General features: G+C 56.0%; 109 protein-coding genes and 2 pseudogenes (1 of these 111 running past the window's edge). 68 read left to right on the top strand and 43 right to left on the bottom strand.

Features of this window, described 5'->3' with window-relative positions; all coding sequences use genetic code 11:
- The 9 genes from livH to ugpQ form a co-directional block, all read left to right on the top strand.
- A protein-coding gene (livH, locus tag F3I20_RS11150) for a high-affinity branched-chain amino acid ABC transporter permease LivH (protein ID WP_009087789.1) crosses the window boundary here: on the top strand, positions 1–64 show its end. It extends 863 nt beyond the left edge of the window; 64 of the gene's 927 nt are visible here — the last part of the coding sequence; its start codon lies beyond the left edge, outside the window; the stop codon is at positions 62–64.
- Positions 61–1,332, top strand: coding sequence for a high-affinity branched-chain amino acid ABC transporter permease LivM (locus F3I20_RS11145; protein WP_150037552.1), 1,272 nt, complete (start codon positions 61–63; stop codon positions 1,330–1,332). The genes livH and F3I20_RS11145 overlap by 4 nt, the downstream gene beginning before the upstream one ends.
- On the top strand, positions 1,329–2,096 hold the full coding sequence (gene livG / locus F3I20_RS11140; RefSeq protein WP_150011170.1) for a high-affinity branched-chain amino acid ABC transporter ATP-binding protein LivG: 768 nt from the start codon (positions 1,329–1,331) through the stop codon (positions 2,094–2,096). The genes F3I20_RS11145 and livG overlap by 4 nt, the downstream gene beginning before the upstream one ends.
- A gap of 1 nt (position 2,097) precedes the next feature.
- The gene (gene livF, locus F3I20_RS11135) at positions 2,098–2,811 is read left to right on the top strand and encodes a high-affinity branched-chain amino acid ABC transporter ATP-binding protein LivF (protein WP_098052142.1); all 714 of its coding nucleotides are present in this window, start codon (positions 2,098–2,100) and stop codon (positions 2,809–2,811) included.
- Between the two features lie 327 nt (positions 2,812–3,138).
- Positions 3,139–4,455 carry a sn-glycerol-3-phosphate ABC transporter substrate-binding protein UgpB gene (ugpB, locus tag F3I20_RS11130; RefSeq protein ID WP_150037550.1) on the top strand — a complete coding sequence of 439 codons (1,317 nt, stop codon included), beginning with the start codon at positions 3,139–3,141 and terminating at the stop codon, positions 4,453–4,455.
- Between the two features lie 53 nt (positions 4,456–4,508).
- The gene (gene ugpA / locus F3I20_RS11125; protein WP_150037549.1) at positions 4,509–5,396 is read left to right on the top strand and encodes a sn-glycerol-3-phosphate ABC transporter permease UgpA; all 888 of its coding nucleotides are present in this window, start codon (positions 4,509–4,511) and stop codon (positions 5,394–5,396) included.
- Positions 5,393–6,238, top strand: a complete 846-nt coding sequence (ugpE, locus tag F3I20_RS11120) for a sn-glycerol-3-phosphate ABC transporter permease UgpE (protein ID WP_150037548.1) — start codon at positions 5,393–5,395, stop codon at positions 6,236–6,238. Before ugpA ends, ugpE begins: the two co-directional genes overlap by 4 nt.
- Before the next feature lies 1 nt (position 6,239).
- Positions 6,240–7,313, top strand: a complete 1,074-nt coding sequence (locus F3I20_RS11115; RefSeq protein WP_150037547.1) for a sn-glycerol-3-phosphate import ATP-binding protein UgpC — start codon at positions 6,240–6,242, stop codon at positions 7,311–7,313.
- Positions 7,310–8,053: a glycerophosphodiester phosphodiesterase gene (gene ugpQ / locus F3I20_RS11110; RefSeq protein ID WP_150011160.1), complete on the top strand. Its 744-nt coding sequence runs from the start codon at positions 7,310–7,312 to the stop codon at positions 8,051–8,053. The genes F3I20_RS11115 and ugpQ overlap by 4 nt, the downstream gene beginning before the upstream one ends.
- On the opposite strand, the gene F3I20_RS11105 is transcribed toward ugpQ, so the two are convergent.
- Positions 8,050–8,325 carry a DUF2756 domain-containing protein gene (locus F3I20_RS11105; RefSeq protein WP_150011158.1) on the bottom strand — a complete coding sequence of 92 codons (276 nt, stop codon included), beginning with the start codon at positions 8,323–8,325 and terminating at the stop codon, positions 8,050–8,052. The genes ugpQ and F3I20_RS11105 overlap by 4 nt on opposite strands.
- Before the next feature lie 208 nt (positions 8,326–8,533).
- Between F3I20_RS11105 and ggt the strand changes: the two genes are divergently transcribed.
- The gene (gene ggt / locus F3I20_RS11100; RefSeq protein ID WP_150011156.1) at positions 8,534–10,285 is read left to right on the top strand and encodes a gamma-glutamyltransferase; all 1,752 of its coding nucleotides are present in this window, start codon (positions 8,534–8,536) and stop codon (positions 10,283–10,285) included.
- A 105-nt stretch (positions 10,286–10,390) separates the two neighbouring features.
- Here the strand turns inward: ggt and F3I20_RS11095 are convergent.
- Positions 10,391–10,886: pseudogene (locus F3I20_RS11095) on the bottom strand (GNAT family N-acetyltransferase).
- Between the two features lie 347 nt (positions 10,887–11,233).
- Here F3I20_RS11095 and F3I20_RS11090 point away from each other — a divergent pair.
- From F3I20_RS11090 to gntU, 4 genes are all read left to right on the top strand, one after another.
- A complete protein-coding gene (locus F3I20_RS11090; protein WP_013359331.1) occupies positions 11,234–11,929 on the top strand; it encodes a pirin family protein in 696 nt (231 codons plus the stop codon).
- 102 nt (positions 11,930–12,031) lie between these two features.
- Complete coding sequence (gntR, locus tag F3I20_RS11085) at positions 12,032–13,027, top strand: gluconate operon transcriptional repressor GntR (protein WP_013359330.1); 996 nt, start codon at positions 12,032–12,034, stop codon at positions 13,025–13,027.
- Positions 13,028–13,167: 140 nt separating this feature from the next.
- Complete coding sequence (gntK, locus tag F3I20_RS11080; RefSeq protein ID WP_150011154.1) at positions 13,168–13,704, top strand: gluconokinase; 537 nt, start codon at positions 13,168–13,170, stop codon at positions 13,702–13,704.
- A gap of 2 nt (positions 13,705–13,706) precedes the next feature.
- Complete coding sequence (gntU, locus tag F3I20_RS11075; RefSeq protein WP_150011152.1) at positions 13,707–15,047, top strand: gluconate transporter; 1,341 nt, start codon at positions 13,707–13,709, stop codon at positions 15,045–15,047.
- Between the two features lie 50 nt (positions 15,048–15,097).
- On the opposite strand, the gene F3I20_RS11070 is transcribed toward gntU, so the two are convergent.
- Positions 15,098–15,691 (bottom strand): YhgN family NAAT transporter, encoded by a 594-nt coding sequence (locus tag F3I20_RS11070; protein WP_013359324.1) that lies wholly within the window; start codon positions 15,689–15,691, stop codon positions 15,098–15,100.
- Between the two features lie 217 nt (positions 15,692–15,908).
- Here F3I20_RS11070 and asd point away from each other — a divergent pair, with 217 nt between their 5' ends.
- A complete protein-coding gene (asd, locus tag F3I20_RS11065) occupies positions 15,909–17,018 on the top strand; it encodes an aspartate-semialdehyde dehydrogenase (protein WP_150011150.1) in 1,110 nt (369 codons plus the stop codon).
- A 447-nt stretch (positions 17,019–17,465) separates the two neighbouring features.
- Here asd and F3I20_RS23930 read toward each other — a convergent pair whose 3' ends face one another.
- From F3I20_RS23930 to F3I20_RS11050, 3 genes and pseudogenes are all read right to left on the bottom strand, one after another.
- On the bottom strand, positions 17,466–17,627 hold the full coding sequence (locus F3I20_RS23930) for a hypothetical protein (RefSeq protein ID WP_164501699.1): 162 nt from the start codon (positions 17,625–17,627) through the stop codon (positions 17,466–17,468).
- 430 nt (positions 17,628–18,057) lie between these two features.
- Positions 18,058–18,490 (bottom strand): annotated as a pseudogene (locus tag F3I20_RS11060) (Hcp family type VI secretion system effector).
- Between the two features lie 248 nt (positions 18,491–18,738).
- The gene (locus F3I20_RS11050; RefSeq protein WP_150037545.1) at positions 18,739–19,248 is read right to left on the bottom strand and encodes a DUF2778 domain-containing protein; all 510 of its coding nucleotides are present in this window, start codon (positions 19,246–19,248) and stop codon (positions 18,739–18,741) included.
- Positions 19,249–19,907: 659 nt separating this feature from the next.
- On the opposite strand from F3I20_RS11050, the gene glgB reads away from it, so the two are divergent.
- From glgB to F3I20_RS11020, 6 genes are all read left to right on the top strand, one after another.
- Positions 19,908–22,091, top strand: coding sequence for a 1,4-alpha-glucan branching enzyme (glgB, locus tag F3I20_RS11045; protein ID WP_150011146.1), 2,184 nt, complete (start codon positions 19,908–19,910; stop codon positions 22,089–22,091).
- Positions 22,088–24,070 carry a glycogen debranching protein GlgX gene (glgX, locus tag F3I20_RS11040; RefSeq protein ID WP_150059918.1) on the top strand — a complete coding sequence of 661 codons (1,983 nt, stop codon included), beginning with the start codon at positions 22,088–22,090 and terminating at the stop codon, positions 24,068–24,070. Before glgB ends, glgX begins: the two co-directional genes overlap by 4 nt.
- Before the next feature lie 10 nt (positions 24,071–24,080).
- Positions 24,081–25,373, top strand: coding sequence for a glucose-1-phosphate adenylyltransferase (glgC, locus tag F3I20_RS11035; RefSeq protein WP_009087751.1), 1,293 nt, complete (start codon positions 24,081–24,083; stop codon positions 25,371–25,373).
- Positions 25,374–25,436: 63 nt separating this feature from the next.
- Complete coding sequence (gene glgA, locus F3I20_RS11030; protein ID WP_150011142.1) at positions 25,437–26,870, top strand: glycogen synthase GlgA; 1,434 nt, start codon at positions 25,437–25,439, stop codon at positions 26,868–26,870.
- 19 nt (positions 26,871–26,889) lie between these two features.
- The gene (glgP, locus tag F3I20_RS11025; RefSeq protein WP_150011140.1) at positions 26,890–29,337 is read left to right on the top strand and encodes a glycogen phosphorylase; all 2,448 of its coding nucleotides are present in this window, start codon (positions 26,890–26,892) and stop codon (positions 29,335–29,337) included.
- 223 nt (positions 29,338–29,560) lie between these two features.
- Positions 29,561–30,487 carry a LysR family transcriptional regulator gene (locus F3I20_RS11020; RefSeq protein ID WP_150011138.1) on the top strand — a complete coding sequence of 309 codons (927 nt, stop codon included), beginning with the start codon at positions 29,561–29,563 and terminating at the stop codon, positions 30,485–30,487.
- On the opposite strand, the gene mdcH is transcribed toward F3I20_RS11020, so the two are convergent.
- The 9 genes from mdcH to glpD all read right to left on the bottom strand — a co-directional run bounded on the left by mdcH (position 30,477) and on the right by glpD (position 39,391).
- Positions 30,477–31,379: a malonate decarboxylase subunit epsilon gene (gene mdcH, locus F3I20_RS11015; RefSeq protein ID WP_150011136.1), complete on the bottom strand. Its 903-nt coding sequence runs from the start codon at positions 31,377–31,379 to the stop codon at positions 30,477–30,479. The genes F3I20_RS11020 and mdcH overlap by 11 nt on opposite strands.
- Complete coding sequence (locus F3I20_RS11010) at positions 31,379–31,993, bottom strand: malonate decarboxylase holo-ACP synthase (protein ID WP_150011134.1); 615 nt, start codon at positions 31,991–31,993, stop codon at positions 31,379–31,381. Before F3I20_RS11010 ends, mdcH begins: the two co-directional genes overlap by 1 nt.
- 1 nt (position 31,994) lies before the next feature.
- Positions 31,995–32,954, bottom strand: coding sequence for an AEC family transporter (locus F3I20_RS11005; RefSeq protein WP_150011132.1), 960 nt, complete (start codon positions 32,952–32,954; stop codon positions 31,995–31,997).
- 132 nt (positions 32,955–33,086) lie between these two features.
- The gene (gene mdcE / locus F3I20_RS11000; protein ID WP_150011130.1) at positions 33,087–33,887 is read right to left on the bottom strand and encodes a biotin-independent malonate decarboxylase subunit gamma; all 801 of its coding nucleotides are present in this window, start codon (positions 33,885–33,887) and stop codon (positions 33,087–33,089) included.
- The gene (locus F3I20_RS10995; protein ID WP_150037544.1) at positions 33,887–34,720 is read right to left on the bottom strand and encodes a biotin-independent malonate decarboxylase subunit beta; all 834 of its coding nucleotides are present in this window, start codon (positions 34,718–34,720) and stop codon (positions 33,887–33,889) included. The genes mdcE and F3I20_RS10995 overlap by 1 nt, the downstream gene beginning before the upstream one ends.
- On the bottom strand, positions 34,713–35,012 hold the full coding sequence (gene mdcC, locus F3I20_RS10990; protein WP_033784182.1) for a malonate decarboxylase acyl carrier protein: 300 nt from the start codon (positions 35,010–35,012) through the stop codon (positions 34,713–34,715). Before mdcC ends, F3I20_RS10995 begins: the two co-directional genes overlap by 8 nt.
- Before the next feature lie 8 nt (positions 35,013–35,020).
- Positions 35,021–35,881, bottom strand: coding sequence for a triphosphoribosyl-dephospho-CoA synthase (locus tag F3I20_RS10985; RefSeq protein WP_150037543.1), 861 nt, complete (start codon positions 35,879–35,881; stop codon positions 35,021–35,023).
- On the bottom strand, positions 35,882–37,537 hold the full coding sequence (gene mdcA / locus F3I20_RS10980; protein ID WP_150011124.1) for a malonate decarboxylase subunit alpha: 1,656 nt from the start codon (positions 37,535–37,537) through the stop codon (positions 35,882–35,884).
- Positions 37,538–37,885: 348 nt separating this feature from the next.
- The gene (glpD, locus tag F3I20_RS10975) at positions 37,886–39,391 is read right to left on the bottom strand and encodes a glycerol-3-phosphate dehydrogenase (protein WP_013359306.1); all 1,506 of its coding nucleotides are present in this window, start codon (positions 39,389–39,391) and stop codon (positions 37,886–37,888) included.
- Positions 39,392–39,618: 227 nt separating this feature from the next.
- Here glpD and glpE point away from each other — a divergent pair, with 227 nt between their 5' ends.
- The 5 genes from glpE (at position 39,619) to malQ (ending at position 46,239) form a co-directional block, all read left to right on the top strand.
- The gene (glpE, locus tag F3I20_RS10965; protein ID WP_150011120.1) at positions 39,619–39,945 is read left to right on the top strand and encodes a thiosulfate sulfurtransferase GlpE; all 327 of its coding nucleotides are present in this window, start codon (positions 39,619–39,621) and stop codon (positions 39,943–39,945) included.
- A gap of 29 nt (positions 39,946–39,974) precedes the next feature.
- A complete protein-coding gene (glpG, locus tag F3I20_RS10960; RefSeq protein ID WP_150011118.1) occupies positions 39,975–40,796 on the top strand; it encodes a rhomboid family intramembrane serine protease GlpG in 822 nt (273 codons plus the stop codon).
- 32 nt (positions 40,797–40,828) lie between these two features.
- A complete protein-coding gene (locus tag F3I20_RS10955; RefSeq protein ID WP_013359303.1) occupies positions 40,829–41,587 on the top strand; it encodes a DeoR/GlpR family transcriptional regulator in 759 nt (252 codons plus the stop codon).
- Positions 41,588–41,742: 155 nt separating this feature from the next.
- Entirely contained in the window at positions 41,743–44,148 is a 2,406-nt protein-coding gene (gene malP, locus F3I20_RS10950) for a maltodextrin phosphorylase (RefSeq protein WP_150011116.1), read from the top strand.
- A gap of 9 nt (positions 44,149–44,157) precedes the next feature.
- Positions 44,158–46,239, top strand: coding sequence for a 4-alpha-glucanotransferase (gene malQ, locus F3I20_RS10945; RefSeq protein WP_150011114.1), 2,082 nt, complete (start codon positions 44,158–44,160; stop codon positions 46,237–46,239).
- 47 nt (positions 46,240–46,286) lie between these two features.
- On the opposite strand, the gene nfuA is transcribed toward malQ, so the two are convergent.
- Positions 46,287–46,862, bottom strand: coding sequence for a Fe-S biogenesis protein NfuA (gene nfuA / locus F3I20_RS10940; protein WP_009087718.1), 576 nt, complete (start codon positions 46,860–46,862; stop codon positions 46,287–46,289).
- A gap of 58 nt (positions 46,863–46,920) precedes the next feature.
- Positions 46,921–47,601, bottom strand: coding sequence for a DNA utilization protein GntX (gene gntX, locus F3I20_RS10935; protein WP_150011112.1), 681 nt, complete (start codon positions 47,599–47,601; stop codon positions 46,921–46,923).
- A gap of 34 nt (positions 47,602–47,635) precedes the next feature.
- Here gntX and bioH point away from each other — a divergent pair, with 34 nt between their 5' ends.
- On the top strand, positions 47,636–48,412 hold the full coding sequence (gene bioH, locus F3I20_RS10930) for a pimeloyl-ACP methyl ester esterase BioH (protein ID WP_150037542.1): 777 nt from the start codon (positions 47,636–47,638) through the stop codon (positions 48,410–48,412).
- A 170-nt stretch (positions 48,413–48,582) separates the two neighbouring features.
- Positions 48,583–48,852: a YdgH/BhsA/McbA-like domain containing protein gene (locus F3I20_RS10925; protein WP_003853019.1), complete on the top strand. Its 270-nt coding sequence runs from the start codon at positions 48,583–48,585 to the stop codon at positions 48,850–48,852.
- On the opposite strand, the gene F3I20_RS10920 is transcribed toward F3I20_RS10925, so the two are convergent.
- The 4 genes from F3I20_RS10920 to yjbE form a co-directional block, all read right to left on the bottom strand.
- Positions 48,853–50,538, bottom strand: a complete 1,686-nt coding sequence (locus tag F3I20_RS10920; protein WP_150011108.1) for a sugar phosphorylase — start codon at positions 50,536–50,538, stop codon at positions 48,853–48,855. It lies immediately after the preceding gene.
- Between the two features lie 127 nt (positions 50,539–50,665).
- Positions 50,666–52,993: a Tex family protein gene (locus tag F3I20_RS10915; RefSeq protein WP_150011106.1), complete on the bottom strand. Its 2,328-nt coding sequence runs from the start codon at positions 52,991–52,993 to the stop codon at positions 50,666–50,668.
- A gap of 103 nt (positions 52,994–53,096) precedes the next feature.
- Positions 53,097–53,570, bottom strand: a complete 474-nt coding sequence (greB, locus tag F3I20_RS10910; protein WP_003853016.1) for a transcription elongation factor GreB — start codon at positions 53,568–53,570, stop codon at positions 53,097–53,099.
- A gap of 179 nt (positions 53,571–53,749) precedes the next feature.
- Positions 53,750–53,998: an exopolysaccharide production protein YjbE gene (yjbE, locus tag F3I20_RS10905; RefSeq protein ID WP_150011104.1), complete on the bottom strand. Its 249-nt coding sequence runs from the start codon at positions 53,996–53,998 to the stop codon at positions 53,750–53,752.
- Positions 53,999–54,533: 535 nt separating this feature from the next.
- Here yjbE and ompR point away from each other — a divergent pair.
- Both ompR and envZ read left to right on the top strand, forming a co-directional pair.
- Positions 54,534–55,253 carry an osmolarity response regulator transcription factor OmpR gene (gene ompR, locus F3I20_RS10900; RefSeq protein WP_003853014.1) on the top strand — a complete coding sequence of 240 codons (720 nt, stop codon included), beginning with the start codon at positions 54,534–54,536 and terminating at the stop codon, positions 55,251–55,253.
- Entirely contained in the window at positions 55,250–56,617 is a 1,368-nt protein-coding gene (gene envZ, locus F3I20_RS10895) for a two-component system sensor histidine kinase EnvZ (RefSeq protein WP_150011102.1), read from the top strand. The genes ompR and envZ overlap by 4 nt, the downstream gene beginning before the upstream one ends.
- A gap of 40 nt (positions 56,618–56,657) precedes the next feature.
- Here the strand turns inward: envZ and pckA are convergent, their stop codons facing one another.
- From pckA to F3I20_RS10870, 5 genes are all read right to left on the bottom strand, one after another.
- A complete protein-coding gene (gene pckA, locus F3I20_RS10890; RefSeq protein ID WP_150011100.1) occupies positions 56,658–58,277 on the bottom strand; it encodes a phosphoenolpyruvate carboxykinase (ATP) in 1,620 nt (539 codons plus the stop codon).
- 367 nt (positions 58,278–58,644) lie between these two features.
- The gene (gene hslO, locus F3I20_RS10885; RefSeq protein ID WP_150037541.1) at positions 58,645–59,511 is read right to left on the bottom strand and encodes an Hsp33 family molecular chaperone HslO; all 867 of its coding nucleotides are present in this window, start codon (positions 59,509–59,511) and stop codon (positions 58,645–58,647) included.
- Positions 59,512–59,560: 49 nt separating this feature from the next.
- Positions 59,561–59,962 carry a ribosome-associated heat shock protein Hsp15 gene (hslR, locus tag F3I20_RS10880; RefSeq protein WP_033734209.1) on the bottom strand — a complete coding sequence of 134 codons (402 nt, stop codon included), beginning with the start codon at positions 59,960–59,962 and terminating at the stop codon, positions 59,561–59,563.
- Positions 59,963–59,975: 13 nt separating this feature from the next.
- The gene (gene yrfG / locus F3I20_RS10875) at positions 59,976–60,623 is read right to left on the bottom strand and encodes a GMP/IMP nucleotidase (protein ID WP_150011096.1); all 648 of its coding nucleotides are present in this window, start codon (positions 60,621–60,623) and stop codon (positions 59,976–59,978) included.
- Between the two features lie 56 nt (positions 60,624–60,679).
- A complete protein-coding gene (locus tag F3I20_RS10870; protein WP_150011094.1) occupies positions 60,680–62,815 on the bottom strand; it encodes an intracellular growth attenuator family protein in 2,136 nt (711 codons plus the stop codon).
- Between the two features lie 391 nt (positions 62,816–63,206).
- Here F3I20_RS10870 and nudE point away from each other — a divergent pair, with 391 nt between their 5' ends.
- Positions 63,207–63,770: an ADP compounds hydrolase NudE gene (nudE, locus tag F3I20_RS10865; protein ID WP_150011092.1), complete on the top strand. Its 564-nt coding sequence runs from the start codon at positions 63,207–63,209 to the stop codon at positions 63,768–63,770.
- A gap of 50 nt (positions 63,771–63,820) precedes the next feature.
- On the opposite strand, the gene F3I20_RS10860 is transcribed toward nudE, so the two are convergent.
- The 4 genes from F3I20_RS10860 to mrcA all read right to left on the bottom strand — a co-directional run bounded on the left by F3I20_RS10860 (position 63,821) and on the right by mrcA (position 69,413).
- Positions 63,821–65,119, bottom strand: a complete 1,299-nt coding sequence (locus F3I20_RS10860; protein WP_150037540.1) for a cytosine permease — start codon at positions 65,117–65,119, stop codon at positions 63,821–63,823.
- 19 nt (positions 65,120–65,138) lie between these two features.
- The gene (locus tag F3I20_RS10855; RefSeq protein WP_150011088.1) at positions 65,139–65,828 is read right to left on the bottom strand and encodes a helix-turn-helix transcriptional regulator; all 690 of its coding nucleotides are present in this window, start codon (positions 65,826–65,828) and stop codon (positions 65,139–65,141) included.
- Positions 65,829–65,852: 24 nt separating this feature from the next.
- On the bottom strand, positions 65,853–66,263 hold the full coding sequence (locus F3I20_RS10850) for a GNAT family N-acetyltransferase (RefSeq protein WP_150011086.1): 411 nt from the start codon (positions 66,261–66,263) through the stop codon (positions 65,853–65,855).
- 600 nt (positions 66,264–66,863) lie between these two features.
- Positions 66,864–69,413 carry a peptidoglycan glycosyltransferase/peptidoglycan DD-transpeptidase MrcA gene (gene mrcA / locus F3I20_RS10845; protein ID WP_150011084.1) on the bottom strand — a complete coding sequence of 850 codons (2,550 nt, stop codon included), beginning with the start codon at positions 69,411–69,413 and terminating at the stop codon, positions 66,864–66,866.
- Positions 69,414–69,530: 117 nt separating this feature from the next.
- Between mrcA and pilM the strand changes: the two genes are divergently transcribed.
- Genes pilM through hofQ form a run of 5 tightly spaced genes read left to right on the top strand, consistent with a single transcriptional unit; the run spans position 69,531 to position 72,949 of the window.
- Complete coding sequence (gene pilM / locus F3I20_RS10840; protein ID WP_150037539.1) at positions 69,531–70,337, top strand: type IV pilus biogenesis protein PilM; 807 nt, start codon at positions 69,531–69,533, stop codon at positions 70,335–70,337.
- A complete protein-coding gene (locus F3I20_RS10835) occupies positions 70,334–70,879 on the top strand; it encodes a PilN domain-containing protein (RefSeq protein ID WP_223813095.1) in 546 nt (181 codons plus the stop codon). The genes pilM and F3I20_RS10835 overlap by 4 nt, the downstream gene beginning before the upstream one ends.
- The gene (locus F3I20_RS10830; protein WP_150037538.1) at positions 70,872–71,369 is read left to right on the top strand and encodes a HofO family protein; all 498 of its coding nucleotides are present in this window, start codon (positions 70,872–70,874) and stop codon (positions 71,367–71,369) included. Before F3I20_RS10835 ends, F3I20_RS10830 begins: the two co-directional genes overlap by 8 nt.
- The gene (locus F3I20_RS10825; protein WP_150011078.1) at positions 71,359–71,739 is read left to right on the top strand and encodes a HofP DNA utilization family protein; all 381 of its coding nucleotides are present in this window, start codon (positions 71,359–71,361) and stop codon (positions 71,737–71,739) included. Before F3I20_RS10830 ends, F3I20_RS10825 begins: the two co-directional genes overlap by 11 nt.
- Positions 71,681–72,949, top strand: a complete 1,269-nt coding sequence (gene hofQ / locus F3I20_RS10820) for a DNA uptake porin HofQ (protein WP_150011076.1) — start codon at positions 71,681–71,683, stop codon at positions 72,947–72,949. The genes F3I20_RS10825 and hofQ overlap by 59 nt, the downstream gene beginning before the upstream one ends.
- Positions 72,950–73,040: 91 nt before the next feature.
- Here hofQ and F3I20_RS10815 read toward each other — a convergent pair whose 3' ends face one another.
- Positions 73,041–73,235: a hypothetical protein gene (locus tag F3I20_RS10815; RefSeq protein WP_033734187.1), complete on the bottom strand. Its 195-nt coding sequence runs from the start codon at positions 73,233–73,235 to the stop codon at positions 73,041–73,043.
- Between the two features lie 76 nt (positions 73,236–73,311).
- Here F3I20_RS10815 and aroK point away from each other — a divergent pair, with 76 nt between their 5' ends.
- The 7 genes from aroK (at position 73,312) to trpS (ending at position 79,391) form a co-directional block, all read left to right on the top strand.
- Positions 73,312–73,833 carry a shikimate kinase AroK gene (gene aroK, locus F3I20_RS10810; protein WP_003852989.1) on the top strand — a complete coding sequence of 174 codons (522 nt, stop codon included), beginning with the start codon at positions 73,312–73,314 and terminating at the stop codon, positions 73,831–73,833.
- 38 nt (positions 73,834–73,871) lie between these two features.
- On the top strand, positions 73,872–74,960 hold the full coding sequence (aroB, locus tag F3I20_RS10805) for a 3-dehydroquinate synthase (RefSeq protein ID WP_150011074.1): 1,089 nt from the start codon (positions 73,872–73,874) through the stop codon (positions 74,958–74,960).
- A gap of 72 nt (positions 74,961–75,032) precedes the next feature.
- Positions 75,033–76,052, top strand: a complete 1,020-nt coding sequence (locus F3I20_RS10800) for an SPOR domain-containing protein (protein ID WP_150011072.1) — start codon at positions 75,033–75,035, stop codon at positions 76,050–76,052.
- 93 nt (positions 76,053–76,145) lie between these two features.
- Entirely contained in the window at positions 76,146–76,961 is an 816-nt protein-coding gene (dam, locus tag F3I20_RS10795) for an adenine-specific DNA-methyltransferase (protein ID WP_150011070.1), read from the top strand.
- A 67-nt stretch (positions 76,962–77,028) separates the two neighbouring features.
- Complete coding sequence (gene rpe / locus F3I20_RS10790) at positions 77,029–77,712, top strand: ribulose-phosphate 3-epimerase (protein ID WP_013359278.1); 684 nt, start codon at positions 77,029–77,031, stop codon at positions 77,710–77,712.
- Entirely contained in the window at positions 77,696–78,373 is a 678-nt protein-coding gene (locus tag F3I20_RS10785; RefSeq protein ID WP_150011068.1) for a phosphoglycolate phosphatase, read from the top strand. The genes rpe and F3I20_RS10785 overlap by 17 nt, the downstream gene beginning before the upstream one ends.
- A 16-nt stretch (positions 78,374–78,389) precedes the next feature.
- The gene (trpS, locus tag F3I20_RS10780; RefSeq protein ID WP_150011066.1) at positions 78,390–79,391 is read left to right on the top strand and encodes a tryptophan--tRNA ligase; all 1,002 of its coding nucleotides are present in this window, start codon (positions 78,390–78,392) and stop codon (positions 79,389–79,391) included.
- Positions 79,392–79,450: 59 nt separating this feature from the next.
- Here the strand turns inward: trpS and cysG are convergent, their stop codons facing one another.
- Genes cysG through nirB form a run of 3 tightly spaced genes read right to left on the bottom strand, consistent with a single transcriptional unit; the run spans position 79,451 to position 83,723 of the window.
- On the bottom strand, positions 79,451–80,815 hold the full coding sequence (gene cysG / locus F3I20_RS10775; RefSeq protein WP_150011064.1) for a siroheme synthase CysG: 1,365 nt from the start codon (positions 80,813–80,815) through the stop codon (positions 79,451–79,453).
- A gap of 44 nt (positions 80,816–80,859) precedes the next feature.
- Positions 80,860–81,186, bottom strand: a complete 327-nt coding sequence (nirD, locus tag F3I20_RS10770) for a nitrite reductase small subunit NirD (RefSeq protein WP_013359274.1) — start codon at positions 81,184–81,186, stop codon at positions 80,860–80,862.
- Complete coding sequence (gene nirB / locus F3I20_RS10765; protein ID WP_150011062.1) at positions 81,183–83,723, bottom strand: nitrite reductase large subunit NirB; 2,541 nt, start codon at positions 83,721–83,723, stop codon at positions 81,183–81,185. Before nirB ends, nirD begins: the two co-directional genes overlap by 4 nt.
- Before the next feature lie 221 nt (positions 83,724–83,944).
- Between nirB and F3I20_RS10760 the strand changes: the two genes are divergently transcribed.
- The gene (locus F3I20_RS10760; protein WP_150011060.1) at positions 83,945–85,222 is read left to right on the top strand and encodes a cytosine deaminase; all 1,278 of its coding nucleotides are present in this window, start codon (positions 83,945–83,947) and stop codon (positions 85,220–85,222) included.
- Between the two features lie 35 nt (positions 85,223–85,257).
- Here F3I20_RS10760 and tsgA read toward each other — a convergent pair whose 3' ends face one another.
- Positions 85,258–86,436: an MFS transporter TsgA gene (gene tsgA, locus F3I20_RS10755; RefSeq protein ID WP_150011058.1), complete on the bottom strand. Its 1,179-nt coding sequence runs from the start codon at positions 86,434–86,436 to the stop codon at positions 85,258–85,260.
- A gap of 261 nt (positions 86,437–86,697) precedes the next feature.
- On the opposite strand from tsgA, the gene ppiA reads away from it, so the two are divergent.
- The 5 genes from ppiA to argD all read left to right on the top strand — a co-directional run bounded on the left by ppiA (position 86,698) and on the right by argD (position 90,042).
- Positions 86,698–87,270, top strand: a complete 573-nt coding sequence (gene ppiA / locus F3I20_RS10750) for a peptidylprolyl isomerase A (protein ID WP_150037537.1) — start codon at positions 86,698–86,700, stop codon at positions 87,268–87,270.
- A 99-nt stretch (positions 87,271–87,369) separates the two neighbouring features.
- Positions 87,370–87,540 (top strand): YhfG family protein, encoded by a 171-nt coding sequence (locus F3I20_RS10745; protein WP_150011054.1) that lies wholly within the window; start codon positions 87,370–87,372, stop codon positions 87,538–87,540.
- Positions 87,530–88,123 carry a putative adenosine monophosphate-protein transferase Fic gene (locus F3I20_RS10740; protein WP_150037536.1) on the top strand — a complete coding sequence of 198 codons (594 nt, stop codon included), beginning with the start codon at positions 87,530–87,532 and terminating at the stop codon, positions 88,121–88,123. The genes F3I20_RS10745 and F3I20_RS10740 overlap by 11 nt, the downstream gene beginning before the upstream one ends.
- Before the next feature lie 41 nt (positions 88,124–88,164).
- Positions 88,165–88,740, top strand: a complete 576-nt coding sequence (locus tag F3I20_RS10735; protein ID WP_150011050.1) for an aminodeoxychorismate/anthranilate synthase component II — start codon at positions 88,165–88,167, stop codon at positions 88,738–88,740.
- An 81-nt stretch (positions 88,741–88,821) separates the two neighbouring features.
- Entirely contained in the window at positions 88,822–90,042 is a 1,221-nt protein-coding gene (gene argD / locus F3I20_RS10730; RefSeq protein ID WP_150037535.1) for a bifunctional acetylornithine/succinyldiaminopimelate transaminase, read from the top strand.
- A 1-nt stretch (position 90,043) separates the two neighbouring features.
- Here argD and F3I20_RS10725 read toward each other — a convergent pair whose 3' ends face one another.
- Positions 90,044–92,119 carry a YccS/YhfK family putative transporter gene (locus F3I20_RS10725; protein WP_150011046.1) on the bottom strand — a complete coding sequence of 692 codons (2,076 nt, stop codon included), beginning with the start codon at positions 92,117–92,119 and terminating at the stop codon, positions 90,044–90,046.
- 57 nt (positions 92,120–92,176) lie between these two features.
- On the bottom strand, positions 92,177–92,809 hold the full coding sequence (crp, locus tag F3I20_RS10720) for a cAMP-activated global transcriptional regulator CRP (RefSeq protein WP_003852956.1): 633 nt from the start codon (positions 92,807–92,809) through the stop codon (positions 92,177–92,179).
- A gap of 303 nt (positions 92,810–93,112) precedes the next feature.
- Between crp and F3I20_RS10715 the strand changes: the two genes are divergently transcribed.
- Positions 93,113–93,517 carry an OsmC family protein gene (locus F3I20_RS10715; protein ID WP_003852949.1) on the top strand — a complete coding sequence of 135 codons (405 nt, stop codon included), beginning with the start codon at positions 93,113–93,115 and terminating at the stop codon, positions 93,515–93,517.
- Positions 93,518–94,053: 536 nt separating this feature from the next.
- Here the strand turns inward: F3I20_RS10715 and F3I20_RS10710 are convergent.
- From F3I20_RS10710 to F3I20_RS10700, 3 genes are all read right to left on the bottom strand, one after another.
- Positions 94,054–94,923, bottom strand: a complete 870-nt coding sequence (locus F3I20_RS10710; RefSeq protein ID WP_150011044.1) for a phosphoribulokinase — start codon at positions 94,921–94,923, stop codon at positions 94,054–94,056.
- Between the two features lie 61 nt (positions 94,924–94,984).
- The gene (locus F3I20_RS10705; protein ID WP_013359263.1) at positions 94,985–95,203 is read right to left on the bottom strand and encodes a YheU family protein; all 219 of its coding nucleotides are present in this window, start codon (positions 95,201–95,203) and stop codon (positions 94,985–94,987) included.
- A 4-nt stretch (positions 95,204–95,207) separates the two neighbouring features.
- Positions 95,208–96,224, bottom strand: coding sequence for a hydrolase (locus F3I20_RS10700; protein ID WP_150037534.1), 1,017 nt, complete (start codon positions 96,222–96,224; stop codon positions 95,208–95,210).
- A 58-nt stretch (positions 96,225–96,282) separates the two neighbouring features.
- On the opposite strand from F3I20_RS10700, the gene F3I20_RS10695 reads away from it, so the two are divergent.
- Positions 96,283–96,885, top strand: a complete 603-nt coding sequence (locus F3I20_RS10695; RefSeq protein ID WP_150011040.1) for a LysE family translocator — start codon at positions 96,283–96,285, stop codon at positions 96,883–96,885.
- A gap of 1 nt (position 96,886) precedes the next feature.
- Here F3I20_RS10695 and F3I20_RS10690 read toward each other — a convergent pair whose 3' ends face one another.
- On the bottom strand, positions 96,887–97,867 hold the full coding sequence (locus tag F3I20_RS10690) for a LacI family DNA-binding transcriptional regulator (RefSeq protein WP_150037533.1): 981 nt from the start codon (positions 97,865–97,867) through the stop codon (positions 96,887–96,889).
- A 236-nt stretch (positions 97,868–98,103) separates the two neighbouring features.
- Between F3I20_RS10690 and tauA the strand changes: the two genes are divergently transcribed.
- Genes tauA through tauD form a run of 4 tightly spaced genes read left to right on the top strand, consistent with a single transcriptional unit; the run spans position 98,104 to position 101,518 of the window.
- A complete protein-coding gene (gene tauA, locus F3I20_RS10685) occupies positions 98,104–99,081 on the top strand; it encodes a taurine ABC transporter substrate-binding protein (protein WP_150037532.1) in 978 nt (325 codons plus the stop codon).
- 9 nt (positions 99,082–99,090) lie between these two features.
- A complete protein-coding gene (gene tauB / locus F3I20_RS10680; RefSeq protein ID WP_150037531.1) occupies positions 99,091–99,858 on the top strand; it encodes a taurine ABC transporter ATP-binding subunit in 768 nt (255 codons plus the stop codon).
- Positions 99,855–100,682 (top strand): taurine ABC transporter permease TauC, encoded by an 828-nt coding sequence (gene tauC / locus F3I20_RS10675; protein WP_150037530.1) that lies wholly within the window; start codon positions 99,855–99,857, stop codon positions 100,680–100,682. The genes tauB and tauC overlap by 4 nt, the downstream gene beginning before the upstream one ends.
- Positions 100,679–101,518, top strand: coding sequence for a taurine dioxygenase (gene tauD, locus F3I20_RS10670; RefSeq protein WP_150037529.1), 840 nt, complete (start codon positions 100,679–100,681; stop codon positions 101,516–101,518). Before tauC ends, tauD begins: the two co-directional genes overlap by 4 nt.
- A 32-nt stretch (positions 101,519–101,550) precedes the next feature.
- Here the strand turns inward: tauD and F3I20_RS10665 are convergent, their stop codons facing one another.
- On the bottom strand, positions 101,551–103,455 hold the full coding sequence (locus F3I20_RS10665; protein ID WP_150037528.1) for an ABC transporter ATP-binding protein: 1,905 nt from the start codon (positions 103,453–103,455) through the stop codon (positions 101,551–101,553).
- A 112-nt stretch (positions 103,456–103,567) separates the two neighbouring features.
- On the opposite strand from F3I20_RS10665, the gene kefG reads away from it, so the two are divergent.
- The 4 genes from kefG (at position 103,568) to slyD (ending at position 106,892) form a co-directional block, all read left to right on the top strand.
- Positions 103,568–104,119, top strand: a complete 552-nt coding sequence (kefG, locus tag F3I20_RS10660; protein WP_150011028.1) for a glutathione-regulated potassium-efflux system ancillary protein KefG — start codon at positions 103,568–103,570, stop codon at positions 104,117–104,119.
- Complete coding sequence (kefB, locus tag F3I20_RS10655; RefSeq protein ID WP_013359253.1) at positions 104,120–105,928, top strand: glutathione-regulated potassium-efflux system protein KefB; 1,809 nt, start codon at positions 104,120–104,122, stop codon at positions 105,926–105,928.
- A 23-nt stretch (positions 105,929–105,951) separates the two neighbouring features.
- Positions 105,952–106,146 (top strand): YheV family putative zinc ribbon protein, encoded by a 195-nt coding sequence (locus F3I20_RS10650; protein ID WP_010253033.1) that lies wholly within the window; start codon positions 105,952–105,954, stop codon positions 106,144–106,146.
- Positions 106,147–106,343: 197 nt separating this feature from the next.
- Positions 106,344–106,892, top strand: a complete 549-nt coding sequence (gene slyD, locus F3I20_RS10645; RefSeq protein ID WP_150037527.1) for a peptidylprolyl isomerase — start codon at positions 106,344–106,346, stop codon at positions 106,890–106,892.
- A gap of 97 nt (positions 106,893–106,989) precedes the next feature.
- Here the strand turns inward: slyD and F3I20_RS10640 are convergent, their stop codons facing one another.
- Positions 106,990–107,208, bottom strand: coding sequence for a SlyX family protein (locus tag F3I20_RS10640; protein ID WP_013359251.1), 219 nt, complete (start codon positions 107,206–107,208; stop codon positions 106,990–106,992).
- Between the two features lie 269 nt (positions 107,209–107,477).
- Between F3I20_RS10640 and fkpA the strand changes: the two genes are divergently transcribed.
- The 9 genes from fkpA to F3I20_RS10595 form a co-directional block, all read left to right on the top strand.
- The gene (gene fkpA, locus F3I20_RS10635; RefSeq protein ID WP_061063525.1) at positions 107,478–108,323 is read left to right on the top strand and encodes an FKBP-type peptidyl-prolyl cis-trans isomerase; all 846 of its coding nucleotides are present in this window, start codon (positions 107,478–107,480) and stop codon (positions 108,321–108,323) included.
- Positions 108,324–108,489: 166 nt separating this feature from the next.
- Positions 108,490–109,212: a helix-turn-helix transcriptional regulator gene (locus tag F3I20_RS10630; RefSeq protein WP_013359249.1), complete on the top strand. Its 723-nt coding sequence runs from the start codon at positions 108,490–108,492 to the stop codon at positions 109,210–109,212.
- A complete protein-coding gene (tusD, locus tag F3I20_RS10625) occupies positions 109,212–109,598 on the top strand; it encodes a sulfurtransferase complex subunit TusD (RefSeq protein WP_150011024.1) in 387 nt (128 codons plus the stop codon). Before F3I20_RS10630 ends, tusD begins: the two co-directional genes overlap by 1 nt.
- Positions 109,598–109,957, top strand: coding sequence for a sulfurtransferase complex subunit TusC (gene tusC / locus F3I20_RS10620; RefSeq protein ID WP_150011022.1), 360 nt, complete (start codon positions 109,598–109,600; stop codon positions 109,955–109,957). Before tusD ends, tusC begins: the two co-directional genes overlap by 1 nt.
- A 9-nt stretch (positions 109,958–109,966) precedes the next feature.
- On the top strand, positions 109,967–110,254 hold the full coding sequence (gene tusB / locus F3I20_RS10615) for a sulfurtransferase complex subunit TusB (RefSeq protein WP_150011020.1): 288 nt from the start codon (positions 109,967–109,969) through the stop codon (positions 110,252–110,254).
- Positions 110,255–110,378: 124 nt separating this feature from the next.
- Positions 110,379–110,753 carry a 30S ribosomal protein S12 gene (gene rpsL, locus F3I20_RS10610; RefSeq protein WP_003852912.1) on the top strand — a complete coding sequence of 125 codons (375 nt, stop codon included), beginning with the start codon at positions 110,379–110,381 and terminating at the stop codon, positions 110,751–110,753.
- A 96-nt stretch (positions 110,754–110,849) separates the two neighbouring features.
- Positions 110,850–111,320 (top strand): 30S ribosomal protein S7, encoded by a 471-nt coding sequence (gene rpsG / locus F3I20_RS10605; protein WP_009087603.1) that lies wholly within the window; start codon positions 110,850–110,852, stop codon positions 111,318–111,320.
- Between the two features lie 93 nt (positions 111,321–111,413).
- Complete coding sequence (gene fusA, locus F3I20_RS10600; RefSeq protein ID WP_150011018.1) at positions 111,414–113,528, top strand: elongation factor G; 2,115 nt, start codon at positions 111,414–111,416, stop codon at positions 113,526–113,528.
- Positions 113,529–113,596: 68 nt separating this feature from the next.
- On the top strand, positions 113,597–114,059 hold a 463-nt coding region (locus tag F3I20_RS10595), incomplete at its 3' end, for a GTP-binding protein (RefSeq protein ID WP_150019384.1).

The following is a 114,059-nucleotide window of genomic DNA, read 5'->3' as shown; positions in this document are numbered from 1 at the left end:
GATTGTGGTGCTGCTGGTGATGCCGACCGGCATTCTGGGGCGTCCGGAGGTCGAAAAAGTATGAAGACCTCTTTTATCAATGCCCTGATTTCCTCCCTGATGCTGCTGGTGCTGGCCACCTTCTTTATGGGTTTGCGCCTGAATCTGGACGGCACGAATCTGGTGGTGCAGAACGCCGGTAGCGTGCGCTGGAACTGGATCGCCGCAGGCTGTGCGGTGGTGTTTCTGTTCCAGTTGCTGCGTCCGGTGTGGCAGAGCAGCCTGAAGAAAGTGTCTGGCCCGGCACTGGTGTTGCCCGGTCTGGATGGCTCGACGCCGAAGCAGAAGCTGGTGATGACGGTGATGATTATCGCCGCAGTCGCCTGGCCTTTCCTGGTGTCACGCGGCACCGTTGATATCGCTACCATGACGCTGATCTACGTGATGCTCGGTCTGGGCTTAAACGTGGTGGTCGGACTCTCTGGCCTTCTGGTGCTGGGTTATGGCGGCTTCTACGCTATCGGTGCCTACACCTTTGCGCTGCTGAACCACTATTACGGTCTTGGCTTCTGGCAGTGCCTGCCGCTCTCCGGCATGATTGCGGCGCTGTTTGGCCTGCTGCTGGGCTTCCCGGTACTGCGACTGCGCGGCGACTATCTGGCGATTGTGACGCTGGGCTTCGGTGAGATCGTGCGTATTCTGCTGCTGAACAATACCGCCCTGACCGGCGGCCCGAATGGCATCAGCCAGATCCCGAAACCGACGCTGTTTGGTCTGGAGTTTGGCCGTACCCCGCGCGAAGGCGGCTGGGATACCTTCCACAACTTCTTTGGGCTGAAATACGATCCCAGTGACCGCATCATCTTCCTCTACCTGGTCGCGCTGCTGCTGGTGGTGCTGACCCTGTTCGTCATTAACCGGCTGCTGCGGATGCCACTGGGCCGGGCCTGGGAAGCGCTGCGCGAAGATGAGATTGCCTGCCGTTCACTGGGCCTGAGTCCGACCCGCATTAAGCTGACCGCCTTTACCATCAGTGCCGCCTTTGCCGGCTTTGCCGGCAGTCTGTTCGCGGCGCGTCAGGGCTTTGTCAGCCCGGAATCCTTTACCTTTGTCGAATCCGCCTTTGTGCTGGCGATTGTGGTACTGGGCGGGATGGGTTCGCAGTTTGCGGTGATTCTGGCCGCCATTCTGCTGGTAGTGTCACGCGAGCTGATGCGCGACCTCAATGAATACAGCATGCTGGTGCTGGGTGGCCTGATGGTGCTGATGATGATCTGGCGTCCGCAGGGCCTGTTGCCGATGAAGCGTCCGCATCTGAAGCTCAGAACCGGTAAACAAGGAGAAGAAGCATGAGTCAGCCTTTATTAGCCGTTGAAGGCCTGATGATGCGCTTCGGCGGTCTGTTAGCCGTGAACAATGTGGCGCTGGAGCTGCGTCCGCAGGAGATCGTTTCACTGATTGGGCCAAACGGTGCCGGCAAAACCACCGTGTTCAACTGCCTGACCGGTTTTTACAAACCCACCGGCGGCACGATTACGTTGCGTGAGCAGCATCTGGAAGGGCTGCCGGGCCAGAAGATTGCACGAATGGGCATCGTGCGGACCTTCCAGCACGTGCGCCTGTTCCGTGAGATGACCGTGATTGAGAACCTGCTGGTCGCGCAGCATCAGCATCTGAAAAGTGGCGTGTTTTCCGGCCTGCTGAAAACGCCGGCGTTTCGCCGCAGTGAGAGTGAGGCGCTGGATCGTGCGGCAACCTGGCTGGAGCGGGTGGGTCTGCTGGATCTGGCAAACCGTCAGGCGGGCAATCTGGCCTATGGTCAACAGCGTCGGCTGGAGATTGCGCGCTGCATGGTGACGCGCCCGGCGATCCTGATGCTGGATGAACCGGCGGCGGGCCTTAACCCCAAAGAGACCCACGAGCTGGACGCGCTGATTGCGGAACTGCGTGGTGAACACAAGGTGTCGGTGCTGCTGATTGAACATGATATGAAGCTGGTGATGGGTATTTCTGATCGTATTTACGTGGTTAATCAGGGAACGCCGCTGGCTAACGGAACGCCGGAGGAGATTCGTAACAATCCGGATGTCATTCGTGCCTATTTAGGAGAGGCCTGAGATGGCAAATGCGATGTTAACCATTGAGAACGTCAGCGCCCATTACGGCAAAATTCAGGCGCTGCACAACGTCAGCCTTTATATCAATCAGGGCGAAATTGTCACCCTGATTGGCGCTAACGGTGCCGGAAAAACCACGCTGCTGGGCACGCTCTGCGGCGAGCCGCGTGCGACTCAGGGCACTATCACCTTTGATGGCAAAGCGATTACCGACTGGCAAACGGCGCGCATTATGCGTGAAGCGATCGCCATCGTGCCAGAGGGACGGCGGGTGTTTTCGCGCATGACGGTGGAAGAGAACCTGGCGATGGGCGGCTTTTTTGCCAGCCGTCCGGAGTATCTGACGCGGATTAAGCGTGTGTATGAACTCTTTCCGCGGCTGGAAGAGCGCAAAATCCAGCGTGCCGGGACGATGTCAGGTGGCGAACAGCAGATGCTGGCGATTGGCCGCGCGCTGATGAGCCAGCCGCGCCTGCTGCTGCTGGATGAGCCGTCGCTGGGACTGGCCCCGATCATTATTCAGCAGATCTTTGACACCATTGAGCAACTGCGCAGCGAGGGGATGACGATTTTCCTGGTGGAGCAGAATGCGAATCAGGCGCTGAAGCTGGCGGATCGGGGCTATGTGCTGGAGAACGGGCATGTGGTGCTCGAAGACACTGGTGCAGCATTGCTCTCCAACGAAGCCGTCCGCAGCGCTTACTTAGGTGCCTGATGGGGCACGGCCTTTGAAAGTGATGCGGAATGTGCCGCCGACGGCCTTGAGTGTCGGTGTGGGTAGTGCCGACTACGGCCTTCGACTTCAGTGAAGTGAAAGTCGCAGTCAGGCATTTTCAGCTTCTAATCGCTCTGCAATTTATGTCACTAAAAACTGGCAGCATGGGCGTTTTGCCGTCGCGCTGCCAGCGTCCTCTTTTCCTCGCTTTAGTCTGTCACCCGCCTGTCATCTGCCTGTTATTAATCCGTCATTTCCCCGTGTCATGTTACTCCGCGAACCAGAAATCCGTGATTTCACGCGTATTTACCTGCACAGGAAAATTCTATGTCCGTCGTTACCTTTCGTCGTAGCCTGATGAGCGCGCTGCTCGGTCTGACGCTTAGCAGCCATGCCATGGCCGCCACTGAGATCCCCTTCTGGCACTCCATGGAAGGCGAGTTAGGCAAAGAAGTCGATTCGCTGGCTCAGCGCTTTAACCAGACCCATCCCGATTACAAAATCGTTCCGACCTACAAAGGTAACTACGAGCAGAGCCTGGCGGCCGGGATCGCGGCAGTGCGCAGCGGCAAAGCGCCTGCGGTGCTGCAGGTTTATGAAGTGGGAACGGCCACCATGATGGCTTCACAGGCGATTGTGCCGGTGCATCAGGTCTTCAAAGATGCCGGTATCCCCTTTGATGAAAAGCAGTTCGTACCGACGGTTGCGGGCTACTACAGCGACAGCAAAGGCCAACTGATTTCTCAACCGTTTAACAGCTCGACGCCGGTGCTCTATTACAACAAAGACGCCTTCAAAAAAGCGGGTCTGAACCCGGATCAGCCCCCAAAAACCTGGCAGGAGCTGGCCACGGATGCCGCCGCGCTGCGCAAGTCGGGCATGAGCTGCGGCTACGCCAGCGGCTGGCAGGGCTGGATCCAGATAGAAAACTTCAGCGCCTGGCATGCGCTGCCGGTCGCCACGGAAAATAACGGCTTTGACGGCCTGGATGCGGTGCTGGAGTTCAACAAACCGGTGCAGGTGCGTCACATCGAAATGCTGGAAGCGATGAACAAAAAAGGGGATTTCACCTACTTTGGCCGCAAAGATGAGCCGACTGCGAAGTTCTACAACGGCGACTGCGGCATCACTACCGCCTCCTCCGGTTCGCTGGCTGATATCCGCCACTACGCAAAATTCAACTTCGGCGTCGGCATGATGCCGTATGACGATACCGTAAAAGGCGCGCCGCAGAACGCCCTGATCGGCGGAGCCAGCCTGTGGGTAATGAAAGGCAAAGATCCGGCAACGTATAAAGGCGTCGCGGAGTTCATGCAGTTCCTCGCGAAACCGGAAATCGCGGCGGAATGGCACCAGAAAACCGGCTACCTGCCGATTACCACCGCCGCCTATGAGCTGACGAAACAGCAGGGCTTCTACGATAAAAATCCGGGTGCAGATATCGCCACCCGTCAGATGATGAACAAGCCGCCGCTGCCGTTCACTAAAGGGATGCGTCTGGGTAATATGCCGCAGATCCGTGCCGTGATTGACGAAGAGCTGGAGAGCGTCTGGACCGGTAAACAGTCGCCGCAAAGCGCGCTGGATAACGCGGTCAAACGCGGCAACGAACTGCTGCGTCGCTTCCAGCAGCAGGTGAAGTAATCTCTTCCCTGGCCAGCCCAGGCTGGCCCCTCTTTTCTGACGTCAGGTACGCCATGTCTTCATCCCGCCCGGTTTTTCGCACCAGCCTGCTGCCTTATCTGCTGGTGCTGCCGCAGTTACTGATCACCGCGGTCTTCTTTCTCTGGCCTGCCGGTGAAGCGCTGTGGTACTCGCTGCAAAGCCTCGATCCCTTTGGCCTCTCCAGCCGCTTTGTCGGACTGGAAAACTTCAGACGCCTGTTTGCTGATCCCTACTATCTGGATTCGTTCTGGACCACGATAAAATTCAGCGGCATGGTCACGGTGTTCGGCATGCTGTTTTCACTGCTGCTGGCGGCGCTGGTGGATTATGTGGTGCGACTGCGCCGCCTCTATCAGACCCTGCTGCTGCTGCCCTACGCCGTTGCCCCGGTGGTGGCCGCGGTGCTGTGGATGTTTCTGTTTAATCCCGGTCTGGGCCTGTTCAGCTATCTGCTGAACCACATCGGCTACAACTGGAACTATGCGCAGAACAGCGGTCAGGCGATGTTCCTGATTGTGCTGGCGTCGATCTGGCAGCAGATGAGCTACAACTTCCTGTTCTTCTTCGCCGCACTGCAATCTATCCCGAAATCGCTGGTGGAAGCCACCGCCATCGACGGTGCCGGGCCGGTGCGTCGCTTCTTCAACCTTTCTCTGCCGCTGATTACGCCGGTCAGCTTCTTCCTGCTGGTGGTGAATCTGATCTACGCCTTCTTCGATACCTTCCCGGTGATTGATGCCGCGACCGGCGGCGGGCCGGTGCAGGCGACCACCACGCTGATCTACAAAATCTATCGCGAAGGTTTTACCGGTCTGGATCTCTCCTCATCCGCGGCGCAGTCGGTGGTGCTGATGCTGCTGGTCATCGGGCTGACGGTGCTCCAGTTCCGCTTTGTTGAACGTAAGGTGCAATACCAATGATTGAGAATCGACGCGGGCTGGATCTCTTCAGCCACATCGTGCTGGTGCTGGGCGTGCTCACCATCCTGTTCCCGCTCTATGTCGCCTTTGTGGCGGCGACGCTGGATAACGAGGCGGTCTATCAGGTGCCGATGACGCTGGTACCGGGTACGCACCTGTGGGAGAACATCTCGCGAATCTGGACCCATGGCGTTAACGGCAGCGGACCGGCGTTTGGTCTGATGCTGCTCAACAGCATGATCATGGCGCTGGGCATTACCTTCGGCAAAATCACCGTGTCGATGCTGTCGGCGTTTGCGTTGGTCTGGTTTCGTTTTCCGCTGCGCACGCTCTTTTTCTGGCTGATCTTTATCACCCTGATGCTGCCGGTTGAGGTGCGTATCTTCCCCACGGTTCAGGTGATTGCCGACCTTAATCTGCTCGACAGCTACAGTGGCTTAACCCTGCCGCTGATGGCCTCAGCGACCGCCACCTTTCTGTTCCGTCAGTTTTTTATGTCACTGCCGGATGAGCTGGTTGAAGCGGCGCGCATCGACGGTGCCAGCGCGATGCGCTTCTTTATCGACATCGTGCTGCCGCTCTCCAGAACCAATCTGGCGGCGCTGTTCGTGATCACCTTTATCTACGGCTGGAACCAGTATCTCTGGCCGCTGCTGATTATCAATGACGCCAGCCTCGGCACGGCGGTGGCGGGGATCAAAAGCATGATCTCCAGCAGCGGCTCGCCGACCCAGTGGAACGAAGTGATGGCGGCAATGTTATTAACCCTGATCCCACCGCTGTTAGTGGTGTTAGTCATGCAGCGTGCCTTTGTGCGCGGTCTGGTTGAGAGTGAGAAATAAGATGGCAGGCGTAACCCTTCAGGCAGTAACCAAATCCTACGATGGCAAAAATCAGATCATTCAGCCGCTGAACGTCACCATCAATGACGGCGAATTTATGGTGATGGTCGGGCCATCCGGCTGCGGGAAGTCGACCCTGCTGCGCATGGTGGCCGGACTGGAGCGCGTCACCTCCGGCGATATCTATATCGACAACCGGCGCGTGACCCAGGAAGAGCCGAAAGATCGCGGTATTGCGATGGTGTTCCAGAACTACGCGCTCTATCCGCATATGTCGGTGGAGGAGAACATGGCCTATGGCCTGAAAATCCGCGGAATGGGCAAAGAGCAGATCCGACAGCGGGTGCTCGACGCGGCGCGCAGTCTGGAGCTGGATCACCTGCTGATGCGTCGGCCTCGCGAACTTTCGGGCGGACAGCGCCAGCGCGTGGCGATGGGCCGCGCCATCGTACGTGAACCGGCAGTGTTTCTGTTCGATGAACCGCTGTCGAATCTCGACGCCCGCCTGCGGGTGCAGATGCGGCTGGAGTTGCAGCAACTGCATCGCCGCTTACAGACCACCAGCCTCTATGTGACGCACGATCAGGTCGAGGCGATGACGCTGGCGGAGCGGGTGATGGTGATGAACAAAGGCGTGGTCGAACAGATCGGCACGCCGGTCGACGTGTATGAGCGTCCCGCCAGCCAGTTTGTTGCCGCGTTTATCGGCGCGCCCGCGATGAACCTGCTAAAAGGCCAGTTCAGCAGTGACGGCTCACGCTTTGACCTCGACGCCTCGCATGCACTGCCGCTCAGTGACACAAAACCGAAATGGGCTAACCGGCCGGTGGTGCTGGGTATCCGGCCAGAGCATATCCAGCTCAGCTGCCGTGAGCAGGGCGGTATCCCGCTACGCGTCGATACGCTGGAGATGCTGGGCGCGGATAATCTGGCACACGGTCGCATCGGCGACACGCCACTGGTGGTACGCTTAGCCCATAGCGAACGGCCGCAGCCTGGCAGTACGCTGTGGCTGCATCTGCCGTCAGATGCGTTACACTTCTTCGATTCAACCCATGGAAAGCGTCTGGAATGAGCACACAACACTGGCCTTATCCCCGTATCGTTGCCCATCGCGGCGGCGGTAAACTGGCACCGGAAAACACCCTGGCGGCAATTGATGTCGGCGCAAAGTATGGTCATCAGATGATTGAATTTGATGTCAAATTATCATTGGATGCGCAGCTCTTCCTGCTGCATGACGACACGCTGGATCGCACCAGCAACGGCTGGGGCGTAGCAGGTCAGCTGCCGTGGGAGAAGTTATCGCAGCTCGATGCGGGCAGCTGGTTTGGCAACGCATTTACCGGCGAAAAGCTGGCGCGGCTGGATGAGGTAGCGGCACGCTGTCGTCAGCATCAGATGATGGCGAACATCGAAATCAAGCCGACGACCGGCAGCGACGCCGAAACCGGACGCGCCGTGGCGCAGGCTGCTGCGATCCTGTGGCAGGATCAGACCGCACCGCTGCTTTCGTCATTCTCTTTTGAGGCGCTGGAAGCCGCGATGCAGGCCGAGCCGCAGTTGCCGCGTGGCCTGCTGTCGCATAGCTGGGATCCAGAGTGGCGGAAAAAGACCACGGCGCTGGCGTGCGTCTCCATCCACCTCAACCATAAAGTGCTGACTGCGCAGCGGGTTGCAGAGCTGAAAAGCGCGGGCCTGAAGATTCTGGTCTATACCGTGAACAGCCCGGACCGGGCGCGGGAATTGCTGACGTGGGGCGTCGATGCCATCTGTACCGACAGCATCGACATCATCGGCCCCGATTTTCATTAGTTCTGTTTCTGCTGGCCCGGCTGCGTAGTAATCACCCGCTGCTGGGCGCTGTTGCGCTGCTCCTGCATTTTACGCTGCATGTCCTGCGTCTGACGCTGCTGATCCTGGCGCAGCTTCAGCTGTTGCTGCTGTTGCTGGCTCTGCATCTGCGACTGCATCCGCTGCTGACTCGGGTTATAACCCGGTTTATTCGGATCGTTGGTGCTGTTCAGCGTGTTCGCCTGACTGGCGAAAGGCAGCAGGGCGGCTAAAACAATCATCCACTTTTTCATCTTTCCTCCTTCCTTAATCGCGACAGGTTTTTTGGGTGCACAACGGCGCACACCGATATCAGGGTCGCACCCATAAGTTTACGCGATATCACAGACCTTACTTTCAGATGTATTCCTGATTTGACTTAACCCCGGTTATTTTGCTGTATTTGTAGGCACTTGCAGAAATGATAAAAAAATGTAAATAACAACATGGGGTGGTGGCAGGATGAAAATGCAGCAGACAGTGCGTCAGCTTAGCTGGTCGCTGGTGATGAGTTTTACCGTGGTGGCAGGCGCGAACGCCGCCCCCACTCAGGCTCCGCCGGTCTCCTACGGCGTAGACAGTGATACCTTTCACCCGGTAAAAGCGCAGCACGGCATGGTGGCATCGGTGGATGCGCTGGCAACCCAGGTGGGCGTAGACATTCTGCGTCAGGGCGGTAATGCGGTGGATGCCGCGGTCGCCGTGGGCTTTGCGCTGGCCGTGACCCATCCTCAGGCGGGCAACCTGGGCGGAGGCGGTTTTATGCTGCTGCGCACCGCGTCTGGCCGCGCTACCGCTATCGATTTCCGTGAAATGGCACCGGGCCACGCGTCGCGCGACATGTTTCTGGATAAGCAGGGCAACGCCGACAGTAAGCTTTCACTGACGTCACACCTTGCTTCCGGTACACCAGGCACCGTCGCCGGACTGGCGCTGGCTGCGCAGAAATATGGCACCCTGCCGCTGAGCACTCTGCTGGCACCGGCCATCAGACTGGCGCGTGACGGTATTCCGGTCAACGATGCGCTGGCGGATGACCTGAAAACCTACGGCAAAGAGGTGCTGATTACCCATCCCAACAGTAAAGCGATCTTCTACAAACCGGACGGCACGCCGTGGCAGAAGGGCGATCGGCTGGTGCAGAAAAACCTGGCTCACAGTCTGCAACTGATAGCCCGCCAGGGGCCGGATGCCTTTTACAAAGGTGAAATCGCGGATGAGATCGCCGGCGAGATGGCGCAACACGGCGGGCTGATCAATAAAGCTGACCTGGCGGCCTATCGCGCGGTCGAGCGAACGCCCATCAGTGGCACCTACCGCGGTTATGAAGTCTTCTCCATGCCGCCGCCGTCATCCGGTGGTATCCACATCGTGCAGATCCTCAATATCCTGGAGAACTTCGATCTGTCGAAGATGGGCTTTGGCAGCGCTGACGCCATGCAGGTGATGGCGGAAGCGGAAAAATATGCCTACGCGGACCGCTCGGAATATCTCGGCGACCCCGATTTCGTGAAGGTGCCGTGGCAGGCGCTGACCAGTAAAGCCTATGCTAAAACGCTGGCGCAGCAGATCGACGTGGCGAAGGCACGACCTTCCAGTGAGATTAAACCGGGCAAGCTCGAACCTTACGAAAGCAACCAGACCACCCATTTCTCGGTGGTGGATAAGCAGGGCAATGCCGTTGCGGTGACCTACACGCTGAACACCTATTTCGGCAGCGGAATTGTGGCGGGCAAGAGTGGCATCCTGATGAATAATGAAATGGATGACTTCTCTGCCAAGCCAGGCACGCCAAATGTCTACGGGCTGGTGGGCGGGGAAGCGAATGCGGTGCAACCGGCGAAACGTCCATTGTCATCGATGTCGCCAACCATCGTCGCTAAAGGGGGCAAAACCTGGCTGGTGACCGGCAGTCCGGGCGGCAGCCGCATTATCACCACGGTGTTGCAGATGGTGGTGAATAGCATCGATTTCGGGATGAACGTGGCGGAAGCCACTAACGCGCCGCGCTTCCACCATCAGTGGCTGCCGGATCAGTTGCGGGTGGAGAAGGGCTTCAGTCCCGATACGCTGCGTCTGCTGGAAGCCAAAGGTCAGCATGTGAAGGTGCTGCCTGCGATGGGCAGTACCCAGAGCATCATGATTGGGCCGGATGGCATGCTGTATGGCGCGTCTGACCCGCGCAGCATTGATGATTTGAGTGCGGGTTACTGATACAAAACTGACCTCGTTTCCTGTGCAGGCGCTGACTGACAGCGCACTGTGCCAGGGTTTTCAGCACAAAGGGCACCAGCAGGTGCCCTTTTTCATCATCACAGGTCAGGGTTTGATCCGCGCCATAGAGTACGCATCGATCAGTTCACCGTGCCGCATGGCGAACCCGCGCGCCGTTCCCTCAATCTCAAAACCAAAACGCTGATAAAGGGCGATGGCCGGAGCATTGTCGACGAACACTGTCAGCTCCATCCGGCTCACCTGTAGCCAGTTGTCGCACAACGAGACCATTTCATGCATCAGCGCAGTGGCGACGCCACGCTTCCGGTAACGTTCATCCAACGCCCATCCCCAGCGAGGCAGTGTGACGGCGTCTGGGCCGCTCTTCTACGTGCAGCGCACACTGACCGACGACGTCCTCATCAATACAGGCCACCAGCAGGTGCGAATGGGGCTGTGGCGTAGCGAGGCGGGTCTGCCACATCTGCAGCGATGAGTAAGGCAGATGCAGCGTGCTGGCCTGAGTATCTGGCTGACTGTAAATCCTGTGCAGCGCAGCAGCATCTTCTGGCATGACGTGGCGGACAACGATTTCACCCATGGTCGCTCCTTTAGCCCATAAAAACCTTTTAAACATCAAGGTATTCAGATCGTTAATCAAGCTAAAAATGTGAAAATGACTTTACAGACGCGAATGATAATGATTATTATTGCCATGCATTTCCGGTAGGTCGCCCGACAGCCTGGAAAAGCACGACATTGCTCACATTGCTTCCAGTATTATTTCGCCAGCTTAAATGCTGGCTTTTTTTTGCCTGCACTTCTTCAATGCTTTTCAGCCACTGCTTCACACTCATTCAATGAATTTGAACAGAGGCGTGAAGTTTTTCAGCTATCAATCAAACCGCCTCATAGACACACTATAAAAAACATTGAGGAGATTTGAACATGATCTATGTACGCAAAGCTGAAGAACGCGGTCACGCAAACCATGGCTGGCTGGATAGCTGGCATACCTTCTCTTTCGCCAGCTATCACGATGCGAACTTCATGGGGTTCTCCGCGCTGCGGGTCATCAATGAAGATGTGATCGATGGCGGTCAGGGATTTGGCACCCATCCGCATAAAGATATGGAAATCCTGACCTACGTGCTCTCCGGTACGGTTGAGCATCAGGACAGCATGGGCAACAAAGAGCAGATCCCGGCAGGAGAGTTCCAGATCATGAGCGCCGGTACCGGCGTGCGTCACTCGGAATATAACGCCAGCGAAAGCGAACCGTTGCACCTCTATCAGATCTGGATCATTCCTGAGCGAACCGGCATTGAGCCACGCTACGATCAGCGCCGCTTCCCGGATGTGCAGGGACGTCAGCTGGTGTTAAGCCCGGATGCCCGTGAAGGATCGCTGAAAGTTTATCAGGACATGACCTTATCGCGCTGGGTACTGGCAGCCGGTGAGCAGGATAACGTCGCGATTGATGCGGGACGTCGTATCTGGATTCAGGTCGTGAAAGGTGATGTCACCGTTAACGGTAACGCGGTCACCACCAGCGACGCCCTGGCGATCTGGGACGAAAGCGCGCTGACGATTGAAGCCAGTTCGGCTGCCGAAGTTCTGCTGTTTGATCTGCCACCCGTCTAAGCAGATAACGGGCGCGACTCGTCGCGCCCGGTTAGGAATTTTGTGACAGAAAAGTGATAGACTCATCGTACTTTAGCTTTCAGGGCGATCCCAGGCGCTACGATGAAGAAGAAAAGACCGGTATTACAGGACGTTGCCGATCGCGTCGGCATTACAAAAATGACCGTCAGCCGTTACCTGCGTAATCCTGAGCAGGTCTCTGTTGCTCTGCGGGACAAGATTGCAGTGGCACTGGATGAGCTGGGTTATATCCCCAATCGCGCCCCCGATATGCTTTCTAACGCGACCAGCCGTGCCATCGGCGTACTGCTGCCATCACTCACCAACCAGGTCTTTGCTGACGTTCTGCGCGGCATTGAAGCCGTCACTGACGAAGCCAACTATCAGACGCTGGTCGCCCATTTTGGTTACAACCCGCAAAAAGAGGAGCTGCAACTGCGCTCGCTGCTGGGCTGGAACATTGATGGCGTTATCCTCACCGAACGTACCCATACGCCAGGCACGCTGCGTATGCTGGAAGTGGCCGGTATTCCGGTGATTGAGGTGATGGACAGCGTTACACCCTGCCTGGATATGGCGGTCGGCTTTGATAACGTCGAAGCGGCCCGGCAGATGACGCAGGCGATCCTCAGTAAAGGGCATCGTCACACCGTCTACCTCGGCGCACGTCTTGATGAACGTACGCTGCAAAAGCAGCGCGGTTATGAAATCGCCATGCGCGAAGCAGGTCTGACGCCGCACAGCGTGATGATGGAGGATGCCTCATCATTCAGCGCCGGTGGCGATTTGCTGCGTGAGGCGCAACGCCTCTATCCTGAAACGGATAGCCTGTTCTGTACCAATGATGACCTGGCGGTCGGTGCGATGTTTGAGTGTCAGCGCCAGGGATTGCAGGTACCCACTCAGATGGCGATTGCGGGTTTTCACGGCCATGATATCAGTCAGGTCGTCACACCACAGCTGGCGACAGTGCTGACGCCGCGGGACCGCATGGGGCGTGAAGCGGCGGCAATGTTGCTGGCGCGTATTGCCGGTGAGAGCAGTGATGATCCGCTGCGGGATATCGGTTTTGAGATCAGTGAGGGTGGTAGCATCTGATTGTGGCGTTTTTATGAGTCAGCTCACACTTTCATGCTTTTCCTGGTAAAAAGGTTGCCAGGCTGTTAACCGGCCAGGAGAATGAGAAACGACATTGTTATCGGTAACATTGGCAAATTCTCACCTGCCGGAGCAGAAAAATGACAACGCAATCCCCGTCACATCACGTCTTTATCCTGATGGGCGTTTCAGGCAGCGGAAAATCTGCCGTCGCCAACCAGGTTTCTCACCAGCTCACTACGGCCTTTCTTGACGGTGATTTTCTCCACCCGCGCGCCAACATCCTGAAGATGGCCGATGGTCATCCGCTGGATGACAGCGATCGCCAGCCATGGTTACAGGCGCTGAATGATGCCGCGTTTGCCATGCAGCGCACCCAGGCGATCTCCATCATTGTCTGCTCAGCCCTGAAAAAAAGTTATCGCGACATTCTGCGTCAGGGCAATGACAACCTGCGTTTCGTCTACCTGAAAGGCGATTTTGACACCATCGAAGCCCGCCTGAAGGCGCGTAAAGGCCACTTCTTCAAGCCGCAGATGCTGGTAACCCAGTTTGCCACGCTGGAAGAGCCGGGCAGTGATGAGCCGGATGTCCTGGTCGTGGATATCGCCCATTCACTGGACGAGGTGGTGGCGGCTACGGTTGCGACTATCCAGGACGCTATCAGCCAGGGTTAGAGATGAATACCGCAACACTCGTTTTGACCGCAGCAGGCTCTGTCCTGCTGCTGCTTTTTCTGGTGATGAAGGCACGGATGCACGCCTTTGTCGCGCTGATGTTAGTCTCCATCGGTGCCGGGTTATTCTCCGGCATGCCACTGAACAAAATCGCGGAAACTATGCAGAAGGGGATGGGCGGCACGCTCGGCTTCCTCGCCATTGTGGTCGCGCTGGGCGCGATGTTCGGCAAAATCCTGCATGAAACCGGTGCCGTGGATCAAATCGCTATCCGAATGCTGAAAACCTTTGGTCAGAGCCGCGCCCATTATGCGATGGGGATTGCCGGTCTGATCTGCGCGCTGCCGCTTTTCTTTGAGGTGGCGGTGGTGCTGTTAATCAGCATCGCGTTTGCGGTGGCGCGGCGTACCGGCGGCAATCTCGTGAAGCTGGTGATTCCGCTGTTTGCCGGTGTGGCCGCGGCGGCGGCGTTCCTGCTGCCCGGACCGGCTCCAATGCTGCTGGCTTCACAGATGCACGCGGACTTCGGCTGGATGATTCTGCTGGGTCTTTGCGCGGCGATTCCGGGCATGCTGATTGCCGGGCCGCTGTTTGGCAACTTCATCGGCAATCACGTGACGTTCAGCGCACCGCCGGAAGATCATCAGCCGGATGTCGATGAGAGCAAGCTGCCGTCCTTTGGCTTCAGCCTCTCACTGATCCTGTTCCCGCTGGTGCTGGTCGGCCTGAAAACTATCGGCGCACGCTTCACGACCGAAGGCACCACGCTGTACGAGTGGCTGGAATTTATCGGCCATCCTTTCACTGCCATTCTGCTGGCGCTGCTGGTGGCGATTTATGGCCTGGCTTACCGCCAGGGTATGAATAAAGAGCGGGTGATGCAGGTGTGCGGCAGCGCGCTGCAACCGGCCGGGATTATCCTGCTGGTGATTGGCGCAGGCGGCGTGTTCAAGCAGGTACTGGTGGATTCCGGTGTGGGGCCAGTGCTGGGTAATACGCTGACCGGCGCAGGTCTGCCGATTGCGCTGGCCTGCTTTATCCTGTCGGGCGCGGTGCGTGTGATTCAGGGGTCGGCGACGGTCGCCTGTCTGACCACCGTGGGGCTAATCATGCCGGTGATTGAACCGCTGCATTACAGCGGCGCGCAACTGGCGGCGCTGTCCATCTGCATCGGCGGTGGCTCTATCATCATCAGCCATGTGAACGATGCCGGGTTCTGGCTGTTTGGTCGCTTCACCGGGGCCAGCGAAGCGGAAACGCTGAAGACCTGGACGCTGATGGAGACCATTCTCGGGACTGTGGGCGCGGTAGTAGGGATGATTGCTTTCGAACTGCTCTCTTAATCATGCCGTTTTTGCGCTTCCCCGGCATTACGGGAAGCGCAGACCTTTCCCTACAGCTTCAGATAGGCCCGGATGCCGTCCAGAAACATCTGGGTCGCCAGCATAATCAGTATCAATCCCATCAGACGTTCCAGCGCATTCACACCCTTATCGCCCAGCAGACGCAGGAACAGACCTGACATCAGCAGAATAGCGACCGTTACGCCCCAGGCGATCAGCAGCGCGCCTACCAGATGCGACATCTGATGCGGATACTGATGCGACAGCAGCATTAATGTGGCCAGTAGCGATGGCCCGGCCACCAGCGGAATTGCCAGCGGTACGAGGAACGGCTCTTCGCCCGCCGGTAAGCCAGAACTGCTGCTTTCGGCCGACGGAAAAATCATCTTGATGGCGATCAGAAACAGGATAATCCCGCCGGAGATCGACACGGTCTCAGTGCGCAGATTCAAAAACGCCAGGATGCGTTCGCCGGTAAACAGAAACAGCAGCATGATGATTAGGGCAATCAGCATTTCGCGGATTAGCACCACCCGCCGCCGTTTCGGCTCCAGATGCTTTAAAACCGACATAAAAATCGGCAGATTGCCCAGCGGGTCCATAATTAACAACAATAATATTGTTGCTGAAATCATTTCAGTCATCGGTTCTACGCCATGTTGTTCGCGAAAAAACGGAGTTATTAGTTACGCTGCTGAAAAAGTTAGCGTAATCGAATTAATTCACTTGCTACCCGGCCTGCATTTTGTAGAGTGAGGGGACATAGGTAAACCTTATTATTACGCAGAGCGGCGTGAAAATAGCACGCGGCTCTCTCCTCTGAAATGAAAAGCAGGTGTAACTGCCTTAGACGGACACGACATGAAGAACGTAGGTTTTGTTGGTTGGCGCGGTATGGTTGGCTCAGTGCTGATGTCCCGCATGAGTGAAGAGCGTGATTTTGATGCAATCAATCCGGTCTTCTTCTCGACGTCGCAGCATGGTCAGGCGGCACCCGCGTTTGCGGGCAAACAGCAGGGCACCCTGCAGGATGCATTTGATATTGAGGCGCTGCGCGCGCTGGATATCATTATCACCTGCCAGGGCGGCGACTACACCAGTGACGTCTATCCAAAGCTGCGCGCCAGCGGCTGGCAGGGATACTGGATTGATGCGGCCTCCACGCTGCGCATGAAGGATGATGCCATCATCATCCTCGATCCGGTTAACCATGCTGTGATTCGCCAGGGCATCGACCGTGGTATCAAAACCTTTGTCGGCGGAAACTGTACCGTCAGCCTGATGCTGATGTCACTGGGCGGCCTGTTTGCGCAGGATCTGGTTGAGTGGGCGTCGGTTGCTACCTATCAGGCTGCCTCTGGCGGCGGCGCGCGGCACATGCGCGAACTGCTGACCCAGATGGGTATGCTGCACGATCACGTTGCGCCTGCGCTGCAGAACCCGGCCTCCGCCATCCTCGACATCGAGCGTAGCGTGACCGACTTCACCCGTTCCGGCACCTTACCGACCGACAACTTCGGCGTACCACTGGCAGGCAGCCTGATTCCGTGGATCGACAAACAGCTGGAAAACGGTCAGAGCCGTGAAGAGTGGAAAGGCCAGGCGGAGACCAACAAGATCCTCGCTACTTCAAAGGTTATCCCGGTTGATGGATTATGCGTGCGCGTCGGCGCGCTGCGCTGCCACAGCCAGGCGTTTACGCTGAAGCTGAAACGCGACCTGCCGCTGGCTGAAATTGAGCAACTGCTGGCCTCTCACAATGAGTGGGTCAAAGTGGTGCCAAATGATCGCGAGCTGACGATGCGGGAACTGACGCCTGCCGCCGTTACCGGCACGCTGACTACGCCGGTTGGCCGTCTGCGTAAACTGAACATGGGACCGGAATATCTCTCTGCCTTCACGGTAGGCGACCAGCTGTTATGGGGCGCTGCCGAACCTCTGCGTCGCATGCTGCGGTTGTTAATCGACTAACCAGCAGATATCGCCTAAGTCATGCCGATTGAATAACACAAAATGATCGGCTAACCGCTGGTCGCTATGCGAAAGCCCGTAATCATCATTGATGGTTACGGGCTTTTTTGTGTTCATTAAGCCTCTGGATGATTTTCTGGGTCTCAGTGGAAAGGTTCTCTGCGATTTATGACATATTGTGCCAGTTATGAGTGTCATTAGTCAGATAATTGCATTACAGCGATTTAGAAATTCTATTGCTGCATAACGTGCTACATGACTTCTTCAAAAATGTGCTCGTAAGATCGAATCCGCCAATATTGGCGTAACGCCCTGAAACTTCCGGAAATCATCTATCAATCATGGTAATGCAGATTCATTGCGAAGCAAATGCATTTTAATGGCGAGCAAAAAGGATAGCGTTATGATAAAAAAGAAAAAGCCCCGCGGGGCTTTTTCTTTTCGATATCACTTTTCTTTAAAGTGATGATTATTTTTGCTTGGTGGGAATGGATCGTCTTTTTTCACATGACGATCATAGGCAGTTCCTGCATATGAATTGTCAGTGTCGTGATACTGGCCATAAGTTCCTGTTTTCGGACATGGTTGTCCTGACCAATGTTTTGCCATAATTAATTTCCTTATTCAGTTAGACATCTTAATGGATGTCATTTTCTTTAATACGACTAACTTTTATGATTTTCAATCATGCTTTACTAACTTTCACCGCTTCGTTTCCAAAATGTGATGATGTTCAAAAAAAGGTATAGATTAATAATTATTACTGTGTTGACCCTCTGTGATTACGGAGTTAACAAAGTGAAAATTTTTCTATTGTTGGCTTGGCTTTTTTTAGATGGTTTAGGGTCTGTAAGTTTTTTAAATTAACAAGGCTACTCAACTAAGCTTGCGCATCATTTTAAAGAGGTGCGAGGATGTTTAGAACCAGGTTTTTATATTCTTAATAGTCACTTATTTTTTTACTAATGCCTTTCTTCCGAATCCTCTATGCCCGCACATTCCAGTCATCGTTATACTGAACATTGCCATCAACATAACCTCATGTAATTTTGTCATACATCATGGATACTGATTCCATATGATTAATTTGTGCATTACCTGACATTTTAGCGTTTGGCACGCCGGGATTCACACCAGTAATGTTTATCCCCCTCGATAGTCATAACAAAGTAACACTCTTCCTGACCGGCATGGTTGATTCTGTACCAGCGGATTTCCGCACTTTGCAGTGTTTGACCCGTCGCAACCGCCTTGTACAGATAAGGACTGGAACTATCAAACTCCTTTTCGATCATTATCGGTGAGTGTGAACGCTTGCCGGTAATCCTGCCGTTAGCGCTGTCGACAGGAATATTCAGCCCATGGCTGAAACCCACAATCTCAATACTGCCTTCGCGATCCCGTACATCAACAGAACCTTTAATATGAGCACCACCATCATCTTTGAGCCACATATAAGCAGGAATTGGCATGCTAATATCTCCTTATTTTTCTGATCAACTTCATTGTCATGAAAAAAAACACCATGCTGATAAATATGTTAGTGAGAAAGCTAATATAGAAATACGTATCATCTATTGCCTCTGCGCCAATTTCACCGGATCCATAAAGCAGATTTCCTATCTTTAAAACGAAATCATAGTTAATCCAGTTATAGGGTTCACCCATAGCCCGACCCACGCAAACTAAAAGCAGAAGGAAGTAGCCTGCCTTCCCTGATTTACGGGCAAATGTCGCCATATGTGATTACCTCAATGGTGCCATAAGCTTTTAAATCTGTACCCGGAACCGGGATTCTTGACGTTCTTAACAGCGCATTTCTCAGCATATTGAAGTCTGATTGCGAGGCAAGAGTAATACAGCCCTCTGAGACCTGACCAGGATGGAGTCTGAAACCGCCCCGGGTAACGCCCCGAAAAAATGTGCTATCGTCTATTGTGTTATCAACACGATAAAGGGCAAACCATTCTGAATGGTCAACATGATACTTAAATGCACTTTTTATTTCGTCAATAGCCCAGGCTCTGACGCTATTCACCCAATTTCCAGAAGGTCTGTCAACGATGTAGTAATGCCCGGCAGGTAATGGCCCTTTATTAATTATCATTCCGCAGCCACCTCTATTACGGTAGATGTCATTACCAGAAAACGCTAAAAAAGTTCCTAATCCCGGAAAAATCAGTGGTGAATAATCAGCATTATTGATTATAAACTTTCCGTATAAAGCCATAGCAATTCCTTTGCCTCTGTTATTTCTATTCGCATGCTAATGCAAAGAAAAAATAGAAGAATGGCTATTTAGGGAAAAATTTAAGATCGTGAAGCAGATTCACTTCTTGCTTAGTAGATAAACCAATCCCTGCCAAACCAAGAAACATGCTGTTAACCATCGCTTTACAACACGTTATCAGGTAGCTTTTCTCCATCGCCATCTGCGCTCATCATGCCGGGTGTCTGACATTGTCCGGCGGCAGAGACGCTGTTCCAGTCCGGTGATAAAAGCAGCGTCTTCCATCCGGACGCTACGGGCAGCATAAATGGCACTAATGCGCGGATTTATACGGCCTTTTTTATCTGTTTCGTACACGAAGCAACCTGCCGTTTCGCTTACTAAGTGATCAGCTTCCCTTTTTTGCCGCTCGCTAAAGAATATTTTGCTTAAGTCCATGGCAACTGCCGCGACCAAGCTATGATTTAACCATGATGTGCCACAGGTCACCCTTGTGCTTTCCGGACTAAATGGTTGTGGTACACGACAAAAAAATTTTCCCACGGAATGGCCTGACTTCTTTGTCGTTGTACGTATGGCTCAATGAAGAGCAGCGCAGGTGAAGCGCGACAGGCTATGTTGCGTTCATTTCGGCTGCCAATTATCACAGGAAGAAAGTCATGTCAGAGCTTCCCGATCGCGATGCGATCAATGCCCTGTTTGCGGGTAATTATGCCGACCCTTTTTCGTTACTAGGGATGCACCGAACTCAGCAAGGCCTGGAAGTCAGGGCATTGCTCCCCGAAGCGCTCGAAGTGTGGGTCATTGAAACCTCCACCGGACGCAAATTGGCTCAGCTGGTGTGCGAGGATGCACGCGGCTTCTTCAGTGGCGTGATTCCGCGCCGTAAAAATCATTTCCGCTACCAGTTGGCGGTGAACTGGCACGGCCAGCAAAACCTGGTCGATGATGCCTACCGCTTTGGCCCGCTGCTGCAGGAGATGGATCTGTGGCTGCTGGCGGAAGGAACACACCTGCGTCCTTACGAGACGCTGGGCGCGCATGGCGACGTCATTGATGGCGTCTTCGGCACCCGCTTTTGCGTCTGGGCACCCAACGCCCGTCGCGTCTCAGTGGTTGGCGACTTCAATTTCTGGGATGGCCGCCGTCATCCGATGCGTCTGCGTCAGGAACTGGGCATCTGGGAGCTGTTTGTGCCGGGCGCGGTTAACGGCCAGCTCTACAAATATGAAATTATCGACGCCAATGGTGATCTGCGCATCAAAGCGGATCCTTACGCCTTTGAAGCGCAGATGCGCCCGCAAACTGCGTCGATGATCTGTGGCCTGCCAGAGCCGGTTGAGATGAAAGAGGAGCGTAAAGCCGCCAACGGTTTTGACGCGCCCATCTCCATCTATGAAGTGCATCTGGGCTCCTGGCGTCGTCACACCGACAACAACTTCTGGCTGAGCTACAAAGAGCTGGCTGAACAGCTGGTGCCTTATGTCAAAGAGATGGGCTTTACCCATATCGAACTGCTGCCGATTAACGAACATCCGTTTGATGGTAGCTGGGGCTATCAGCCGCTGGGCATGTATGCGCCGACCCGCCGTTTTGGAACCCGTGATGAGTTCCGCGCCTTTATTGACGCCGCCCATGAAGCGGGCCTCAACGTGCTGCTCGACTGGGTGCCGGGTCATTTCCCTAGCGATGATTTCGGTCTGGCGCGCTTCGACGGCACGCAGCTCTATGAGCACAGCGACCCGCGAGAAGGCTTCCACCAGGACTGGAACACCCTGATTTACAACTTTGGTCGCCGGGAAGTGAGCAACTACCTGTCGGGCAATGCGCTCTACTGGACCGAACGTTTTGGCATTGATGGCCTGCGCGTGGATGCGGTCGCCTCCATGATCTACCGCGATTACAGCCGCAACGAAGGGGAGTGGGTGCCGAATCAATTCGGTGGCCGTGAGAACCTCGAAGCGATCGAATTCCTGCGTTACACCAACCGCACGCTCGGTACGGTGGCGTCCGGGTCGGTAACCATGGCTGAAGAGTCAACCGACTATCCTGGCGTGACGCGTCCGACCGAAGGCGGCGGGCTGGGCTTCTGGTTCAAATGGAACCTGGGCTGGATGCACGACACGCTCGACTACATGCAGGTCGATCCCATCTACCGCAAGCACCATCACAACCTGATGAGCTTCGGCATGATGTACAACTACACCGAAAACTTTGTGCTGCCGTTGTCGCATGACGAAGTGGTGCACGGTAAGCGCTCCATTCTCGATCGTATGCCGGGCGACGCCTGGCAGAAGTTCGCTAACCTGCGTGCCTACTACGGCTGGATGTGGGGCTTCCCCGGCAAGAAACTGCTGTTCATGGGCAACGAATTTGCTCAGGGCCGCGAGTGGAACCACGACGTCAGCCTGGACTGGCATCTGCTGGAAGGCGGCGATAACTGGCATCACGGCGTGCAGCGTCTGGTGCGCGATCTCAACCACACCTATCAGTACTACACGCCGCTGCATCAACTCGACTTCGATCCGGCAGGCTTTGAGTGGCTGGTGGTCAACGATGCGGAACACTCCGTCTTCGCCTTTGTCCGCCGCGATCGTGAAGGCAATGAAGTGATCGTCGTGAGTAACTTTACCCCGGTGCCGCGTCCGGGCTATCGCTTTGGCGTTAATCAGCCTGGCTACTGGCGTGAAGTGCTGAATACCGATCAGCATGAGTATCACGGCAGTGACGTGCGTATTCATCGGGTGCATACCGATGAGCAGGAAAGCCACGGACGACCGCAGTCGCTGAGTCTTGATCTGCCACCGCTGGCAACAGTCTGGCTGGTGCGGGAGGCTGAATGACTATTACTGCCGGCGATCCCGAACCGCTGGGTGCCAGTTACGATGGTAAAGGCGTTAACTTCACCCTGTTCTCACAGCATGCGGAGCGCGTAGAGCTCTGCCTGTTTGATGAACAGGGCGCAGAACAGCGTTTTGACCTGCCTGGCCGCAGTGGGGATATCTGGCACGGTTATGTTCCGGCGTTAAAACCGGGACAGCGCTACGGCTATCGGGTCTATGGCCCCTGGTCGCCGCAGCGGGGACATCGCTTTAACCCGGCAAAGCTGCTGGTTGATCCCTGCGCCCGCGCGGTGGAAGGCGATGTTCCGGATGACCCGCTGTTTCAGGGTGGCGAAGCGCAGCCCGATCCGCAAGACAACGCGGCCATTGCGCCAAAGTCACGGGTGGTGGCGGAAGATTTCGACTGGCAGGACGACGTCGCCCCGCGCACCCCGTGGGGTAACACGGTGATTTATGAAGCGCACGTGCGCGGCCTGACGAAGCAGCATCCGGAAATTCCGGAAACGCTGCGCGGGACTTACGCGGCGTTGGGTCATCCTGTTATGGTGAACTACCTGCGCGATCTCGGCATTACGGCGCTGGAGCTACTGCCGGTGGCCCATTTTGCCAGCGAGCCGCGCCTGCTCCGGCTCGGCCTGAGCAATTACTGGGGCTACAATCCCTTTGCGCTCTGGGCGGTCGATCCGCGTTACGCCTCTGGACAGCTAGGCGTGACGCCGCTGCAGGAGTTTCAGCAGGCGGTAAAAAACCTGCACGCCGCGGGTATCGAAGTGCTGCTGGATGTGGTGTTCAACCATACTGCTGAACTGGACGAGATTGGCCCGACGATCTCAATGCGCGGTATCGACAATGCCAGCTACTACTGGCTCGATGAGCAGGGCGGTTATCAGAACTGGACCGGCTGCGGCAACACGTTGAATATCCACCATCCGCAGGTGATGGCATGGACCTTAGAGGCGCTGCGCTACTGGGTACGGGTCTGCCACGTAGACGGCTTCCGCTTTGACCTCGCACCGGTACTGGGCCGTACACCCGATTACCAGCGTGATGCACCCTTTTTCGAGGCGATACGCGCCTGTCCGCTGCTCTCTCAGGTCAAGCTGATTGCGGAACCCTGGGATATCGGCCCTGACGGCTATCAGGTTGGCCGTTTTCCGCCGCCTTTTGCCGAGTGGAACGATAAGTTTCGCGACACCGCACGTCGTTACTGGCTGCACGGCGACGTAAGCAACGGCGACTTTGTCCGCCGCTTTGCCGCCTCCAGCGATCTCTACCAGCATGATGACCGGCCGCCACACGCCACGGTTAACCTGATCACCGCCCATGACGGCTTTACGCTGTGGGATGTGGTGAGCTTCGAACGTAAACACAACGAAGCGAACGGGGAAGATAACCGTGATGGCCACGGTGATAACTACAGCCACAACCACGGTAAAGAGGGGCTGAACGTCAGCTTTGACGTGATCGAACGCCGCCGTCGCAGCGTACGGGCACTGCTCACCACGCTGCTGCTGTCACAGGGCACGCCAATGCTGCTGGCGGGCGATGAGCGCGGCCATACGCAGCGCGGCAACAACAACGCCTACTGTCAGGACAACGCTCTGAGCTGGCTTGACTGGCAGGCGGATGAGAAGGGATTAGTCGGATTCACCGCCGCACTGATTGCTCTGCGCCAGCGCATCCCGGCGCTGACCGCAGATCGCTGGTGGCAGGACGGTGACGACAATGTGCAGTGGCTCAATGCCGGTGGCCAGCCACTGCAGCACGATGAATGGGCACAGGGGATGCACAGATTGCAGATCCTGCTGTCCGGCCGCTGGTTAATAACAATAAACGCCACGGATACGGTGAATGACATCGTGTTACCAGACGGAGAATGGCGTGCCCTTCCTCCTTTCGCCGGGGACGACAACCCCATCCTGCTAACTGTCTGGCATGGTCCCGCACACGGTGTGTGCGTGTTCCAAAAGCAATCATAAGGAGTCAGACATGGTTAAGTTAGATAGAACAGAACACCTGATGCTGGCCCGCCAGCTCCCTACACAGACGGTTGCTCTGATCCTTGCCGGCGGACGCGGCACGCGGCTGGTCGATTTAACGGCCAAACGTGCCAAACCGGCGGTGCATTTCGGCGGCAAGTTCCGCATTATCGACTTTGCCCTCTCCAACTGCGTCAACTCCGGTATCCGGCGGATTGGCGTCATTACCCAGTATCAGTCCCATACCCTGACTCAGCATATCCAGCGTGGCTGGTCGATCTTCAATGAAGAGATGAATGAGTTTGTCGATTTGCTGCCAGCGCAGCAGCGCTTTTCGACCGAACAGTGGTATCGCGGAACGGCCGATGCCGTGACGCAAAACCTTGATGTGATTCGCCGCTATCAGGCGCAGTACATCGTGATCCTTGCCGGGGACCACATTTATAAGATGGATTATTCACGCATGCTGCTGGATCACGTGGTAAACGAGGCGAAATGTACCATCGCCTGTTTACCGGTACCGGTGCATGAAGCCACGGCGTTTGGCGTGATGGCGGTGAATGAGGAGAACATGGTGATCGACTTCGTGGAGAAACCCGCGAAACCGCCCACCATGCCAGGTGATGACACGCAGTCGCTCGCCAGCATGGGGATCTACGTCTTCAACGCGGATTATCTCTATGAACTGCTGGAAGCGGATCTGCAGACGCCAGGCTCTAACCACGATTTCGGCAAAGATATCCTGCCGAAAGTGGTGGCAAGCGGCGAAGGCTATGCGCACTCCTTTGCGCTCTCCTGCGTCCAGAATGATGACAACGCGCCGCCTTACTGGCGCGACGTCGGAACGCTGGAGGCCTACTGGCGCGCCAATCTCGATCTGGCCTCGGTGATGCCTGAGCTGGATATGTATGACGTCACCTGGCCTATCCGTACTCACATGGAGCCGCTGCCGCCGGCGAAATTTGTTCAGGATCGTTCCGGCAGTCACGGGATGACCATGAACTCGCTGGTCTCGGGCGGCTGCATTATCTCCGGTTCGGTGGTGGTCAATTCAGTGCTGTTCCCCCGGGTTCGCGTTAACTCGTTTTGCAATATTGATTCAACTGTACTGCTGCCCGATGTGGTAGTGGGCCGATCGTGTCGCCTGCGTCGCTGCGTGATCGATCGCGCCTGCGAACTGCCGGAAGGCATGGTTATTGGCGAAAACCCCGATGAAGACAGTCGTCGTTTTCACCGTTCGGATGAAGGGATCGTACTGGTCACCCGCGCCATGCTGGCCAGACTGGCCAAAGCGGGGCTGTAAGCGATAAGCGGAACTTACGCAATCGGCACGCGGAGCGTGCCGGATAACTTAATGAGGTCGAGGATGCAGGTTTTACATGTCTGTTCAGAACTTTTCCCGCTGCTGAAAACGGGCGGACTGGCTGATGTAGTCGGGGCATTACCTCAGGCGCAGATTGCGGGCGGCACGGATACACGGGTACTGTTGCCCGCTTTTCCCGCACTGCGCAAAGGCATACCTGATCTCCAGGTAGTGACGGAGCGAGAGACATTTGCCGGTCATATACGTCTGCTATTTGGTGAATTCAATGGTGTGGGCATCTACTTAATTGATGCGCCTGGCCTCTACGATCGCCCCGGCAGTCCTTACCATGACGAGTCGCAGTTTGCGTATGTCGACAACTATCTGCGTTTTGCGCTGCTGGGCTGGGTCGGCTGTGAACTGGCGTGCGGCATGGATTCTATGTGGCGTCCCGGGATCGTGCATGCGCATGACTGGCATGCTGGCCTGACCTGCGCCTATCTGGAAGCGCGTGGACGTCCGGCTAAATCCGTCTTTACCGTGCACAACCTGGCATACCAGGGGTTGTTCATGGCCCATCACATGGATGAGATTGGCCTGCCGTGGTCGTTCTTTAACATGCATGGGCTGGAGTTCTTCGGACAGATCTCCTTCCTGAAAGCGGGACTCTTTTACGCTGACCACATCACGGCGGTGAGTCCGACTTACGCGCATGAAATTACCTCTGCCGAATATGCTTATGGCATGGAAAGCCTGCTGGCGCAGCGGATGCTGGAAGGCCGGCTTAGCGGGATCCTTAATGGCGTCGATCCCTCTATCTGGGACCCGGCGCACGATCTGCTGCTAAGCGCGCGCTATAACCGCGACACGCTGGAGGCGAAAGCGGAAAACAAACGGCAGCTGCAGGTGGCGATGGGGCTGAAGGTGGATGATAAAGCACCAGTATTCTGCGTGATCAGCCGTCTGACCAAACAGAAGGGCCTGGACCTGGTACTGGAAGCGCTGCCTGGTCTGCTGGCGCAGGGCGGACAGCTGGTGCTGCTGGGACAGGGTGATGCCGAACTGCAACAGGGATTCCTGGCGGCGGCGGCGGAGCATCCGGGCAGTGTCGGCGTGCAGATTGGCTATCACGAAGCGTTCTCTCACCGTATTGTCGGTGGCGCGGATGTGATCGTGGTGCCGAGTCGCTTTGAGCCCTGTGGCCTGACACAACTTTATGGTCTGAAGTATGGTACGTTGCCGTTAGTACGCCGCACTGGCGGGCTGGCCGATACCGTTAATGACAGTTCTCTGGAGAACCTGGCCGACGGTATTGCCAGCGGCTTCAGCTTTGAAGATGCCAATGCCTGGTCGCTGTTGCGGGCCATCCGGCGCGCATTTGTGTTGTGGTCCCGTCCTTCACTGTGGCGTTACGTTCAGCGCCAGGCGATGGCGATGGACTTTAGCTGGCAGGTGGCCGCACAGGCCTACCGTGATCTCTACCAACGTTTGATGTAACGGATTGGGAAAACTGGATATGAATGCACCTTTCACTTACGCCTCACCAACGTTGACGGTTGATGCCTTAAAGCATTCGATTGCCTACAAACTGATGTTTACTATCGGCAAAGATCCCTCGATCGCCAACAAGCACGAGTGGCTCAATGCCTCGCTGCTGGCGGTGCGCGACCGGATGGTGGAGCGCTGGCTGCGTTCCAGCCGTGCCCAACTCTCACAGGATGTCCGCCAGGTCTATTACCTGTCGATGGAGTTCCTGATGGGGCGCACATTAGGGAATGCGCTGCTGGCGATGGGGATCTATGACGATCTCAACCAGGCGCTGGATGAGATGGGTCTGGATCTGGCCGAGCTGATGGAAGAGGAGAACGATCCGGGGCTGGGCAACGGTGGTCTGGGTCGCCTGGCGGCCTGTTTCCTCGATTCACTGGCGACGCTGGGCATGCCGGGCCGTGGCTATGGCATCCGCTATGATTACGGCATGTTCAAACAGAACATTGTGGAAGGTGAGCAGAAAGAGTCGCCGGATTACTGGCTCGAATATGGTAATCCGTGGGAATTCCAGCGTTTCAATACCCGTTACAAAGTGCGCTTTGGCGGTCGCGTTCAGCACGAAGGCAGCAAAGTGCGCTGGCTGGAGACCGAAGAGATCCTGGCGATGGCCTATGACCAGATCATTCCGGGCTTTGACACCGACGCGACCAATACCCTGCGGCTGTGGGGTGCCCAGGCCAGCAACGAAATCAACCTCGGCAAGTTCAACCAGGGCGACTACTTCGCGGCGGTGGAAGATAAAAACCACTCTGAAAACGTGTCGCGCGTCCTCTACCCGGATGACTCAACCTATTCGGGCCGTGAACTACGTCTGCGTCAGGAATATTTCCTGGTCTCCGCGACCGTGCAGGACATCCTGAATCGTCACTGGCGGATGCACCAGACCTGGGACAACCTGGCAGACAAAATCGCCATTCACCTGAATGATACCCATCCGGTGCTGGCGATCCCCGAACTGATGCGCCTGCTGATCGACGAACATAAATTCAGCTGGGACAGCGCCTTCGACGTCTGCTGTCAGGTCTTCTCTTATACCAACCATACGCTGATGACTGAAGCGCTTGAGACCTGGCCGGTCGATATGATCGGTAAGATCCTGCCGCGCCACCTCAGCATCATTTTCGAGATTAACGACTTCTTCCTCAAGACGATTCAGGATCACTATCCTGATGACCTGGATCTGCTGTCGCGCATTTCAATCATCGACGAGAACGATGGACGCCGGGTACGCATGGGCTGGCTGGCCGTCGTCGTCAGTCATAAAGTGAATGGCGTGTCAGAGCTGCACTCTAACCTGATGGTCCAGTCGCTGTTTGCCGACTTCTCCCGTCTGTTCCCGGGCCGCTTCTGCAACAAAACCAACGGCGTCACCCCACGTCGCTGGCTGGCGCTGGCAAACCCGGCGCTGTCAGAGGTGCTGGATGAGGAAATTGGCCGCAACTGGCGTACCGATCTCAGCCAGCTGGATGAGCTGAAAGCACAGATCGACTATCCGGCGTTTATTGAAAAAGTCGCGGTTGCCAAGCACCAGAACAAGCGTCGGCTGGCCGACTGGGTAGCGAAAAATCTGGATGTGGTGCTCGACCCGAATGCGCTGTTTGATGTCCAGATCAAGCGTATTCACGAGTACAAACGTCAGTTGCTCAACGTGCTGCATGTGATCACCCGTTACAACCGTATCAAGGCCGATCCGCAGGCGGATTGGGTACCGCGCGTGAATATCTTCGCCGGTAAAGCCGCATCGGCCTACTACGTTGCCAAACATATTATTCATCTGATCAACGATGTCGCGAATGTGATCAACAACGATCCCCAGGTGAAGAACAAACTGAAGGTGGTCTTCATCCCGAACTACAGCGTGAGTCTGGCGCAGATCATTATCCCGGCGGCCGATCTCTCTGAGCAGATCTCGACCGCAGGGACGGAAGCGTCCGGCACCAGTAACATGAAGTTTGCGCTGAACGGCGCGTTGACGATCGGTACGCTGGATGGCGCTAACGTTGAGATGCTGGATCACGTCGGGGAAGAAAATATCTTTATCTTTGGTAATACCACGCCGCAGGTCGAAGCGCTGCGTCAGGGCGGCTACAACCCGCGTGACTATTACGAAGGGGATGAAGAGCTGCATCAGGTGCTGACTCAGATTGCCTCTGGCGTATTCAGTCCGCAGGATCCGGGTCGCTACCGCAATCTGTTCGACTCTCTGGTTAACTTCGGCGATCACTACCAGTTACTGGCGGATTATCGCAGCTATGTGGATACCCAGGATAAAGTGGATGCGCTCTACCGTAAACCGGATGAGTGGCAGCGCCGTGCGGCGAAAAATATCGCGGGCATGGGCTACTTCTCGTCGGACCGTACCATCCAGGAGTACGCCGATGAGATCTGGAACATTACACCCATAAGGCTGTAGTGCCGGACAGTATGCCTTTCTGACGTTCTTTGCGGCCGGGTAACCGGCCGCCTTCTCATCTTTTCGCCTGACACTCCCGCCATCCCGTTGCTTTTTCAGAAGGTTCAGCCTCTTATGACCTCTGTGCCTGTATCTGCCCATAGAGCGAACCAGATCATTACACTTTGGCTGAGAATCGCTACTATGCGGAAAAGCAAAACGACCCGACAGGCAACCGCAGCCCATGAGTGACAACATCAATCAGGAAATTACCTTCCGCAAGCTCAGCGTCTTTATGATGTTTATGAGCAAAGGAAATATCGCCCGTACGGCGGAAGCGCTGGCGCTGAGCAGTGTCAGTGTGCATCGTGCGCTGCACACGCTGGAAGAGGGTATTGACTGCCCGCTGTTTATTCACAAAGGCCGTAATCTGGTGCCGTTGCCTGCCGCCTGGACACTGCTGGACTATTGTCGCGACGTGACCACCCTGATGGGGAAAGGTATTGAAGAGGCACGCAAGGTGGCGGGCATCGGTGTAGGTCGTCTGCGGCTCGGCACGCTCTACTCGCTGACGCTTGAAACCATTCCCCGACTGATCATGGGCATGAAACTGCGTCGGCCCACGCTGGAGCTTGATCTGACCATGGGATCCAATCAGATGCTGCTGAACATGCTGGAAGATGACGCGCTGGATGCGATTCTGATCGCCACCGATGAGGGCGAACTCAGCGATGCGCATTTTGATGTGATTCCGCTGTTTGAAGACACTATCTTTCTGGCTGCGCCAGCCGGGGAGATGCGGGAGGAAATCGGCCCGGTGGATCTGCGTGATTTTGCCGACCGCGATTTTGTTTCACTGGCTGAGGGATTTGCCACCTATACCGGTTCGCAGGAGGCGTTTCAGATAGCCGGATTTGAACCGCGCATGGTCACTCAGGTGAATGACATCTTCTCAATGATAAGCCTGGTGCAGGCGGGCATTGGCCTGGCGCTGATTCCGGGACGAATGAAGAAGGTGTATGAAAACAACATTCAGTTGCTGCCGCTCGCTGATCCTTATCAGATGCGTCAGCAGATCTCGATTGTCTACTCACATCGTCGCGAACGCGATAATGACCTGCTGGCCCTGGCGGCAGAAGGGCGGATGTATGCCCGCAGCCTTACTGACTGAGCCGTTTAGCCAGATGCAGCGCCACCTCGACGCTGTTGCGCTCCATGCAGATCGCTTCTCCCTGCCAGCCCGCCTGCAATGTCAGGCCGGTCAGCACATTGCCCGGCGGCATCTCGATCGCCAGTCGGGCATCGCGCTGATTAGCGGAAACCATCGCATCACTCCACTGCACCGTGCGCGCCATATTAAAGGCGAGATCGTCAGCAATCTTCTCCGGTTCCCAAATCACCCGGCCAGTTGAGCCACTGAGATAAGCGCAATCGGGCCGCGAAAGGCTGACTGACTCAAACGCGTGCGCCAGTTCGGCGGCGGGCTTGTCCAGCAGCGCGCAGTGCGATGGCACGCTCACCGCGAGTTTGATCGCTTTGCTGGCACCGGCATCCAGCGCTTTCTGCGCCACGACAGCCATATCCTCGTCACGACCGGCGATCACAATCTGCGTTTCCGTATTCAGGTTGGCGATGTAGGTATTGCTGCCAGCCAGCAGCTTTTCCAGACGATTCAGCGTTAAGCCGGTGATGGCGGTCAGGCCATATCCGTGCGGATAAGCCTGCTCCATCAGATCGCCGCGCAACGCAACCAGCCGCAGGGCATCGCTGAAATCGAGCGCACCGGCGATCACCGCAGCGGGAAACGCACCAATTGACAGACCACTGACGATGTCCGGTTTCACCCCACGGCGGATCAGCTCGCGCGCCCAGGCGACGCCGGCAATCAGCAAACAGAGCTGCACGGCGCGGGTGTGGCGCAGCGCATCAGTGCTGTCGAGCCGGTCTGTCTCGTCGCCCAGTACCGCTCGCACGCTGTTTAACACCGCGTCGCCGTCGGGCAGATGCTGCAGCATCCCGGCACGCTGGGTGCCCTGGCCGGGAAAGGTAAAGAGTATTTTCATTAATTTTCCCTGCTCCAGGGTGAAGCGGTCAGTATCGGTCCGGTATCGGTTTTTAACAGCACGCGACCCTCACGCAGCCACTCGTTCAGCGCAAATGCGCCAGACGGCGTTTCCACCTGGGTATCTACCCGGCAGTCCAGCGAGTCGGTCTGCGTCTGCCACTGTTGCAGCACATCGCGCGGCAGCGGCTGCGGGGCGCGGATCACCAAATCAAGATCGCTGGCAGCGTGCAGCATGGGCCGTTGCGTCGCCAGCGCATAACCGGTGCTGCCGGTAATGCCCCAATGCCAGGGCCAGAGAGACTCGCTGAGCGCAATCGCCGCGCGAACCGGCGCATAAGCGGTAAAGGGTGAATCCAGCAGCCATGGCCGTTCTGTCAGACTCTCTGGCGTCACCATCCGGACAATATCGGCTGGATTAATCCAGCCGGCGGCGCGCTGCTCACGTCGTTCACCGCGCACACCCACCGGAATCAGACCAGATTCACGGTGGTCGCGCCGTACCACCACCGGCAGATCGGGGTGCCAGTACTGACTGACCCAGTTCTCTTTAATCGCGGCTAACGCGTCGCTGTGACGCAGCCAGAGCAGATCGTGGGGGCGCGGCGCACTCATATTACATTCCTGATGTCAGCGTGATGAACAGCGGTAACGATAAAATACACAGAATTGAGCTTAACAGCAGCACGGCTTCAGCATCGGGCGACTGCACGCCAAAGCGGTTGCCGAACACCACGCCGAAGAAACCGGCCGACAGCGCAATCATCAGGATAGCGGTGATGGCCACTGAACCGTTAAGCCCCAGCGCCAGTACCAGACCCCAGGCGATAAAAGGCTGAATCAGCAGCTTAGCCACAGTACCGACGCCGACGACGGCGTTGAGTTTCAGCTGACGTGCAGAAAGAATGACACCCGTCAGGAACAGCGCAGCGGCGGTAGCCGCCAGGCCCAGCGGTTTAATCGCGGCCAGCACCAGCTCCGGCATTTTAACGCCCAGTGCTGACAGCACCACACCCAGTAGCGGACCCCAGACGATCGGTTTTTTAACGGAGCGCCACATGAGAACCGGCAGCATGGTCAGCGTCGAGCCTACATTTTCACCCGCACTGCGCGCTTTTTCCCGTTCCAGAATCAGCAGGCAGAAGGGCGTCATCAGCACTGAGCCGCAGGCGATAGAGACGGCCACTGAGAGCGAGGTGGTTGACCCTTCGCCCAGTACGCTGCCCAGAATCGGCAGACCCAGCGCCGCGTAATTGGGTAAGGCGACGGTCAGCGTTAGTACCGCTGCATCCTGTGGCGTCTTTTTAAATACACCGGTGGCCAGGAAATAGATCGCCGCATAGGTGATCCACATCGCCCCGGTCAGGACCACAATCAGGGGCGACTGCGCCACAATCCCGGCCCACGGTGTCTGAACCGTCGCGCTGAACAGCGCGGCGGGCAGTGCAAAATCCATCACGAAGATATTGAGCAGAGAGACATCTTTGTTGTTGACCATTCCGGCCTTACCGGCCCAGAAACCCAGCAGCATAATGACAAAGATCGGAGCAAGGGCATGAACAATTATATAAATCATAAATCACCTGTATTTAAGAAAAATTCTTTAAAAAACAGCGATGTTTATAATTCTGAACACGGCCACTGCTCCGGGGCGCAATGAACGATGCGCCCCGTCAGACCGGTTTCGGCAGGTTTATTTTTTATTTAATTACCAGGTCGCGCGCATACGTTCGCGAACCAGGGAGGAGCTATGACGATTGGATGCACCCAGGCGGCTTTTCAGGCTCGGATCCTGGCGTGCGTCGCTGATCGCCTTGTGCAGCGCAATCTCGACCATCGCCACATCGGCGTCAGACGGCGCATCAGGATTGCCCACGTTCAGCAGATCGGAGAGCAGGCCCAGCGTGGCGAAGTTATTCACGTCGTAAGCCATCGGTGGAATGGTCGCAGCCAGTTTTTCCAGCGCTTCCACGGAACGCAGCGTAATACGCGCCGCCGATGCTTTGCCCATGGCATGCACCAGCACACCCTGATCGTTAAGCGCAATCAGTCGGTTAGCCTGATAGCCGTGGGCCAGGAACGCACCGGACATCGCTTTACCGACAATCAGGCCAATCACCGGATGACCATCAAGACGTGCATTCGCATAGGCACCCGCCGCACCCGCCAGCGCCTGATGAATACCGAATGCCTCTTCGCGGCGGCCATAGGCCTGGCTTGGCACATCGATCACCGCCACAATCGGGCGTTTCACAGCACTGTTTTTGTCTGCTTCCCGCGTTTCATTCACCACTTTCGCCAGCGTCCAGCCTTCCAGCAGACCGACTTCACCCTGCGCGGCGCGCGGATAGTGGTTTTGTGGATCGGGCACGACGGCAATAAAGCGGACGTTTTCGCCATTGAGCTGGCCGTCAGCCACCTGAACAGAGGCACACAGGCCGCTAAGACGCTGTGCATTGGGTGCGAGTTTTTCCAGCCAGGTTGCACCGCGGCTGCTTGTCTGAGTCATTATTTCTCCTCCCGGGCGAAAAGCTGTTTAATCTGCGCGGTATCCGCCTGCTGGCGGGTATCGAACTGCGACAGACGTGACAGGAAATCGGCATAGTTATCGCTGCGGTTCTGAGCCGGAACGCCTCTGGCAATGAACTCATTCATGGCGGTTTTTACCGCGTTGATGCCGTCATTCACCAGCGCATCAACCAGGCCACTGGCGTAGCGGATTTCGCCGCCGGTCATGCTCCAGATAAAGGGGCGATCGCGTGAGTCATACTCTTCAATGCCTGCTTCCTGCTCGATCACCTGCGGACCGTTCAGCCCCAGACGGGCTTCGCGCGTGACAATCAGGTAGCTGCACAGCGCGGCAGCGATAGACATTCCGCCGAAGCAGCCAACGGTGCCGCTGATGATGCCGATAACCGGGGTGTAGCGACGCAGATCAACAATCGCTGCGTGAATATCCGCAATCGCCGCCAGGCCAAGATTCGCTTCCTGTAAGCGCACGCCACCGGTCTCCAGGCAGAGCACCGCCTGAGTCGGAATGCCGTTGCGGTTGTCTTCCGCCGCCAGCTCCAGCGCTGCCGCCATTTTCGCCCCGGAGACTTCGCCCATGCTGCCGCCCTGGAAGGTGCCTTCGATGGCAACCACCACGGCAGGCTGACCATTCAGCGTGCCGCGTGCCACGACCATGCCATCATCGGACTGAGGAACCACGCCCTGCGGGGCCAGCCATGGCGACATAATGCCTTCAAAGGGATCAAGCAGTTCGCGATAGCTGCCTGCATCCAGCAGCGCATGGGCGCGTTCACGGGCCCGTAATTCAATAAAACTGGCATCGTTACGCATGGCTCACCTCTTCAAAAACCTGTTCAATACGGATACGCGCTACGCCGGGTGTCGCGCCGAAATCGTGAATAATCAGCTTTCCGGCGGGCAGGCCGTTTATTAAGTTCAGGCGGTCAAACAGCGCCTTCCAGCGAGCGTCGCTGTTATCCAGTGAGGTGGTGATGTCGATGTTCAGTGTCTGGCCTTCAGTTGCGGTGTACAGCACTTCCATATCACCGGAACCAACGACCCCGGCCAGCGCTCTGCCATTGAGCAGGCGGTTAGCAGGTAAAGATAATGTGATGTGTTCCATAATGGCCTCTAAAAATAAGAATGTTCAGGCGAGCAGACCCGATCAATGAACAGCGTCGCGGCCAGCAAATCGGCGGCCCCGCCAGGTGACGCATTGAGCGCCAGCATGCGCCGGTCGAGCTGCGACAGCGCCAACTGACCTGCGGCTGTGCGGCAGCCACCCGCCAGCAGCACGGCGCGTGCGCCCTGCTGCATGGCGTCCAGCCCGGTCATACCCGCACGTGACAGCACACAGGTATCGCTCAGCGAGGTCATGATCGCCATCAGCGCATCCAGGCGGGCTTCGTTCTCACTGGCACCCACCGCCCGGCTGGCCAGCAGCTGCGGTAGCGCCAGCTTCATTACGTGAGGAAACGCCTGTTGTGCCTCTTCGCGTGCGCCGGGCACCTGATAGCGGTGCGTCGCTTTTAACCCTTTGCTGAACAGCTTTGGCGCTGCCCGGTCGGGCAGGCTGGCCAGTGCGGCGGCGGTGCGGGTCAGCTGGTCGGCACTGGCAGTGCCGCCATGCATGGCCGCGGCACTCACCAGCAATCCCAGCGCCCAGATCGCGCCACGATGGGTGTTAACGCCGCCGGTTGCCGCCATCATCTGCTGCTCACCGTCGCGGCCCAGGCGGCCTACCGTTTCGCGCAGGGCGATATCAGCGGGACGCAGCCAGCTGTGACGGGCCAGCGCCAGAAAGGCGGGCATCAGGCTATGAGCGGAACGCTCCATCAGCGCCAGCGTCAGATCCTGATGCGCGCCGTTTCCCCGACTGTCGACCAGACCCGGCTTAGGGCTCAGGCGTGCTTCATCGATCAGACAATCGCGCGCCATTGTCGCCAGCTGGCTGGACTGCGCCTCGGCTTGAGTCTGTGACAGGAGTTTCATTTACCAGCTCCGGAATTTAGCAGGTGGGTTGTACAGGCCATCTGACCATTCAACCAGGTCAGCGACGCTGCCCGCTGCCAGCAGTGAACGGGTGGCGTCAGAGCGGCGGATACCCATATCTTCCGGGTAGACCACTTTGCCGCTTTTACGCAGGGCTGCGACGCGTGCCGCATCCACACCCAGACCGATGTCGGTAATGCCCGCAACAGCCGCAACCATAGCGCGACGCTCTTCAAGACTTTCTGCGCGATAGAGATAGGCGATGCCTTCCTCGGTCAGCACATGGGTCACGTCATCGCCGTAAATCATGACCGGTGCCAGCGGCATACCGGAGGTTTTGGCGACCTCAACCGCATCAAGGGTTTCAACGAAGGTCGGTTTCGCGCCTGCCTGGAAGGTCTCGACCATCTGCACCACCAGTTTTTTACCGCGCTGCATCGGGTCTGGCTCGGTGATCATGTTCAGCCAGGCGGGCGTTGCGTGACGACGGCCATGGGGATCGTGGCCCATGTTAGGTGCGCCGCCGAAACCGGAAAGGCGACCACGCGTCACGGTAGAGGAGTTGGCCAGCCCATCAACCTGCAGGGTGGCACCGATAAACATATCGACCGCGTACTGGCCAGCCAGCTGACAGAAGGCGCGGTTTGAGCGCATTGAGCCGTCGCTGCCGGTAAAGAAGATGTCGGGACGGGCGCGGATATATTCTTCCATTCCCAGCTCACCGCCGAAGCAGTGCACACTCTCGACCCAGCCGCTCTCAATCGCCGGGATCAGCGTCGGATGCGGGTTCAGCGTCCAGTGTTTACAGATTTTGCCTTTCAGGCCGAGCTGCTCGCCATAGGTTGGCAGCAGCAATTCAATTGCGGCGGTGTTGAATCCGATCCCGTGGTTCAGCGACTGCACCTGGTGTTCGGCGTAGATGCCTTTAATCGCCATCATCGCCATCAGGATATGTTCCTGTTTAATCAGGCGAGGATCGCGGGTAAACAGCGGTTCGATAAAGAACGGTTTGTCAGCAACGACAATGTAGTCGATCCATGAGCCAGGAATATCGACGCGCGGCAGGTCGGTTTCGTCATCGACCAGTTCATTGACCTGGGCTATCACGATACCGTCACGAAACGCGGCGGCTTCCACCAGTGCCGGGGTATCTTCGGTACTCGGGCCGGTATAGAGATTGCCTTTGCGGTCGGCTTTGTATCCGGCAATCAGCGCCACATTCGGGCTGAGGTCAACATAGAGACGGGAATAGAGTTCGATATAGGTGTGGATAGCACCGATTTCCAGCTGACCATCCTGTAACAGCTGAGACATGCGCAGACTTTGCGGACCGGAAAAAGAGAAGTCGAGTTTGCGGGCTATGCCTTTTTCAAAAATATCGAGATGCTCACTGCGGCCGACGCTTGGCATAATCATATGCAGGTCGTGGATCTTCGCCGGGTTCACCGCTGCCAGGGTGCGGGACAGGAAGTCAGCCTGTTTCTGGTTGTTCCCTTCAAGTACCACGCGGTCGCCTGGTGCAATAAGTGTTTCCAGGGCTTCGGTTGCTCTTTCTGAAGGAATGACTTTGCCATCAAGGGGAAAGGAAGCTATACGACGCGCTTTTTCACTGCGGCGTGTGTTCCACTCCCGGGCAGGCGTTTGGCCTGTGTTCATTTCAACCTCCTGATTAGAATCGCTGTTGCTTCGTTTATGCTGAGAGAAGTCTGAGCTTTCTTAATGCATCGTTCAATTAAGCAAAAAAGCTGAACGTTAGATTTAAGGTAACGATAGAGAAGGAGAGATAAGCGAAGCGTTAATTTTAGACGGTGATGAATGAAGTAAAAGTTACAAGGGTGAATATTGCTGGTCGTGACTGATTATCAAAAAAAAGTGTGATCAATGTTCAATTTTAATCTAGCATTTACCCTGGCTGTAAGCATTGAATTGAGCCCAACTATCTATCTGGCAAACCGCCAAAAAAAAAGCAGGCCGAAGCCTGCTTTTTGCGGTTTAACTGTTCTCTCAGGAGGCCAGCGACAGGACCGGTTTCGCTTTCGCTGCCAGCCACTCAGCAACGCGAGCCTGCTGCTCTTTGGTCAGCCACATACCCTGTTTGGTACGACGCCAGATAGCATCATCCAGTTCACGCACCCACTCATGCTGTACCAGGTAACGCAGTTCCGCTTCGTAGAACTCGTGTCCGAAGTTCTCACCCAGGTCATCCAGACTTTTCGCGCCAGCCAGCAGAGTTTCCGTGCTGCTGCCGTAGGTGCGCGAGAAGTGGCGCGCCATATTTTCGCTGATGAATGGATAACGACGACGCAGACTGGCTGCATAATCCTCACGGGTGCCGGAGATATTGCCGCCCGGTAACACGCAGTTTTTGGTCCAGGCCGGACCCGCGTTCGGGTAGTACTTCACCAGTTTTTCCAGCGCATGTTCAGCCAGCTTACGATAGGTGGTCAGCTTACCGCCAAAAACGGAAAGCAGCGGTGCCTGACCATTATCGTCGCGCACGTCCAGCGTATAATCACGGGTGATCGCCTGCGGTGAATCGGATTCATCATCACACAGCGGACGGACACCGGAATAAGACCAGACGATATCGTCAGCGGTCAGCTGCTTTTTAAAGTGTCCGTTGAACACTTTCAGCAGATATTCGGTCTCGTTATCGTCGATATTGACGTTTTTCGGATCGCCTTTGTACTCCACATCGGTGGTGCCGATGATAGAGAACTCATCCATCCATGGGATAACAAACACGATACGGTTATCTTCGTTCTGCAGAATATAAGCCTGCTTCTCGGTATGAACGCGCGGCACCACAATGTGGCTGCCTTTAATCAGGCGGATACCGTAAGGCGATTTCAGCTTCAGGCTGTCATCAAACAGCTGCTTAACCCATGGGCCTGCGGCATTGACCAGGCCTTTCGCCTGCCAGGTAAAGGTTTTTCCGGTATCGACATCTTCCGCTTCAACCTTCCACAAGCCACCTTCACGCCAGGCACGGGTTACGCGGGTGCGGGTACGGACTTCACCGCCACGCTTCACCACTTCCTGCGCGTTCAGTACTACCATACGGGCATCATCAACCCAGCAGTCAGAATATTCGAATCCGCGCGTAATCTCCGGCTTCAGGGCCGAATCCGCGCCAAACCGCAGACTTTTACTGCCTGGCAGGCTGGTACGCTTACCGAGATGGTCATACATAAACAGGCCGGTGCGGATCATCCACGCCGGACGCAGGTGCGGCCGGTGCGGCAGACGGAAGCGCATCGGGAATGCCAGATGGGGAGCCATTTTCAGCAGAACTTCGCGCTCAGCCAGTGCTTCACTGACCAGACGGAATTCGTAATGTTCAAGGTAGCGCAGGCCGCCGTGAATGAGTTTTGAACTGGCAGAGGAGGTCGCGCAAGCCAGATCCCGCGCCTCCAGCATTAACACCGACAGTCCGCGTCCTGCAGCGTCTGCTGCAATGCCGGCACCGTTGATGCCGCCGCCGATCACGATCAGGTCTTTGGTTTCCACGTCATCTCCTCCGATGTTCGGAATAGTTCTCTAATGTTCGTTTTCGAGCATAATCATAATCGCAAACCAACATTTACGCCAGTCTTTAACCGGGTAAAAACATTTTTGCGTGATATAGCTAACATTCTGCCCACCAAAAAAACAGATAGCCGTAACGATTGTCAGGTTATCGGCGTGGATTCTCGGGTTACACTACGCACCATTACGACGCTGTTATGAGAGATTTTATGGAAATGTTCGAATGTATTGACGTGAAGCAGGCGCAGGCGCATCTGGCTGAGGGTGCATTGCTGGTAGATATCCGCGACCCGCAAAGTTATGCCCTGGGTCATGCGGCAGGCGCGCTGCATCTGACCAACACCAACCTCAGCGACTTTGTCAGTGGCGCAGACCACAGCCTGCCGGTGCTGGTGATGTGCTATCACGGCAACAGCAGCAAAAGCGCGGCGCAATATCTGCTGGGACAGGGTTTCAGCGCGGCCTACAGCATTGATGGCGGCTTTGATGCCTGGCGTGCTGCCTTTCCTCAGCAGGTTGCCCTCGGCAGTGAATAGATTGCCGCCCGTCACATGGAGAGTTACTGATGCGCATTACCCAGTTTAATCAGCCGCGCATGGCGCAGGCGTTTGTGGACTACATGGCGACGCAGGGCATCACGCTGCGCATTGAGCATGAAAATCACTACGTCGTCATGCTGGATGATGAAAGTAAGATTTCAGTGGTCGAAAACGAACTTCAGCAGTTTTTGCACGACCCTAACCATCCGCGCTATCAGGCCGCCAGCTGGCATAGCGGCAAGACCGACAGCGGCCTGCGCTATGAGCGCAGCAATATCTGGGCGAACATCCGTGAGCGTGCCGGTCCGCTGACCCTGTCCCTGATGGTGCTCTGTATCGCCGTATTTATTCTGATGCAGGTGATGGGTGATCAGACCGTGATGGCCTGGCTCTCCTGGCCGGATGCCGACCAGCATTTGCAGGTCTGGCGCTGGTTCAGCCATGCGCTGCTGCACTTTTCACTGCTGCACATCCTGTTTAATCTGATGTGGTGGTGGTATCTCGGCGGCGCGGTCGAAAAGCGCCTTGGCAGTGGCAAACTGTTCGTGATTATGCTGATTTCAGCGCTGCTCAGCGGCTGGCTGCAGGCGAAGTTCAGCGGTATCTGGTTTGGCGGTCTGTCGGGCGTGGTTTATGCGCTGATGGGTTACTGCTGGCTGCGCGGCGAGCGCGATCCTGACAGCGGCGTCTATCTTGAAAGGGGGTTGATCGGTTTTGCGCTGGTCTGGCTGGTGATTGGCTGGTTCGGCGTCTTTGGTCTGGCGATTGCTAACGCGGCGCACGTCGCCGGTCTGGTCGTCGGGCTGGCAATGGCGCTGGTGGATACGCGTAACGTCACGCGTCGTTAGACAGGATATAAGCGGGTTAACAGGAGAGGAACGTGAAGCAGACGCAACGTCATGATGCGATTATCGATTTAGTCCGTCGTCAGGGATATGTCAGTACTGAGGAGCTGGTGGATCACTTTGAGGTCAGCCCGCAAACCATTCGTCGCGATCTCAACGATCTGGCCGATCAGAATAAAATTCAGCGTCACCACGGCGGCGCGGCGCTTCCTTCCAGCTCAGAGAATACCGCCTGGCACGATCGTAAAATGATGTGGTCAGCGGAAAAAGCGCGGATTGCTCAGCGTGTTGCCAGCCAGATCCCGGATGGGGCTACGCTGTTTATCGACATCGGCACCACGCCGGAAGCGGTGGCGCACGCGCTGCTCAACCACAGCGATTTACGTGTGGTGACCAACAATCTCAACGTGGCGATGCTGTTGATGGGCAAACCCGATTTCCGGGTGATTATTGCAGGCGGTGAAGTACGGACCCGCGATGGCGCGGTGATGGGTGAAGCGACGCTCGACTTCATTTCCCAGTTCCGGCTTGATTACGGCATCCTGGGGATCAGCGGCATCGATATGGATGGATCGCTGCTGGAGTTCGACTATCACGAAGTCCGCACCAAACGCGCCATCATTGAAAATTCACGCTGCGTGATGCTGGTGGTGGATCACTCAAAGTTTGGTCGGAACGCCATGGTTAACCTTGGCAACATGAGTCTGCTGGACTATCTCTACACCGACAAAATGCCGCCCGCCAGCGTCATGAAAGTGATTGAGCAGCATGAGGTTCACCTCGAACTCTGCTGATTCCTGCCACGTCAGCCGCCCGGCTGGCGTTTTTCTTTGATTGCTGTCGCTTTTTTCCTCACTCCCGTCTTTACTTAACGGTTGCTGGTACCCGGTTACCAGCCCGTGCGCTTTCTATTTTTGCTTCACCTCATTGCGTAACAGAAGGGAGTGATATGCCGCAGCAAAAATTTAATAAAGCCCGTTTTAACGCCGCATTTACCCGCCAGTGGCAGCAGTTAAGTCTCCTCTCTGCACAACAGATGACCCCACACCAGGCGTGGCAGGCGGTGAGCGCGGCGCTGGCAGAACTGCTGGCCGCGCAACCGGCTCCGCGTCCGGCTGTGCAGCAGCGCCACGTTAATTATCTGTCGATGGAGTTTCTGATTGGCCGTCTGACCGGCAACAATCTGCTGAATCTCGGCTGGTATGACGAGGTTAAAGCGGCGCTGGCTGAGCAGCAGCTCGATTTAACCGAACTGCTGGAGCAGGAGGTCGATCCGGCGCTTGGCAACGGCGGGCTGGGACGACTGGCCGCCTGCTACATGGATTCAATGGCAACGGTAGGGCAGTCCGCCACCGGCCACGGACTGAATTACCAGTACGGCCTGTTCCGCCAGTCTTTTGACGAGGGTAAGCAGATTGAAGCGCCCGATGACTGGCAGCGCGAGCGCTATCCCTGGTTCCGTCACAACGCAGCGCTGGATGTCGACGTCGCGATGGGTGGTCGGGTAGAAAAGCTGGAAAACGGTGACGTACGCTGGCATCCCGATTTTACGCTGCGCGGCGAGGCCTGGGATTTGCCGGTCACCGGCTACCGCAACGGCGTAACGTTGCCGCTGCGCCTGTGGCAGGCAGTAAGCGCGCATCCGTTTGATCTCACCGCCTTTAACGACGGCCATTTCCTGCAGGCGGAGCAGCCCGGCATCGAAGCGGCAAAGCTCACCAAAGTGCTTTATCCCAATGACAACCATCAGGCTGGCAAGCGGCTGCGCCTGATGCAGCAATATTTCCAGTGCGCCTGTGCGGTGGCGGATATCCTGCGGCGTCACCATCTGGCGGGGCGCAGTATTCACAGCCTGCCGGATTTTGAAGTCATCCAGCTCAATGATACCCATCCGACCATCGCTATCCCGGAGATGCTGCGTGTGCTGCTGGATGAGCATCAGCTGAGCTGGGATGCGGCATGGCAGATCACCAGCCGGTTATTTGCTTACACCAACCACACGCTGATGCCGGAGGCGCTGGAGCGCTGGGATGAAAAGCTGATGCGCAGTCTGCTGCCGCGCCACATGCTGATTATCAAAGAGATTAACCAGCGGCTGAAAAAACGGGTGAAGCAGCGCTGGCCGGATGACAAAGCGATGTGGCACAAGCTGGCGGTGGTCGCTGACGGTCAGGTGCGGATGGCCAATCTCTGCGTCGTCAGTGGCTTTGCGGTCAACGGCGTGGCGGCGCTGCACTCCCGTCTGGTGGTCAGCGATCTCTTCCCGGAATATCACCAGCTCTGGCCGCAAAAATTCCATAACGTCACCAACGGCATTACGCCGCGTCGCTGGCTGAAGCAGTGTAATCCGGCGCTGGCCGGGCTGATTGATGAGACGCTGAAAACGGAGTGGGCCAATAACCTTGATGCGTTGACCGGTCTGGAGGCCTATGCCGACGATCAGGCGTTTCGTCAGCGCTATCGCAGCATCAAACAGCAGAACAAAGCGCAGCTGACGGCGTATATCGCGCGGCATACCGGCATCATCGTGAATCCGGCTGCGCTGTTCGATGTGCAGATCAAGCGTCTGCATGAGTACAAGCGCCAGCATCTCAGCCTGTTGCATATCCTCTACTGCTATCAGACGCTCTGTAATAACCCGGAAGATGTCACCTTTACGCCACGGGTATTCCTGTTCGGGGCTAAGGCCGCGCCGGGTTACTACCTCGCCAAAAATATCATCTACGCCATTAACAAAGTGGCGGAGGTAGTGAATAACGATCCGCGGATTGGCGACAGACTCAAAGTGGTGTTTATCCCCGACTACCGTATCACCGTGGCCGAGCAGATGATCCCGGCGGCCGATCTCTCTGAGCAGATCTCCACCGCCGGTTATGAAGCTTCCGGCACTGGCAACATGAAGCTGGCGCTGAACGGTGCGCTGACGATTGGCACGCTGGATGGTGCCAACGTCGAGATTGCCGAACAGGTGGGCGAGGAGAACATCTTTATCTTCGGTCACACCGTGGATGAGGTGAAAGCGCTTAAAGCAAAAGGCTACAACCCGAAAAAGGTGCGTAAGCAGAACAAGCCGCTGGACGAATTACTGAAATCGCTGGAGAAGGGCAAATTCAGCGACGGGGATAAGCACGCCTTTGACCTGATGCTGGAGAGCCTGACGAAACACGGCGATCCCTGGCTGGTGCTGGCCGACTTTCAGGCCTATATAGAGGCGCAGCAACGGGTGGAAGCGCTATGGCGTGACCCCGAAGGCTGGACCCGCGCCGCCATCCTCAATACGGCCCGAACCGGCATGTTCAGTTCGGACCGTTCCATTCGTGACTATCAGCAACGTATCTGGCAGGCACCGCGCTAAGGAGCAGCAATGAAGCAAAATTCACTCGATCAGGCCGCCCGTGCCGCAGGCATTTCACTGGATTACATCGACGTTAACGGCAGGAAAGAGGCCGTCAGCGATGAGACCAAACGCGCGCTGCTGGCGGTGATGGCAGAACCGCAGAAGGCCAGCAAATCCCCGCTGCCGCCGGTCGCGGTGTTCAGCGGCAGCAGTAAGCGACAGCTGACGCCTCAGGGCAGTGGCACTTACCACTGGCAATTGCAGACCGAAAAGGGCAAACAGCACAGCGGCGAGTTAACCGCCGGTGAGCCTTTTACACTGCCGGGACCGCTGACCCAGGGTTATCACCAGCTGACGCTCACTAAAGGAAAGAAAAGCTGGCAGACGCAGATTATTGTCGCGCCGCGGCGCTGCTATCTGCCTCCGGCGCTGGAGGCGGGGGAAAAACGCTGGGGTGCACTGGTTCAGCTTTATACCGTGCGCTCTGAACAGAACTGGGGCATCGGTGACTTCGGCGATCTCGACCATCTGCTGGTAAAACTGGCTGAGCGCGGCGGCGATTTCGTCGGGCTGAATCCGCTGCATGCGCTCTATCCTGCCAGCCCCGGTTTTGCCAGTCCGTATAGTCCGTCATCGCGCCGCTGGCTGAACATCATCTATATCGACGTCAGTCAGGTGGCCGATTTTCAGCAAAGCGCGGCGGCGCAGAAGTGGTGGAAAAGCGCTAAAACCCAAAAGGCATTGACCAAAGCGCGTGAGGCAGAGCGGGTCGACTATGAAACTGTGATGGCGCTGAAGCTGGCGGCGCTGCGCCACGCCTGGACACACTTTCAGACGCGTGACAGCCAGAGCGAAGAGCCTCACTCCTTTGCGGCCTTTGTGCGTGAAGGCGGTGACAGCCTGCGTTATCAGGCTGCCTATGACGGCATTCAGCTGGCGCGGCAGGCGGACAAGTCGCAGCAGGGCGGCTGGCCTGCCTGGCCAGAGGCGTGGCGCAACAGTCGGTCACCGGAAGTGCAGCAATGGTGTGAGCAGCATGAAGAGGAGATCGCCTTCTGGCAGTGGCTGCAATGGCTGGCGCAGCAGCAGTTCTCAGGCTGCTGGGCGCACAGTCAGGCGCTGGGCATGAGCGTCGGTCTCTACCGTGACCTTGCGGTGGGCGTGGCGGAAGGCAGTGCGGAGACCTGGCACGACCCGGAGCTTTATCGCCTCAAGGCCTCGGTGGGCGCACCGCCTGACCGTCTGGGGCCGCTGGGACAAAACTGGGGCTTACCGCCGATGGATCCGCATGTGATGCAGGCGCGCGCTTATCAGCCCTTTATCGACATGCTGCGCGCCAACATGCGTGACTGCGGCGCGTTGCGTATCGACCATGTCATGTCGCTGCTGCGTCTGTGGTGGGTGCCAGCCGGAGAGACGGCGGATAAAGGCGCTTATGTAGCCTATCCGGTCAACGATCTGCTGGCTATCCTGGCGCTGGAGAGCCACCGGCTGCGCTGTATGGTGATTGGAGAAGACCTTGGCACCGTGCCTCAGGAGATCGTCAGCCTGCTGCGCAAAAGCGGTGTCTTTTCATGGAAGGTGCTCTGGTTTGAGCAGGAGAAAGATGAACGCTATCGCGCGCCGCAGGACTACCCGCGTCAGTCTATCGCCAGCGCCAGTACGCATGATCTGCCGACGCTGACCGGCTTCTGGGAGCAGGGCGACCTGGAACTGGGCGAGAAGCTGGGTCTTTATCCGGGCGATGCGGTGAAAGCATTACATCAGCAGCGTGCCGCGCAGAAGCAGGCGCTGCTGGATGCGCTGCATCAGGCGGGTGCCTTACCGGCACGCAGTCAGAAGAAGGCAGAGAAGCTGGCTATGACGCCTGCATTGAACCGCGCGATTCATCGCTTCCTGGCGGATACCGACAGTGCGCTGCTGGGCCTGCAACCGGAGGACTGGCTCGGCATGACCACGCCGGTGAACGTGCCGGGCACCGTGGATCAGTATCCGAACTGGCGACGCAAGCTAAGCAAAACGCTGGAGGAGATCTTTGCGGATAAGGAAGTGAATGCACTGCTGAAGGTGGTCAGCCAGCAGCGTCAGTCAGGAAAGAAAGAGAAATAAGAAGAGCTTTAAAAATAGCGCGGCAGTCAGGCTGCCGCGCTTTATCATCAGTAGAACGAGTGTTCGCCGCGCTGATGCTCGGTAATATCGCGCACGCCTTTCAGTTCCGGGAAGGCAGCCAGCAGCTCTTTCTCAATACCGTCTTTCAGGGTCACGTCGATCATCGAACAGCCGTTACAGCCGCCGCCAAACTGCAGAATAGCGTAGCCATCGTCAGTGATCTCCATCAGCGACACGCGGCCACCGTGGCCGGCCAGCTGTGGGTTGATCTGTGCCTGCAGCAGATACTCTACGCGCTCAACCATTGGCGCATCATCCGAGACTTTACGCATCTTGGCATTCGGCGCTTTCAGCGTCAGCTGTGAACCGAGATTGTCGGTAACGAAGTCGATTTCCGCATCTTCCAGATAGGGCTTGCTCAGCTCATCAACGTAGGCAGAGAGCTTTTCGAACTTCAGTTCGGTGTCAGTCGCTTCAACCGCATCGGGCGGACAGTAAGAGACGCCACACTCGGCTGTTGGCGTACCCGGGTTAATCACGAATACGCGAATCTGGGTGCCATCTTCTTGTTTGGATAGCAGTTTAGAAAAATGTTCCTGGGCAGAGTCAGTAATTCGGATCATGTCGATTGCTCAATAGTTGACTAATTTAGTTGGTTATAATACGCCCATCAATGACGCTCTACAAGGTACGGCACAGGCACCAGACCTGCACGCTGGCCGCGCCCTGCGCAAGTAACAGACGACTGATTTCATCTACGGTACTGCCGGTCGTAATGACGTCATCCAGCAGGGCGATATGGCGTCCCTGCACCGCCATTTCAAGGCGAAAGGCACCGCGTAAGTTGGTGCGGCGCTGTCGGGCGTTGAGCTGATGCTGTAGTGCACCCCTTCGCCTGCGCGAAAGCCCTTCATGCCATTCACAGCCCAGCCAGTCCGCCAGCGGAGCGGCCAGCAGTACCGTCTGATTAAAGCCACGCTGCCAGCGTCGTCGCTGATGCAGCGGAACCGGCAGCAGCAGATCGGGACGCGGCACACTTCCGCGCCGGTAAGCATTCAGCCAGCTTAGCAAAAGCAGCCGCGCCAGCATCACCCTGAGTGCGGTTATGTGAGAAAACTTAAGCTGATTAACCCACTGGCTGAACGGGGAACAGTAGTCATTGACGCAGACCAGTGCCTGCCAGGCAGGCGGTTTAAGCTGGCAGCGGCCACAGGCGACTTTTGCTGAGCCTGCCGGTAATCCGCAGCGCGGGCAGAGCAATGGCAACGGCGGTAATCCGCGCAGGCATAAGCTGCAGATGCCGTGCCGGGCTATCCGTAACGGCATCCGGCATAGCCAACACAGGGTGGGCATTGCTAGCATAGCGACCTCCTTATCAATTTCGGGATAGTAACTGATGACGTCGCTCTACTGGCACACCTGCGGGGAAGGAAAACGCGATCTTGTGCTGCTGCACGGATGGGGACTGAACGCCGAAGTCTGGCAAAGCATTATTCCGCGACTCAGTACGCACTATCGCCTGCATCTGGTCGATCTGCAGGGTTATGGCCGCAGCGGTGATTTTGGTGCACTGACGCTGGCGCAGATGGCAGAAGAGTTACTGCCTTTGCTGCCACCGCAGGCGATTGTGGTGGGCTGGTCGCTGGGCGGACTGGTGGCAACGCAGCTTGCGCTGACAGCGCCAGAAAAGCTGGCTGCACTGATTACCGTGGCGTCGTCACCCTGTTTCACTGCCACCGGGAACTGGCCCGGCATTAAACCGGAGACGCTGCAGAACTTCCAGCAGATGCTCAGCAACGATTTCCAGCGCACGGTGGAGCGCTTTCTGGCGCTGCAGACGCTGGGCACCGAAACCGCGCGTGCTGATGCGCGACACCTGAAAGAGGTGGTGCTGTCACAACCGATGCCGGAGGTGGCGGTACTGGATGGCGGTCTGGAGATCCTGCGCCAGGTCGATCTGCGCGACGCGCTACCGCAAATCAGGCTGCCGTTCCTGCGACTCTACGGGGCGCTGGATGGGCTGGTGCCGCGCCGGATAGCCGCTGAGATTGATGAAATGTTGCCAGATTCGCCTTCGGTCGTTATCGAAAAAGCAGCGCATGCACCTTTTATTTCCCATCCTGACAACTTATGTCAGCATATTGTTAATTTTATCAGTAATTTACCGGGATAGTGCTGCTTTATATTGGCAAAATCGCTGACAGCAGCAATACTTCTCTCTGTGAGCAAGGCCGCTGCAATTTTATGTGATTAGTCACGGAAATGACTATGCCGTTCCATACTGCCTTACGCGTTTAGCGGCTGCTTACATCTCACAATGGATCATGAATGAGGGTAAACATAATGAAGGTTTTTAAATGGGTTGTGGCTTCAATGATGATGGGCGCGATTTCATTTTCTGCGATGGCAGCGAAAGAAGTCACCAAAGAAGAAGTTAAGACAATGAACCTGCAGAAGATTGGCACCGTTAACACCACGGCGGAAACCACCTCGCCAATGGATGCTAAAAAAGTGCTGTCTAAGCTTGCTGACGAGAAAGGCGGTAAATATTACCTGGTGATCGCGGGTCGCGAACACGGTAAATTCAGCGCTACCGCTGAAGTCTACAAGTAATTAACGTAGCCACATGAACTGCCAGGCATCCAGCTTAACCGGCTGGGTGCCATCAATTTTCTCTCCGCTTACCACATCCTGCAACGTATGCGCCACCGGCAGCTGCGTCATTACTGACCGTCCACTGAGATTAAACACGCACAGCAGCCCGTCGCCGCTCTCCGGCTGATGACGGCTGAGCACCAGCAGGGCGTTTTCGCTGTCAAAGATCGTCATCGGATTATCAGGATGAAACGCAGGCTGGCGACGCCGTAACTGAATCAACTGCCCAAGGCGGGTGTAGACCTGCTGACGCAGCCAGTCACCGCCTGCCAGCGCCGACTCAATCTGCTGCAAATCATACTTCTGCCGGTTAATGGCCCGGTTATGCCCGGCTGCCCGCACGCCATCATAATAGTTACGACCGCCCAGAATGCTCTGGATATAGATAGCCGGTACGCCAGGAAAGACCAGCAGAATCGCATGGGCCAGCAAAAAGCGTTTCAGTCGCGTGGCGTCATCGTCAGCTTCGCTATTTAACGCATCCAGATAGGTGACGTTGATTTCATAGGGGCTGGTGGTGCCGTCAGGATTGTTTTTATAGGAGACGAGCGCACCTTCCAGTGCCAGATCGCGCACCAGCGCCACAATCTCTACTTCAGACAAAATGCCGCGCGCTGGATTCAGCCCGATGCCATCGTGTGATGCCAGAAAGTTGAAGAAGGTGGTGTCGTTGCTGCTGAGATCCAGCGAACTGGCCCACTGCCGCAGCGCGCGCGCCGATCCGGTATGAATGGCGTGCAGGACCAGCGGCGGCAGTGAAAACTGATAGACCATCTGTGCCTCATCGTGCCCGTTGCCCAGATAACTGATGTTGTCCTGATGCGGCACGTTGGTCTCAGTGATAATCACCGTCCCAGGCGCGACATGGTCGGCAATGGCGCGAAACAGCTTCACCAGCTGATGGGTTTTTTCCAGATGAATACAGCGCGTGCCGGGCGTTTTCCACATATAGCCGACCGCATCGAGACGTACATAGTCAGCGCCACGGATCAGGTAGTCGAGCAGCACGTTAACCATGCGCAGCAACACCTCAGGATTGGCAAAGTTAAGGTCTATCTGGTCGGCGCTGAAGGTGGTCCAGATAAAGCGGGTGTCGCCATCGGCTATCTTAAACGGCGTCAGCAGCGGCGAAGTGCGCGGTCGCGTGACGGCACTGAGATCGGTGGCGGGCGGCATGCTGATAAAGAAATCGTCCCAGCCGGGATCCTGCGCCAGAAAGTGGCTAAACCAGGCGCTCTGCGACGACATGTGGTTGCAGACGAAGTCAAACATCAGCCGGGTTTCCTGATGCAGTCGCGCAATATCCTGCCAGTCGCCGCACTGCGGATCGACCTGATGGTAATCAATCACCGAAAAGCCGTCATCGGACGACCAGGGGAAAAAGGGCAGCAGGTGAACCAGCGGAAACGTGGATTGCAGATGCTGCTGATAGAAACGGGAAAAGGTGCTGAGCGTGGGTTTACCGGCTTCCCGAAACTGATCGGCGTAGGTGATCAGCACCACATCCTGTTCATCCCAGTGTGCCTTACGGGGCAGCTTAATCGTCTCGCGGGCGGTAGCGATGTCAGCCTGCAGGCGCGCAAAGGTCGCCTCCGGGAATGTGCCAGCATAAATCTTCTCAATCAGATCGGTGATCGTTTCCATTGTGAATTGGGTGCCACAGCAGGTGTTGTTTTTATGACAGGCGTCTTTTTAGCGTAGCGCGATGATGGGGATTTTCAACCGGGGGAGAGGGAGGGAAAAGGGGGCCAGATGTGGCTCCCTGAAAAGCTTAGCGTTTTTTACCGAATGCCGCGGCCAGCGCATCACCCATCGCGCTATTACCCGCTGAGGAAGTAACCGGACGTGGACGGCCTTTACCGGCGGCCGGACGTTTCTCTTCGCGCGGGGCGGTGTTTCTCGCGCCACCACGGGCATTGCCTTCGCCCGGTTGCTCATCAAGACGCATGGTCAGGGCAATACGTTTGCGCTGGAGATCGACTTCCATCACTTTCACTTTGACGATATCGCCCGCTTTCACCACCTGATGTGGATCTTCCACAAAGCGGTCTGAAAGCGACGAGATATGAACCAGGCCATCCTGATGCACGCCAATATCCACAAACGCACCGAAGTTGGTGACGTTGGTGACGGCACCTTCGAGGATCATGCCCGGCGTCAGATCGTTCAGTGTTTCCACGCCTTCTGCAAACTGCGCGGTTTTGAACTCAGGACGGGGATCGCGGCCCGGCTTCTCCAGCTCTTTCATAATGTCGGTGACGGTCGGCAAACCAAAACGTTCATCAATGAAATCGCGCGGGCTGAGATTGCGCAGGCTGCCCGCATTACCCATCAGGTCGCTCAGCGCCTGTTCGGTAGCGGCCAGAATGCGCTCGACCACCGGATAGGCTTCCGGGTGGACCGTGGAGGCGTCGAGCGGGTTATCGCCGTGGTTGATGCGCAGGAAGCCCGCACACTGTTCAAAGGCTTTTGGCCCAAGACGGCTGACTTTCAGCAACTGCTGGCGGTTCTGGAAGCGGCCATGCTCATCACGCCAGCCGACAATGTTCTGCGCCATCATGCGCGTCAGGCCTGCGACGCGGGTCAGCAGTGGCACCGAGGCGGTGTTAAGGTCAACGCCGACGGCGTTCACGCAATCCTCGACTACAGCGTCGAGTTTCTTCGCCAGCTGGCTCTGGCTGACATCATGCTGATACTGACCGACACCGATTGATTTCGGATCGATTTTCACCAGCTCGGCCAGCGGATCCTGCAGACGGCGGGCAATCGACACCGCGCCGCGCAGCGAAACATCAAGGTCCGGAAATTCCAGCGCCGCCAGTTCAGAGGCTGAGTAGACCGATGCGCCAGCTTCACTGACAATCACTTTCTGTGCCGTGACCTGTGGGAACTGTTGCTGCAGATCCAGGAAGAAACGCTCGGTTTCACGTGAAGCGGTGCCGTTGCCAATTGCCACCAGCTCGACCTGATGCTTAATGCAGAGCGCGGCAACAGCGGCAGCCGCTTTGGCGGTCTGTCCGGTGTGTGGATAAACGGTATCGGTCGCCACGAGTTTACCGGTGGCATCGACCACAGCGACTTTAACGCCGGTACGCAGGCCGGGATCCAGTCCCATGGTGGCACGCATCCCAGCCGGGGCTGCCATCAGCAGGTCGTGCAGGTTGCGGGCAAAAACGTTGATCGCTTCATCTTCTGCACGCTCACGCACCGTACCCATCAGTTCGGTTTCCAGATGCAGCATTACCTTGATGCGCCACGTCCAGCTCACGACGGCTTTACGCCAGCTGTCGGCAGGGGCGTTATTCAGGCGCAGGTTCAGGTGTTCAGCAATCAGGGTTTCGCCGTGGCTTTCACGCGGTGCTTCATCAAACTGCGGATCGGCATTCAGTGAGAGTTGCAGCACACCTTCGTTGCGGCCACGCAGCATCGCCAGCGCACGATGCGACGGCACGGTGCTCAGCGCTTCGTGATGATCAAAGTAGTCACGGAACTTCGCGCCCGCTTCCTCTTTGCCTTCCACTACACGTGAGACCAGGTGGGCATTTTTCCACAGGTAGTTACGGACTTTGGCCAGCAGCGCCGCATCTTCAGCGAAACGCTCCATCAGGATGTAGCGGGCACCATCCAGCGCGGCACGGACGTCGGCGACGCCTTTATCAGCATCGACATACTGCTCAGCCAGCTGCTCAGGGGTGTGCGACGGATCCTGCCACAGAGTGTCCGCCAGGGGTTCCAGACCTGCTTCAATCGCGATCTGTCCACGCGTGCGGCGTTTCTGTTTGTAGGGCAGGTAGAGGTCTTCAAGCTCGGTTTTGCTGAGGGTGGTATTGATGGCGCGGGCGAGGTCGTCAGTCAGTTTTCCCTGATCGTCAATCGACTTCAGAATCGACTGGCGTCGCTCTTCAAGTTCACGCAGATAGCTGAGGCGGGTTTCCAGCTGGCGGAGTTGGGTATCATCCAGGCCGCCGGTTACCTCTTTACGATAGCGTGCAATAAACGGCACGGTATTCCCTTCATCTAACAGGCGAACGGCGGCGTCAACCTGCTCTGGTCGCGCCTGTAGCTCACTGGCAATTATCTGGCTCAGAACTTTCATCATCAGGACTGTCTTGCTTTCCGGGTTGAGAAATAGCCGACAGTTATACGGATTGATAATCAAAATTGCCAGAGACACGGGCGGCTTTCAGCGATAATCTGAATCGTTATTGCGGGTAGTCAATCGCGTTGACATACCACAGTGCCGGACCCACTGGCGTCTCAACGGTGGCGGCATCGCCAACCTCTTTTTTCAGCAGCGCCCGCGCCATGGGGGAGTCGATAGAGATGTAATCTTTGCGGCCAAAAATCTCATCGTAGCCCACAATGCGGAAGCGTTTGAGGTCGCCCTCATCGTTTTCAATTTCTACCCAGGCACCAAAGAAGACTTTGCCATCCTGCTGGGGTGAATAGTCAACAATACGGAGCTGTTCAAGACTTTTGGTCAGATAGCGAACGCGGCGGTCAATTTCGCGCAGCCGTTTTTTGTTGTACTGATAATCGGCATTTTCACTGCGATCGCCAAGACTGGCAGCCCAGGTGACTTTTTTCGTCACTTCCGGTCGCTCTTCACGCCATAAATAGTCGAGTTCCGCTTTCAGCTTATCGAAGCCTTCGCGGGTAATAAGTCGGGTTTTCATGCTATACCGGCCACAGAGATCTCAGGAGCGACAGTGTAAGGCAAAGAGGGCACGGCAAAAAAGAGTCGGGGAAAGGGTTTTTAAAGGCTAAAACCCACGTTGATTTCCCCGGCGGCGAAAGGGTTAATGCTGTGATGCAAAATGAAACCAGTAATCTGAAGCCAGCAGGGTGCTTAAACTTATTTTCCGGCGTGAGTCGCCGTAGTGGTCGAGGTGCCGGTGCTGTGACCGTCACCGCCGCCGCCGCCCATAGTGGCCAGCGCAACGCCCAGCAGGGCTGCGACTGCACCTACACCGATGGCGTCAGAGTTACCTTTTGCAGTGGTTGTCGCTGCTGCGCCGGCGGCTTCACCGGTTGCTGTGGCAGCATAACCTGGGCTGACGCTGCTTAATGCCAGCGCGCTCAGCAGTAAAATTGTTTTTTTCATTGTGTATTCCCCGTTGAGACATCGAATGTTGCCAGAGGAGTCTGGTTCAAAACGAGAGGGGCGAAAAGTTGGCTTTACTGATTGATTTAAAGGACTTTAATTTAAACTGGCCTTGCTGAGCGTGTTGCTGAAACTAATCCGAGATGAGCATGAGGCGTCAGGCAGGTTTACTGGAATATTATGCTGCCGCTTCGCTGTTGAGATAGATTATCTGGAGTTTATCTACAGTGATGGCTGATTATTAAGTCAAATTATCTGCTAACTCACTGAATTGATTCATCGATTAAAAACTGGCTCGCTTCTGACGCCAGCGATACAGAGAAACAGGGTCATTTTTTCAGATTTGCCGTATCAGAAGCCAGGCGGAGGTAAACATGTTAAAAAGACCCCACAATCGCCTTAATTCAAATATAAGCTCCTGTTTAATATGCTTTGTAACAATTTTGGCTAGAATATAAACCAATAATGACTGTCACTATAAGGCATCTTTTTTTAACAATGTTGGCTCAGGCAATAGCGCCTTTGGGAGTTGAAAATGCAAGAGAACTACAAAATTCTGGTCGTCGATGATGATATGCGTCTGCGTGCACTGCTTGAACGCTATCTCACCGAGCAGGGCTTTCAGGTGCGCAGTGTCGCTAATGCCGAGCAGATGGATCGTCTGTTAACCCGTGAATCCTTTCATCTGATGGTACTCGACCTGATGTTGCCGGGCGAAGATGGCCTTTCTATCTGCCGTCGTCTGCGCAGTCAGAGCAACCCGATGCCGATTATTATGGTGACCGCCAAGGGCGAAGAGGTGGACCGTATCGTGGGGCTGGAGATTGGCGCTGACGACTACATTCCCAAGCCTTTCAATCCGCGTGAGCTGCTGGCGCGTATCCGCGCGGTGCTGCGCCGTCAGGCTAATGAACTGCCAGGCGCACCGTCGCAGGAAGAGGCGATTATTGCCTTCGGTAAATTCAAACTTAACCTCGGCACCCGCGAGATGTTCCGTGAAGATGAGCCGATGCCGCTGACCAGCGGTGAGTTTGCAGTGCTGAAAGCGCTGGTAAGCCACCCGCGTGAGCCGCTGTCCCGTGACAAACTGATGAACCTGGCGCGTGGCCGTGAATACAGCGCCATGGAACGTTCGATCGATGTCCAGATCTCCCGCCTGCGTCGTATGGTGGAAGAGGATCCTGCGCATCCGCGTTATATCCAGACCGTCTGGGGGCTGGGCTACGTCTTTGTGCCGGACGGCAGTAAAGCATGAAGCGACTGCGCTTCTCGCCACGGAGTTCGTTTGCCCGCACCCTGCTGCTGATCGTTACCCTGCTGTTCGTCAGCCTGGTGACGACCTATCTGGTGGTGCTGAACTTCGCCATTCTTCCCAGTCTGCAACAGTTCAATAAGGTGCTCGCTTACGAAGTTCGTATGCTGATGACCGACCGGTTGCAGCTGGAAGATGGCACGCAGCTGGAAGTGCCCCCGGCGTTTCGCCGGGAAATCTACCGCGAACTGGGGATCTCGCTCTACACCAATGCAGCAGCAGAGGAGAGCGGATTGCGTTGGGCGCAGCATTATGAATTCCTGAGCGAGCAGATGGGGCAGCAGCTCGGCGGTCCGACCGATGTCCGGGTGGAGGTGAATAAAAACTCGCCGGTGGTCTGGCTGAAAACCTGGCTGTCGCCCGATATCTGGGTGCGGGTGCCGCTGACAGAGATTCATCAGGGCGACTTCTCACCGCTGTTCCGCTATACCCTGGCGATCATGCTGCTGGCGATAGGCGGAGCCTGGCTCTTTATCCGCATCCAGAACCGGCCCCTGGTGGATCTGGAGCACGCCGCTTTGCAGGTCGGACGCGGGATTATTCCGCCGCCGCTGCGTGAGTATGGCGCGTCAGAAGTGCGATCGGTGACCCGTGCCTTTAATCAGATGGCGGCCGGGGTGAAGCAGCTGGCGGATGACCGTACGCTGTTAATGGCGGGCGTCAGCCACGATCTGCGTACGCCGCTGACCCGCATTCGTCTCGCCACCGAGATGATGAGTGAGCAGGATGGCTATCTGGCCGAATCGATTAATAAAGATATCGAAGAGTGCAACGCCATCATTGAACAGTTCATTGACTACCTGCGTACCGGTCAGGAGATGCAGACCGAGCGCGCAGATCTTAACAGCGTGCTGGGCGAAGTCGTGGCAGCTGAAAGCGGCTATGAGCGTGAAATCGAAAATGCGGTGATGCCGGAAGAGTTAATGCTGGATATCAATCCGCTGTCGATTAAGCGCGCACTGGCTAACCTGGTAGTCAACGCCGCGCGATACGGCAATGGCTGGATAAAAGTCAGTAGCGGACGGGAACTGCATCGTGCCTGGTTCCAGGTAGAAGATGACGGTCCTGGTATCAAGCCGGATCAGCTGGCGCATCTGTTCCAGCCTTTTGTGCGGGGCGACAGCGCCCGCAGCACCAGCGGGACCGGTCTGGGTCTGGCGATTGTGCAGCGTATCATTGATGCCCATCAGGGCTCGCTGGAGATTGGCGAGAGCGAACGCGGCGGGTTACGTATTCGTGCCTGGTTGCCGTTAGTGGAAACGATGGCGCTGAGCCACAATAACAGCAGCAATAGCGTGTCTGGCTGATAAAAAGCGGCGCGGCAGTATCACTGCCGCGCCGGTTCTTTTAGCGTTGCGGGCCAGCTTTCACCAGCGCAGCACCTGCGGCGTTATCCGTATACTTATCGAAGTTATCAATAAAGCGCTGTGCCAGACCTTCGGCGGCAGCGGTCCACTTCTCTTCGCTCTCCCAGCTACGACGCGGATCGAGCGTGTCACTGTCCAGCTCGCCCAGCGCAACCGGCATCTGCAGATTAAAGATTGGCAGCGTTTCTGTCGGTGCATCATCCAGCTCACCCGCCAGGATCGCATTGATAATGGCGCGGGTATTCTTCAGTGAGATGCGTTTGCCACTGCCGTTCCAGCCGGTATTCACCAGGTAAGCCTGTGCACCGGACGCCTCCATCCGCTTCACCAGCACTTCAGCGTATTGCGTCGGATGCAGCGTCAGGAATGCCGCGCCAAAACAGGCGGAGAAGGTCGGGGTCGGCTCAGTGACGCCACGCTCGGTACCCGCCAGTTTGGCGGTGAAGCCTGACAGGAAATGATACTGCGTTTGTTCCGGTGTCAGACGTGATACCGGTGGCAGCACGCCAAACGCATCGGCGGTCAGGAAAATCACTTTCTTCGCGTGGCCCGCTTTTGAGACCGGCTGCACGATATTGTCGATGTGATTAATCGGATAGGAGACGCGGGTGTTCTCTGTTTTGCTGCCGTCGGCGTAATCAACGCTGCCATCTTTGCGCACCACCACGTTTTCCAGCAATGCATTGCGGCGAATGGCGCGGTAGATCTCCGGCTCAGCCTGCTCAGAAAGGTTGATGGTTTTGGCGTAGCAACCGCCCTCAAAGTTAAACACGCCATCATCGTCCCAGCCGTGCTCATCATCGCCGATCAACTGGCGGTCAGGATCGGTGGAGAGTGTGGTTTTGCCGGTGCCGGAGAGACCAAAGAAGACCGCCACATCACCCGCTTTACCGACGTTAGCTGAACAGTGCATTGAAGCAATGCCTTTCAGCGGCAGCAGGTAGTTCATGATGGCGAACAGACCTTTCTTCATCTCGCCGCCGTACCAGGTGCCGCCAATCAGCTGCATGCGTTCCGTCAGATTGAAGGCAACAAAGTTCTCCGAGTGCAGACCCTGCGCCTGCCAGTCCGGATTGGTGCATTTGGCTCCGTTCATCACCACAAAGTCAGGCGTGAAGTCGGCCAGCTCAGCGTCTGTAGGCTGGATGAACATGTTTTTCACGAAGTGCGCCTGCCAGGCAACTTCAGTGACGAAACGTACGCTCAGACGTGAATCGGCATTGGCACCACAGAACGCATCCACCACAAACAGACGCTTGCCGGAAAGCTGGCGGGTAACGCAGCTTTTCAGCGCGTTCCAGGTCTCCTGCGACAGGGGCTGATTGTCGTTTTTACCGGTACCCTGATCGTTCCACCACAGGGTATCGCGCGTAGTGTCGTCACGCACAATGTACTTATCCTTTGGCGATCGCCCGGTGAAAATCCCGGTGTCTACTGCAATCGCACCGCTCTGCGTCAGGGTGCCACGTGCAAAACCTTCGAGGTCCGGGCGCGTCTCTTCCTGAAAGAGCGTGTCGTAATCAGGGTTGTAAACCACTTCCGTGGTATCCACGATGCCCAAAGCGGCAAGGTCTTGCGAGGTCAGGCCGTTAACGCGCATTTTACTGCTCCTTAAATCGGTGTCTGTTCTGCAAAGCAGAGATAGGTTGGGATCGTGCCACCGGCTGTTGCATCGGGTGCGGTGAATCACTGACGGTTTACTGCGCGTCGTTACGACAGCCTGCAAAGATAACCGGGCTATTCAGGGCATCTGCCCCAGGCGTCCGGGCGTTTGCACGATCGCGCGCAGTTTACTCTTCTGCGAAGAGGGAAAAAGGGCAGTGATCTAAAAATGCGACTCAGGGCGCGTTAAGGCTATGTTTCGAACGTTTAAAAGATATTATGAAAGTAAAAAAAGATAATTTGTCTGAAAAATTATGGGGATAGGCAGGGGCAGGGAAAAGGGGCGGCAGACGCCGCCCGATGAATCAGTGCAGACGGTCGTTATTTTCATGGGAGTGGCTGCGGATGCCCGCAATGTCTACTGCGTCAAACACGTAGTTTGAGCCGCAATAATCACAGTGCATGTCGATTTTGCCATCTTCCGCGATGATCTCATCCACTTCTTCCTGCGGCAGCGTGGTCAGCACTTCGCCACAGCGTTCACGCGAGCAGGTGCACTTGTAGATCACCGGCTGCGGATCGTAAAAGGTGACCTCTTCCTGATGGTAAAGACGCCAGAGCGCTTCATTCGCAGGGAGATCGATCAGCTCTTCCGTTTTAATGGTTTCGGTCAGTGTTGCCAGGTGCTCGAAGACCTCTTTCTCTGTATCCTGCGCAGGCAGTACCTGCAACAGAATACCGGCAGCGCCTTTGTCGCTGGTGCGGATAAACAGGCGCGTGGGCAACTGCTCTGAGCGCATGAAGTAATCTTCCAGGCACGCTGCCAGGGTGTCACCTTCCAGCCCGACCACGCCCTGATAACGCTCACCCTTTTCAGGGGAGATGGTGATCACCAGATAGCCATTGCCGACCATGCTTTTCAGGGTGCTGTCGTCCGGGATGTCGCCTTTGATACGTGCAACGCCGCGCAGTTCCTGATTATTGTTACCGTTGATCACCGCCAGCGACAGCGGGCCGTCACCCTGCAACTGCACGGTGATTTCGCCATCGAACTTCAGCGTGGCGGTCAGCAGGCTGGTGGCGACCAGCATCTCACCCAGCAGCGTTTTAACCGGTGCCGGATAGTCGTGGTTCTTCACGGTTTCACGCCAGGTGTCAGAGACGTTCACCAGCTCGCCGCGCACGGCGGCATTTTCAAACAGATAACGGTGCAGTTGATCCTGGACTGACATAGTTTTTCTCTCACTGGAACGGGGCGATGGTGCGTCAGCGAAGACGGCGTTATTCATCGCCCGATAATTTAAACTTCATCAAATCGCGACGCTCTTTTTTATCAGGTCGCCGATCGGGATGGGGCATAGTCAGCGCATTCATCTTGCGCGCCTGCGCCATTTTTTCGCGTTTTTCAATGCTGGCATCGGTTTCGCGATAGAGCTGCTGGGCCTCGCTGGCGGGACGCCGCTGCGCGGTGATGCCAGCCACTACCACGGTGCGTTCATCATTGCCCTGACGCAGTGTCAGTTCCGCATTCAGCTCTACCACTTTGCCCGGTTTGCTGCGCTGGCCGTTGTAATGCACCTTGCCGCCTTCAATCATCTCCCGCGCCATCGCCCGGGTTTTGTAGAAGCGCGCCGCCCACAGCCACTTGTCGAGACGGACCTCTTCGCTGCTTTTCTCTTTCATTGCTGCTCCTGACTCAGATCAGCGTCCGGTAATCGTCCGTGGCGCGGTGACGCTGAAAGATTTGCTCAGGACGACCCGAATCGGGATTCTTCACGCCTAAGCACTCACCGATGCCCCATCGCTTCGCCGTATCCAGAATCACTTCGCTGTCATCGATAAACAGTGCGCGCGGCGCAGAAAAGCCGGTGTGCTGTTGTACCGCCTGCCATAAACGCGGGTCTTCTTTCGGATACCCAAAGGTATGGGTGGAAAGTAATAAATCAAGGTGCGGCGCTAAACCTGTCTGCGCCAGTTTGACGTCCAGATTGAAAGGATGCGCGTTGGTCAACAGAATCGTGGACTTTCCGGCGCGACGCAGGGCCTGCAAAAAAGGCAGCGTATCGTCACGCAGCCGAATCCGGCTGCGCATCCCCCAGGTCATGGCACGGATGTCCATCGACAGCGCCTCTGCCCAGTAATCCAGACAATACCAGTTTAGCGTATGGGCGACGGCCTGATACTTTTCCGTGATGATCGCGTCGGCTGCTGCACGGGTGATGTCGCGTTGCTGGCTGAGCTGTTCAGGGACGTGCTCCAGCCAGAAGTGGCGATCGAATGCCAGATCCAGCAGCGTGCCATCCATGTCGAGCAGCACGGTATCAATCTCAGACCAGTTGAGCATTGTAGTGTCAGACCCTGTAAAAAACCGGGCGACAGGGTAGCACAGAAGGGCAGGGCTCAGAATATCGAGCGCACGCTCTGCAAAGTGCTGAGGTTATGGTTGAAACACTTGTCATAGTATTGCTGGATATCAATCATGCGCTGGCGATTACGGTGCATGCGGCGCAGCGCCAGCAGCCCGTTGATCACGCCGCAGGTCAGCAGCACCAGCAGCAGCAATACGGTACCGAGATAGCGCCACTGCGCCATAGCATCCGGTTCATTGTGCAGCATGATGTGACGTGTGCCGTTGGCATCGGTAGAAATGCCAGTAATGATGCCGCTGGCGCTGAACGGCGTATGCAGCAGCATGGCAGAAATACGTTGCAGCTCGCGCCATTGAGACGGTGGGTCAAGATCAAACAGTGACACGGTGGGCTGTGGCTGATTCACCAGCTGGCGACCCTCGTCGCTGACGATCAGGAATCCCCCTGGCGGTGGACTGTTGAGATTTTCTGCCGCACGACGGGTTTCGCGGAAAAAGAAGGTCGAGGTGGCGGTATTGACCAGATTTTCCAGCGCTTCCGCGCTCACCGGCCGCAGCAGCACATTCATGCCGTTTAGCTGACCGGAATCTGCCCGGCGCATCAGCGCTTCCCAGTCTTTGGCATTGCCCAGGTTTACCAGCGCATTTTTCAGGCGCATACAGTCCTGCGGCTGATTGCAGAGATCCTGCGTTTTCATCACCAGATCGGAAAAATCATCCAGCAGGATCATGCCTGATTTCTGAATCGCGGATGCCAGTTGGGGATTGAGTTTGGGATCGGTATTGGTTTCCGGATGCAGCTGTTTTGTGGTGGTCTCCAGCAGCGCGGCGGCTTTATCGATGATGTCCGATTGTGGCTGTGGCAAGGGCGTGGCGTTATTCCAGTAGACCGCTGAGCAGTCAAACGGCATATAGGCGTAACTGCGGTTGCTCTGGTAGTTGTCCGGCACGGAACACATGCCGGTGCCACTCACTGTGAGGTTATCGCCAATATTCAGCGGCACGCTGCTGAGCTTATCGACGCTGTTGACCTCCAGACTGTCGGTGCCTCTGGCCCAGGCCAGACTGAGCTTAATCGGCATACCAAGCGGGATCCAGGTAACCAGCATGGTCAGCACCATCAGTGAACCACAGGCCAGCACCACGTTTTTCCGCCAGCGCTGGATAGGGAAGTTTTTGACCTCATCCTGCAGCGACAGGAAACGTCCCTGACGCACTACCTGGCGGTTGAGGTAGATTTCAACATCCGTCACCTGACCGAGATCGTGTGCCACATAGGGCTGCCAGTGCGGGGGATAGGCCAGGTCAATAATCCCCAGCGTAATGTTGCTCTGCTCCTGGTTTGATTCGCTGAACAGGCCCCAGCGCTTTGGCGCGCCGCGCAGGCAGTGGATATCACGCAGTCCACGCTCACCGGGAACGCGATAGAGCAGCCACAGACTGGCCGCGATCGCTACTGCGCCCGTCAGCACCAGCCAGATCATCAGTGTGGTGGGCACTAACAGGCTGAAGAAAAAGAGTAAGAAGGCAAGGGAGATCATCACCGCTTCACGCGTGCCGTCTGGCCGCGACAGCCGATACTCTTCCGCTGTCTCTTTGCGCACCTGCAGCAGTTCAACGTTTTCCGTTTCTGCTTTGCGGATAGAGGCGTTGGTCGACACCGGGCGCATCAGTGTTGGCAGCGATTGCTGGTCGACGGCGTAATCCACCAGAGAGTGACCATTCAGTGAGATCACCAGTGGAATAGATTGGGTGCGGATTAACTCAACGTAGTTTTCGTCGGTAATGTACTGTTCCCACAGCGGCGGCAGATGAACTTCAACTTCATCCAGATAGTAGCGCCATTTATGGGGATCGTCAGTTGAGAGGCCATAGCGGGTAATGGCGCGGGTAACCGGATAGACATTGTTGCTCTGCGCCGTGAGTGTCAGACGTTCAGGCGCGCTGCGCTTATCGGTAGTCAGCGTGGTACGGGGCTGCTTTTCCAGCGCGGCGACATATTTATCGACCGCCTCACGCTCCTGGGCAGAAAGTTTGCGGCAGGGCGGACTGATGAATGGCAGCGGTTTCGCCAACGGCGGGCGATGCCGCATAGCGTACCAGAACCCAATACCTGCCAGGATTGAACAGGTCAGCACTATGGCCAGGATCATAAAGATTGTGCTCATGCTCTGCTCAATTCAGCCAAAATGCTGCCTTCACTTTAAACTTTCGCCTCCGGTTATGCTCACTATAAAAGAGGCATTCCGGAAGATTATATAACCCTGAGGAGTCAGGCACCCGATGAAATAGTGCCAACGTATATCTGACTGGCATTTGTTAAACCCTGCCTTGTCCGAATGGTAACTGGCACAGACTGGATTAAATATCGGTATTATCTGAAACTTATCGCAGCATATTGACTAATGCAAATTTAGTCTTAACTGATAACCAAAGGCTGTTATTCAATCGCTATAGTCTGTGCAACGATAACGGCACTGTGTGACTGTCGCACAATTGCCTGTGGTTAGGTATGCTAATTCGCTCAAGATAGCCGGCGCAGAATAATTTGAGGCTGATATGAAAACTCCAAAAAAACCTGACATCCTCAATATCACCGCCGTGGCACGTTCACGGTTATTCACTATTGAGTCGGTCGATCTGGCTTTCAGCAATGGGGCGCATCGCGTTTATGAGCGGATGAAGCCCTCTGAGCGTGAAGCGGTGATGATTGTGCCGATTATCGATGACCATCTGATCCTGATTCAGGAATATGCCGTCGGACTGGAAACCTACGAGCTGGGTTTTCCTAAAGGGCTGATCGATGCAGGTGAAACCGTGAATGAAGCGGCGGTGCGTGAACTCAAAGAAGAGGTGGGTTTTGGTGCCGAACAGCTCACCACGCTGGGCAAGCTCACCATGGCCCCCTCCTATTTTTCCAGCAAGATGAATATTGTGATAGCGGAAGGTCTCTACGCTGAAAAGCTGGAAGGCGATGAGCCGGAGCCGCTGATTGTCCACCGCTGGCCGCTAAGCGATATGCTGTCGCTGCTGGACGAACCCGACTTCCGCGAGGCACGCAATGTCAGTGCGCTGTTTATGGCACGCGAATGGCTGGTGAAACAGGGGCGGCTGAATTACTGAAGCCTAACGGCTGAGAAAAGAAACGCGCCTGCTACAGGCGCGTTTTTGCTTTATTCAGCAGTAACTTTTTCCTGTAAGGACGATGATCGCTTTAAGAGTGGCGCGGTCAGCAGGTAAATGACACACGCGACAAGCATTGAATTAAGCACCGGTACGCCGCGCTCAACCAGCAGACCCGTGGCTGCACCTGCGACGCTGGCGATCAGCGCGGGCCAGCCAATAAGCTGGGAGGTTGCCGGTAAGGCATCGCTGGTACGACTGAGCGCCAGCGTCTGTCGTTCAGTTTTCAGTACGTAGTAGTCAACGATCATTACGCCCAGTATCGGTGGGAAGATGACGCCCAGCAGTTCCAGAAAATCGACAAAGCGATCGAGAATCCCGAAAACTGAACAGAGTGTACCGAGCATTCCCAGCAGCAGCGTAATCATCTGATAACGTGGTTTATAGCCGGTCACGCCTTCAATCGCGTTAGCGATGCCCAGCGTGGATGAATAGAGATTCAGGTCATTAATGCGCAGGGTCGAAAAAACGACAGCCAGCAAACCCAGTGAGCTGGTGGTTTGCGTAATAATCGCGATGATATCTGAGGTCTGCAATTCTCTGGCAATAAGAATAGCTACGCCATTGACCCCATATTCGCCCGCCATAATGGTCAGCAGCGTGATGGCAAACACATCTTTGCCGTTACGTGAGAAGCGCGTCAGGTCAGGCGTCATCAGGCTGGCAAGAATTGCGCCGCCAATCACCATGGTCATCGCGGCGCTTACAGTAATGGCCTGGCTGGCGATAACCGGCGGTATGTTCTGGCCAGACTGGCCGTGGAATGCGTGCCAGAAAATCCAGCCGACCAGCGCGATGAAAAGCGGAACCGCAATGCGTGCGGTAAAGCGCAGCGCCTTAAAGCCAAAGGTAACCAGTAACGTCAACACGGTACCTGAGAGTGCGGCCGACTCTGCAAAGCTGAGTTTGCCGTTCAGGGCATAGCTCAGCGAGCGGGCAAATACCGCATTCTGAATGCCGAACCAGCCCAGCAGGCTGATTGCAACCAGCATGCCTATCAGCACTGAGCCGTGGCGGCCAAAACCACACCAGCGCGCCAGCAAGCTCCCCGGCAGTCCCTCACGCATTCCTGCATAGCCGAGCGCAAAAGTCAGCACGCCAAACAGCAGGCTGGCCAGCGTGATTGCGGTAAACGCCTCTGCCAGCGTCATGCTGTTGCCCAGAACCGCGCCGAGCATAAACTGATCCAGCGCAGTCAGCATACCCATATGCACAATAGCCACGCTCAGCAGTGAGAGTCTTCTATTTGCCGGGACAGGGCTCAGTGGATAATCATCAAATTTACTCACGACATGGTTTCCTTACCGTTTATATATAAATAACGCCTGTGCTGAGAAACCGCTCTGGCAGATAATTCTCCAGTGACTCCGCACGGCAGTAGCCTTCAAATTGTTGTAGCGAATGCACACCTGCTTTTTGATACAGCGTGGTGATGCGATTACTGACAGTTTTTACGCTGAGGTTGTAAATGCGGGCGATCTCTTTAACATTGAATCGTCTTAGCAGCAAAAAGATGACATCCAGTTCGGCTGGCGTAAAAAGTGGATGCTCAAGCTGCGTCGTCATTACAGACACTTTCTTTGAATCAATAAAGCTCAGCGTGCTAAAGTTATCTACCGGGCGTGCATTCCAGATGTAGCCGAGTAACTGCTTTCGGTTACCGAAAATAGGATATTTATCGCTAATAAATGGCATGAGGTAATTCTTGCCATACCAGTAGTGGGTTTCGATAACCGTCACACAGTCTCTTCGCACTTTTACTCGTTGATCGTGTTCAAGGAATTGATCAGCGCAATCATTCCAGCGCGTAGGGAATTCGCTATCGCTTTTACCCTCTAATAAAAAATTCGCGGGTGTACCCGTATATAACCTGGCTGCTTTATTCATATAGAGATGCCGGGATGTTGCATCTTTAAGACCCCAGGGGGTAGGTAATAGATTCACTGTTGCGACGAATGCATCAATAAACTGATCGATATTACGATATGGGCTGTCCATAGCGCCTCGCTCAAAATATTAAGATTATAATCTTTTAGCCAGATAATAACGTGCGTAGCGCTGAGCATAGCCTTCCTGTTCACCATAAACGCGATAACCCAGCTTTTCGTAGAAACCACGCGCCTGAAAACTTAGCGTATCAACTACTGACATATGGCAGCCTCGATTACGCGCTTCATCTTCTGCAGCCTGCATCAATTGACGACCTGTGCCAAGCCGTCGCCAGGCATCATCTATCCAGAGGTAATGAATATCCAGTGTGCCGCACCAGGTATGGGCTAGCAGCCCACCCTGGATATTTTGCTGATCGTCATACAGGATAACATTCAGCGTTTTCATATTGATCTCGGTAAAGCGTTCATTATGCTGCCAAAGCCGCTGAATAATATACTCTTCAGTCTTAGCGTCTTCAGTGTGGCCTATTTTAATTTCCATATATAAATGCATCCATAAATGATTCAATTAATGTGAGGGCAAGATCATCGCTGGGTTTCATTCTTATCACGAGAATATACAATGCGCAAGAGTCAATATTGCTCATGTTAACTAATGTCTTTACTATTAAACTGACTTCAGTTTTGAGTTAACACACTATTGAGTTTTTTGCTGGCATCAGGGAAAGCCAATGTGGCGATGTTTATAATAATGATAGTCTTATCTTTTTTGGCTCGAATTCTGGAGCCTTTTGTCAGATTTTCACCTTATTAGTATAAGGGTTAATTAAAATCGGTCACCTGGTGACCGATTTTTTTTGCCTTTAACAGCACTATTATTCGCACCCCTTGCATTTTTTATAATCACCTGTTTTCTCTGAAGAAAGTAGAGTAATAGGTGTACGTTAACAGGGTGTAATTTTGACGCAGAGAATGAATAGCGTAGTAGCCTAAATATTAACAGGGAGTATGGCTGATAGTTCGGAGCGGGAGATGAACATTCCCTGCAGAAACGTAGCATTAAAGTAAAATCTGTCTGAATAAAAAAGGCTGGTCACGTTAAGCGACCAGCCTCAGGGCATTTCATACTACAGATATCACATCAGAACAGCTCGTGGCTCTCGCCGTTATCCATAATCGTCGTACCCACATCATGCACCGAATATTCGGTTGGCTGGGTACCATTGATGAAGTACTCCTGACGGGTGTTGCCACCGCCATTGGCCAGCTTGCCGGTGCTGCGATCAATAGTCACTGTGACCACGCCATCCGGCGGGGTTAATGGCTGTACCGGTACACCGTCCAGCGCGCTCTTCATGTACTCATCCCATGCCGGTTGTGCACTCTTCGCACCGCCTTCATAGCCCGAAATCTGATCGGGAATGGCACCGGAGAGCGTGCTGCGGCCCAGATTGCGGCGCGCATCATCAAAACCGATCCAGACTGAAGTCACTACGCCAGGGCCGTAACCTGAGAACCAGGCGTCTTTCGAGCTGTTGGTGGTACCGGTTTTACCGCCGATATCATTACGCTTGAGGTCACGCCCGGCACGCCAGCCGGTTCCCATCCAGCCTGGTTCACCAAAGATATTACTGTTCAGCGCGCTCTTAATCAGGAAGGTGAGTGGGGTATTGATCACGTGCGGCGCATATTGCTGCTCACCCTGCTGTGCCTGCGCCGGAACCTGCTCCAGTTCAGGCTGAGGAACCGCCTGATTCTGATTGTTATTTGAGGCGGCAACGTTCTCGACGCTCTCTTCATTTAATGCCAGCGCTTTTTTGGTCTCACCGTAGATGACCGGCAGATTGCACTGTGGACAGGCGATCTTCGGTTTCTCTTCAAATACGGTGCCGCCCTGTTCGTTCTCAATTTTAGTAATGAAATAGGGATCGATCAGGAAGCCGCCATTTGCCATCACGGAGTAGCCGCGAACCACCTGTAACGGTGTGAATGAGGCCGCACCCAATGCCAGCGACTCGGTGTGCACAATATTCTGAGCCGGGAAACCAAAGCGCTGCAGATACTCTGCGGCGTAGTCCACGCCCATCGCACGCATCGCACGTACCATGACGACGTTTTTCGACTGGCCGAGTCCCTGACGCAGACGAATCGGGCCATCATACGTCGGCGGGGAGTTCTTCGGACGCCAGTCAGCACCCGCACCCGCATCCCAGCGGGAAATCGGCACATCGTTAAGGATGGAAGCGAGCGTCAGGCCGCGATCCATGGCAGCGGTATAGAGGAAAGGTTTGATGTTAGAACCGACCTGGCGCAGCGCCTGGGTCGCACGGTTAAACATGCTCTGGTTAAAGGCGAAACCGCCCACCAGCGCGCGCACCGCACCATCATTTGGATCCAGTGAGACCAGCGCCGAGTTCACATCCGGCACCTGGCCCAGCCACCAGTCGTCACCCACTTTACGCACCCAGATCTGCTGGCCAGCCTGCAGGACCTGCGTCACGCTTTTCGGCGTCGGGCCCTGCACGGTGTCAGACTTATAAGGACGTGCCCAGCGCACACCCGCCAGTGCCAGCGACACATTGCTGCCATCTTTCAGCATCACGGTCGCTTCATCACTGCGTGCTTCTGTGACCACGGCCGGATGCAACGGTCCATAGACCGGCAGCGGCTTCAGCGCCTTCTCAATCTTTGTCTGATCCCAGGCAGGTTCACCCACTTTCCACAGGACGCTGGTCGGGCCGCGATAGCCATGACGCATATCGTAAGCCATGACGTTATTGCGCACCGAGGTCTGAGCGGCTTCCTGCAGACGGCGGGTAACAGTGGTGTAGACCTTGTAACCGTCGGTATAGGCATCGTCGCCGTAGCGTTTCACCATCTCCTGACGCACCATCTCGCTGAGATAGGGGGCAGAGAAGGCAATTTCCGGACCGTGATACTTCGCCACCAGCGGCGTATTACGTGCCTCGTCATACTGCTGCTGCGTGATGTAATGCTGATCCAGCATACGCGCCAGCACCACATTGCGGCGCGACAGGGCGCGGCTCGGTGAATAAAGCGGGTTAAACGTGGACGGCGCTTTTGGCAGACCGGCAATCATCGCCATCTCACTCAGCGACAGCTGGTCAACCGGCTTACCAAAATAGACCTGAGAAGCTGCGCCGATGCCATAAGCACGGTAGCCGAGGTAGATCTTATTCAGGTAAAGCTCAAGAATTTCATCTTTGTTCAGCAACTGCTCAATGCGGATCGCCAGGAACGCTTCCTTTATTTTACGCATCAGAGTGCGTTCCGGACTCAGGAAAAAGTTACGGGCCAGCTGCTGAGTGATGGTACTGGCACCCTGTGAGGCGTGACCGGAAACCAGCGCAATGCTGGCCGCACGGAAAATACCCACCGGGTCAACACCATGGTGCTCATAGAAACGGCTGTCTTCGGTCGCAATAAACGCTTTCACCATCACAGGTGGCACTTGCTGCAGAGTCAAAGGGATACGGCGCATTTCGCCATACTGGGCGATTAAATCGCCATCGGCACTGTAAACCTGCATCGGGGTTTGCAGACGCACATCTTTCAGCGTGTTTACGTCGGGCAGCTGCGGCTCTATGTATTTGTATAAACCATAAATCGAGCCAGCTCCCAACAGGATGCAACACACTGCAAGGATCAATAAATACTTTACGAACTTCACCTGGAATTTCCCATCTCTTGTCGTTTGAGCAGTTTATAAACAACCGCGCGGTAGTATAAAGGCAAGCCAGACGCTTTGATATGTCCATCTTTCCCGAACGATAAGGAGATCGCGCGCATGGCTTTTCATACCTGGCAAATTGGGCTGGATATTCAGAATAGGCAGATTTGTGCCCTGGCCCTCCAGCCGCATCGTGATGGCTGGCAGCTACGCCACTGGTGGCAGCAGCGGCTGCCGCAAGATACGTTAAGAAACGGCGTGCTGCAATGTTCGCCTGAATTAGTGGCAGCCTTAACAGCCTGGCGTCAGCGGTTGCCGCGTCGTTACTCGCTGCGGGTCGCGCTGCCCACCCGGCTGGTACTGCAGCGTCAGCTCTCCCTGCCCGCACAGTCGCTCAATGAGCCTGCGCTGGGGCACTACGTGCAGGCGGCCGCACGTCGTCTCTTTCCGCTGGAGCCTGCTGCGCTGGCGCTGGATTATCGGGCCGATGCACAGAGCGGTCAGCTCTGCGTCACGGCGGCCCGGCTGGAGATTATAGACCAGTGGGCAGCGCCACTGCTGCAGGCGGGTTTAAAGCCGCAGGTGTTTGAACTGACTACCGAAGCGCTCAGGCGGTTAGCCCACCAGGCCGCGCTGCAGGAGGGTGAGGTACTGGTGCTGCAGCAGGATAACCGGTGGCTCTGGAGCGATGTGCATACCGCGGCTGAGAACGGCGAAGCCACTTCGCTTGCGGCACTGCAGCAGCAGTCTTTCCCCGATGCCCGTTCTGTCGCCTGGTGCTCAGCCGATAATTCTGCGCTGCCCGCTGACGCTCGCGCGTTTTCCCCCTTTGATCTGTTCCGTTATAAACAGCCGCCGTTACCGGAAAGTCCGGGTGCCTTTGCGCTGGCGGCCGGGCTGGCGATACGCGATGGAGATAAATGATGGTCGCCGTGAATCTGCTGCCGTGGCGGCAGCGCCGTCAGCAACAGCAGCGGCGACAGAGCCTTATCGTGCTGTCACTGATGCTGGGTGCTGTTCTGGTGGGAGTCATACAGCAAAGCTGGCGCATCTGTCAGGCGCGTAAGCAGGTGGCGCAGACTAGCAGGGAGCAGCAGCAGGTACTGCAAAACCTGGACGCACAACTGGCGCAGCAGAAAACGTTACTGGCGCAGCTCACGGTAGTGCAAAAACAGCAGGCGAAGCAGCGCCAGCAGTCTGTGCAACTGGCCGCATGGCATCAGTTCTGGATCGATTTACCCGCGTTACTGCCTGACACCGCCTGGCTGACCCGGCTGGAGAAGCTCGACAATCGTCTCACGCTGGAGGGGCTGGCGCAGGATATGGCGGCGGTCCAGCATTTCCGTGAGCAGTTAACCACCATCGCCCTGTTTGGCCAGGTGAGGCAGGGCAGCGTTAAGCGTCAGGCTGATAGTCATTATCGCTTTTCATTGCGGGCAGAGGTGCAGGAGATGGCTAATGAATGAGTGGTGGGATCGCTGGTGGCAGATGGCTGCACGTCCGCGTTACGTCTTGCTCGCCGCCCTCTCATCCGGCCTGTTACTGATCTCGTGGGCTTTCTGGTTGCGGCCACAGCAGCAGGCACTGATCGCTGAACAGCAGAAACTGTTGCAGTTGAACCGTATCCTGCAGCAACGCCAGCAGCAGTGGGGTCAGAACCCGGATATTGCGCAGTTGCAAGGGCAGCTGGAGTCGATGCAGATTGCCAGGCCTGCACCGGGCGCATCGGGCCGGGCAGTGGAAGCGATGCTGGCGACACGACGTTATCAGCTGGAAGAGTGGCAGCCGGATTCTCCTTCACGCACGCTGACCCTGCATCTGCAGTGGCCGGCGTTTCAGTCACTTTTTGCCGAGCTTGCCGATGCTTCCCTGGCGTTTCCGGTGCATTTTCAGCTGCTGGCGCAGCCGCAGCATCTGGTGGCTCAACTCTGGCTGGAGCCTGACGATGCGCCTTAGCCTGCTGATTTTACTGCTGTGCTGTGGCGGTGTGCTGGCGCGTGATCCGTTCCGGCCTGTTGCCGATGCAGCTTGTGAGGCGCTCATGGAACCGCTTACCGGCTGGCGTCTGCAGGGGATCATTGGCCGTGAGACGCATTTTCATGCCTGGCTGCTGAACCCGAAGGGAGAGAGCATCGCGGTCCGCACAGGTAAACCGTTTCCCCTGTCGCCCTGGCAACTCGCTGATATGACCCGCCGCAGTCTCTCCTTAGCGGTACCGAATAGCTGCACAGCACAACAGACTTCGTTTTACTTAAAAGGACGTTCGCATGAAAAGGATAGCCACTCTGCTGCTCATAAGCTGCCTGCTGCCGGTCTACGCCGCTGATGACGAGCCTCTCAGCCTGACATTTGATAACGCGCCGGTAGCGCGCATTTTGCAGGCGCTGGCTGACTATCAGCAGATTAACCTGATGATTGCACCAGAAGTTGAAGGGGCGTTATCGCTGCGGCTTGATAACCTGCCGTGGCATCAGGCGCTGGATCTGGTGGCGCGCATGGCCAAGCTGACGCTGATAGAACAGGATAATGTCCTGCTGGTCTATCCTGAAAGCTGGCAACAGGAACAGCAGAAGACGCGACAGGCTGAGCAGCAGGCCCGATTGCAGCGTGAGCCTTTGCAACAGCGCGCCGTGATATTGCGTTACGCCAGTGCCAGCGAGGTGCATGCCAGTCTGGTGAGTGAACGGCAGTCGCTGATGAGTGAGCGCGGTAGCGTAACGGTCGACAAACGCACCAACGCCCTGTTACTGCGCGATACGGCGGCAGCGTTGAAAGAGACGGAACGCTGGATACGGGCGCTGGACCTGCCACTGGAGCAGATCGAGCTATCGGCGCATATCGTCACAATCAGCGAAGAGCATCTGCAGGAGCTGGGTGTGAAGTGGGGATTGCAGGCCGGTGACGCCGCCGTGACTGACATCCTGCATCATCCACGGCTGGATATTCCGCTGGCGGTCAGTTCGCCCGGCATCAGCATGGGTATGGCGCTGGCGCGCATCGGCGGCCAACTTCTGGATCTGGAATTAAGTGCGCTGGAGCAGGAAAACCAGATTGAAATCATCGCCAGTCCACGCCTCTTTACCTCACATCAGCAGACCGCGTCGATTAAGCAGGGTACGGAGATACCTTATGAAGTGTCGGCGGGAAACAGTGGAGCTACCAGTATTGAGTTCAAAGAAGCGGTGCTGGGCATGGAGGTAACACCGACGATTTCCGGGAATGGCCGCATCCAGCTGAAGATCCATCTCAGTCAGAACATGCCGGGTCGCAGCATCAGAACCGGCGACAGCGACATATTATCCATTGATAAACAGGAAATTGAGACGCAGGTCACGGTCAGTGACGGGCAAACACTGGCGTTAGGGGGTATCTTTCAGCAGCAGCGCAGTCATGGAGAAAATAAGGTGCCGCTGCTGGGAAATGTGCCGCTGATTGGCGGGTTGTTTCGTCAGCAATCTGAACAGCGCAAAAAAAGAGAGCTGGTGATCTTCATAACGCCGCGATTGGTCAGGGAAGCAGCGCTTACGGCGGGATAAAACGGAAAATGCGTTCCTTAAGGCCATCTGCGTTGACGCAGGAGAGGAATTAGCTTACAAGGTTTAGCGATTTTCAATACGGTGTAACCGTCTATGCAGGGTAAATCCCGGCAAACAGATCAGAAAACTCCTCTGTAAGCAGCGTTGTAAAGACGCAGCGCTGGCGCGTTACAGTTTCGCGAACACAGGCCAATTCAGAAATGGATGTGCTGAAGGCAATATAATCGGTTGCCAAACAGCCTTGAGTGTTGAGATAATTTTTCATCTGACTCTTGCTAACGCTCATGAGGTCTCAGTTCCTGTCCCGCCAGCAAATGCTGAACGCGGGGTATCATTAACGAATTCTTAGTAATACCGACAAAATGGCAGAGAAACGCAATATCTTTCTGGTTGGGCCGATGGGTGCCGGCAAAAGCACTATTGGCCGTCAGTTGGCTCAGCAACTCAACATGGAGTTCTTCGATTCCGATCAGGAAATTGAGCGACGCACCGGAGCGGATGTGGGCTGGGTTTTTGATGTCGAAGGCGAAGCTGGCTTTCGCGATCGCGAAGAAAAAATCATTAACGAACTGACCGAGAAGCAAGGCATCGTCCTGGCGACAGGCGGTGGTTCCGTCAAATCCCGGGAAACGCGTAATCGTCTCTCCGCCCGCGGTGTTGTGGTTTATCTTGAAACCACCATCGAAAAGCAACTGGCGCGCACCCAACGTGACAAAAAACGTCCGTTGCTGCAGGTGGATTCACCGCCGCGCGAAGTGCTTGAAGCGCTGGCTGGCGAACGCAACCCGCTCTACGAAGAGATCGCCGATGTAACCATTCGCACAGATGATCAGAGTGCGAAAGTGGTGGCGAATCAGATTATCCACATGTTGGAAAAAAGTTGATCCAACGTTCGAAGGCTTTTTAACAGGTATCGGGCATCATGGAGAAGATCACCGTCTCACTGGGGGAACGCAGTTACCCCATCACTATTGCCGCCGGACTGTTTAACGATCCGGCTTCTTTTTGGCCGCTGACCGCGGGCGAAAACGCCATGGTGGTGACAAACCAGACGCTGGCTCCGCTCTATCTTGACCAGCTGACAGCATGTCTGACGGCGGCAGGTGTAAAAGTGGATCAGGTGATCTTACCCGACGGCGAGCAATATAAGACGCTGGCCGTGATGGATCAGGTTTTTACCGCACTCCTGCAAAAGCCGCACGGTCGTGATACGACGCTTGTCGCCTTAGGCGGCGGCGTCATTGGCGATCTTACCGGTTTTGCTGCGGCCAGTTATCAGCGTGGCGTACGCTTTATTCAGGTACCGACCACCTTACTGTCGCAGGTTGATTCTTCGGTTGGCGGCAAAACGGCCGTTAACCATCCGCTGGGCAAAAACATGATCGGCGCATTTTATCAACCCGCGTCGGTGGTGATTGATACGGCCTGTCTGAAGACGCTGCCTGCGCGTGAACTGGCGTCTGGCTTAGCGGAAGTCATTAAGTACGGCATTATCCTCGACGGTGCGTTTTTCCAGTGGCTGGAGCAGAATCTTGATTCGCTGCTGGCGCTGGATGAACAGGCGCTGGCGTACTGCATTCGTCGCTGTTGTGAACTGAAGGCTGAGGTCGTGGCGGCCGATGAGCGTGAAAACGGTCAGCGGGCGTTGCTTAACCTGGGCCATACTTTTGGTCATGCGATTGAAGCACACATGGGCTACGGCAACTGGCTACACGGTGAAGCGATTGCTGCGGGCATGGTGATGGCAGCACGTACGGCTGAACGTCTGGGACAGTTCCAGCCGCAGGAGACCGACCGCATTATTGCCCTGTTCCAGCGTGCCGGTTTGCCGGTGCATGGGCCGCAGGCGATGAGTGCAGAGATGTATCTGCCGCACATGATGCGCGATAAAAAAGTTCTGGCGGGCGAACTGCGGCTGATACTCCCGCTGTCGATTGGCCGCTCTGAAGTGCGTGGTGGCGTGGCACATGATATGGTGCTGGCTGCAATTAACGATTGTCAGCAACCCTGAGATTAAGCAGTTGAGTGGTGACGCGGCGCGCAGGGTGCGCAGTGCGGAATGCCGCTTTACGGAGGAGCCAAAATGGATGAGTTTAAACCGGAAGACGAGTTAAAGCCTGACGCCAGCGACCGCCGTCCCTCGCGCCCTCGTAAGTCCTCTACTGCGGCCAAAACACCGGTTTCGCGCCAGCGTATCATGATGGGCGTCGGAATCCTGGTTCTGCTGTTACTGGTGCTGGGGATCGGTTCGGCGCTGAATGGCCCGGATGAGAAAAAACCGGCCACGGCGGGCACAACCCCTGCCGCCAATGGCGGTTCCGGCAGCGAAAAGAATATTGACCTGGGCGGCTCCTCTTCCCTGTCCGGTGGGCAGACGCCTCCATCAGATGCGCAGACTACCCCCGCCACCAGCGGTGATGCTGCCTCTAATCCGCAGCGCGATATCTCAATGCCGCCTGTGGCTTCAACGCCTACGCAGGCCGCACCGGTTGATGCGCCCGCGAATCAGCAGCGTGTCACACTGCCCGGCGATCTGAACAGCGCGCTGACTAATCAGCAGCAGCAGGTTGACAGTGCCGCGATGGGCACGCAGAGCGGCAGTTCACTGCCAACGGCGCCAGCAACGGTCAGCGGCAATGCCGGAACGGCTGCCAATCCTGTCACCGCACCTTCAGTCCGTCAGACACCGAACAAATCAAATACGGCTGCTCGTTCGGCGCACGATTCATCGCATAAAACAGCGTCGAAGCCTGTAACCCGTGACAGCAAAACGCATACCACGCCAGCGCGTACGCCAGTGAGTTCCGCGGCAGCGGGCAGCAGTTCAGCCAGCAAATCACTGCCAGGTGGAAGTTATACTCTGCAGCTGAGCGGTGCGTCGAAGCCGGAAAGCCTGAATGCCTGGGCTAAGCAACAGAATCTGAGTGGCTATCACGTCTACAAAACCACCCGTAACGGTCAGTCGTGGTACGTGCTGGTGAGTGGCTCCTATGCCACACCGGCCGATGCCAAACGCGCTGTAGCATCGCTGCCTGCAGACGTGCGTGCGAAGAACCCATGGGTAAAACCCGTCAGCCAGGTGAAGAAAGAAGCCAGCCAATAGCGGATGTGGGGCCAGGCTCTGGCCCCGTTTTAAGCGCAGATCTGCTGTCGGTCCAGCCACAGCCTCACAATAAGATGTAATAACCACGACAGCATGAAAAAAAATCGCGCTTTCCTGAAATGGGCAGGGGGAAAATTTCCCTTAGTAGAAGAGATCCATCGTCATCTGCCGCAAGGCGACTGTCTGGTCGAGCCATTTGTTGGCGCGGGCTCGGTGTTTCTGAACACTGAATTTGATCGCTACCATCTGGCTGATATCAACAGTGACCTGATTAATCTCTATAACACTGTCAAAACGCGCACGGCGGATTTCATCCGTGACGCGCAGCTGCTGTTTACGCCCGAAGGTAACAACGAGATCTGTTATTACCAGCGGCGCACCGAATTTAATACCAGCACCGACGCCTACCAGCGCGCGCTGTTATTTCTCTATCTGAACCGTCACTGTTACAACGGCCTCTGCCGCTATAACCTGCGTGGTGAGTTCAACGTGCCGTTTGGCCGCTATCGCAAACCCTACTTTCCGGAAGCCGAACTGTTATGGTTTGCCGAGCGAGCGCAAAAAGCGACGTTTGTCTGTGAATCGTACGATGTTACCCTGACCAGTGCCGGTAAAGGCTCAGTGGTCTATTGCGATCCGCCTTATGCACCACTGTCGGCAACGGCCAATTTTACGGCTTATCACACCAACAGCTTCAGCCTGCGTGAGCAGGAGAATCTGGCGGCGTTAGCGGCACAGCTGGCTGCGTCGGAGCACCGGATTCCGGTACTGATTTCTAACCACGACACTGCACTGACGCGTTTATGGTATCAGGATGCAGTGTTACATGTGGTCAAAGCCCGGCGTTCTATCAGCCGGAGCATAGCCGGTCGCACCAAGGTCGACGAACTACTGGCACTTTATCGCTAGTCTGTTTCGTCCGCGACCAACGCATTACGCCAGCCTGAGTGCTGGCGCACAACAGTGGGAGAATCGGATGAAACAATATTTGCTGGCCCCTTCAATCCTGTCGGCGGACTTTGCCCGGCTGGGCGAAGACACAGCCAAAGCGCTGGCGGCCGGAGGTGACGTGGTTCACTTCGACGTAATGGACAACCACTACGTCCCTAATCTCACCATGGGTCCGATGGTGCTGAAAGCACTGCGCGACTATGGCATCACTGCGCCTATCGATGTGCACCTGATGGTGAAGCCGGTGGATGCGCTGATCCCGGAGTTTGCCAAAGCCGGTGCCACCTATATTACCTTCCATCCCGAAGCCAGCGAACACGTTGACCGCACCCTGCAACTGATTAAAGAGCATGGCTGTAAAGCGGGTATGGTGTTTAATCCGGCGACCCCGCTGAGCTACCTCGATTACGTCATGGATAAGCTGGATATCATTCTGCTGATGTCCGTAAACCCTGGTTTTGGCGGTCAGTCATTTATTCCCGGTACCCTGGATAAACTGCGTGAAGCGCGCAGACGTATCGATCAGAGCGGCTATAACATTCGTCTCGAAGTGGATGGCGGCGTGAAGATCGACAATATCCGCGAGATTGCGGCTGCCGGTGCCGACATGTTTGTCGCGGGTTCTGCCATTTTCGGACATCCTGACTATAAAAAAGTGATCGACGATATGCGCAACGAACTGGAGAAAGCCAATGGCTCATTTCACTGATATTCGTGCGCTGGCGTTTGATCTCGATGGCACGCTGGTGGATAGCGCGCCAGGCCTTGCCGATGCGATCGACCGCACGCTGAACGATCTTCGCCTGCCACGGGCGGGCCTTGAGCGTGTCTCAACCTGGATTGGCAATGGTGCCGATATCATGATGGCCCGCGCGCTGACCTTCGCGCTGGGCCGTGAGCCGCAGCCGGAAGAGCAGCGCGATGCACGCGCGCTGTTTGACCGCCACTACGCCGACACCGTGGATGCGGGCAGCACACTGTTCCCACAGGTGAAGCAGACGCTGGATGCCCTAAAATCTTCCGGGCTGCCGATGGCGATTGTGACCAACAAGCCGACGCCGTTTGTGGCACCGCTGCTTGAATCGCTTGGCATTGCCGATGCGTTTTCGCTGATTATCGGTGGTGATGATGTGCCGGTTAAAAAACCGCACCCTGCAGCGATCTTTATGGTGCTGGGCACCTTCGGCGTATTGCCGAACGAGTTGCTGTTTGTTGGCGACTCTCGCAATGATATCCAGGCGGCGCAGGCGGCGGGCGTGCCCAATGTGGCCATGACCTATGGCTATAACTATGGCGAGCCGATTGCCACCAGCCAGCCCGATTTAACCCTCGACTCTTTCGACGAACTTTTGCCCACACTGGGGCTGTAAATATCAGGACTCAAGTATGAAACCCATCGTTTTCAGCGGCGCACAGCCGTCCGGCGAACTGACCATTGGCAACTATATGGGAGCGCTGCGTCAGTGGGTGCAGATGCAGGATGATTTCCACTGCATTTACTGCATTGTTGATCTGCACGCGATCACTGTGCGTCAGGATCCTGCTGCATTGCGTAAAGCGACGCTGGATACGCTGGCACTCTATCTGGCTTGTGGTATCGACCCGCAAAAAAGCACCATCTTTGTTCAGTCGCATGTGCCAGAGCACACGCAGCTGAGCTGGATCCTGAACTGCTACGCCTATTTCGGTGAACTGAGCCGTATGACGCAGTTCAAGGACAAATCAGCGCGTTACGAAGAGAACATCAACGCCGGGCTGTTCGACTACCCGGTTCTGATGGCGGCAGACATTCTGCTCTATCAGACCAATCAGGTGCCAGTCGGTGAAGATCAGAAGCAGCATCTGGAGCTGAGCCGTGATATCGCGCATCGTTTCAATGCGATCTATGGCGACATCTTCAAGGTGCCGGAGCCGTTCATTCCGAAGTCTGGCGCGCGCGTGATGTCGCTGCTGGAACCGACCAAAAAAATGTCCAAGTCTGACGACAACCGCAACAACGTGATCGGCCTGCTGGAAGATCCGAAAGCGGTGGTGAAGAAGATTAAACGCGCCGTTACTGACTCTGAAGAGCCGCCAGTGGTGCGCTACGACGTGAAAGAGAAGGCGGGCGTCTCTAACCTGCTGGATATTCTGTCAGGCGTGACCGGTAAAACCATCGCCGAGCTGGAGCAGGAGTTCGAAGGCAAGATGTATGGCCACCTTAAAGGTGCAGTAGCTGATGCCGTGTCAGGCATGCTCTCCGAGCTGCAGGAGCGTTATTACAGCTTCCGCAACGATGAAGCGCTGCTGGAGCAGGTGATGCGTGATGGCGCGGCGAAAGCACGCGCACAGGCGCAGGAAACGCTGAAGAAGGTTTACGAAGCGGTAGGCTTTGTCGCGATGCCGTAATGGCTGAGCAGAAAAACAGGACGGCGGGCATCATGTCCGCCGTTTTTTTACTTGCCGATTCAGAACCAGCGCAGGCTGTCACGCAGACTCACCACGCTGCCGATGATCATCAGGCTGGGACTGTTCACCTGACCGGCTAACGCCTCCAGCTCGTTCAGCGTCCCGGTGACCACGCGCTGACGCGTGCTGGTGCCGTTTTCCACCAGTGCCACAGGCATATCACTGCGCATCCCGTTTTTTATCAGCTGCTGCTGAATCTCTCCGGCCTGGGCCAGCCCCATATAAAAGACCAGTGTCTGCTGCTCTGCCGCCAGCGTCTGCCAGGCGAGCGTACCGGATTTCTGCAGATGGCCGGTAACCAGCCTGACGCTCTGCGCATGATCGCGATGGGTCAGGGGAATGCCACTGTAGGCCGCACAGCCTGATGCCGCGGTGATGCCCGGCACCACGCTAAACGGAATCTTCAGCTGTGCCAGCGCTTCCAGCTCTTCACCGCCGCGACCAAAGATAAAGGGATCGCCGCCTTTCAGGCGCACCACACGTTTGCCGCGCAGCGCCTGTTCGCAGAGCAGCTGGTTGATCGCATCCTGCGGTACGCAGTGATATCCGGCGCGTTTCCCGACAAAAATGCGTTCGGCATCGCGGCGCACCAGATTCAGGATCTCATCGGAAACCAGCCGGTCATAGACGATGACGTCCGCCTGCTGCATCAGCTGCAGGCCTTTGAGTGTGAGCAATCCGGCATCGCCCGGACCGGCACCGACCAGCGCCACTTCACCCTGACTGGCGATATCTGCGCTAAAAAGCGCGTCGGTAATCTGATCCGCGCGTTCACTGTCGCCGTTAGCCAGTGTCTGGGCCAGCCGCTCGCTGTGAAAGAAGCGCTCCCAGAAATGGCGTCGGGCATTGAGTGAGCCGAACTGCTTTTTCACCCGATCGCGCAGGGTTCCCGCCCGCTGTGCCAGCTGGCCCAGATGTTGCGGCAGCATCGCCTCCAGTTTCTCCCTCAGCAGCCGCGCCAGCACCGGCGCGCGTCCCCCGGAAGAGACGGCGACCATCAGCGGCGAGCGGTCGATGATCGACGGCATAATGGCGCTGGCCTGCTGTGGTGCATCTACCAGATTGCAGAAGATCTGCTGCTTTTCAGCTGCCTCTGCCACCTGCTGATTGACCACGTCATCGCTTGTCGCGGCGACCACCAGCCAGCAGCCGGTCAGCCACGCTGGATCGAAATGCCCTGGCAGCAGGGTGACGGCTTTCTGCTGTGCCCATTGCAGGAAGGCAGGGGAGAAATCAGGGGCACCGACCCAAAGATCGGCACCAGCCTCCAGCAGCAGACGCGCTTTTCGCTCCGCCACATCACCCGCGCCGACCAGCAGGCAGCGACGGCCCTGCAGGCGGCAGAACAAGGGAAAGTAGTCCATCAGAGATCCTTAAAAAGCCCGCGGAGGCGGGCTGTTGACAGGCGTTACAGGCAGACTTCAACCTGTCCGGCATTGACCCGCACCGGCCAGGCCGCCACGGAGCGGGTTTCATCCTCCATGCAGTAGCCATCGCTAAGGCGAAAATGCTGTTTCTTCAGCGGGCTGGCCACCCACAGCGCATCCTGATGTTCGGCGATAATGCCGCGTGACAGCACGCTGGCATCGGCAAACGGGTCGATATTGCTGATGGCATAAAGCTGCTCATCGTCGCGCGGGCGGAAGATAGCCACCTGCTGACCTTTGACCAGCGCGCAGACGCCGGTGGCGGGCAGGATCTGCGTCAGCGGGCACACCGGATTCCACTGGCTCATGATTCGGTCTCCTCAATCAGGGTTACGGCAATACGTTCTTCAGGGCGTGCCGGACGATGCTGGTCGCGCTCTGCCACCCGCTGCACTGCAGGGTCGCGCTGCGGCGAGTTGATAAAGTGGGCAAAGCGCGTCAGCTGGCTTTCATCTTCCAGCGTCGCCTGCCATTCACAGCGAACACTGGCGCGCAGCGCGGTCAGTTGCTGCTCCATCTGGCTGTTGATGCCGAGTTTGTCATCCACGATCACGCTACGCAGATAATCGATGCCGCCCTCCAGACTCTCCAGCCACAGTGAGGTGCGCTGCAGGCGGTCGGCGGTGCGGATATAGAACATCATGAAGCGGTCGAGATAGCTGACCAGCGTCTGCTGATCGAGATCTGCCGCCAGCAAATCGCCATGACGCGGTTTCATGCCGCCGTTGCCGCAGACGTAGAGGTTCCAGCCTTTTTCAGTGGCGATAATGCCGACATCTTTGCCCTGAGCTTCTGCGCATTCACGGGTGCAGCCGGAGACACCAAACTTCATTTTGTGCGGTGTGCGGATGCCTTTATAGCGGTTCTCCAGCATGACGCCGAAGCCGAGGCTGTCGCCCACGCCGTAACGGCACCAGGCGCTGCCGACGCAGGTTTTCGCCATACGCAGCGCTTTAGCGTAGGCCTGACCGGTTTCAAATCCGGCCTCGATCAGCTGCGACCAGATAGCGGGCAGATCGTCTTTCTGCGCGCCAAACAAGCCGATGCGCTGCGAGCCGGTGATTTTGGTATAGAGCTGATAGCGTTCGGCGATCTCGCCAATCACTTTCAGTCCGTGCGGCGTGATTTCACCGCCGGGCGAGCGCGGGATCACCGAATAGGTGCCATCTTTCTGGATATTACCCAGATAGAGGTCGTTGCTGTCCTGCAACGGCGCGTGCTGCGGCTTGAGTACGTATTCGTTCCAGCAGGAGGCGAGCAGGGAGCCCACCGCAGGCTTGCATATTTCACAACCGTAACCCTGACCATAGCGGGCCAGCAGCTCATCAAAGGTTTTAATCTCTTCCACCTGAATCAGGTGATACAGCTCCTGGCGTGACCAGGCGAAGTGGGCACAAAGATGGTTATTGACCTCGATGCCCTGACGGCTGAGTTCGCTGTTCAGTACCTGAGTAATCAGCGGAATACAGCCGCCGCAGCCTGTACCGGCTCGGGTGCTGCTTTTCAGCGCGGCGACGGTGTGACAGCCACCCTGAACCGCTTTGATGATGTCGCCTTTGCTGACGTCGAAGCAGGAGCAGATTTGCGCGCTGTCAGGCAGGGAATCGACGCCGATAGCCGGTTTATTTCCGCTGCCCGCAGGCAGAATCAGCGCTTCCGGGTTATCCGGCAGCGGAATACCATTCAGCACTAGTTGCAGCAGGTTGCCATAGTCGCTGGTGTCTCCCACCAGCACCGCACCCAGCAGGGTTTTCTGATCTTCGCTGATAATCAGGCGTTTGTAGACCGATTTGCTTTCATCCAGCCAGACCACGCTGCGAGCGCCTGGCGTGGTGCCACGCGCATCGCCAATACCGCCAACATCGACACCCAGCAGCTTGAGTCTGGCGCTCATGTCCGCGCCGGTAAACGTATTGTCACGGCCCAGCAGATGGTCGCTGGCGACCTGCGCCATTTTGTAACCCGGTGCCACCAGGCCATAGACGCGATTCTGCCAGGCGGCACACTCACCGATGGCGTAAATGGCGGGATCGCTGGTGCGGCACTGGTCATCAATGGCGATCCCGCCGCGCGGACCCAGGGTCAATCCACACTGTTTTGCCAGTTTATCCTGCGGGCGAATGCCGGTGGAGAAGACAATGAAATCGACTTCCAGCGCACTGCCGTCGGCGAACTGCAGCGTTTTACCGCCGTGCTCATGATGCACTATCTGCTGGGTGTTTTTTCCGGTGTGGACCCGCACGCCCATCTGCTCAATCTTGCGACGCAGCTGTTCCCCGCCTTGCTGATCGAGCTGTTCTGCCATCAGTACTGGCGCAAATTCAATAACGTGGGTTTCAATACCCAGATTTTTCAGCGCGCCCGCCGCCTCCAGTCCCAGCAGGCCGCCGCCAATGACCGCACCGCGTTTGCTGCGGCGCGAGCAGGCTTCGATAGCGTTGAGATCTTCGATGGTGCGGTAGACAAAGCAGTCGCTGCCTTCGGCACCGTTAATCGGCGGGATCCACGGATAAGAGCCGGTGGCAAAAATCAGCGTATCGTAGTAAACCGCGCGACCGGTGCTGGAGTGGATGAGCTTCTCATCACGGTTAATGGTGATGGCGCGTTCGCCCAGCAGCAGATTGACCTGATGTTTGTCGTAATAGCCTTCACGAACCAGCGACAGCTCTTCGGCGGTGTGATGGGAGAAGTAAGCGGACAGGTGGACACGGTCGTAGGCGACGCGGGGTTCTTCACAAAAGACGGTCAGCGAAAACTGGTCGGGTTCCGCTTTCTCAAGTAACTCTTCTATGAAGCGGTGGCCGACCATGCCGTTACCGATAACGACGACATTGTGCTTGCTCATTTTTGCCTCAAATTTACGATATCTGCGGCTACAATAGCGCGCCCTATCTGACGCTTATTGATATGTATCAACCACAACGCCATATACCCATTAAGAGGTATATGTTTGATTTTAATTGGGTTTATCTGGCGCAGCTAACCTGCTGAATATCCTGCATTGCTGATGAGGGTATGAATCGTGTTAGTTTTAACCACACCGGTTTTTCGGATAAGGAATCAGCCATGCTGTCACCTAAGTGGATCAATAATGTGCGTCTGCCCTGGCGGGAAGGATTGTGGCAAATCGAAATCGCCGACGGAAAAATAGCCCGCATCTCAGCCCAGCCGCAGCAGCCTTCTCCGGTGGAGCAATCGCTGGACGGCGAAGGCGGCTTAGCCTGCGCACCCTTCATTGAGCCACATATTCATCTGGATACCACCCAGACGGCGGGCGAACCGGCGTGGAACCAGTCCGGTACGCTGTTTGAAGGAATTGAGCGCTGGGCCGAGCGCAAGGCGCTGCTCAGCCACGAAGATGTGAAGCAGCGGGCGTTGCAGACGCTGAAGTGGCAGATCGCCAACGGCATTCAGTTTGTGCGCACCCATGTTGACGTGTCAGACCCCTCACTGACGGCGCTGAAAGCGATGCTGGAGCTGAAAGCAGAGATGGCACCGTGGATCACGATTCAGATAGTGGCATTTCCTCAGGAGGGCATTCTCTCTTATCCCAACGGCGAAGCGCTGCTGGAAGAGGCGTTGCGACTGGGCGCGGATGTTGTCGGTGCCATTCCTCACTACGAATTCACCCGCGAGTATGGCGTTGAGTCGCTGCATAAAACCTTTGCGCTGGCTAACCGCTATGACCGGCTGATCGATGTTCACTGCGATGAGATCGATGATGAACAGTCGCGCTTTGTGGAAACCGTGGCGGCGCTGGCCCATCGCGACGGCAACGGCGCACGCGTGACGGCCAGTCATACCACCGCGATGCACTCTTACAATGGCGCGTACGCCTCACGACTGTTCCGGCTGCTGAAGCTGTCGGGCATTAACTTTGTCGCCAATCCGCTGGTCAATATTCACCTGCAGGGCCGCTTTGACACCTATCCCAAGCGGCGCGGCATTACGCGGGTGAAAGAGATGCTGGAGGCGGAGATTAACGTCTGCTTCGGCCATGACGATGTGTTTGATCCCTGGTATCCGCTGGGCACCGCTAACATGCTGCAGGTGCTGCATATGGGATTACATGTCTGTCAGCTGATGGGCTATGAGCAGATTGATGCAGGTCTGGATCTGATTACGCACAATAGTGCAAAGACGATGCAGCTTGCAGGCTATGGCATTCAGAGCGGCAACGAGGCCAGTCTGATTATACTGCCAGCAGAGAGCGGTTTTGATGCGGTAAGAAGGCAGGTCCCGGTGCGCTATTCACTGCGTCGCGGTGTGGTCGTGGCGGAGACGAAGCCTGCAGAAAGCGAGATTTACTGGCGGGAACGGGAGCGCGTAGACTTCCGGCGTTAACGAGCAGGGCGGCAATCACTCGCCGCCCTGAAGGATTAATGCGTGACGTGACCGTGAGTACGATGACGGCTGACAAAGCCGAGCAGCGCACACATGACAAATACCACGGCGTAAAGCGCGTTGGCGGTCGCCAGTGCGGTATGCACACCACTTTTCTCAACGATAGGTGCCGTCACCACAAAGGTCAGCATGGTGCCGACGGTGCCGCAGGTCAGAATGAAGTTCACCAGCTTCGGTGAGGCGACTTTGGTCTGCAGCGAACCCAGGGTGATGATGGTGGTGTAGATCGCACTGGAGCTGAAGCCCAGAATCATGATGATCCATTTCAGCATGCCGGCATCGCTGCTGCTGACGAACCAGTACATCAGCACCGTAGCCAGACCCGCCAGCACCATCAGAATACGTTGCAGGTCGAAGAAGCGCAGCAGGAAGCTGAAGGCCCACATGCCGACCATATACGCCGTCCAGAAGCTGCCCACCAGCTGTCCGGCATCATTGATGTTCATGCCCATGACTTTGGTGGCATATTCCGGCACCCAGGAGATGAAGCCGAGCTGGCCGAGAATGTAGCAGAGTGCCGCGACAGCCAGCAGCAGCACGCCCACACCCCATTTCTCTTTCTCAACGGTCGGGCTGTTTTCAGGCTTGCGCAGCACCGGAAACTCCACACACAGCGTCATGATGAAGATCGCGACGTAGATGAAGCCGATGCAGACATAGACCCAGTACCACGGCAACTGACGCGCCAGCAGAATGCCAGCCAGCACCGGAAACAGCGTGCCCGCCATGCTAAAGAAGGAGTCGGTAAACAGCAGCCGTGAACCGCGCTGACGGCCTTCATACATGTGGGTAATCAGGAAGGTGCCGATCGACATGGTGATGCCGCTGACTACGCCCAGCACAAACATACAGAGCGAGAAGATGGTCAGATCGCGGCTGGTCATTAATCCGATGATCGCCAGGACCATCAGGACGAAGCCGAAAATCAGCTGGCGCTTCAGTGGCACAATCACCATCAGCCAGGCGTTCAGGAAGACCGCCGCCAGGATGCCGCTGTTGAGGAAGGTGAAGGTATTACTCATGCTGGAGATGGGAATCTGGAAATCTTTCGCGATATCGCCCATTACCATGCCGGTAACGATCACCAGCGCGCCGGTCAGCGCGTAGGAGAAGAAGCTTATCCAGGTAAGGCCAATACGATTACGGTTTGTCATGTTCTGAACCTGTTGAGAACCGGGTGCCAAAAAGTGTCAGAAAGTGTAAACGGAACTGTGATCTTAATAAACAAGCAGTGAAACTACAGATCTATATTTCATGTGTTGTGTGATTTTAATCACGCAATTAGGGTTGTTTAACGTTTGCTCAGCGCATTTGCCGTAACAGCGTAAATATAAGTAAAACGCTGGCTCATAGAATCGAGTCTCTCTACAATCAATCACGTTTTTGTGCCCGCTCTCCCAGGTAAGGAATCTTTCATGTTTAAACGTACTTTAACAGCGGCCATCACCTTGTTAGCGCTCTCTACCGTTTCCGCCCAGGCGCTGGCTGCAAAAGGTGACACCCACGTTCTGCTCACCACCTCCGCCGGCAATATCGAACTCGAACTGAATAACCAGAAAGCGCCGGTTTCTGTGAAAAACTTCGTTGATTACGTCAACAACGGTTTTTACAACAACACCATTTTTCATCGCGTGATCCCCGGCTTTATGGTGCAGGGTGGTGGCTTCACCACGGATATGCAGCAGAAGCAGACCAACGCGCCAATTAAAAACGAAGCTGACAATGGACTGCGTAATCTGCGCGGTACCATCTCTATGGCGCGTACCGCCGATAAAGACAGTGCCACCAGCCAGTTCTTTCTCAACGTCGCGGATAATGCCTTCCTCGACCACGGCCAGCGAGACTTCGGCTATGCCGTATTTGGTAAGATTGTGAAAGGTCAGGATGTGGTTGAAAAAATTTCTCAGGTTCCGACCAAAGATGTGGGTCCGTACCAGAATGTGCCGTCCAAACCGATAGTTATCCTCTCCGCCAAAGTCCTGCCTTAACGATTTTTGTCGCCATCTGCGGATGGCGATCGCCTGCCGCTTCCGGCAAAGCCAGAATTTGCTCTTATACTTAGGGCAAAAACCTGAGCAGGAGGCGGTATGGCGAACAAACTCACCGAAAAACAGAAGGTCACACTGTGGCAACAGCGGCGTAGCGCCAGTTATCAGGCCAGTTGTAAGCTGGAAGGCTTCGCGCTGAATGAAACCAGCCTGAACAGTGAAGATGCGGCTGCACGCCTGGCCTCACTGAGGAGGCAATATGGACTCTAATACCGCAGTGACCCAGGATCCTTACCTGTGGCAGCATGACATGGTGCTGAAAAATCTGGTCGATATTCATGATGCCGCCCAACTGCGCAAGGCGGAGCTGAGCTTCAGTGCAGCGCGTGCCGCCACGCTGGAGCTGGGACCGCGTAATCCCGGATTGCCTTACCTGCGCCAGATCCACCGCACGCTGTTCCAGGACGTTTACAGCTGGGCCGGCGAACTGCGCACCATCGATATCTGGCGTGATGAAACGCCGTTCTGCCATTTTGAATATATCGAAAAGGAAGGCAATGCGCTGATGGCCGCGCTGGAAGAGGAGAAAGGACTCGCTGAGCTGCCGCGTGACGCGTTTATCCAGCGCATCGCCCATTACTATTGCGAAATCAATATGCTGCATCCTTTCCGTCATGGAAATGGCCGGGCACAGCGCATTTTCTTTGAACAGCTGGCGTTGCATGCCGGTTATCTGCTGTCGTGGGAAGAGACGGACGCAGAGAGCTGGAAAGCCGCTAATCAGGCGGGTGTAGCTGGCGATCTGACGCCGCTGGAGCAGGTGTTTGCGAAAGTGGTGAGTGAGGCGGCTTAACCGCGTAGAATAGCGGCGCGATTTATCATTCTGGACGCGTCATGCTGCTGCTTATCGACAATTACGACTCCTTTACCTGGAATCTTTATCAATATTTCTGTGAGCTGGGCGCGCAGGTTCAGGTGGTGCGCAATGATGCCATCACCCTGGAGCAGATGGCAGCGTTACCTCTGACCCATCTGGTGATCTCCCCAGGCCCCTGCACGCCGTCAGAGTCGGGTATCTCGCTGGCGGCGATTCGGCATTTCGCCGGTAACGTGCCGGTGCTGGGTGTCTGTCTGGGCCATCAGGCGATCGCGCAGGCGTATGGCGCGCAGGTCGTGCGAGCACGACAGGTAATGCACGGCAAAACCTCTGCGATTCAGCACACCGGTCAGGGCGTGTTCCGCCATCTCAATAATCCCCTTACTGTGACCCGCTATCACTCCCTGATTGTGCAGCGCGATTCTCTGCCCGAGGCGTTCGAAGTGACGGCCTGGACGGTGCGTGACGGCGAGCCTGACGAAATTATGGGATTCCGCCATAAAACCCTGGCGCTGGAAGGCGTGCAGTTCCATCCCGAAAGCATTCTCAGCGAGCAGGGACATCAGCTGCTGCGCAATTTCCTTACGCAATAAGTTGCCTTTGAATGATTTTTTATGCATATTTTGTGATTATTATTTCAATGTCGCACAACAATCATTCAAATGGGGTCACTAATGGCAGCGGAAAAAATGGCGGTCACGCGGGAGACGTTCGATAACGTTATTTTGCCTGTTTATGCACCTGCGCAGTTTGTGCCGGTAAAAGGCAAGGGCAGTCGCGTATGGGATCAGCAGGGCAAAGAGTATATCGACTTCTCGGGTGGTATTGCTGTTACCGCACTTGGACACTGCCATCCTGCGCTGGTGGAAACACTGAAAAGCCAGGGCGAGACGCTGTGGCACACCAGCAATGTCTTTACCAACGAACCGGCACTGCGTCTCGCCAGTAAGCTCATTCAGGCGACCTTTGCCAATCGCGTCTTCTTCGCCAACTCCGGTGCCGAAGCCAACGAAGCTGCGTTTAAACTGGCGCGCTATTACGCCTGCAAACGTCACAGTCCGTTCAAAAGTAAGATCATCGCGTTTCATAATGCCTTTCATGGCCGGACGCTGTTTACCGTTACGGTGGGCGGCCAGCCAAAATATTCTGACGGATTCGGTCCGAAACCGGCGGATATTGTCCACGTACCGTTCAATGACCTGGACGCTGTAAAAGCGGTCATTGACGATCACACCTGTGCCATTGTGGTTGAACCGATTCAGGGTGAGGGCGGCGTCATGCCTGCGACGCAGGAATTTATGCAGGGACTGCGTGCGCTTTGCGATCAGCATCAGGCGCTGCTGGTACTGGACGAAGTGCAGAGCGGCATGGGACGCAGCGGCAAGCTGTTCGCCTATGAGCATTATGGCGTCCAGCCCGATATCCTGACCTCAGCCAAAGCGCTGGGCGGCGGTTTCCCGGTCAGCGCCATGCTGACCACCAACGAGATTGCTTCGACCATGGCACCGGGCGTGCATGGCACCACCTATGGCGGCAACCCGCTCGCCTGTGCCATTGCCGAAACCGCGCTGGATATTATCAATACGCCGGAGGTGCTGGCGGGCGTGGAGATGCGTCGCCAGCACTTTGTCACGGCGCTGCAGGCCATCGACGCAAAGTATGACCTGTTCAGTGACATTCGCGGTAAAGGTCTGCTGATTGGCGCGGCGCTTAAACCTCAGCATGCCGGCAGGTCGCGCGACATTCTGAATGCCGCTGCCGCTGAAGGTGTGATGGTACTGGTAGCTGGCACCGATGTGATGCGTTTTGCCCCGTCGCTGATCATCGAACCGGCCGACATTGAAGAGGGCATGAGCCGCTTCGCCACCGCCGTCGGCAAAGTGCTTAACGGCTAGCTTAGTTTTTACGTAAGCGTCTGATCAGCCAGCGGCCATGTTGCGGTCGCTGGTTCCACGCCAGCGATGAAATGGTGTACATCACGCTCAGATGATCGAGAATGCGCCGCACATGCTGCTCCACCACCGTAATCGGTCCCTCACTGATGTTCTCCAGGTCATCCAGCAGATTCACCTGTGAGCTTTCACCATCATATTCCAGCCGCTGCTGACACCGCTGCAGCGCAATTTCGCAGGATTGCAGATAGCGTTGAGCCAGCGAGGCGGTCAGCATCGTGTGCTCGCGCGCCAGAATCGTTATCGCATTGATATGCTCGACAATAAACTGACTGTGGGTGACCCAGAGCCGCATATCAGTCAGATAGCGCGAGTTGAACGCGGGTTCCTGCATCGCCTGATTTAGCGAGTTAAACAGCGCATTGTGTGCCTGATTCACTTTCACTCGCTGATAAGCCAGTTTCTCTGGCGACTGTTCATCGCCCAGCAAGAGCCGCAGTGCATCCTGGTAGGTTTCCAGCGCGTCGTGGGCGTTCTGCCGCAGTAAGCCGCTCTGCCACTGCGGCCATAACCACAGCATCCCGCCAAAGGCGATCAGACAGCCCATCAGCGTATCCATCAGTCGCGGCAGCAGAAACTGCGCACCATTCAGTGACAGCAGTTGCAGCGAGTAAACTGCCGTGACCGTAAAGCCAATCATCGACCAGCCATAGAACTGGCGGGTAAAGCGATAGCTGATAAAGGTTATCGCCAGCATGATCAACAGCACCAGGGACTCCGGCACCGCCAGCCGCAGCGTAGCGGCCGCGATGACCAGGCCGGCAAAGGTGCCCAACGCCCGGTGCTGAATACGGACGCGGGTGGCGCTGTAGCCGTTCTGGCTGACGAACATAATGGTCATCAGGATCCAGTAGGGTTTGGGGATATTAAAGAACAGCGCCAGCGCGCTGCCCAGCATCAGCATCACCGCAAAGCGACCCGCCGTACGCAGCGCCGACGAGCGAAACGAGAGATAGCTGCGCAGCGCCGGTAACAGCGGCAGGCGGCGCTGGCGGTCTGCCATCAAATCGCGCTGGTAAAGCGGCTTCTGGGTGCGCAGCACCCGCGCAATGCGGTTGAAGTGATAAAGGCAGAAGTTACCCACCGGATTATCGGGATGCTGATGGGCGATTTTCTCCAGCGCGCCGAGCTGTTTATCCATCGCAAAGCGGTCGGGTAACTGGTGATAAAGAATGTTATCTGCCAGCACCCGCAACCGGGCCGAGATGGTTTTGGCATTCCAGCGGATCACCGCTTCAGCATGGCTCTGCTCTACCAGCTTCTGTACTTCTTCCGGCCGATGCAGGCTGACCGAGATATGCTCCTGCAGATCGAGCGCCACCTGGAAAGCGCGCGTTAGCCGCTTATGGCTGTGATCGCGGCTTGCCGACAGCATGTGCATCTGCTGATAACAGGTGTTGATCAGATCGACCACTTTCTGCTGGTGAGCCAGCAGCGGCGGCAGCGCTTTTTCGGGATCGGTCAGCTGCGTCAGCAGGGTATATTTGGCGTCACAGTAGTTGGCCAGCTCGCGGTAAATCAGGCTCAGGCTCTCCCGCATCGGCTGCTCTTTCCACAGCCAGAACCAGAACCAGTTAAATATCCCATACCAGAGTGTGCCGCCGATATAGAGCAGCGGAGTGACATAGATGGGCATGCGGCCAATCAGGCTGAGGGTAAAGATGGCGGCAATAAGCGTACCGGGCAGCAGACGGCCGTGCAGCGGGCTAATCTCACCGGTGACGCCAAGCAGCAAAGGCATAGCGAAGAGGATCAGCGGCAGTGGAATCGCATGCAGGGTGAGCCACTGGATCAGAAAGCTGCCGAGGGCAAACAGGCTGCCGCCCACAATCAGACGTTTGAAAAAGCGTTTATGCGGAGTATCGAGACCGGCGATATTGCAGCAGGCGGGCACTAATGAGAACAGCAGACCTTTTTGCAGGTCGCCAGCCAGCCAGCCCAACGCGACCGGCAGGCAGAGCACCAGCGTTTGCCGCAAGGCGTAGTTAACTTCAGGATGATAAATGATTCGACGCCACATCGGCCCAACACAAACAATAACGGCGTGATGTTGCCATCACGCCGTGGATGACAGGAGTTAGCGGGTGCCGTAAACGACGATGGTTTTACCGTGTGCGGAGATCAGGTTCTGATCTTCCAGCATCTTCAGAATACGGCCCACGGTTTCACGTGAACAACCCACAATCTGGCCAATTTCCTGACGAGTGATTTTAATTTGCATGCCGTCGGGATGCGTCATGGCATCTGGCTGCTTCGCCAGGTTAAGCAGGGTCTGAGCAATGCGTCCGGTGACGTCGAGGAAAGCGAGGTTACCCACTTTTTCAGACGTGACCTGCAGGCGACGCGCCATCTGCGAGGAGAGTCGCATCAGGATGTCGGGATTCACCTGGATCAGCTGACGGAATTTCTTGTAAGAAATCTCCGCGACTTCGCACGCGCTTTTCGCACGTACCCAGGCGCTGCGCTCCTGACCTTCTTCGAACAGGCCAAGCTCACCAATAAAATCGCCCTGATTCAGGTAGGAAAGAATCATCTCTTTGCCTTCTTCATCTTTAATCAGAACCGCGACGGAACCTTTCACGATGTAGTAAAGCGTTTCTGCTTTTTCACCTTGGTGAATCAGCGTACTTTTGGATGGATACTTGTGAATATGGCAATGGGACAGGAACCATTCGAGTGTAGGGTCTGTTTGCGGTTTGCCGAGAACCATTCGCTATTATCCTCTGTTGTAATCGTGCCCAAAATACAGGGGGCAGTTTTCCCTGTCAGGCGGTGAAAGCTTCAAGCGTTTCCTTTTCAGGAAATTATTCGGGCCGCATCAGGCGCAGTGCGCTTCATTCTTCCCGGCTTCGCCATCGGGTGACGAAAAATATTTTCAGCACTGTTTGTAGCACAGCTTTTGCCGACTGTCTTCTGTTGTCTCGCTTCAGCTACAGGCGGATTTCTCTGGATTGCTGTTTACCAGGTGAAAGCGTACTCTGGCGACAAAACAGCGTATTCCGGAGCAAAAATCATGCAGGCAAGAGTGAAATGGGTAGAAGGGCTGACATTCCTTGGAGAATCCTCATCCGGCCATCAGATACTGATGGATGGCAATTCGGGTGATAAAGCGCCCAGCCCAATGGAGATGGTGCTGATGGCGGCAGGTGGATGCAGCGCGATTGACGTGGTATCAATTCTGCAAAAAGGCCGCAACGATGTGGCTGATTGTGAAGTAAAACTGACCTCAGAACGTCGTGAAGAAGCACCGCGAATCTTTACGCACATCAACCTGCATTTTATCGTGAGTGGCAAAGCGCTCCAGGATAAAGCGGTCTCACGCGCCGTCGATCTTTCGGCAGAGAAATACTGCTCTGTGGCCATCATGCTGGGTAAAGGTGTGACGATTACGCATAGCTATGAGGTGATTGAGCTGTAGTATCTGAAAACGACCATTAACGGCCCGTGCAACATTGGGCGGCGGTAAGATCGAGCCTGCGCAGAAAACCGGGCCAGATCGGAAAGTCGCTTAAACCATCCCTGGGCGCTCGGCCCACGCAATTACGCACCTCATCCCTGAGGTGCGCCCGTGACCGGGCCAACGCGTTGCGTTGTTCAAAAACGCTCCCGGCGTTTTTGTCCCTGGCGTGGGATGCTTTCCTCTTCTGACCCGGTTCCCTGCGTGTTGAGCTTATATGCTGCTGTCAGATTCTTTGTGATCAGGGTCTGTCTGTAGCGAGCTCCCTGAAACCGGATGTGGCTGCCGGACGTGAAGCGAAGGGAGCATACACCTGTAGCAAAGCATAGCGGGCCAGGGATGGCCCGCGCTGAGCCTGCCAGGGATGGCGGTTTTGCGTCTTTGCGAAAGGCGTATGCTCCCTGAAGCCTGCTCAGCAGCAAGCCTTTATCCGCAGAAAAGCCGGTTTTACATTTTTGCGAAAGGCATCTGCTGTCTGAGGGTTTTTTGCTGACCTCTTACTCTATCCGCTTACCTTCCATCAGCCGCTTCACCAGCGGCCCCATGATCAGCTCCATGGCCAGACCCATTTTGCCGCCAGGCACCACCAGCGTATTGATGTGCGAGATAAACGACCCCTGCAGCATCGCCAGCAGGTAGGGGAAGTCGATATCCTCCAGTCCCTGAAAGTGAATCACTACGAAGCTCTCATCCAGTGACGGAATGGTGCGGGCAGCGAACGGGTTGGAGGTATCGATGGTTGGAACGCGCTGAAAGTTGATATGGGTACGTGAGAACTGGGGCGTAATGAAGTTGATGTAATCCTCCATCGACCGCACCACCGAATCCATTACTGCTTCACGTGAATGACCGCGCTCGCCAGTGTCGCGCACCAGTTTCTGAATCCACTCCAGGTTAACAATCGGTACCACGCCCACCAGCAGATCGACCTGTTCCGCCACGTTGTGCTGCGCCGTCACCACACCGCCATGCAATCCTTCATAAAAAAGAATATCGGTGTTCTGCGGTAGCGGCTGCCAGGGCGTAAAAGTGCCGGGCACCTGGTTCCAGGGCACCGCCTCATCGTAAGTGTGCAGATATTTACGCGACTGCCCCTGTCCACTGTGGCCATACTCTTTAAAGCTCTGCTCAAGCAGGCCAAAGTCATTGGCTTCCGGGCCAAAGTAGCTGATGTGACGTCCTAAATCGCGCGCCTTACGAATCGCCATATCCATTTCCGGGCGGGTAAAGCGGTGAAAACTGTCACCTTCCAGCTCCGCTGCATGCAGGTCAAGCTGCTGGAAGATTTTGCGGAACGCCAGGCTGGTGGTGGTGGTTCCTGCGCCGCTGGAACCGGTCACCGCGATAATGGGATGACGAGCAGACATAGAAAAGCTCCCTGTGTGGTCGGGCAATGAGCATTGTTATCATGAAATGCCCGCCGGTGCATCAGCCGCGAAATTCTTTACGCGGCATGATGTTGACCGATTCATGCAGTTCCGACCATACCAGTACCACTTCACCGGTTTCCAGCTGGCGTCGCACATCAGCCACCTTGTCCAGCAGGCTACGTTCATGCTCGCCATAGTCAGTGCCTTCACGCAGCACAAAGGTTTCAATCAGATTTTCAAGGGTCTCAGGTGAGACCTGTTGCCAGGGAATAATCACGAGATCAGTTATCCAGAAAAGGGGCGATCCACTGCGGGATGCGCTGTTCCAGCCACATTTCAGGCTGGCGTAACGTCCCGCCGACAAAACCGACGTGGCCGCCGTGTGGTGTCAGTTGATACGTAATAGTGGCAGATAATTGGCTGCTGTGCGGGATCACCTCATCACTCATAAAAGGATCGTCTTTGGCGTGGATGATCAGCAGCGGTTTCTTTGCGTGCTGCAGCCAGGGCATGGCGCTGGCCCGATGATAGTAATCGGCCGCATCGACAAAACCGTGGGCGCGGGCGGTAATCGCATCATCAAAATCGCGCAGTCGCCGCAGCGCTTTTAACTGCGCCAGATTGACTGGCAGCGTATCCGGCCAGGCGTGCAGTTTGCGGCGGGCATTTTTCTTCAGCTGCGCCAGCAAATAGTATTGATAGAAGCGTGAGAAGCCGCGTTCCAGTTTTACGCTACACGGCTCCAGCTGCAGCGGGGCGGAGACAATGACGCCCGCCTCCACTTCAGCAGCTGCGCCCTGCTGGCCCAGCAGGCAGCCCAGCATATTGCCGCCCAGTGAAAAACCGACGGCGGCGGTCGGCACCTGGCCCCAGCGGATACGCAGCCAGTGCAGAAAAAAGCGGGCATCTTCCGTTTCGCCGGAGTGATAGATGCGATTGAGCCGGTTAGGTTCGCCGCTGCAGCCGCGAAAATGCATCACCACTGCCAGCCAGCCGCGCGCACGGCAGATGTTCATCAGGCCATGAATATAGGGGCTGTGAAAGCTGCCCTCCAGCCCATGAAACAGTACGACACGCGGTTTATGCCGCCCCTGTTGTGGATCTTCGCTCCAGGCGAGATCGACAAAGTCGCCATCCGGCAGATCGAGTCGCTGCCAGTGAGGCACGAACGTGACACGGCGACGCAGCAGGCGCGGCAGCATTGTCTGCAGGTGGGCGTTACGCAGGCTGTCAGGCGGCGTGAATTGCTCGTTTTCCGGTCCGGTAAATTTCATGTGGTAAAAGCTTGTCTGTTCCATATCACACTGTTAGCTTCGATAAGTTTTTTCTTGCAGGGGTAAGGAGTACCCGATTGCCATGGAACTGAGTCTTTTCTTATCAATGTTGGGCTTTCTTTGGGTCGCGGCGATCACGCCCGGGCCTAATAATATGTTACTCACCGCCTCTGGCGCTAATTTTGGCTTTCTGCGCACCATTCCACTGATGATCGGCATCATGATTGGTATGCAGGTGATGCTGCTGATGGTGGCCTTTGGCGTTGGCGGTCTGATCCTGCTCTATCCTTCGCTGCACCTGGTGCTGAAGATCGCCGGTAGCCTCTATCTGCTCTGGCTGGCGTGGAAGATAGCAACGTCCAGCTATGAAAAGCTGGAAACCGATCAGGCACCGGATGCACCGATGCCGTTCTGGCAGGGTGGGTTGCTGCAGCTGATCAATCCAAAGGCCTGGCTGATGGCGCTGGGCGCGGTCGCCAGCTTCAGTCTGGCGGGTGATGCTTATCGCCATTCGGTGATGGCGATAAGCGTCGGCATGTTTCTGGTTAATCTGGTGTCAGGCGTGATCTGGATGGGATTTGGCGCGATGATCGGCCGCATTCTGCGCAGCCGTCGCGCCTGGAAAATCTTTAACCTTGCTATGGGGCTGCTGACTGCGGCCTGCGTGCTGTTAATCTGGTACTGAGTCAGCTGGATGCGCGTTCAACGCGCGTCCAGGGCAGCACCTCACGGATGACTGGTGCATTCGGATTACGGATCTTCTGCAGCAGCAACTGCACGCTGCGCGCGCCGAGCTGATTCATCGGTTGCTCGATGGTGGTCAGCGGTGGATTCAGGCTGCGGGTAAACGGCACGCCATCAAATCCGACGACCGCCAGATCTTCCGGCACGCGCAGCCCTGCCTCCAGCGCCGCATGAACCACGCCCACTGCCAGTACATCTGACACCGCAAACACCGCATCCGGCGGTTCCGGCAGCGCCATCAACTCCCGCATCGCCTGACTGCCCGCTTCAGGGGAGATCTCGCAGGTATAAGAAACGCCGGACCACGCATACCCGAGCTCTTCAATCGCCTGCCGGTAGCCTTTTTCACGATGATGTGAGTAGAGGTAACGCATGTCGCCGTTAACCAGCCCGATACGCTTACGTCCTTTACCGGCGAGGTAATGGATGGTGTCGCGTGCGGCTTCCAGATGATCAATGCTGACCGAGGAGGCGGGGATCTCAGGATCAAACTCACAGCACTGCACCCAGGGGGCTCCGGCGATCAGCGCCTGCAAATCCTGTAAGCCGGAGGCCGCATCCATGGTAATCACGCCATCCACCACTTTGCCGGTCAGCAGACTCAGATAGGCGGCTTCACGCTGAAGCTGCGAGGCCGAATTACAGAGCAGGATATGATAGCCATGCAGTTCCGCTTCGGCCTCGATGCCCTGAACCACGCGTGAACAGAAGGGGTTAGTGATATCCGAGATCAGCACCAGCAGCATGTTGCTTTGCGCCGTACGCAGCTGACGCGCCAGCAGATTGGGCTGATAGTCGCAGGCAGAGATTGCCGCCAGAACTTTCTCACGCGTATCGGGCTTTACGCCGGGATGCGCGTTGAGAACGCGCGATACCGTGGCTTTGGAGACGCCAGCCAGCTGAGCGACTTTCTCGATCGACATCGAATACAGAGACCTTAACAGGCAAAAACTGGGAACGCATATCAATAGCACAGGGACAATGTGAGCGCCTGACATTTTTGCTTACTTTAGCTATTTTCAGTATTTGTGATTTTTAACTTAGCTTTGCAGATAGTGATCTAAGAACTTATTTCTATTAGGGATAATTTTTAATTCCTTTATGAAACTATAGCGGCCATAGACACTGCCTCCACGATAAAAACGGTGGGGTAATGATCATGGCAGCAACACGTTTAACTTTTTTAGCCGCAGCGCTGGCGCTGCTGGCGTTTCAGGCTGATGCGGTCAATGTCACCGTGGCGTACCAGACCTCAGCCGAACCCGCGAAAGTGGCCCAGGCCGACAACAGTTTTGCAAAAGAGAGCGGGGCCAGCGTTGACTGGCGAAAGTTTGACAGCGGTGCAGGGGTATTACGCGCACTGGCGTCCGGCGACGTGCAGATTGGCAACATTGGTTCCAGTCCGTTAGCGGTCGCAGCAGCGCAGAAATTGCCAATTGAAGCGTTCTTACTCGCCTCTCAGCTGGGCAACTCTGAAGCGCTGGTGGTAAAAAAGAACATTACCTCCCCCAACGATCTCATCGGCAAACGCATCGCGGTGCCATTCATCTCAACTACCCACTACAGCCTGCTGGCTGCACTGAAACACTGGGGCATCAAGCCGTCGCAGGTTCAGCTGGTAAACCTGCAGCCGCCAGCAATTATCGCGGCCTGGCAGCGTGGCGATATTGATGGTGCCTATGTCTGGGCTCCTGCAGTCAATGAGCTGGAGAAAGAGGGCAAGGTGTTAACCGACTCTGCGGAAGTGGGGAGCTGGGGTTCACCGACGCTGGATGTCTGGGTAGTCCGCAAAGATTTTGCCGAACAGCACCCGGAGATCGTGACCGCCTTTGCCCGCAGCGCGATTGATGCGCAGCAGGCCTATCTTAACAGTCCCGACAGCTGGCTGAAGCAGCCCGATAACCTCAGCAAACTCTCACGCCTGAGCGGGGTGCCGGAAGCGCAGGTGCCGGGTCTGGTCAAGGGTAATACCTACCTGACGGCGCAGCAGCAGGTTGAGCAACTGGGCAAGCCGGTCAATAAGGCGATCGTCGATACCGCGCAGTTCCTGAAAGCGCAGGGCCGGGTGCCGCAGGCTGATAATGACTACAGCAGTTACGTGACCTCCCGTTTCGTCGAGCCATTAGTTAAACCGTAAGGAGGCACTATGCTGCGCATCGCTCACCTTAATGCCCGTTATGCCGGACAGCCTGTGTTGCAGGATATCAATCTGCAACTGGATAGCCAGGAGCTGCTGGTCGTGCTCGGTCCCTCCGGCTGCGGAAAAACCACGCTGCTTAATCTGGTGGCCGGATTCCTGCCGGTGGAGTCGGGCAGCATCACGCTGGATAACCAGCCAGTGACCGGGCCAGGCGCGGAGCGCGGCGTGGTGTTTCAGCATGAAGGATTACTGCCGTGGCGCAACGTGCTGGATAACGTTTCCTTTGGGCTGCAGCTGGCGGGGATGCCGCGCCAGGCACGTGAGGGCATAGCACGGAAACTCATCAGGCAGGTCGGGCTGGAAGGGGCGGAAAAGCGCGCCATCTGGCAGTTGTCCGGCGGTCAGCGTCAACGGGTAGGTATTGCCCGCGCGCTGGCCACCGATCCGCAACTGCTGCTGCTGGATGAGCCGTTTGGCGCACTGGATGCTTTTACCCGTGAGCAGATGCAGACACTGCTGCTGACGCTATGGCGCGACAGTGGTAAACAGATTCTGCTGATTACACACGATATCGAAGAGGCGATTTTCCTCGCCAGTGAACTGATTCTGCTGTCGCCAGGACCGGGCCGCATCGTGGAGCGGCTGCGGCCCGAATTTGGCCGCCGTTTTGCTGCGGGAGAGTCGTGCCGCAGCATCAAATCCGATCCGCAGTTTATCGCCCAGCGCGAATATGTGCTGAGCCGGGTATTTGATCAGCGGGAGGCGTTTGCATGAGCGCGTTAATCCACGATAAGTCTCTGCCGGTGCGCCGCAGGCTGCGCTGGCCGTTTTCAACCGCCTTTACGCTGAGCGTGCTGAGCCTCTCTCTGCTGTTACTGTTCTGGTGGGGCGTCACCGCGCTGGGCCTGATTGCTCCGCTGTTCCTGCCGTCGCCGCAGCAGGTGTTCAGCAAGCTGCTGGTGATTGCCAGCGCACAGGGCTTTATGGATGCCACGCTCTGGCAGCATCTTGCCGCCAGCCTGACGCGGATGCTGATTGCGCTGACGGCTGCTGCCGCTATCGGTATTCCGGTGGGGATTCTGATGGGCCTTAGCCCGGTCGCTCGCGGGCTGCTCGATCCGCTGATTGAGCTTTATCGTCCGATTCCGCCACTCGCCTATCTGCCGCTGATGGTGATCTGGTTCGGCATTGGTGAGACCTCGAAAATCCTGCTGATCTATCTGGCGATCTTCGCGCCCGTGACGCTCTCTACCCTGGCCGGGGTGCGTAACACGCAGCAGGTACGTATTCGCGCGGCTCGTTCGCTGGGGGCTAACCGCTGGCAGCTGCTGCGCTGGGTGATCCTGCCAGGTGCGCTGCCAGAAATTCTGACCGGTCTGCGCATTGGTCTGGGAGTGGGCTGGTCAACGCTGGTGGCAGCGGAGTTGATTGCCGCCACGCGCGGCCTCGGTTTTATGGTGCAGTCAGCGGGTGAGTTCCTCGCCACCGATGTGGTGCTCGCGGGTATAGCGGTAATCGCCTTTATCGCTTTTAGCTTAGAACTTGGGCTCCGCGCGTTGCAGCGCCGTCTGACGCCCTGGAGTGGAGAACAGTCATGAATGAACGTCTCAGTTTTACCCCGCTTGGCCCCTATATCGGCGCACAGGTTTCAAATCTGGATGTCTCCCGGCCATTAAGTGATGCGCAGTTTGAACAGCTTTACCATGGCCTGCTGCGCCACCAGGTGCTGTTTCTGCGTGACCAGAAAATTACGCCGGAACAGCATCGCGCCCTGGCGATCCGCTTTGGCGACCTGCATATCCATCCGGTCTATCCCCACGCACAAGGCGTTGAGGAGATAATCGTACTGGATACGCATCAGGATAATCCGCCGGATAACGACAACTGGCACACCGACGTTACCTTTATCGACACGCCACCAGCTATCGCTTTACTGGCATCAAAAGTGTTGCCGGAGGCGGGCGGTGACACGCTCTGGACCAGCGGCATTGCAGCTTACGAGGCACTCTCAGAACCCTTTAAGCAGCTGCTGGCAGGCCTGAGTGCCGAGCATGACTTCAAAAAGTCGTTTCAGGAGTATAAGTACCGCAAAACCAGAGAGGAGCATCAGCGCTGGCAGCAGGCGGTGGCTAAGCATCCGCCAGTGCAGCATCCGGTGATCCGCACGCATCCGGTCAGCGGCAAAAAAGCGCTGTTTGTGAATGAGGGTTTTACCACGCGGATTGTGGAGTTAAGCGAGAAGGAGAGTGATGCGCTGTTGGGCTTCCTGTTTGCGCATGCCACCAAACCCGAGTTTCAGGTGCGCTGGCGCTGGCAGCCAGACGATCTGGCTATCTGGGATAATCGGGTCACGCAGCATTATGCTAATGCCGACTACTATCCTGCCCGGCGGATCATGCAGCGGGCGACGGTGCTGGGCGATAAACCGCGTTGAAAGAGACGCTCCCCGCGAGCGGGGAGCGTTTTTTATGAGGACATCATCTGTTCGAGCTGTTCCTGGGCTTCCAGCCACGCCATCTCAACCTCTTCCAGCGCAGATTTACTCTCGGCCTGACGCTGCAGCGCGGTGGTCAGGTCCGCTTTACGGCGCTGATCATAAATCGCACTGTCTGAGAGCTGCGCTTCGGCATCGGCCAGCTGGCTCTGCCATTTGCTCATCTGCTTTTCCAGCTTCTCGATCTCTTTGCGAAGTGGTTGCGTCTGGGTGCGGAGTTCGGCATCGCGGCGCTTCTGATCTTTACGCGCCTGGGCACTGTTGCCGTTATCCTGCTTCGGTGCTGCATCCTGTTGCGCCTGCTGTTTCTGCAGATCGCTCAGCCACTGCTGATAATCTTCGAGGTCGCCCTCAAACACATCCACTTTGCCATCGTGCACCAGATAAAGATCGTCGGTGGTGGCACGCAGCAGGTGACGGTCGTGCGACACCACCACCAGCGCCCCTTCGAAGTCGATCAACGCTTCGGTCAGCGCCTGACGCATATCGAGATCCAGGTGGTTGGTAGGTTCATCGAGCAGCAGCAGGTTAGGGCGCTGCCAGACAATCAGGGCCAGCACCAGTCGCGCCTTCTCACCGCCGGAGAAGCGTTCGGTGTTTTCAGTGACTTTATCGCCACGGAAATCGAATCCACCCAGATAGTCGCGCAGCTGCTGCTCCAGCACGTTCGGCGCAATGCGCGACAGATGCTGCAGCGGCGACTCGTCAGCCCGCAGGTACTCCAGCTGATGCTGGGCGAAGTAACCGAGCTTGATCCCTTTCGCCAGCCCCATCCTGCCGTCCATCGCTTCCAGCTCGCCCGCCAGCAGCTTGATCAGGGTCGATTTACCCGCCCCGTTACGTCCCAGCAGGCCGATGCGCGATCCCGGAACCAGGTTGAGCTTGATGGCGTCGAGAATGATACGGTCGCCATAGCCCGCGGTGACCTTCTCCATCTTCAGAATCGGGTTGGGCAGATTCTCCGGCTTGCGGAAGGTGAAGCTGAACGGGTTATCGACATGGGCCGGCGCAATCATCTCCATCCGCTCCAGCATCTTGATGCGGCTCTGCGCCTGCTTCGCTTTGGTGGCCTGGGCGCGGAAGCGATCAATGTAGCTGTGTAAGTGCGCCACTTTCTCCTGCTGACTTTCATACAGCGCCTGCTGCTGAGCCAGCTTGGCGACGCGCTGTCGCTCAAAGGAGCTGTAGTTGCCGGTGTATTCGAACATTGACTCCTGTTCGATATGAATAATTTTGTCGATGACCGGATCAAGGAAGTCCCGATCGTGCGAGATCAGGATCAGCGTGCCTTCATAGCTCTTCAGCCAGCGCTCCAGCCAGATGACCGCATCGAGATCGAGGTGGTTGGTGGGTTCATCCAGCAACAGCAGGTCGGAGGGGCAAATCAGCGCCTGCGCCAGGTTAAGGCGCATACGCCAGCCGCCGGAGAAGTCGCTGACCGGACGCTGCAACTGTTCCTGACTGAAGCCCAGACCATGCAGCAGGCTGGAGGCGCGCGCATGGATGCTCCACGCCTGCACCGCGTCCAGTTTGCCATGCAGCAGCGCAATGGCATTGCCATCGTCGCGCAGATTGGCGTCCGCCAGTTCTGCTTCAAGCTGGCGAAACTGACGATCGCCATCAATCACGTACTCCAGTGCAGCTTTATCCAGCGCGGGAGTTTCCTGATTCACCCAGGCCAGCGCCCAGTGAGCAGGAAAGGTGACGGTGCCGGCATCGCTGGTGATCTCACCTTTTAACAGCGACAGCAGCGTGGATTTACCACAGCCGTTTTTACCCACCAGCCCGACCTTCTGACCGGGATTAATGGTGGCGGTGGCGTTGTCGAGCAGGACGCGGATGCCGCGACGAATTTGTAAGGCAGAGAAGACAATCATGTAAGCGCCGTATCGTCAGAATATGTTAATTTACTGGCAACATAATGAGATTTTGCTGCGTCGTGCATGGTAGCCGAAAACCGCACCAATGACGACGCTTTGGAGGGAAAGGATGTCGCAGCCACCCCGCGTGTTACTGCTTTTTGCTCATCCGGAATTACAGGATTCCGTCGCTAACCGGATTTTGTTGCAGTCGGCGCAGGCACTGGAACACGTCACCGTGCACGATTTGTACGCCACCTATCCGGATTTTTTTATCGATATTCATCATGAACAGCAGCTACTGCGTGAACATGATGTCATCATTTTTCAACATCCGCTCTATACCTATAGCTGTCCGGCCCTGCTGAAAGAGTGGCTGGATCGGGTGCTGTCGCGCGGTTTTGCCAATGGCGTGGATGGCAATGCGCTGGAAGGCAAGTACTGGCGCAGCGTTGTGACGACCGGGGAGCCGGAGAGCGCCTTTAAACAGCAGGGGCTGAACCGCTATTCACTCAATGACATTATGCGGCCTTTTGAGCTGACTGCGCAGATGTGCCGCATGCACTGGATGCCGCCGATGATCGTCTACTGGGCGCGTCGGCAGAGTCCTGAACTGATGAAAAATTATGCCCGCGCCTATGGCGAGTGGCTGGCAGCACCGCTGCCGAATGGAGGGGTATAGATGGAAGGGCAAACGCTGCTGACCGCCGGGGTGATTTATCTGGTCGCGGCGGTATTGATTGTACCGGTGGCAGCTCGCCTCGGTATTGGTGCAGTTCTGGGCTATCTGGTGGCGGGTATCGCCATCGGCCCCTGGGGATTAGGCTTTATCAGCGACGTCGATGAGATTCTCCACTTCTCTGAGCTTGGCGTGGTTTTCCTGATGTTTATTATCGGGCTGGAGCTGAACCCGGCAAAGCTGTGGGCGCTGCGCCGCTCCATTTTTGGCGTCGGCGCAGCGCAGGTGATCTTCTCAGCAGCCATTCTGGGCGGCTTATTATGGCTGACCGACTTTAGCTGGCAGGCGGCAATCATCGGCGGGATTGGTCTGGCGATGTCTTCGACCGCCATGGCGCTGCAGCTGATGATGGATAAAGGTATGAACCGCAGCGAAGCGGGGCAGCTGGGCTTTTCGGTGCTGCTGTTTCAGGATATCGCGGTGATCCCGGCCCTGGCGCTGATCCCGCTGCTGGCCGGAACCGACAGCGGCCATATCGACTGGATGAAGGTCGGCATGAAAGTGCTGGCGTTTGCCGGGATGCTGGTGGGTGGGCGTTATCTGCTGCGGCCTATCTTCCGCTATATCGCCGCATCAGGTGTCCGTGAGGTCTTTACCGCGGCGTCGCTGCTGCTGGTGCTGGGTTCGGCGCTGTTTATGGATGCGCTGGGCCTGTCGATGGCGCTGGGCACCTTTATTGCCGGGATCCTGCTGGCAGAAAGTGAATACCGGCATGAGCTGGAAGTCGCTATCGACCCGTTTAAGGGGTTACTGCTGGGCCTGTTCTTTATTTCGGTGGGCATGGCGCTCAACCTCGGTGTGCTCTATACCCATATTGTGACCATCCTGCTGGGCGTGGTGACGCTGGTGGCGGTGAAAACGCTGGTGCTCTATCTGCTGGCGCGCATTTATGGTCTGCGCAGTTCCGAGCGACAGCAGTTTGCTGGCGTACTGAGTCAGGGCGGCGAGTTCGCCTTTGTGCTTTTTTCAGCGGCCTCGTCGGCGAAACTCTTCTCAGGCGACCAGTTGCCGATGCTGCTGGTGACCGTGACGCTGTCGATGATGACCACGCCGCTGCTGATGAAGGGTATCGACCGACTGCTGGCTCGCCGCTTTAATGAGCCGGACGAAAATGCAGAGAAACACTTTGTCGAAGATGATCAGCCGCAGGTGATTGTGGTGGGCTTTGGTCGCTTTGGTCAGGTGATAGGCCGCCTGCTGATGGCGAACAACAAACGCATTACCGTGCTGGAGCGCGACATCAGTGTCGTGAGTCTGATGCGTAAATATGGCTATAAGGTCTATTACGGTGATGCCACAGAGCTGGAGCTACTGCGTGCCGCCGGTGCAGCCAGCGCGCAGTCGATTGTGATCACCTGTAATGAGCCGGAAGATGTGATGACTATCGTGCACCTGTGCCAGCAGCATTTTCCGCAGCTGCAGATTCAGGCGCGCGCCCGGGGCCGTGTGGAAGCGCATGAGCTGCTACAGGCAGGCGTTACACAGTTCTCGCGTGAGACATTCTCCAGTGCGCTGGAGCTGGGCCGTAAAACATTAATGTCGCTGGGGATGCATCCCCATCAGGCGCATCGCGCCCAGCAGCATTTCCGCCGGCTTGATATGCGGATGCTGCGCGAGCTGGTACCGACGCTCTCTGAAAGCGCGGCGCAGGCCTCACGCGTCCGTGAAGCCCGGCGTGAACTGGAAGATATCTTCCAGCGCGAAATGCAGCGCGAAAAGCGGCAGATCGACGGCTGGGACGATGATCAATAACCTTTTTAAACAGGTAGAAGCTCATGCGTAAACGTTTTATTGCTGGTGCGACATGCCCGCACTGCCAGGAGAAGGACACGCTGGCAATGTGGCGTGAAAACAATGTGGATGTGGTGGAGTGCGTCAAGTGTGGTCATCAGATGCGTGAGGCAGATAAGCAGGCGCGCGATCAGGTTCGCACTAACGAGCAGGTTATCGGCATTTTTCATCCTGAATAGTGGAATCGGGCAGCTTTTTTCACGCTTAAACTTACAGCGGGATTGAATTCCGTTACAATTGACGCCATTAAGGCTGAAGTCGCAAGAGAAAGTGAAACCCCTCTTGTACTCAACCCCGAACCTTTCTGGTTGGTGTTATTGCACGCAAGAATAGACCAATGAGACGGGATCTCAGCTCTCAACGGTTAGGAGATATCATGAAAGTAGCAAAAGACCTGGTGGTAAGCCTGGCCTATCAGGTACGTACAGAAGACGGCGTGTTAGTTGACGAGTCACCGGTGAGTGCACCGTTAGACTACCTGCACGGTCATGGTTCCCTGATTTCTGGTCTGGAAAATGCGCTGGAAAACCACGTTGCCGGCGACAAGTTTGACGTGCATATCCCGGCAAACGATGCTTACGGTCAATATGATGACAATCTGGTGCAGCGCGTACCTAAAGACGTCTTCATGGGCGTTGACGAACTGCAGGTTGGCATGCGCTTCCTGGCAGAGACCGATCAGGGTCCGGTACCGGTAGAAATCACCGAAGTGGAAGACGATCACGTCGTGGTTGATGGTAACCACATGCTGGCGGGTCAGAACCTGAACTTCAATGTTGAGGTGGTTGCTATCCGTGAAGCCACACCGGAAGAGCTGGCTCATGGCCACGTTCACGGTGCAGATGGCCATCATCATGACCACGATCACGGCCACGACCACGGTAAAGGCGGTTGTGGTACTGGCGGTTGCGGCTGCAGCCACTAAGTCTCACCAGACCTTTCAAGGCCACCTCCGGGTGGCCTTTCTTTTGGCTGATACTCTGATCCGGCCCGGCAGAACCAGGGCCAGATACCGCCCACCATCAGTAGTGTGGCGGAGGCGTCTCTTCAGACTGCGAGGCGACCATCGATGGCGCATTTGCTTTGAGCTTGTCGGTTAAAATGCGCATCTGCTCACGCATCTTGTTCATCTCCAGCTCGTGCTGAACCACCGCGCTGTTCAGCTGCTCAATGGTCATCTCCTGAAAGGCCAGTTTGCTCTCTAACGTCTCCAGACGCTGTTCCCACTCAGATTGTTGCATGACCTGTTCCTCTGTTAAGGTGCGACTCGGGGCGTGATTCTACGACCTGAATGCCAGGAATCACCTGTTTTTTTTACGCCCGGAGGCGTTGCGCTTGAAAAAAGGCAGCGCGGCATCATCTCTGATGAAACTTCCCGATGTTATAAAGGTCGGAGGTAGACCGGGTAATTACATTGTGGGAGTGTTCGACACTGCCACGTAAAGTTATAGTGTGGGCTCTGAAGTCCGCAATGTTTCCCGAGGTTAGACGCTTCGGTTTTGGAGAATGGATGAAATCACTGTTTAAAGTCACATTGTTAGCTACCACCATGGCTGTTGCACTGAATGCATCAATGGCAATGGCAGCAGACACCGCTGCGGCACCACAGGCTGCACCAGCCGCCGCGCCACAGTCCGCGCCTCAGGCACCTAAGAATGCGGCCTTCAAAGATGAAGACCAGCAGTCTGCCTATGCACTGGGTGCTTCACTGGGTCGCTACATGGACAACTCCCTGAAGGAACAGGAAAAACTGGGTATCAAACTGGATAAGCAGCAGCTGATTGCTGGTGTTCAGGATGCGTTTGGTGGCAAGAGCAAACTGTCTGACGAAGAGATTGAGCAGACATTGCAATCCTTTGAAGGCCGCGTGAAAGGCGCAGCCTCAGCGAAAATGGAAAAAGATGCGAAAGAGAACGCTGAAAAGGGCGACGCTTTCGCGACCAAATTTGCTAAAGAGAGCGGCGTGAAGAAAACCGAAAGCGGCCTGTTATATAAAGTTGAGAAAGAAGGTACCGGCGACGCACCTAAAGATAGCGATACTGTCGTGGTTAACTACAAAGGTACGCTGATCGACGGTAATGAATTCGACAACTCTTATACCCGTGGCGAGCCACTCTCATTCCGTCTGGACGGTGTGATCCCAGGCTGGACTGAAGGTCTGAAGCACGTGAAGAAAGGCGGCAAAATCAAGCTGGTGATCCCACCGAATCTGGCTTACGGTAAAAATGGCGTTCCGGGCATTCCGGCTAACTCCACCCTGGTCTTTGATGTTGAACTGCTTGATATCAAACCCGCGCCAAAAGCAGATGAAAAAGCACAGGCTCCTGCGCCTGCTGCTGCAGAAAAAGCGCAGTAATCTGTTGACCGCCGCCTCCGGGCGGCGGTTTCATTTTAGCTTCACGACAAACCTCTGGCATAAGCCGACGACATTTGCCAGACTAATGCCTGCCTAATTATCCCAATATTGAGTCTGCCCATAAGCCGCTGTGACAGGCTCCAGCCATTCAGGGTGATACTCTTCAATGTCTAATCCATTCAATCCGGGTGAACTGAGCGACTTCGATCTTCTGGAGCAGCGCCCGTTCGAAGAAACTGATTACGATATTCTGAAATCGTACGAGGCTGTCGTGGATGGCCTGGCGATGTTGATCGGCTCGCATTGTGAAATTGTCCTGCATTCGCTGGAAGACCTTAAGTGTTCGGCCGTGCGTATCGCCAATGGTGAACACACCGGCCGTAAGGTCGGTTCGCCGATTACCGATCTGGCCCTGCGTATGCTGCATGATATGCATGGCGCGGACAGTAATGTTTCACGTGCCTATTTCACACGTGCTAAAAGTGGCGTGCTGATGAAGTCGGTCACCATTGCGATTCGCAACCGTCAGCAGCGGGTCATTGGCCTGCTCTGCATCAACATGAACCTGGATGTCCCTTTCTCACAGATCATGTCGACCTTTATGCCGCCAGAAATGCAGCAGGTTGACTCCAACGTCAACTTTGCCAGTTCGGTCGATGATCTGGTGATGCAGACGCTGGAGTTCACCATTGAAGAGGTCAGCGCTGATCGCAATGTGTCCAACAACGCCAAGAATCGCCAGATTGTGTTGAACCTGTATGAGAAGGGAATCTTCGATATCAAAGATGCCATCAACCAGGTGGCCGATCGGCTGAACATTTCGAAGCACACCGTCTATCTCTACATCCGCCAGTTTAAAAATGGCGACTTTCAGGGACAGGATCGGTAATGCGCTATACCCTGCTGGTCACCGGTCCGGCTTACGGTACGCAACAGGCGACCAGTGCATATCTGTTTGCCCGCGCACTGCTGGCGGCAGGCCATCAGCTTGACAGCGTTTTCTTTTATCGCGAAGGCGTGCTGAACGCTAACCAGCTGACGGCACCGGCCAGCGATGAGTTTGATCTGGTACGCGCGTGGCAGGCATTACATCAGGAGGAGGGTGTGGCACTGAACATCTGTGTAGCGGCTGCGCTACGGCGTGGCGTCAGCGATCAGCAGGAAGCGGCCCGACTCCAGCTGGCGGGCAGTAACCTGCAGCCGGGTTTTACACTGAGCGGGCTGGGTGCGCTGGCAGAAGCGGCGCTGAGCTGTGAACGTATGGTGCAGTTCTGATGAATCGTGTCGCATTTGTCTTTACCCGGGCACCGCACGGTAGCAGCGCAGGGCGCGAGGGGCTGGATGCTGCGCTGGCTACGGGCGCACTCAGTGAAGATATCGGCCTGTTTTTTATTGGTGATGGCGTGCTGCAGCTTAATCAGCACCAGCAGCCTGAGGCGATTAAGAGTCGTCACTATGCCGCGACCTTTGGCGTGCTGGCGCTGTATGACATTGAACAGTGCTATCTCTGCCGGACATCGCTGATAGCACGTGGATTAGCGATTGACGCTCACCGGTTGCTGAATGTTACGCTACTGGACGCGCCGGCGCTGCGGCAGACGCTGGCCAGCTACGATCGCATTCTGACTTTTTAAGAGACGTTAATGCTGCACACCTTAATACATTCACCGGCACACTGTGACCTCGAAACCCTGCTTTTAATCGCGGGTGAGGGTGATGACCTGCTGCTACTGCAGGATGGCGTGCTGGCTGCCTTAGCGGGCAGTCGCGTACTGATGCGGCTATCAGAATGTGAAGCCACGCTGTGGGTGCTTGCTGAGGATGTCCAGGCGCGCGGACTCACTGAACAAATTTCGACCAGCGTGCAGTCAATAGACTATACTGGCTTTGTCACGCTAACGAGCAGGCATCAGCAACAAATGGTCTGGTAATCGGCTAAAACCTGGTTATTTCTTGACACCCTTTTGACTCAGCCCTAAAATTCTGCCTCCTCGTAATTCTACGAGGCGATTTATTACGTGTTTACGAAGCAAAAGCAAATCCAGGAGCTATTTAATGGCAACAGTTAACCAGCTGGTTCGCAAACCACGCGTCCGCAAAGTTGCAAAGAGCAACGTGCCGGCGCTGGAAGCTTGCCCGCAAAAACGTGGCGTTTGTACTCGTGTGTACACCACCACTCCTAAGAAACCAAACTCTGCACTGCGTAAAGTCTGCCGTGTGCGTTTGACCAACGGTTTTGAAGTTACCTCCTACATCGGCGGTGAAGGTCATAACCTGCAGGAACACTCCGTGATCCTGATCCGTGGCGGTCGTGTAAAAGACCTGCCAGGTGTGCGTTACCACACCGTTCGTGGCGCGCTGGACTGCTCAGGTGTTAAAGACCGTAAGCAGGCTCGCTCCAAGTACGGCGTGAAGAAGCCAAAGGCTTAATGGTTCTCCGTTAAGTAAGGCCAAACGTTTTAAATTAAATGTCAAAATAAACTCATAGAGTTTTGGACAATCCTGAATTAACAACGGAGTATTTCCATGCCACGTCGTCGCGTCATTGGTCAGCGTAAAATTCTGCCAGATCCTAAGTTCGGATCAGAGCTGCTGGCCAAATTTGTAAATATCCTGATGGTAGATGGTAAAAAATCTACTGCAGAATCAATTGTTTATACCGCGCTTGAGACCCTGGCTCAGCGTTCAGGTAAAAACTCCCTGGAAGCCTTTGAAGTAGCACTGGAAAACGTGCGTCCGACTGTTGAAGTTAAGTCACGTCGCGTTGGTGGTTCTACTTATCAGGTACCAGTTGAAGTCCGTCCGGTTCGTCGTAATGCCCTGGCAATGCGCTGGATCGTAGATGCTGCTCGTAAACGTGGTGATAAATCAATGGCTCTTCGCCTGGCGAACGAACTTTCTGATGCTGCAGAGAACAAAGGTACTGCAGTGAAGAAACGTGAAGACGTTCACCGTATGGCTGAAGCCAACAAGGCGTTCGCACACTACCGCTGGTAACAGTCGCGTAGTTATTGTTAAACCAGCGGGCGCCCAAATGGCCAACCCGCTGGGGTTGACTAATTTTGAACGTCCGAAAAACCGAGGAATAAAATGGCTCGTAAAACACCCATTGCTCGCTACCGTAACATCGGTATCAGTGCGCACATCGACGCCGGTAAAACTACCACTACCGAACGTGTTCTGTTCTACACCGGTGTAAACCACAAAATCGGTGAAGTACATGACGGCGCAGCAACTATGGACTGGATGGAGCAGGAACAGGAACGTGGTATTACTATCACTTCCGCTGCGACCACCTGTTACTGGTCTGGTATGGCTAAGCAGTTTGAACCACACCACATCAACATCATCGACACCCCAGGACACGTTGACTTCACCATCGAAGTAGAACGTTCTATGCGTGTTCTTGATGGCGCGGTAATGGTTTACTGTGCAGTTGGTGGCGTTCAGCCACAGTCTGAGACCGTATGGCGTCAGGCTAACAAATACAAAGTTCCACGCATTGCGTTCGTCAACAAAATGGACCGCATGGGTGCAAACTTCCTGAAAGTTGTTAACCAGATGGAAGTTCGTCTGGGCGCAACTCCAGTTCCTCTGCAGCTGGCTATCGGCGCAGAAGAGAAATTCACCGGTGTTGTTGACCTGGTGAAAATGAAAGCCATCAACTGGAACGACGAAGACCAGGGTGTAACCTTCGTTTACGAAGATATCCCAGCTGATATGCAGGAACTGGCTGAAGAATGGCGTGCGAAGCTGGTTGAAGCCGCTGCTGAAGGCTCTGATGAGCTGATGGAGAAATTCTTCGGCGGTGAAGAACTGACTGAAGAAGAGATCAAAACATCTCTGCGTAAGCGTGTTCTAAACAACGAAATCATCCTGGTAACCTGTGGTTCTGCATTTAAGAACAAAGGTGTTCAGGCGATGCTGGATGCAGTTGTTGAATATCTGCCAGCACCAACTGACGTTACCGCGATCAACGGTATGCTGGACGACGGTAAAGACACGCCGGCTGTTCGTCACTCAGACGACAACGAGCCGTTTGCTGCACTGGCGTTCAAAATTGCTACCGACCCGTTTGTGGGTAACCTGACCTTCTTCCGCGTTTACTCTGGTGTTGTTAACACAGGTGACACCGTGTTCAACCCGGTTAAGTCAAACCGTGAGCGTCTGGGCCGTATCGTTCAGATGCACGCTAACAAGCGTGAAGAAATCAAAGAAGTCCGTGCGGGTGATATCGCCGCTGCGATCGGCCTGAAAGATGTGACCACTGGTGATACCCTGTGTGACCCAGAGAACGTCATCATCCTTGAGCGCATGGAGTTCCCGGAGCCGGTAATCTCTATCGCCGTTGAACCAAAAACCAAAGCTGACCAGGAAAAAATGGGTCTGGCTCTGGGCCGTCTGGCGAAAGAAGACCCATCATTCCGCGTATGGACTGATGAAGAATCTAACCAGACCATCATCGCCGGTATGGGTGAATTGCACCTCGACATCATCGTTGACCGTATGAAGCGTGAATTCAACGTTGAAGCAAACGTGGGTAAACCACAGGTTGCTTACCGTGAAGCGATTCGCAACAAAGTTACCGATGTTGAAGGTAAACACGCCAAGCAGTCTGGTGGTCGTGGTCAGTATGGTCATGTTGTTATCGACATGTACCCACTGGAGCCAGGTTCGAACCCGAAAGGTTACGAATTTATCAACGACATCAAAGGTGGTGTGATTCCTGGCGAATACATCCCTGCGGTTGACAAAGGTATCCAGGAGCAGCTGAAATCAGGCCCTCTGGCTGGTTATCCGGTTGTGGATCTGGGCGTGCGTCTGCACTTCGGTTCTTACCATGATGTCGACTCCTCAGAACTGGCGTTTAAACTGGCCGCGTCTATTGCCTTCAAACAAGGCTTTAAACAAGCGACACCTGTTCTGCTTGAGCCTATCATGAAGGTTGAAGTTGAAACGCCAGAAGAGAACACGGGTGATGTCATCGGTGACCTTAGCCGTCGTCGTGGTATGCTTAAAGGGCAGGAATCTAACGCTACTGGCGTTCAGATTCACGCTGAAGTTCCGCTGTCTGAAATGTTCGGATACGCAACTCAGCTGCGTTCTCTGACCAAAGGTCGTGCTTCTTACTCCATGGAGTTCCTGAAGTATGACGATGCGCCGAACAACGTAGCGCAGGCCGTTATTGAAGCTCGTAGCAAATAAGCTACGGTTTAAATTTGAACTGATGCCTTCACCCAGATGGTGAAGGCACAACGTAAGGAATTATCGCCATGGCGAAAGAGCAATTTCAGCGTAACAAACTGCACGTAAACGTGGGCACCATCGGTCACGTCGACCACGGTAAAACCACTCTGACTGCAGCTATCACTACCGTACTGTCTAAAACTTACGGCGGTCAGGCTCGTGCATTCGATCAGATCGATAACGCACCAGAAGAGAAAGCTCGTGGTATCACCATCAACACTTCACACGTTGAATATGAAACCCCGACTCGTCACTATGCACACGTTGACTGCCCAGGCCACGCCGACTATGTGAAAAACATGATCACCGGTGCTGCGCAGATGGACGGCGCGATCCTGGTTGTTGCTGCAACTGATGGCCCAATGCCACAGACCCGTGAGCACATCCTGCTGGGTCGTCAGGTTGGCGTTCCTTACATCATCGTGTTCCTGAACAAGTGCGACATGGTTGATGATGAAGAGCTGCTGGAACTGGTTGAGATGGAAGTGC

Source organism: Candidatus Pantoea gossypiicola, from assembly GCF_008632075.1.
Lineage (GTDB): Bacteria > Pseudomonadota > Gammaproteobacteria > Enterobacterales > Enterobacteriaceae > Pantoea > Pantoea gossypiicola.
The sequence above is the reverse complement of the archived record's forward strand: the minus strand, read 5'-3'. Positions and strand labels throughout refer to the sequence as shown.

Bases quoted from the DNA above. Each gene is read 5' to 3' on its own strand.
- ugpE (WP_150037548.1), top strand. From the start codon at position 5,393: ATGATTGAGAATCGACGCGGGCTGGATCTCTTCAGCCACATCGTGCTG.
- F3I20_RS10630 (WP_013359249.1), top strand. From the start codon at position 108,490: ATGTCTAATCCATTCAATCCGGGTGAACTGAGCGACTTCGATCTTCTG.
- asd (WP_150011150.1), top strand. From the start codon at position 15,909: ATGAAGAACGTAGGTTTTGTTGGTTGGCGCGGTATGGTTGGCTCAGTG.
- F3I20_RS10700 (WP_150037534.1), bottom strand. From the start codon at position 96,224: ATGGAACAGACAAGCTTTTACCACATGAAATTTACCGGACCGGAAAAC.
- ugpA (WP_150037549.1), top strand. From the start codon at position 4,509: ATGTCTTCATCCCGCCCGGTTTTTCGCACCAGCCTGCTGCCTTATCTG.
- F3I20_RS10985 (WP_150037543.1), bottom strand. From the start codon at position 35,881: ATGAAACTCCTGTCACAGACTCAAGCCGAGGCGCAGTCCAGCCAGCTG.
- F3I20_RS10920 (WP_150011108.1), bottom strand. From the start codon at position 50,538: ATGGAAACGATCACCGATCTGATTGAGAAGATTTATGCTGGCACATTC.
- F3I20_RS11090 (WP_013359331.1), top strand. From the start codon at position 11,234: ATGATCTATGTACGCAAAGCTGAAGAACGCGGTCACGCAAACCATGGC.
- hofQ (WP_150011076.1), top strand. From the start codon at position 71,681: ATGAAAAGGATAGCCACTCTGCTGCTCATAAGCTGCCTGCTGCCGGTC.
- tsgA (WP_150011058.1), bottom strand. From the start codon at position 86,436: ATGACAAACCGTAATCGTATTGGCCTTACCTGGATAAGCTTCTTCTCC.
- ompR (WP_003853014.1), top strand. From the start codon at position 54,534: ATGCAAGAGAACTACAAAATTCTGGTCGTCGATGATGATATGCGTCTG.
- F3I20_RS11115 (WP_150037547.1), top strand. From the start codon at position 6,240: ATGGCAGGCGTAACCCTTCAGGCAGTAACCAAATCCTACGATGGCAAA.
- glpG (WP_150011118.1), top strand. From the start codon at position 39,975: ATGCGCATTACCCAGTTTAATCAGCCGCGCATGGCGCAGGCGTTTGTG.
- tauC (WP_150037530.1), top strand. From the start codon at position 99,855: ATGAGCGCGTTAATCCACGATAAGTCTCTGCCGGTGCGCCGCAGGCTG.
- bioH (WP_150037542.1), top strand. From the start codon at position 47,636: ATGACGTCGCTCTACTGGCACACCTGCGGGGAAGGAAAACGCGATCTT.
- F3I20_RS10760 (WP_150011060.1), top strand. From the start codon at position 83,945: ATGCTGTCACCTAAGTGGATCAATAATGTGCGTCTGCCCTGGCGGGAA.
- F3I20_RS11020 (WP_150011138.1), top strand. From the start codon at position 29,561: ATGAGTGACAACATCAATCAGGAAATTACCTTCCGCAAGCTCAGCGTC.
- F3I20_RS10710 (WP_150011044.1), bottom strand. From the start codon at position 94,923: ATGTCTGCTCGTCATCCCATTATCGCGGTGACCGGTTCCAGCGGCGCA.
- kefB (WP_013359253.1), top strand. From the start codon at position 104,120: ATGGAAGGGCAAACGCTGCTGACCGCCGGGGTGATTTATCTGGTCGCG.
- F3I20_RS11050 (WP_150037545.1), bottom strand. From the start codon at position 19,248: ATGGCTTTATACGGAAAGTTTATAATCAATAATGCTGATTATTCACCA.
- aroB (WP_150011074.1), top strand. From the start codon at position 73,872: ATGGAGAAGATCACCGTCTCACTGGGGGAACGCAGTTACCCCATCACT.
- F3I20_RS10850 (WP_150011086.1), bottom strand. From the start codon at position 66,263: ATGGAAATTAAAATAGGCCACACTGAAGACGCTAAGACTGAAGAGTAT.
- mdcH (WP_150011136.1), bottom strand. From the start codon at position 31,379: ATGAAAATACTCTTTACCTTTCCCGGCCAGGGCACCCAGCGTGCCGGG.
- malP (WP_150011116.1), top strand. From the start codon at position 41,743: ATGCCGCAGCAAAAATTTAATAAAGCCCGTTTTAACGCCGCATTTACC.
- glgA (WP_150011142.1), top strand. From the start codon at position 25,437: ATGCAGGTTTTACATGTCTGTTCAGAACTTTTCCCGCTGCTGAAAACG.
- nfuA (WP_009087718.1), bottom strand. From the start codon at position 46,862: ATGATCCGAATTACTGACTCTGCCCAGGAACATTTTTCTAAACTGCTA.
- F3I20_RS10870 (WP_150011094.1), bottom strand. From the start codon at position 62,815: ATGAGCACAATCTTTATGATCCTGGCCATAGTGCTGACCTGTTCAATC.
- F3I20_RS11005 (WP_150011132.1), bottom strand. From the start codon at position 32,954: ATGATTTATATAATTGTTCATGCCCTTGCTCCGATCTTTGTCATTATG.
- hslR (WP_033734209.1), bottom strand. From the start codon at position 59,962: ATGAAAGAGAAAAGCAGCGAAGAGGTCCGTCTCGACAAGTGGCTGTGG.
- F3I20_RS11010 (WP_150011134.1), bottom strand. From the start codon at position 31,993: ATGAGTGCGCCGCGCCCCCACGATCTGCTCTGGCTGCGTCACAGCGAC.
- F3I20_RS11105 (WP_150011158.1), bottom strand. From the start codon at position 8,325: ATGAAAAAGTGGATGATTGTTTTAGCCGCCCTGCTGCCTTTCGCCAGT.
- tauD (WP_150037529.1), top strand. From the start codon at position 100,679: ATGAATGAACGTCTCAGTTTTACCCCGCTTGGCCCCTATATCGGCGCA.
- F3I20_RS10640 (WP_013359251.1), bottom strand. From the start codon at position 107,208: ATGCAACAATCTGAGTGGGAACAGCGTCTGGAGACGTTAGAGAGCAAA.
- glpE (WP_150011120.1), top strand. From the start codon at position 39,619: ATGGAAATGTTCGAATGTATTGACGTGAAGCAGGCGCAGGCGCATCTG.
- pilM (WP_150037539.1), top strand. From the start codon at position 69,531: ATGGCTTTTCATACCTGGCAAATTGGGCTGGATATTCAGAATAGGCAG.
- nirD (WP_013359274.1), bottom strand. From the start codon at position 81,186: ATGAGCCAGTGGAATCCGGTGTGCCCGCTGACGCAGATCCTGCCCGCC.
- rpe (WP_013359278.1), top strand. From the start codon at position 77,029: ATGAAACAATATTTGCTGGCCCCTTCAATCCTGTCGGCGGACTTTGCC.
- glgP (WP_150011140.1), top strand. From the start codon at position 26,890: ATGAATGCACCTTTCACTTACGCCTCACCAACGTTGACGGTTGATGCC.
- ggt (WP_150011156.1), top strand. From the start codon at position 8,534: ATGAAAATGCAGCAGACAGTGCGTCAGCTTAGCTGGTCGCTGGTGATG.
- glgC (WP_009087751.1), top strand. From the start codon at position 24,081: ATGGTTAAGTTAGATAGAACAGAACACCTGATGCTGGCCCGCCAGCTC.
- livG (WP_150011170.1), top strand. From the start codon at position 1,329: ATGAGTCAGCCTTTATTAGCCGTTGAAGGCCTGATGATGCGCTTCGGC.
- mdcA (WP_150011124.1), bottom strand. From the start codon at position 37,537: ATGAACACAGGCCAAACGCCTGCCCGGGAGTGGAACACACGCCGCAGT.
- ugpB (WP_150037550.1), top strand. From the start codon at position 3,139: ATGTCCGTCGTTACCTTTCGTCGTAGCCTGATGAGCGCGCTGCTCGGT.
- gntU (WP_150011152.1), top strand. From the start codon at position 13,707: ATGAATACCGCAACACTCGTTTTGACCGCAGCAGGCTCTGTCCTGCTG.
- rpsL (WP_003852912.1), top strand. From the start codon at position 110,379: ATGGCAACAGTTAACCAGCTGGTTCGCAAACCACGCGTCCGCAAAGTT.
- F3I20_RS10735 (WP_150011050.1), top strand. From the start codon at position 88,165: ATGCTGCTGCTTATCGACAATTACGACTCCTTTACCTGGAATCTTTAT.
- yjbE (WP_150011104.1), bottom strand. From the start codon at position 53,998: ATGAAAAAAACAATTTTACTGCTGAGCGCGCTGGCATTAAGCAGCGTC.
- nudE (WP_150011092.1), top strand. From the start codon at position 63,207: ATGAAAACTCCAAAAAAACCTGACATCCTCAATATCACCGCCGTGGCA.
- F3I20_RS10650 (WP_010253033.1), top strand. From the start codon at position 105,952: ATGCGTAAACGTTTTATTGCTGGTGCGACATGCCCGCACTGCCAGGAG.
- F3I20_RS10855 (WP_150011088.1), bottom strand. From the start codon at position 65,828: ATGGACAGCCCATATCGTAATATCGATCAGTTTATTGATGCATTCGTC.
- F3I20_RS10825 (WP_150011078.1), top strand. From the start codon at position 71,359: ATGCGCCTTAGCCTGCTGATTTTACTGCTGTGCTGTGGCGGTGTGCTG.
- yrfG (WP_150011096.1), bottom strand. From the start codon at position 60,623: ATGCTCAACTGGTCTGAGATTGATACCGTGCTGCTCGACATGGATGGC.
- dam (WP_150011070.1), top strand. From the start codon at position 76,146: ATGAAAAAAAATCGCGCTTTCCTGAAATGGGCAGGGGGAAAATTTCCC.
- F3I20_RS10925 (WP_003853019.1), top strand. From the start codon at position 48,583: ATGAAGGTTTTTAAATGGGTTGTGGCTTCAATGATGATGGGCGCGATT.
- tusD (WP_150011024.1), top strand. From the start codon at position 109,212: ATGCGCTATACCCTGCTGGTCACCGGTCCGGCTTACGGTACGCAACAG.
- argD (WP_150037535.1), top strand. From the start codon at position 88,822: ATGGCAGCGGAAAAAATGGCGGTCACGCGGGAGACGTTCGATAACGTT.
- F3I20_RS23930 (WP_164501699.1), bottom strand. From the start codon at position 17,627: ATGGCAAAACATTGGTCAGGACAACCATGTCCGAAAACAGGAACTTAT.
- cysG (WP_150011064.1), bottom strand. From the start codon at position 80,815: ATGGACTACTTTCCCTTGTTCTGCCGCCTGCAGGGCCGTCGCTGCCTG.
- malQ (WP_150011114.1), top strand. From the start codon at position 44,158: ATGAAGCAAAATTCACTCGATCAGGCCGCCCGTGCCGCAGGCATTTCA.
- trpS (WP_150011066.1), top strand. From the start codon at position 78,390: ATGAAACCCATCGTTTTCAGCGGCGCACAGCCGTCCGGCGAACTGACC.
- glgB (WP_150011146.1), top strand. From the start codon at position 19,908: ATGTCAGAGCTTCCCGATCGCGATGCGATCAATGCCCTGTTTGCGGGT.
- F3I20_RS10665 (WP_150037528.1), bottom strand. From the start codon at position 103,455: ATGATTGTCTTCTCTGCCTTACAAATTCGTCGCGGCATCCGCGTCCTG.
- slyD (WP_150037527.1), top strand. From the start codon at position 106,344: ATGAAAGTAGCAAAAGACCTGGTGGTAAGCCTGGCCTATCAGGTACGT.
- kefG (WP_150011028.1), top strand. From the start codon at position 103,568: ATGTCGCAGCCACCCCGCGTGTTACTGCTTTTTGCTCATCCGGAATTA.
- mdcE (WP_150011130.1), bottom strand. From the start codon at position 33,887: ATGACTCAGACAAGCAGCCGCGGTGCAACCTGGCTGGAAAAACTCGCA.
- F3I20_RS10740 (WP_150037536.1), top strand. From the start codon at position 87,530: ATGGACTCTAATACCGCAGTGACCCAGGATCCTTACCTGTGGCAGCAT.
- F3I20_RS10715 (WP_003852949.1), top strand. From the start codon at position 93,113: ATGCAGGCAAGAGTGAAATGGGTAGAAGGGCTGACATTCCTTGGAGAA.
- nirB (WP_150011062.1), bottom strand. From the start codon at position 83,723: ATGAGCAAGCACAATGTCGTCGTTATCGGTAACGGCATGGTCGGCCAC.
- ugpQ (WP_150011160.1), top strand. From the start codon at position 7,310: ATGAGCACACAACACTGGCCTTATCCCCGTATCGTTGCCCATCGCGGC.
- F3I20_RS10995 (WP_150037544.1), bottom strand. From the start codon at position 34,720: ATGCGTAACGATGCCAGTTTTATTGAATTACGGGCCCGTGAACGCGCC.
- F3I20_RS10690 (WP_150037533.1), bottom strand. From the start codon at position 97,867: ATGTCGATCGAGAAAGTCGCTCAGCTGGCTGGCGTCTCCAAAGCCACG.
- glgX (WP_150059918.1), top strand. From the start codon at position 22,088: ATGACTATTACTGCCGGCGATCCCGAACCGCTGGGTGCCAGTTACGAT.
- F3I20_RS10835 (WP_223813095.1), top strand. From the start codon at position 70,334: ATGATGGTCGCCGTGAATCTGCTGCCGTGGCGGCAGCGCCGTCAGCAA.
- gntK (WP_150011154.1), top strand. From the start codon at position 13,168: ATGACAACGCAATCCCCGTCACATCACGTCTTTATCCTGATGGGCGTT.
- F3I20_RS10830 (WP_150037538.1), top strand. From the start codon at position 70,872: ATGAATGAGTGGTGGGATCGCTGGTGGCAGATGGCTGCACGTCCGCGT.
- F3I20_RS10815 (WP_033734187.1), bottom strand. From the start codon at position 73,235: ATGAGCGTTAGCAAGAGTCAGATGAAAAATTATCTCAACACTCAAGGC.
- tusC (WP_150011022.1), top strand. From the start codon at position 109,598: ATGAATCGTGTCGCATTTGTCTTTACCCGGGCACCGCACGGTAGCAGC.
- F3I20_RS10785 (WP_150011068.1), top strand. From the start codon at position 77,696: ATGGCTCATTTCACTGATATTCGTGCGCTGGCGTTTGATCTCGATGGC.
- hslO (WP_150037541.1), bottom strand. From the start codon at position 59,511: ATGTCAGTCCAGGATCAACTGCACCGTTATCTGTTTGAAAATGCCGCC.
- aroK (WP_003852989.1), top strand. From the start codon at position 73,312: ATGGCAGAGAAACGCAATATCTTTCTGGTTGGGCCGATGGGTGCCGGC.
- gntR (WP_013359330.1), top strand. From the start codon at position 12,032: ATGAAGAAGAAAAGACCGGTATTACAGGACGTTGCCGATCGCGTCGGC.
- F3I20_RS10915 (WP_150011106.1), bottom strand. From the start codon at position 52,993: ATGATGAAAGTTCTGAGCCAGATAATTGCCAGTGAGCTACAGGCGCGA.
- fusA (WP_150011018.1), top strand. From the start codon at position 111,414: ATGGCTCGTAAAACACCCATTGCTCGCTACCGTAACATCGGTATCAGT.
- ppiA (WP_150037537.1), top strand. From the start codon at position 86,698: ATGTTTAAACGTACTTTAACAGCGGCCATCACCTTGTTAGCGCTCTCT.
- rpsG (WP_009087603.1), top strand. From the start codon at position 110,850: ATGCCACGTCGTCGCGTCATTGGTCAGCGTAAAATTCTGCCAGATCCT.
- tauB (WP_150037531.1), top strand. From the start codon at position 99,091: ATGCTGCGCATCGCTCACCTTAATGCCCGTTATGCCGGACAGCCTGTG.
- envZ (WP_150011102.1), top strand. From the start codon at position 55,250: ATGAAGCGACTGCGCTTCTCGCCACGGAGTTCGTTTGCCCGCACCCTG.
- mdcC (WP_033784182.1), bottom strand. From the start codon at position 35,012: ATGGAACACATCACATTATCTTTACCTGCTAACCGCCTGCTCAATGGC.
- gntX (WP_150011112.1), bottom strand. From the start codon at position 47,601: ATGCTAGCAATGCCCACCCTGTGTTGGCTATGCCGGATGCCGTTACGG.
- livF (WP_098052142.1), top strand. From the start codon at position 2,098: ATGGCAAATGCGATGTTAACCATTGAGAACGTCAGCGCCCATTACGGC.
- pckA (WP_150011100.1), bottom strand. From the start codon at position 58,277: ATGCGCGTTAACGGCCTGACCTCGCAAGACCTTGCCGCTTTGGGCATC.
- F3I20_RS11145 (WP_150037552.1), top strand. From the start codon at position 61: ATGAAGACCTCTTTTATCAATGCCCTGATTTCCTCCCTGATGCTGCTG.
- F3I20_RS10745 (WP_150011054.1), top strand. From the start codon at position 87,370: ATGGCGAACAAACTCACCGAAAAACAGAAGGTCACACTGTGGCAACAG.
- fkpA (WP_061063525.1), top strand. From the start codon at position 107,478: ATGAAATCACTGTTTAAAGTCACATTGTTAGCTACCACCATGGCTGTT.
- F3I20_RS10800 (WP_150011072.1), top strand. From the start codon at position 75,033: ATGGATGAGTTTAAACCGGAAGACGAGTTAAAGCCTGACGCCAGCGAC.
- crp (WP_003852956.1), bottom strand. From the start codon at position 92,809: ATGGTTCTCGGCAAACCGCAAACAGACCCTACACTCGAATGGTTCCTG.
- F3I20_RS11070 (WP_013359324.1), bottom strand. From the start codon at position 15,691: ATGACTGAAATGATTTCAGCAACAATATTATTGTTGTTAATTATGGAC.
- F3I20_RS10695 (WP_150011040.1), top strand. From the start codon at position 96,283: ATGGAACTGAGTCTTTTCTTATCAATGTTGGGCTTTCTTTGGGTCGCG.
- greB (WP_003853016.1), bottom strand. From the start codon at position 53,570: ATGAAAACCCGACTTATTACCCGCGAAGGCTTCGATAAGCTGAAAGCG.
- tusB (WP_150011020.1), top strand. From the start codon at position 109,967: ATGCTGCACACCTTAATACATTCACCGGCACACTGTGACCTCGAAACC.
- tauA (WP_150037532.1), top strand. From the start codon at position 98,104: ATGGCAGCAACACGTTTAACTTTTTTAGCCGCAGCGCTGGCGCTGCTG.
- F3I20_RS10725 (WP_150011046.1), bottom strand. From the start codon at position 92,119: ATGTGGCGTCGAATCATTTATCATCCTGAAGTTAACTACGCCTTGCGG.